This window comes from Bradyrhizobium sp. UBA2491, from assembly GCF_002341725.1.
In the GTDB taxonomy this organism is placed as follows: Bacteria; Pseudomonadota; Alphaproteobacteria; order Rhizobiales; family Xanthobacteraceae; genus Bradyrhizobium.
On record NZ_DDOP01000023.1, the window covers coordinates 56,193 to 169,074 of the forward strand.

General features: G+C 64.5%; 107 protein-coding genes, 1 tRNA gene and 1 pseudogene (2 of these 109 only partly in view). 48 read left to right on the top strand and 61 right to left on the bottom strand.

All coding sequences use genetic code 11. The features are described 5' to 3' along the window. The 4 genes from B2W55_RS07025 to B2W55_RS07040 all read right to left on the bottom strand — a co-directional run. Window positions 1-911: the 5' portion of an ABC transporter ATP-binding protein gene (locus B2W55_RS07025; RefSeq protein ID WP_024584069.1), read on the bottom strand. It extends 190 nt beyond the left edge of the window; only the first 911 of its 1,101 coding nucleotides appear in the window; the start codon lies at window positions 909-911; its stop codon lies off the left edge, out of view. A 4-nt stretch (window positions 912-915) separates the two neighbouring features. After that, window positions 916-1,827, bottom strand: coding sequence for a carbohydrate ABC transporter permease (locus tag B2W55_RS07030; protein WP_024584070.1), 912 nt, complete (start codon window positions 1,825-1,827; stop codon window positions 916-918). After that, complete coding sequence (locus B2W55_RS07035) at window positions 1,827-2,765, bottom strand: carbohydrate ABC transporter permease (RefSeq protein WP_024584071.1); 939 nt, start codon at window positions 2,763-2,765, stop codon at window positions 1,827-1,829. Before B2W55_RS07035 ends, B2W55_RS07030 begins: the two co-directional genes overlap by 1 nt. 115 nt (window positions 2,766-2,880) lie before the next feature. Further along, on the bottom strand, window positions 2,881-4,221 hold the full coding sequence (locus tag B2W55_RS07040) for an ABC transporter substrate-binding protein (protein ID WP_024584072.1): 1,341 nt from the start codon (window positions 4,219-4,221) through the stop codon (window positions 2,881-2,883). 445 nt (window positions 4,222-4,666) lie between these two features. Between B2W55_RS07040 and B2W55_RS07045 the strand changes: the two genes are divergently transcribed. Together B2W55_RS07045 and B2W55_RS07050 are read left to right on the top strand one after the other, a co-directional pair. Beyond that, window positions 4,667-5,419: a Spy/CpxP family protein refolding chaperone gene (locus B2W55_RS07045; RefSeq protein WP_024584073.1), complete on the top strand. Its 753-nt coding sequence runs from the start codon at window positions 4,667-4,669 to the stop codon at window positions 5,417-5,419. Window positions 5,420-5,518: 99 nt separating this feature from the next. Then, entirely contained in the window at window positions 5,519-6,241 is a 723-nt protein-coding gene (locus B2W55_RS07050) for a hypothetical protein (RefSeq protein ID WP_024584074.1), read from the top strand. Window positions 6,242-6,490: 249 nt separating this feature from the next. Here B2W55_RS07050 and B2W55_RS07055 read toward each other — a convergent pair whose 3' ends face one another. From B2W55_RS07055 to B2W55_RS07065, 3 genes and pseudogenes are all read right to left on the bottom strand, one after another. Beyond that, entirely contained in the window at window positions 6,491-6,892 is a 402-nt protein-coding gene (locus B2W55_RS07055) for a VOC family protein (protein WP_024584075.1), read from the bottom strand. A 24-nt stretch (window positions 6,893-6,916) separates the two neighbouring features. Next, on the bottom strand, window positions 6,917-8,104 hold the full coding sequence (locus tag B2W55_RS07060) for an acyl-CoA dehydrogenase family protein (RefSeq protein WP_024584076.1): 1,188 nt from the start codon (window positions 8,102-8,104) through the stop codon (window positions 6,917-6,919). Between the two features lie 11 nt (window positions 8,105-8,115). Next, window positions 8,116-9,537 (bottom strand): annotated as a pseudogene (locus B2W55_RS07065) (MFS transporter). A gap of 254 nt (window positions 9,538-9,791) precedes the next feature. Between B2W55_RS07065 and B2W55_RS07070 the strand changes: the two are divergent. Further along, window positions 9,792-10,043, top strand: coding sequence for a PilZ domain-containing protein (locus B2W55_RS07070; RefSeq protein ID WP_024584077.1), 252 nt, complete (start codon window positions 9,792-9,794; stop codon window positions 10,041-10,043). Window positions 10,044-10,254: 211 nt separating this feature from the next. Here the strand turns inward: B2W55_RS07070 and B2W55_RS07075 are convergent, their stop codons facing one another. Next, window positions 10,255-12,324 (bottom strand): ATP-dependent helicase, encoded by a 2,070-nt coding sequence (locus tag B2W55_RS07075; protein WP_024584078.1) that lies wholly within the window; start codon window positions 12,322-12,324, stop codon window positions 10,255-10,257. Window positions 12,325-12,449: 125 nt separating this feature from the next. On the opposite strand from B2W55_RS07075, the gene B2W55_RS07080 reads away from it, so the two are divergent. After that, the gene (locus B2W55_RS07080; protein ID WP_024584079.1) at window positions 12,450-12,707 is read left to right on the top strand and encodes a hypothetical protein; all 258 of its coding nucleotides are present in this window, start codon (window positions 12,450-12,452) and stop codon (window positions 12,705-12,707) included. 179 nt (window positions 12,708-12,886) lie between these two features. Here the strand turns inward: B2W55_RS07080 and B2W55_RS07085 are convergent, their stop codons facing one another. Then, window positions 12,887-13,141 (bottom strand): hypothetical protein, encoded by a 255-nt coding sequence (locus B2W55_RS07085; RefSeq protein WP_024584080.1) that lies wholly within the window; start codon window positions 13,139-13,141, stop codon window positions 12,887-12,889. Between the two features lie 111 nt (window positions 13,142-13,252). Next, entirely contained in the window at window positions 13,253-13,399 is a 147-nt protein-coding gene (locus B2W55_RS07090) for a DUF3072 domain-containing protein (protein ID WP_074127167.1), read from the bottom strand. A 115-nt stretch (window positions 13,400-13,514) separates the two neighbouring features. Here B2W55_RS07090 and B2W55_RS07095 point away from each other — a divergent pair, with 115 nt between their 5' ends. From B2W55_RS07095 to B2W55_RS07110, 4 genes are all read left to right on the top strand, one after another. Then, window positions 13,515-13,847, top strand: a complete 333-nt coding sequence (locus B2W55_RS07095) for a hypothetical protein (RefSeq protein ID WP_035636842.1) — start codon at window positions 13,515-13,517, stop codon at window positions 13,845-13,847. Window positions 13,848-14,547: 700 nt separating this feature from the next. Then, window positions 14,548-20,838, top strand: a complete 6,291-nt coding sequence (locus tag B2W55_RS07100; RefSeq protein WP_024584083.1) for a HAMP domain-containing protein — start codon at window positions 14,548-14,550, stop codon at window positions 20,836-20,838. Between the two features lie 16 nt (window positions 20,839-20,854). After that, window positions 20,855-22,348: a sensor histidine kinase gene (locus tag B2W55_RS07105; protein WP_024584084.1), complete on the top strand. Its 1,494-nt coding sequence runs from the start codon at window positions 20,855-20,857 to the stop codon at window positions 22,346-22,348. Between the two features lie 146 nt (window positions 22,349-22,494). Further along, window positions 22,495-23,838, top strand: a complete 1,344-nt coding sequence (locus tag B2W55_RS07110) for a PQQ-dependent sugar dehydrogenase (protein WP_024584085.1) — start codon at window positions 22,495-22,497, stop codon at window positions 23,836-23,838. 15 nt (window positions 23,839-23,853) lie between these two features. Here the strand turns inward: B2W55_RS07110 and B2W55_RS07115 are convergent, their stop codons facing one another. Then, a complete protein-coding gene (locus tag B2W55_RS07115) occupies window positions 23,854-24,111 on the bottom strand; it encodes a hypothetical protein (protein ID WP_024584086.1) in 258 nt (85 codons plus the stop codon). A 197-nt stretch (window positions 24,112-24,308) separates the two neighbouring features. Here B2W55_RS07115 and B2W55_RS07120 point away from each other — a divergent pair, with 197 nt between their 5' ends. Beyond that, window positions 24,309-25,127, top strand: a complete 819-nt coding sequence (locus B2W55_RS07120) for an aminoglycoside phosphotransferase family protein (protein WP_024584087.1) — start codon at window positions 24,309-24,311, stop codon at window positions 25,125-25,127. A 12-nt stretch (window positions 25,128-25,139) separates the two neighbouring features. On the opposite strand, the gene B2W55_RS07125 is transcribed toward B2W55_RS07120, so the two are convergent. Together B2W55_RS07125 and B2W55_RS07130 are read right to left on the bottom strand one after the other, a co-directional pair. Next, window positions 25,140-25,307, bottom strand: a complete 168-nt coding sequence (locus B2W55_RS07125; protein WP_168200210.1) for a hypothetical protein — start codon at window positions 25,305-25,307, stop codon at window positions 25,140-25,142. An 85-nt stretch (window positions 25,308-25,392) separates the two neighbouring features. Further along, the gene (locus B2W55_RS07130) at window positions 25,393-25,863 is read right to left on the bottom strand and encodes a winged helix-turn-helix transcriptional regulator (RefSeq protein ID WP_024584088.1); all 471 of its coding nucleotides are present in this window, start codon (window positions 25,861-25,863) and stop codon (window positions 25,393-25,395) included. 149 nt (window positions 25,864-26,012) lie between these two features. Between B2W55_RS07130 and B2W55_RS07135 the strand changes: the two genes are divergently transcribed. After that, the gene (locus tag B2W55_RS07135) at window positions 26,013-26,933 is read left to right on the top strand and encodes an alpha/beta fold hydrolase (protein WP_024584089.1); all 921 of its coding nucleotides are present in this window, start codon (window positions 26,013-26,015) and stop codon (window positions 26,931-26,933) included. A 420-nt stretch (window positions 26,934-27,353) separates the two neighbouring features. Here the strand turns inward: B2W55_RS07135 and B2W55_RS07140 are convergent. Continuing rightward, window positions 27,354-27,443 (bottom strand) — tRNA-Ser (locus B2W55_RS07140). Window positions 27,444-27,610: 167 nt separating this feature from the next. Between B2W55_RS07140 and B2W55_RS07145 the strand changes: the two genes are divergently transcribed. Continuing rightward, on the top strand, window positions 27,611-28,051 hold the full coding sequence (locus tag B2W55_RS07145; RefSeq protein WP_029879921.1) for a low molecular weight phosphatase family protein: 441 nt from the start codon (window positions 27,611-27,613) through the stop codon (window positions 28,049-28,051). Here B2W55_RS07145 and B2W55_RS07150 read toward each other — a convergent pair. Next, window positions 28,044-28,478 carry an NUDIX domain-containing protein gene (locus B2W55_RS07150; RefSeq protein WP_024584091.1) on the bottom strand — a complete coding sequence of 145 codons (435 nt, stop codon included), beginning with the start codon at window positions 28,476-28,478 and terminating at the stop codon, window positions 28,044-28,046. The two genes, B2W55_RS07145 and B2W55_RS07150, sit on opposite strands and share 8 nt — an antisense overlap. A gap of 879 nt (window positions 28,479-29,357) precedes the next feature. Between B2W55_RS07150 and B2W55_RS07155 the strand changes: the two genes are divergently transcribed. Continuing rightward, the gene (locus B2W55_RS07155; RefSeq protein ID WP_080890970.1) at window positions 29,358-30,290 is read left to right on the top strand and encodes a septal ring lytic transglycosylase RlpA family protein; all 933 of its coding nucleotides are present in this window, start codon (window positions 29,358-29,360) and stop codon (window positions 30,288-30,290) included. A gap of 33 nt (window positions 30,291-30,323) precedes the next feature. On the opposite strand, the gene B2W55_RS07160 is transcribed toward B2W55_RS07155, so the two are convergent. Beyond that, on the bottom strand, window positions 30,324-31,259 hold the full coding sequence (locus B2W55_RS07160) for an alpha/beta fold hydrolase (RefSeq protein WP_024584093.1): 936 nt from the start codon (window positions 31,257-31,259) through the stop codon (window positions 30,324-30,326). 160 nt (window positions 31,260-31,419) lie between these two features. Between B2W55_RS07160 and B2W55_RS07165 the strand changes: the two genes are divergently transcribed. From B2W55_RS07165 to B2W55_RS07200, 8 genes are all read left to right on the top strand, one after another. Then, complete coding sequence (locus B2W55_RS07165) at window positions 31,420-32,679, top strand: D-alanyl-D-alanine carboxypeptidase family protein (RefSeq protein ID WP_024584094.1); 1,260 nt, start codon at window positions 31,420-31,422, stop codon at window positions 32,677-32,679. A 1-nt stretch (window position 32,680) separates the two neighbouring features. Continuing rightward, window positions 32,681-33,367 (top strand): dTMP kinase, encoded by a 687-nt coding sequence (gene tmk / locus B2W55_RS07170; RefSeq protein WP_024584095.1) that lies wholly within the window; start codon window positions 32,681-32,683, stop codon window positions 33,365-33,367. Beyond that, window positions 33,364-34,404, top strand: a complete 1,041-nt coding sequence (locus B2W55_RS07175) for a DNA polymerase III subunit delta' (RefSeq protein WP_024584096.1) — start codon at window positions 33,364-33,366, stop codon at window positions 34,402-34,404. Before tmk ends, B2W55_RS07175 begins: the two co-directional genes overlap by 4 nt. A gap of 102 nt (window positions 34,405-34,506) precedes the next feature. Further along, window positions 34,507-36,507 carry a methionine--tRNA ligase gene (metG, locus tag B2W55_RS07180; protein WP_080890973.1) on the top strand — a complete coding sequence of 667 codons (2,001 nt, stop codon included), beginning with the start codon at window positions 34,507-34,509 and terminating at the stop codon, window positions 36,505-36,507. A gap of 14 nt (window positions 36,508-36,521) precedes the next feature. Beyond that, window positions 36,522-37,313 (top strand): TatD family hydrolase, encoded by a 792-nt coding sequence (locus tag B2W55_RS07185; protein WP_024584098.1) that lies wholly within the window; start codon window positions 36,522-36,524, stop codon window positions 37,311-37,313. After that, window positions 37,310-38,116, top strand: a complete 807-nt coding sequence (locus tag B2W55_RS07190; RefSeq protein WP_024584099.1) for an MBL fold metallo-hydrolase — start codon at window positions 37,310-37,312, stop codon at window positions 38,114-38,116. Before B2W55_RS07185 ends, B2W55_RS07190 begins: the two co-directional genes overlap by 4 nt. A 147-nt stretch (window positions 38,117-38,263) precedes the next feature. Next, window positions 38,264-39,022 carry a nitroreductase family protein gene (locus B2W55_RS07195; protein WP_024584100.1) on the top strand — a complete coding sequence of 253 codons (759 nt, stop codon included), beginning with the start codon at window positions 38,264-38,266 and terminating at the stop codon, window positions 39,020-39,022. Next, the gene (locus B2W55_RS07200) at window positions 39,003-39,470 is read left to right on the top strand and encodes a MarR family winged helix-turn-helix transcriptional regulator (protein ID WP_024584101.1); all 468 of its coding nucleotides are present in this window, start codon (window positions 39,003-39,005) and stop codon (window positions 39,468-39,470) included. Before B2W55_RS07195 ends, B2W55_RS07200 begins: the two co-directional genes overlap by 20 nt. 10 nt (window positions 39,471-39,480) lie before the next feature. Here the strand turns inward: B2W55_RS07200 and B2W55_RS07205 are convergent, their stop codons facing one another. From B2W55_RS07205 to B2W55_RS07250, 10 genes are all read right to left on the bottom strand, one after another. Next, a complete protein-coding gene (locus B2W55_RS07205) occupies window positions 39,481-41,130 on the bottom strand; it encodes an acyl-CoA synthetase (protein WP_024584102.1) in 1,650 nt (549 codons plus the stop codon). Between the two features lie 24 nt (window positions 41,131-41,154). Beyond that, window positions 41,155-43,041, bottom strand: a complete 1,887-nt coding sequence (locus tag B2W55_RS07210; RefSeq protein ID WP_024584103.1) for a TRAP transporter large permease subunit — start codon at window positions 43,039-43,041, stop codon at window positions 41,155-41,157. Window positions 43,042-43,078: 37 nt separating this feature from the next. Then, window positions 43,079-44,098, bottom strand: coding sequence for a TRAP transporter substrate-binding protein (locus tag B2W55_RS07215; protein ID WP_024584104.1), 1,020 nt, complete (start codon window positions 44,096-44,098; stop codon window positions 43,079-43,081). A 499-nt stretch (window positions 44,099-44,597) separates the two neighbouring features. Beyond that, complete coding sequence (locus B2W55_RS07220; RefSeq protein WP_024584105.1) at window positions 44,598-45,635, bottom strand: tagatose 1,6-diphosphate aldolase; 1,038 nt, start codon at window positions 45,633-45,635, stop codon at window positions 44,598-44,600. After that, the gene (locus tag B2W55_RS07225; RefSeq protein WP_024584106.1) at window positions 45,632-46,591 is read right to left on the bottom strand and encodes a sugar kinase; all 960 of its coding nucleotides are present in this window, start codon (window positions 46,589-46,591) and stop codon (window positions 45,632-45,634) included. Before B2W55_RS07225 ends, B2W55_RS07220 begins: the two co-directional genes overlap by 4 nt. After that, window positions 46,588-47,661 carry an ABC transporter ATP-binding protein gene (locus B2W55_RS07230; protein WP_024584107.1) on the bottom strand — a complete coding sequence of 358 codons (1,074 nt, stop codon included), beginning with the start codon at window positions 47,659-47,661 and terminating at the stop codon, window positions 46,588-46,590. Before B2W55_RS07230 ends, B2W55_RS07225 begins: the two co-directional genes overlap by 4 nt. Before the next feature lie 6 nt (window positions 47,662-47,667). Then, complete coding sequence (locus tag B2W55_RS07235; protein ID WP_024584108.1) at window positions 47,668-48,672, bottom strand: zinc-dependent alcohol dehydrogenase family protein; 1,005 nt, start codon at window positions 48,670-48,672, stop codon at window positions 47,668-47,670. Between the two features lie 7 nt (window positions 48,673-48,679). Beyond that, window positions 48,680-49,507, bottom strand: a complete 828-nt coding sequence (locus B2W55_RS07240) for a carbohydrate ABC transporter permease (RefSeq protein ID WP_024584109.1) — start codon at window positions 49,505-49,507, stop codon at window positions 48,680-48,682. Between the two features lie 4 nt (window positions 49,508-49,511). After that, on the bottom strand, window positions 49,512-50,399 hold the full coding sequence (locus B2W55_RS07245) for a carbohydrate ABC transporter permease (RefSeq protein WP_024584110.1): 888 nt from the start codon (window positions 50,397-50,399) through the stop codon (window positions 49,512-49,514). Window positions 50,400-50,462: 63 nt separating this feature from the next. Then, a complete protein-coding gene (locus B2W55_RS07250) occupies window positions 50,463-51,764 on the bottom strand; it encodes an ABC transporter substrate-binding protein (RefSeq protein ID WP_024584111.1) in 1,302 nt (433 codons plus the stop codon). 184 nt (window positions 51,765-51,948) lie between these two features. Between B2W55_RS07250 and B2W55_RS07255 the strand changes: the two genes are divergently transcribed. Next, complete coding sequence (locus B2W55_RS07255; RefSeq protein WP_024584112.1) at window positions 51,949-52,983, top strand: LacI family DNA-binding transcriptional regulator; 1,035 nt, start codon at window positions 51,949-51,951, stop codon at window positions 52,981-52,983. 15 nt (window positions 52,984-52,998) lie between these two features. Further along, window positions 52,999-53,733, top strand: coding sequence for an SDR family NAD(P)-dependent oxidoreductase (locus tag B2W55_RS07260; RefSeq protein ID WP_024584113.1), 735 nt, complete (start codon window positions 52,999-53,001; stop codon window positions 53,731-53,733). 83 nt (window positions 53,734-53,816) lie between these two features. On the opposite strand, the gene B2W55_RS07265 is transcribed toward B2W55_RS07260, so the two are convergent. The 7 genes from B2W55_RS07265 to B2W55_RS07295 are packed head-to-tail and all read right to left on the bottom strand — an operon-like array spanning window position 53,817 to window position 61,227. Next, window positions 53,817-54,968 carry a CaiB/BaiF CoA transferase family protein gene (locus tag B2W55_RS07265; protein ID WP_029879931.1) on the bottom strand — a complete coding sequence of 384 codons (1,152 nt, stop codon included), beginning with the start codon at window positions 54,966-54,968 and terminating at the stop codon, window positions 53,817-53,819. Window positions 54,969-55,001: 33 nt separating this feature from the next. Beyond that, window positions 55,002-55,667, bottom strand: coding sequence for a nitroreductase (locus B2W55_RS07270; protein ID WP_035636882.1), 666 nt, complete (start codon window positions 55,665-55,667; stop codon window positions 55,002-55,004). Between the two features lie 17 nt (window positions 55,668-55,684). Then, complete coding sequence (locus B2W55_RS07275) at window positions 55,685-56,725, bottom strand: phosphotransferase family protein (protein ID WP_024584116.1); 1,041 nt, start codon at window positions 56,723-56,725, stop codon at window positions 55,685-55,687. Between the two features lie 5 nt (window positions 56,726-56,730). Next, window positions 56,731-57,975 carry an acyl-CoA dehydrogenase family protein gene (locus tag B2W55_RS07280; protein ID WP_024584117.1) on the bottom strand — a complete coding sequence of 415 codons (1,245 nt, stop codon included), beginning with the start codon at window positions 57,973-57,975 and terminating at the stop codon, window positions 56,731-56,733. A gap of 42 nt (window positions 57,976-58,017) precedes the next feature. Further along, window positions 58,018-58,803: an SDR family NAD(P)-dependent oxidoreductase gene (locus B2W55_RS07285; protein ID WP_024584118.1), complete on the bottom strand. Its 786-nt coding sequence runs from the start codon at window positions 58,801-58,803 to the stop codon at window positions 58,018-58,020. A gap of 10 nt (window positions 58,804-58,813) precedes the next feature. Continuing rightward, window positions 58,814-59,575, bottom strand: coding sequence for an SDR family NAD(P)-dependent oxidoreductase (locus B2W55_RS07290; RefSeq protein WP_024584119.1), 762 nt, complete (start codon window positions 59,573-59,575; stop codon window positions 58,814-58,816). Next, on the bottom strand, window positions 59,572-61,227 hold the full coding sequence (locus B2W55_RS07295; RefSeq protein WP_024584120.1) for an AMP-binding protein: 1,656 nt from the start codon (window positions 61,225-61,227) through the stop codon (window positions 59,572-59,574). Before B2W55_RS07295 ends, B2W55_RS07290 begins: the two co-directional genes overlap by 4 nt. 186 nt (window positions 61,228-61,413) lie before the next feature. Between B2W55_RS07295 and B2W55_RS07300 the strand changes: the two genes are divergently transcribed. Further along, entirely contained in the window at window positions 61,414-62,433 is a 1,020-nt protein-coding gene (locus B2W55_RS07300) for a zinc-binding dehydrogenase (RefSeq protein WP_024584121.1), read from the top strand. A gap of 30 nt (window positions 62,434-62,463) precedes the next feature. Here B2W55_RS07300 and B2W55_RS07305 read toward each other — a convergent pair whose 3' ends face one another. The 5 genes from B2W55_RS07305 to B2W55_RS07325 are packed head-to-tail and all read right to left on the bottom strand — an operon-like array spanning window position 62,464 to window position 66,977. Beyond that, complete coding sequence (locus B2W55_RS07305; protein WP_081725980.1) at window positions 62,464-63,681, bottom strand: ABC transporter substrate-binding protein; 1,218 nt, start codon at window positions 63,679-63,681, stop codon at window positions 62,464-62,466. An 18-nt stretch (window positions 63,682-63,699) separates the two neighbouring features. After that, window positions 63,700-64,395 carry an ABC transporter ATP-binding protein gene (locus tag B2W55_RS07310; RefSeq protein WP_024584123.1) on the bottom strand — a complete coding sequence of 232 codons (696 nt, stop codon included), beginning with the start codon at window positions 64,393-64,395 and terminating at the stop codon, window positions 63,700-63,702. Then, a complete protein-coding gene (locus B2W55_RS07315) occupies window positions 64,392-65,090 on the bottom strand; it encodes an ABC transporter ATP-binding protein (protein ID WP_024584124.1) in 699 nt (232 codons plus the stop codon). The genes B2W55_RS07310 and B2W55_RS07315 overlap by 4 nt, the downstream gene beginning before the upstream one ends. A 1-nt stretch (window position 65,091) precedes the next feature. Then, complete coding sequence (locus tag B2W55_RS07320; RefSeq protein ID WP_024584125.1) at window positions 65,092-66,123, bottom strand: branched-chain amino acid ABC transporter permease; 1,032 nt, start codon at window positions 66,121-66,123, stop codon at window positions 65,092-65,094. Further along, a complete protein-coding gene (locus B2W55_RS07325) occupies window positions 66,120-66,977 on the bottom strand; it encodes a branched-chain amino acid ABC transporter permease (RefSeq protein WP_024584126.1) in 858 nt (285 codons plus the stop codon). Before B2W55_RS07325 ends, B2W55_RS07320 begins: the two co-directional genes overlap by 4 nt. A 282-nt stretch (window positions 66,978-67,259) precedes the next feature. Here B2W55_RS07325 and B2W55_RS07330 point away from each other — a divergent pair, with 282 nt between their 5' ends. Continuing rightward, complete coding sequence (locus B2W55_RS07330; RefSeq protein ID WP_024584127.1) at window positions 67,260-67,853, top strand: histidine phosphatase family protein; 594 nt, start codon at window positions 67,260-67,262, stop codon at window positions 67,851-67,853. A 133-nt stretch (window positions 67,854-67,986) separates the two neighbouring features. Here the strand turns inward: B2W55_RS07330 and B2W55_RS07335 are convergent, their stop codons facing one another. The 3 genes from B2W55_RS07335 to B2W55_RS07345 form a co-directional block, all read right to left on the bottom strand. Beyond that, window positions 67,987-68,991, bottom strand: a complete 1,005-nt coding sequence (locus B2W55_RS07335; protein WP_024584128.1) for a DUF7064 domain-containing protein — start codon at window positions 68,989-68,991, stop codon at window positions 67,987-67,989. A gap of 45 nt (window positions 68,992-69,036) precedes the next feature. Further along, on the bottom strand, window positions 69,037-70,329 hold the full coding sequence (locus B2W55_RS07340; RefSeq protein ID WP_029879939.1) for an MFS transporter: 1,293 nt from the start codon (window positions 70,327-70,329) through the stop codon (window positions 69,037-69,039). A 110-nt stretch (window positions 70,330-70,439) separates the two neighbouring features. Continuing rightward, entirely contained in the window at window positions 70,440-71,678 is a 1,239-nt protein-coding gene (locus B2W55_RS07345; RefSeq protein ID WP_291532202.1) for a phosphotransferase, read from the bottom strand. On the opposite strand from B2W55_RS07345, the gene B2W55_RS07350 reads away from it, so the two are divergent. After that, window positions 71,672-72,604, top strand: a complete 933-nt coding sequence (locus B2W55_RS07350) for a LysR family transcriptional regulator (protein WP_024584131.1) — start codon at window positions 71,672-71,674, stop codon at window positions 72,602-72,604. The genes B2W55_RS07345 and B2W55_RS07350 overlap by 7 nt on opposite strands. Window positions 72,605-72,673: 69 nt before the next feature. Here the strand turns inward: B2W55_RS07350 and B2W55_RS07355 are convergent, their stop codons facing one another. Further along, complete coding sequence (locus B2W55_RS07355; protein WP_291532203.1) at window positions 72,674-73,933, bottom strand: aminoglycoside phosphotransferase family protein; 1,260 nt, start codon at window positions 73,931-73,933, stop codon at window positions 72,674-72,676. A 172-nt stretch (window positions 73,934-74,105) separates the two neighbouring features. Between B2W55_RS07355 and B2W55_RS07360 the strand changes: the two genes are divergently transcribed. Next, window positions 74,106-75,293: an ABC transporter substrate-binding protein gene (locus B2W55_RS07360; protein WP_024584133.1), complete on the top strand. Its 1,188-nt coding sequence runs from the start codon at window positions 74,106-74,108 to the stop codon at window positions 75,291-75,293. A 261-nt stretch (window positions 75,294-75,554) separates the two neighbouring features. Here the strand turns inward: B2W55_RS07360 and B2W55_RS07365 are convergent, their stop codons facing one another. Together B2W55_RS07365 and B2W55_RS07370 are read right to left on the bottom strand one after the other, a co-directional pair. Next, window positions 75,555-76,745 carry a CaiB/BaiF CoA transferase family protein gene (locus tag B2W55_RS07365; RefSeq protein WP_200894390.1) on the bottom strand — a complete coding sequence of 397 codons (1,191 nt, stop codon included), beginning with the start codon at window positions 76,743-76,745 and terminating at the stop codon, window positions 75,555-75,557. Window positions 76,746-76,770: 25 nt separating this feature from the next. Beyond that, on the bottom strand, window positions 76,771-78,069 hold the full coding sequence (locus tag B2W55_RS07370; RefSeq protein WP_051404362.1) for an enoyl-CoA hydratase-related protein: 1,299 nt from the start codon (window positions 78,067-78,069) through the stop codon (window positions 76,771-76,773). A gap of 125 nt (window positions 78,070-78,194) precedes the next feature. On the opposite strand from B2W55_RS07370, the gene B2W55_RS07375 reads away from it, so the two are divergent. From B2W55_RS07375 to B2W55_RS07395, 5 genes are all read left to right on the top strand, one after another. After that, complete coding sequence (locus B2W55_RS07375) at window positions 78,195-79,376, top strand: acyl-CoA dehydrogenase family protein (RefSeq protein ID WP_024584136.1); 1,182 nt, start codon at window positions 78,195-78,197, stop codon at window positions 79,374-79,376. 64 nt (window positions 79,377-79,440) lie between these two features. Beyond that, a complete protein-coding gene (locus B2W55_RS07380) occupies window positions 79,441-80,199 on the top strand; it encodes an SDR family oxidoreductase (RefSeq protein ID WP_024584137.1) in 759 nt (252 codons plus the stop codon). A gap of 18 nt (window positions 80,200-80,217) precedes the next feature. Continuing rightward, window positions 80,218-81,012: an enoyl-CoA hydratase-related protein gene (locus B2W55_RS07385; protein WP_024584138.1), complete on the top strand. Its 795-nt coding sequence runs from the start codon at window positions 80,218-80,220 to the stop codon at window positions 81,010-81,012. Between the two features lie 22 nt (window positions 81,013-81,034). Further along, window positions 81,035-81,964 (top strand): 3-keto-5-aminohexanoate cleavage protein, encoded by a 930-nt coding sequence (locus B2W55_RS07390; RefSeq protein ID WP_024584139.1) that lies wholly within the window; start codon window positions 81,035-81,037, stop codon window positions 81,962-81,964. A gap of 23 nt (window positions 81,965-81,987) precedes the next feature. Beyond that, on the top strand, window positions 81,988-83,133 hold the full coding sequence (locus tag B2W55_RS07395) for an acyl-CoA dehydrogenase family protein (protein ID WP_024584140.1): 1,146 nt from the start codon (window positions 81,988-81,990) through the stop codon (window positions 83,131-83,133). Window positions 83,134-83,166: 33 nt separating this feature from the next. On the opposite strand, the gene B2W55_RS07400 is transcribed toward B2W55_RS07395, so the two are convergent. From B2W55_RS07400 to B2W55_RS07410, 3 genes are read right to left on the bottom strand one after another with little or no spacing between them, the layout of a single operon-like run. After that, on the bottom strand, window positions 83,167-84,351 hold the full coding sequence (locus B2W55_RS07400) for an acyl-CoA dehydrogenase family protein (protein ID WP_024584141.1): 1,185 nt from the start codon (window positions 84,349-84,351) through the stop codon (window positions 83,167-83,169). Beyond that, complete coding sequence (locus B2W55_RS07405; protein WP_024584142.1) at window positions 84,344-85,225, bottom strand: HpcH/HpaI aldolase/citrate lyase family protein; 882 nt, start codon at window positions 85,223-85,225, stop codon at window positions 84,344-84,346. Before B2W55_RS07405 ends, B2W55_RS07400 begins: the two co-directional genes overlap by 8 nt. Continuing rightward, on the bottom strand, window positions 85,222-85,674 hold the full coding sequence (locus tag B2W55_RS07410; protein ID WP_024584143.1) for a MaoC family dehydratase: 453 nt from the start codon (window positions 85,672-85,674) through the stop codon (window positions 85,222-85,224). Before B2W55_RS07410 ends, B2W55_RS07405 begins: the two co-directional genes overlap by 4 nt. Before the next feature lie 127 nt (window positions 85,675-85,801). Between B2W55_RS07410 and B2W55_RS07415 the strand changes: the two genes are divergently transcribed. Continuing rightward, entirely contained in the window at window positions 85,802-86,815 is a 1,014-nt protein-coding gene (locus tag B2W55_RS07415; protein ID WP_024584144.1) for an NADP-dependent oxidoreductase, read from the top strand. Between the two features lie 6 nt (window positions 86,816-86,821). Here B2W55_RS07415 and B2W55_RS07420 read toward each other — a convergent pair whose 3' ends face one another. Next, complete coding sequence (locus tag B2W55_RS07420; RefSeq protein ID WP_024584145.1) at window positions 86,822-87,697, bottom strand: SDR family oxidoreductase; 876 nt, start codon at window positions 87,695-87,697, stop codon at window positions 86,822-86,824. A gap of 55 nt (window positions 87,698-87,752) precedes the next feature. Here B2W55_RS07420 and B2W55_RS07425 point away from each other — a divergent pair, with 55 nt between their 5' ends. After that, window positions 87,753-88,628: an enoyl-CoA hydratase/isomerase family protein gene (locus tag B2W55_RS07425; protein WP_204368041.1), complete on the top strand. Its 876-nt coding sequence runs from the start codon at window positions 87,753-87,755 to the stop codon at window positions 88,626-88,628. Between the two features lie 7 nt (window positions 88,629-88,635). Here the strand turns inward: B2W55_RS07425 and B2W55_RS07430 are convergent, their stop codons facing one another. From B2W55_RS07430 to B2W55_RS07440, 3 genes are all read right to left on the bottom strand, one after another. Then, the gene (locus B2W55_RS07430) at window positions 88,636-90,255 is read right to left on the bottom strand and encodes an AMP-binding protein (RefSeq protein WP_024584147.1); all 1,620 of its coding nucleotides are present in this window, start codon (window positions 90,253-90,255) and stop codon (window positions 88,636-88,638) included. 120 nt (window positions 90,256-90,375) lie between these two features. Further along, window positions 90,376-91,176: an enoyl-CoA hydratase/isomerase family protein gene (locus B2W55_RS07435; RefSeq protein ID WP_024584148.1), complete on the bottom strand. Its 801-nt coding sequence runs from the start codon at window positions 91,174-91,176 to the stop codon at window positions 90,376-90,378. Between the two features lie 34 nt (window positions 91,177-91,210). After that, window positions 91,211-92,092, bottom strand: coding sequence for an SDR family oxidoreductase (locus B2W55_RS07440; protein WP_024584149.1), 882 nt, complete (start codon window positions 92,090-92,092; stop codon window positions 91,211-91,213). Between the two features lie 219 nt (window positions 92,093-92,311). Between B2W55_RS07440 and B2W55_RS07445 the strand changes: the two genes are divergently transcribed. Then, complete coding sequence (locus B2W55_RS07445) at window positions 92,312-92,836, top strand: MarR family winged helix-turn-helix transcriptional regulator (RefSeq protein WP_024584150.1); 525 nt, start codon at window positions 92,312-92,314, stop codon at window positions 92,834-92,836. A gap of 50 nt (window positions 92,837-92,886) precedes the next feature. Here B2W55_RS07445 and B2W55_RS07450 read toward each other — a convergent pair whose 3' ends face one another. The 5 genes from B2W55_RS07450 to B2W55_RS07470 form a co-directional block, all read right to left on the bottom strand. Next, window positions 92,887-93,789: an SDR family oxidoreductase gene (locus B2W55_RS07450; protein ID WP_024584151.1), complete on the bottom strand. Its 903-nt coding sequence runs from the start codon at window positions 93,787-93,789 to the stop codon at window positions 92,887-92,889. Window positions 93,790-93,804: 15 nt separating this feature from the next. Then, window positions 93,805-95,028 (bottom strand): ABC transporter substrate-binding protein, encoded by a 1,224-nt coding sequence (locus tag B2W55_RS07455; RefSeq protein ID WP_024584152.1) that lies wholly within the window; start codon window positions 95,026-95,028, stop codon window positions 93,805-93,807. A gap of 139 nt (window positions 95,029-95,167) precedes the next feature. Further along, a complete protein-coding gene (locus tag B2W55_RS07460) occupies window positions 95,168-96,142 on the bottom strand; it encodes a Bug family tripartite tricarboxylate transporter substrate binding protein (RefSeq protein ID WP_024584153.1) in 975 nt (324 codons plus the stop codon). Between the two features lie 175 nt (window positions 96,143-96,317). Beyond that, the gene (locus B2W55_RS07465) at window positions 96,318-96,797 is read right to left on the bottom strand and encodes a hypothetical protein (protein ID WP_024584154.1); all 480 of its coding nucleotides are present in this window, start codon (window positions 96,795-96,797) and stop codon (window positions 96,318-96,320) included. A 10-nt stretch (window positions 96,798-96,807) separates the two neighbouring features. Further along, window positions 96,808-97,785 (bottom strand): amidohydrolase family protein, encoded by a 978-nt coding sequence (locus B2W55_RS07470; protein ID WP_024584155.1) that lies wholly within the window; start codon window positions 97,783-97,785, stop codon window positions 96,808-96,810. Between the two features lie 175 nt (window positions 97,786-97,960). On the opposite strand from B2W55_RS07470, the gene B2W55_RS07475 reads away from it, so the two are divergent. The 8 genes from B2W55_RS07475 (at window position 97,961) to B2W55_RS07510 (ending at window position 104,503) form a co-directional block, all read left to right on the top strand. Further along, window positions 97,961-99,178 (top strand): NAD(P)/FAD-dependent oxidoreductase, encoded by a 1,218-nt coding sequence (locus B2W55_RS07475; RefSeq protein WP_024584156.1) that lies wholly within the window; start codon window positions 97,961-97,963, stop codon window positions 99,176-99,178. A 19-nt stretch (window positions 99,179-99,197) separates the two neighbouring features. Next, entirely contained in the window at window positions 99,198-100,469 is a 1,272-nt protein-coding gene (locus B2W55_RS07480) for an aromatic ring-hydroxylating oxygenase subunit alpha (protein ID WP_035636850.1), read from the top strand. An 11-nt stretch (window positions 100,470-100,480) separates the two neighbouring features. Then, on the top strand, window positions 100,481-100,966 hold the full coding sequence (locus B2W55_RS07485) for an aromatic-ring-hydroxylating dioxygenase subunit beta (RefSeq protein WP_024584158.1): 486 nt from the start codon (window positions 100,481-100,483) through the stop codon (window positions 100,964-100,966). A gap of 13 nt (window positions 100,967-100,979) precedes the next feature. Then, window positions 100,980-101,741, top strand: a complete 762-nt coding sequence (locus B2W55_RS07490) for an SDR family oxidoreductase (RefSeq protein ID WP_024584159.1) — start codon at window positions 100,980-100,982, stop codon at window positions 101,739-101,741. An 8-nt stretch (window positions 101,742-101,749) separates the two neighbouring features. Beyond that, the gene (locus B2W55_RS07495) at window positions 101,750-102,064 is read left to right on the top strand and encodes a non-heme iron oxygenase ferredoxin subunit (protein ID WP_024584160.1); all 315 of its coding nucleotides are present in this window, start codon (window positions 101,750-101,752) and stop codon (window positions 102,062-102,064) included. 115 nt (window positions 102,065-102,179) lie between these two features. Then, window positions 102,180-102,749, top strand: coding sequence for a TetR/AcrR family transcriptional regulator (locus tag B2W55_RS07500; protein WP_051404364.1), 570 nt, complete (start codon window positions 102,180-102,182; stop codon window positions 102,747-102,749). After that, window positions 102,746-103,639 (top strand): VOC family protein, encoded by an 894-nt coding sequence (locus B2W55_RS07505; RefSeq protein ID WP_024584162.1) that lies wholly within the window; start codon window positions 102,746-102,748, stop codon window positions 103,637-103,639. Before B2W55_RS07500 ends, B2W55_RS07505 begins: the two co-directional genes overlap by 4 nt. Before the next feature lie 3 nt (window positions 103,640-103,642). Next, the gene (locus B2W55_RS07510) at window positions 103,643-104,503 is read left to right on the top strand and encodes a VOC family protein (protein WP_024584163.1); all 861 of its coding nucleotides are present in this window, start codon (window positions 103,643-103,645) and stop codon (window positions 104,501-104,503) included. A gap of 184 nt (window positions 104,504-104,687) precedes the next feature. Here the strand turns inward: B2W55_RS07510 and B2W55_RS07515 are convergent, their stop codons facing one another. Then, entirely contained in the window at window positions 104,688-105,767 is a 1,080-nt protein-coding gene (locus tag B2W55_RS07515; protein WP_024584164.1) for a S1/P1 nuclease, read from the bottom strand. A 165-nt stretch (window positions 105,768-105,932) separates the two neighbouring features. Between B2W55_RS07515 and B2W55_RS07520 the strand changes: the two genes are divergently transcribed. Continuing rightward, window positions 105,933-106,211 carry a hypothetical protein gene (locus B2W55_RS07520; RefSeq protein ID WP_051404365.1) on the top strand — a complete coding sequence of 93 codons (279 nt, stop codon included), beginning with the start codon at window positions 105,933-105,935 and terminating at the stop codon, window positions 106,209-106,211. A gap of 113 nt (window positions 106,212-106,324) precedes the next feature. Here the strand turns inward: B2W55_RS07520 and B2W55_RS07525 are convergent, their stop codons facing one another. Further along, window positions 106,325-107,131 (bottom strand): enoyl-CoA hydratase/isomerase family protein, encoded by an 807-nt coding sequence (locus B2W55_RS07525; protein ID WP_024584166.1) that lies wholly within the window; start codon window positions 107,129-107,131, stop codon window positions 106,325-106,327. A gap of 74 nt (window positions 107,132-107,205) precedes the next feature. On the opposite strand from B2W55_RS07525, the gene nthA reads away from it, so the two are divergent. Genes nthA through B2W55_RS07540 form a run of 3 tightly spaced genes read left to right on the top strand, consistent with a single transcriptional unit; the run spans window position 107,206 to window position 108,868 of the window. Further along, window positions 107,206-107,835, top strand: a complete 630-nt coding sequence (gene nthA / locus B2W55_RS07530; protein WP_024584167.1) for a nitrile hydratase subunit alpha — start codon at window positions 107,206-107,208, stop codon at window positions 107,833-107,835. Further along, window positions 107,832-108,491, top strand: a complete 660-nt coding sequence (nthB, locus tag B2W55_RS07535) for a nitrile hydratase subunit beta (protein WP_024584168.1) — start codon at window positions 107,832-107,834, stop codon at window positions 108,489-108,491. Before nthA ends, nthB begins: the two co-directional genes overlap by 4 nt. Next, the gene (locus tag B2W55_RS07540; RefSeq protein ID WP_024584169.1) at window positions 108,491-108,868 is read left to right on the top strand and encodes a nitrile hydratase accessory protein; all 378 of its coding nucleotides are present in this window, start codon (window positions 108,491-108,493) and stop codon (window positions 108,866-108,868) included. The genes nthB and B2W55_RS07540 overlap by 1 nt, the downstream gene beginning before the upstream one ends. 217 nt (window positions 108,869-109,085) lie before the next feature. On the opposite strand, the gene queC is transcribed toward B2W55_RS07540, so the two are convergent. Continuing rightward, on the bottom strand, window positions 109,086-109,814 hold the full coding sequence (gene queC, locus B2W55_RS07545) for a 7-cyano-7-deazaguanine synthase QueC (RefSeq protein ID WP_024584170.1): 729 nt from the start codon (window positions 109,812-109,814) through the stop codon (window positions 109,086-109,088). 128 nt (window positions 109,815-109,942) lie between these two features. Between queC and mazG the strand changes: the two genes are divergently transcribed. Then, a complete protein-coding gene (mazG, locus tag B2W55_RS07550; RefSeq protein ID WP_024584171.1) occupies window positions 109,943-110,782 on the top strand; it encodes a nucleoside triphosphate pyrophosphohydrolase in 840 nt (279 codons plus the stop codon). Here the strand turns inward: mazG and B2W55_RS07555 are convergent. Beyond that, complete coding sequence (locus B2W55_RS07555; RefSeq protein WP_024584172.1) at window positions 110,774-111,745, bottom strand: hypothetical protein; 972 nt, start codon at window positions 111,743-111,745, stop codon at window positions 110,774-110,776. The genes mazG and B2W55_RS07555 overlap by 9 nt on opposite strands. 127 nt (window positions 111,746-111,872) lie before the next feature. Between B2W55_RS07555 and B2W55_RS07560 the strand changes: the two genes are divergently transcribed. After that, a complete protein-coding gene (locus B2W55_RS07560) occupies window positions 111,873-112,760 on the top strand; it encodes a LysR family transcriptional regulator (RefSeq protein WP_029879962.1) in 888 nt (295 codons plus the stop codon). A 6-nt stretch (window positions 112,761-112,766) separates the two neighbouring features. On the opposite strand, the gene mgtE is transcribed toward B2W55_RS07560, so the two are convergent. Then, window positions 112,767-112,882, bottom strand: partial view of a magnesium transporter gene (gene mgtE / locus B2W55_RS07565; RefSeq protein WP_024584173.1) — the 3' end only. 1,255 nt of this gene lie beyond the right edge of the window; 116 of the gene's 1,371 nt are visible here — the last part of the coding sequence; its start codon lies beyond the right edge, outside the window — the gene reads right to left on this strand; its stop codon occupies window positions 112,767-112,769.

Genomic DNA, 112,882 nt, shown 5'->3' on the forward strand with positions numbered 1-112,882 from the left:
GGCTCGACGCCGGGCTCGGCATGCGGCCGCGCCTCCATGACATGCTCGGGCCGGATGCCGAGCAGCAACTTGTCGGTGCGCGAGAGGCTCTGGTAGCGTGCGGCGCGCGCCGGTGGCAGCGGGAAAGCGAGGCGGTCGGTGAGCCGGACATGGAGCTTGCCGCCGACATCCTCGAGCCGGCACGGCACGAAATTCATCGCGGGCGAGCCGATGAAGCTCGCGACGAACCGGGTCGCCGGCTTGTGATAGAGTTCGTTGGGCGTGCCGATCTGCTCGATCTTGCCGTGGTTCATCACCACCACGCGGTCCGCCAGGGTCATCGCCTCGACCTGGTCGTGGGTGACGTAGACCGTGGTGGTGCGGACCTTCTGATGCACCTTCTTGATCTCGATCCGCATCTGCACGCGCAGCTTGGCGTCGAGGTTCGACAGCGGCTCGTCGAACAGGAACACCTTCGGGTTGCGCACGATGGCACGGCCCATCGCGACGCGCTGGCGCTGGCCGCCGGAGAGCTGCTTCGGCTTGCGGTCGATCAGGTCGGTGATGTCGAGCATCCGGGCGGCCTCGGTAACCCGGCTCTTGATCTCGGCCTTGGGATAGTTCTTCAGCCGCAGCCCGAACGACATGTTCTCGGCCACCGTCATGTGCGGATAGAGCGCGTAGTTCTGGAACACCATCGCGATGTCGCGGTCCTTCGGCGGCACGTCGTTGACGACGTCGCCGCCGATCATGATGTCGCCGTCGGAGATGTCCTCGAGGCCCGCGATCATCCGCAAGGTCGTCGACTTGCCACAGCCGCTCGGTCCGACCAGCACCACGAACTCATGGTCGGCGATGTCGAGATCGATGCCGCGCACCGCCTCGACCTCATCGTAACGCTTCACCACCTTGCGCAAACTGACGTCGGCCATCCGTTCAACCCTTTGTCGCGCCGGCGGTGAGGCCGGCAATGTAGTAATCCATCAGGAACGCGTAGATGATCAGTGGCGGCGCGGCGCCGAGCAGGGCGCCGGTCATGATCTGTCCCCAGTTGAACACGTCACCCTTGATCAGCGTCGTGATGATGCCGACCGGCAGCACGAGCTGGTCGGTCGAGGTGGTGAACACCAGCGGATACAGGAACTGGGCCCAGGACACGGTGAAGGCGAAGATCGTCGCCGCGATCAGGCCGGGCAGCGCGACCGGGATGAAGATCCGGGTCAGCGTCTGGAACCAGCTCGCGCCGTCGATGATCGCGGCCTCGTCGAGCTCCTTCGGGATCGAGGCGAAATAGCCGATCATGATCCAGGTGCAGAACGGCACCGTCAGCGTCGGATAGATGAACACCAGCACATACCACCGATTGATGAGCTGAATACCGGTCCAGTCGCCGAACACGGCGAACATCTTGAACAACGGAATGAACAGCAGGCTGTCCGGAATGAGATAGGTGAGAAAGACGCCGGTCGCGAGTGTCGCCGAGCCCCAGAACTTCATCCGCGCCAAGGCAAAGGCCGCCGGCACGCTGATCAACATCGTGATGGTGACGACGATGATGGAGACCCAGGCCGAATTCCAGAAGAAGCGCAGGAACTGGTTCGACGTCAGGAGCTCGACGTAGTTCTCGAGTGTGGGGTGGTATACCCACCACGGATTGGTCGCCGCGGAAATCTCCGCGCTGCCCTTCAACGACGTGATCAGCATGTAGAGCGGCGGCGTCAGCGAGAAGATCGCGAACAGCACCAGGAAGAAATAGGACCAGCGTAGGGCCCAGGTCCGATCGCGGCTCATGCTGCCGTATTTGACCTTGCGGGTCGGCCCGGACTTGTCGATCGTCATCGTGCTCATCAGGATTCGTTCCCGCGTTTGGTGATGTCGCGCAGGATGAAGATCGCCGCAACCGCGAGGATCGGAACCATGAACAGCGAGACGCTGGCGCCGAGCGGGATGTCGCTGCCCTCGATGCCGACGCGGAACGCCCAGGTCGCGAAGATGTGGGTGTGATCGAGTGGCCCGCCGGCGGTCAGGATGCGCACGATGTCGAAATTGGCAAAGGTGACGATCAGCGAGAACAGCGTGGTAATCGCGATGATGTTGCGCATCATCGGCAGCGTCACGTACCAGATGCGCTGCCACCAATTGGCGCCGTCGATCGCTGCCGCTTCATAGAGCTGCTCGGGCACCGATTTCAACGCCGCCAGATACATGATCATGAAGAACGGCGCGCCGTACCAGACGTTGACCAGGATCACCGAGAAGCGCGCCCACATCGCATCGCCGGTCCACGGGATCGGTCCGATGCCGAAGAATGACAGCGTGTAGTTGAAGGCGCTGTAGGAGGGATCGAACAGCCATAGCCAGGCCAGCGTGCTCATTGCCGGCGGGATCACCCATGGCACCAGCAGCATGCCGCGCCATTTGCGCTGCTTGTTGGCGGGCACGTTGTGCACGAAATGCGCGACGATGAAGCCGATCAGCGCCTTGAAGACCACCGCGGAGATCGCGAAAATGCAGGACTGCTTGACCACCAGCCAGAAGGTGTCGCGCTTGAACAGGAACTCGAAATTGCCGAAGCCGACGAACTTCGTCATCGCCTTGTTCAGCGTCGCCAGATGCAGCGAATACAGCGCCGGGTAGAGCACGAGAACCGCGATCAGGACGATCAGCGGCAACGTCATCAGGAACGCGGCCATCGATTTGCGCCGCAGCGCGTTGCGCAGGCCGCCGCGTCTTCGCCCAGGCTGGGCCACCGCCGCGCGGTTGGATTGGAATGCGACATCAACCATAACGCAGGTCCCTCGCGCGGGTCGGTTGCACAGTTCGCCGGTTCAGCGGCAGGGATGCAAAGACGAGACTGTGCGCGGCCGGCACTATCGGCGGCCGCGCGAAGCTCGCTTGCCGTCAGCTTCGCATGAAGCCTTCGCACTCGCCCTCGGCCCAGGTGAGGGTCTTCTCCATGCTTTCACCCTGGTAGTATCTGAGGCACATCTTGGTCAGAGTGGCCTGGAAATAGATCTGCTGGGCAATCTTCGGCGGCGCAGGTGACGCGGCGATCGACAGGATTTGGTGGTTGTTGGGGTTGGGGTAGTGGTAGAGCGTGCCCTTAGGCGGCGACTGCTCTTGCCATATCTTCAACGTGGTCAAATTGGCGAAGGCGGGAAGATCGTAGCCACCACTGGCGTTGACCAGCCGCTCGATCGATGCCGGCTGCGACAGATGCGTCAGCAGGCTCTTTGCGGCTTCCTTGTTCTTGGAGAAATTCCAGAGCGACAGGAAGTAGGGGAGGAACGGTGCGAAGCGGCCCTTGGGACCGGCCGGGAAGCCGTGGGTCCAGCATTGCTCGGCGATCTGAGGCGCATCGCGCTTGGCGACGGCCCATGCGCTTGGCGGGTTCATGATCATCGCGCCCTTGCCGGCCACCAGCCATTTGTTGTTGGAGGCGTCGTCCCATGCCGCCACGTCGGGCGGCAGGAAGGCGATCAGCTTCTTGTAGAAGTCGACCGCCTGGCGGACCGCGTCGGTCTTGACCGTCAGGTTACCCTTGGCGTCGACCAACTCGGCCCCGAATGACTGGAAGATCGCGCCGGCGGTATCGACACTGTCGCTGGTCTCACCAAGCCCGATCCCGAACGGGAAGCCAGCCTTCTGACAGGCCTCGGCCGCCTTCAGGAAGCTATCCAGCGTCCAACTGTCAGCCTTCGCCGGGCTGCCTGCCGGATACATCTCCTGCACGTCGATGCCGGCGTACTTCTTCATCAGGTCGATACGAGAGCAAGGCCCCTTGATCTGGCTGCCGAGACAAGTGGGAACACCGAGCCATTTGCCGTTCGCCTGGCCGAGATATTTGACCGTGCCGTTGACCTCGCCATTCTGCTTGATGAGCGGCTCCATGACGTCGTTGACCGGCTCGAGCTGCTCGGCATTGGAGTGCACCCACCACGTTGGCATCGCGAAGATGTCGTGGCCTGTCTTCGCCTGCGCTTCGGCCGCGATCGTAACGAGGTTTTTGTTGCCCACGCTGGTGATGTAGTCGATCTGGACCTCGACCTTCTCCTTCTCGGCCCACTCCTTGACCAGCGCGGTCGACTCGTTGTTGGCGCCGGGCACCCAGTGATCCCAGAAGCCGATAGAGAGCTTTCCGGCTGCGTGCGCGCCACGTACGTAAGGAGCTGTGATCAGTGCGGCCGATGACAGCGCTGTCGCTGCAACGAATTGTCGGCGTGAAAGCGTCTTCCGTGACATGGCGTTCCCTCCCTGGCGAGCCACCGGACAAAGACTTTCGGATCCCGTTGTTGTTTGTGCGTCGCGTCGGCGCGATCTCTCGGGATTTCGTTGTGTCCGATCAGAACAGAATTGCCGTCGTCTGTCGAGAAACGAGATGCCCGTGCCACGTAGTACTAACGTTGTGGTCAAATCGCAGGCAGCGTGGTTCGTGGCATTGCGGTTGCAGGTTGTTTGCAACGGTTTTCGCGATCATGCTGCGACGCACGCAGCGCGCGACGCGGACAGGTCCGGCGGGCGCGTGCGCCGTTGAGCCGCAGGTTTCCAGCCGGACCTGCTCGAACCGTCTTCGTCATGTTGATGCCCAGCGCGATCGATAGACTTGCCGAAGCCAGAGAAGATAAAGTCCAGACCAGTCCCACCTGCGTTAACTCCTCAATCCACCATCGATCACGGAGACCCGATCATGCTCATTCCGGTAGCGAAGCTGCGAGCACGGCGGAAATTGTGCGTCGCGGTTGCGGCCGCCATTGTCGCGTTGTTCGCACTGCCTCACATCGTCAATGCGCAGCTCGTGCAGGGCGTCGAGAAGGGCGCGCGTGAGGGCAACAAGGCCGCCGGACCGGTCGGCGGCGTGTTGGGCGGCGCGATCGGCGGCGTGGTTGGCGTGGTGACGGGCGTGACCGGGGTGTTCACCGGCAACAATCCCAACAACACTAATCCCAATCCCGGCAATGGCAAGAACACGCAGGCGCCGGCGTCCGGCGACAAGCAGGGCGGCAAGGGTACAAAATCGGCGAAGGCCGCCGCCAAGAATGCGAAACAGCAGACGGCGGTGCTGACCCAGGATGGGGCGCCGCAACTGACGGCGGAGCAAATGGTCGCCAACAGCGATGCCAACATCGAGCGGATCAAGAAGGAGCTGAACCTCACACCGGAGCAGGAAAAGCACTGGGCTGGCTTCAACAGCGCGATGCATTATCTCGGCCACAATGGCGCCGACCGCCTCAACCTGCGGATCGCCCGGGCGCAGCGCGATCCGCCTGACGACATCATTGAGCAGATGCGCAACGAGGCCCAGTTCCTCAACGACCGCGCGGTCGATCAGCGCGGTGTCGCCGACGCGGCAGAGCCGCTTTATGCGAGCCTCGACGACAAGCAGAAACAAATCTTCATCAACGAGATGGTCCGCCTCAGCCACGAACGCGGGCTCGATTGACGATCGGTTGCCGCTGTTTGGGATGATGGGTTCAAAGCAAGCGCTGGACGGACATGTGTGTGAGGCCTCCATGCCGCTAGTTGAGTGAGGATCGCCGGGATGTTTCGCTGGTTCCGACGTGCTGGCGCAGCGCCGACCGAAGAGCAATTGCTCCTAAGTCAGGCACTGATCGGCTATCCGCAATATGCGCCGCCTGACTGGGATATGGTTCCCTCGGACGATGACGAGGGCAGGAAGAGATGGGCTGAGTCCAGCAAGAAATACGCACAGTTCTTCCACGATAGCAGAGCTGCGCGTCTGGATGCGTTGCGCGGCTTCCTTGCGCGCTTCGAAATCGTAGCCGGTTTGGACGATGCAGGCGTGATGGCCGTGTCCTCTTGGTTGCCACGATATGCGGACCTGCTCGTCGGCGGTTTCGACCAGAATGTCGTAGATGCGTACAAGGGACTCAAGGTGCCTTGGGCTGGGCCTCTGAACGGCCTGAATCCAATCTTCGATCTCGGGGTTTACTATGCGGAATGCCTTTGGTGTCGAAGGACGAAGCTGAAATGGATAGTCCTTCGTGCGCCTGGCTCGGGTGTAGCGTCTCACCTGATTTCCGGCCTTCCGGGCGGAAAACTGTTCGATCCAATTTCGTGGATGCGCGTGCATTGCAGCAACGTCCGCGCTTCAAAGAACTCGGTCAATAAGATGAACTCCATCGAACCGTGGGAACTCAGGGCGGAGAGCTTCTATAGAAAAGTGCTCTCTGATGCTCCCCCGGGCCGCAGGAGTCGAACGGCACACGCCGACCCGCGCCAATTGCGAAGTGGGGACGAATAGCCGGGCCACCATGCCCTGGGGTAGGTTAAAGGCGCAGCACCCGGCTATTCTGCCGCAGCGGCGCGGCTTGGTTAGCTCGTCATTCAATGTTGAAGAAAAACGGACCGGATCACGCCCGACTGATGGCCGAGTCTGGGCCTTGTCGGGAACCGATTGCTCGACGTGAATGCGACATGAAAATGCCCGGCAGGTGCGCCGGCCAATTGTTGATCAGACCGGTTCAGCGCGGGCGGTCCAGCACTCGTCGGCTCAGACCTTCGGGAAGTTCAGCTCCACGCCGACGCCATCGGGATCGTAGAGGAAGATCTGGGTGTCGCCGGTGCGCGGCACGATCTGTTCGCGGAAGCTGACGTTCTTCGCCTGCAAGCGCTTGCGCACACCTTCGACGTCGGTGGCGGCAAAGGCGATATGGTCGAGGCGGCCGGTGTCCTGATATTTCTTCTCGGTGCCTCGCACGACGATGCCGTCGCGCGGCTTGCGGGTGCCCATCAGATGAACGGTGGCCTGACCGCCGGAATACAGCCAGTAGCCGGGGAAATCGAGCGGCGGCCGGTCGCCATTCTCGAGCCCGAGCACGTCGCAATAGAACTCCTTGGTCTTTTCCAGGTCCTGCGGCTCGATGGTGAAATGCTGTAGTCCACCCAATGGCATGGTTCTTCTCCCTGAGAATTTAGATCAAACGAAGCTGAGGTCGGCATCGACGCCCAGCATCCAGGCGCCGACGGTCTCGAAATGGCTGAAGCGGCCCTGCAATTGCTGGGTCACGGTGTGGATGTCGCGGAAGCGCCGCTCCAGCGGATGGCCATCGAAGATCGCGGTGGCGCCCGCGGTGCTGTAGGCGAAGTCGACCGCCTCGCGCGCCTTGTGGATGGCATGGGTTGCCGCCATCCGGATCGTCATGCGTTGCGCGACCGTGATGCTGTGGCCGGCGACCAGATCCTTCCAGATGTCGGCCATCGATTGCAGCAGGAAGGCGCGGGCGGCGCGCAGGTTGACTTCGGCCTGGGCGAGCCCGGACTGCACCACGGCGTTGTCGCGCAGCGTCTTCGTCATGCCGCGCGGCACCTTGTTGCGGGCGACGTCGACGAAATTGTCCAGCGCGCTGCGCGCAATGCCGCAGGCGACGCCGGCAAAGCCGACCTGGTAGCAGGTGTGGTTGCTCATCCGGTACAGCGGGCCGTCTTCGCGGCACTCGCGGTCGAATTCGCGGGTGATCGAATGATCGGCACGAACGAAGAAGTCGTTGAGCGCGAACTGGTCGCTGGCGGTGCCGCGCAGCCCGACCGTATTCCAGATGTCGGTCCATTCGACGTCTTCGGTCCGCACCAGCATGGTGCGCTCGGCCTGCTCGCCATTGGCATCGCGGCGTGGCGAGCCGTCCGCGGCGTAGATCGGGCAGTGGGCGCCGAGCCAGGTGGCGTGCCGTCCGCCTGACGCGAACGACCAGGTCCCGGTGACGCGGTAGCCGCCCTCGCACTCGACCGCCTTGACCTTCGGGCCAGGCCCCCATGCGAGCACGGCGCGCGGGTCGGCGAACACTTCCTGCGCGACCGGCAGGTCGAGATAGGCGGCCGACATCGCGCAGCCGCCGGCCTGGCTCAGGCACCACGCCGTCGAGGCGTCGGCCCTGGCGATGGTCTCGATGGCATGGAAGAAGGTGACGGGATCGGTTTCGATCCCGTCGGTCGAGCGCGGCAGCAGCAGTCGGAACAGCCGGGCCTCATGCAGCCGGTCGAGCAGGTCGCGCGGCAGCCGGCGTGTCGTCTCGATCTCGTCGGACGCCGCGGCGACCGCGTCCCTGATCGCGTCGGCGCGGGCGATCACCTCGCGATCGCCGGCAATGTCAGCTGAAGTCAGATTCATGGTCGCCTCCCTCAGGCGCGCCGGATCGTCGCCGGGGCCTCGACGTCAGCCGCCGCATTGAGCTCCTTGTCGATCTGCTCGATCGACTTGCCGCGGGTCTCGAGCCCGAAGAGCAGATAGACCGCGCCGGCCATCAGGAACCAGCAACCGAGATAGACGAAGGCGGTCGGAATCTGGGTCAGCGGCACGTCCGGCTTGAGATAATTGTTCGAGCCGACGATCAGGGCAAGGCCGACCGGGCCGATGATCTTGCCGATGCCGCCGAAGCCGTAGGCCGACCCCATGCCGGTGGTGCGCAGATGCGAAGGCCAGACCTCCGCCGCATACGGACCGACGATCGCAAAGCCGCCGTCCGCGAAGAAGAAGGCTGCACCGAGCAGCAGCCAGAATGCCGACATCCCGAACAGCGTCGCGTCGTAGTGATAGCCGGCAATGATCGTCAACGCCCCGGCGCCGAGGCCGAGCAGGCCGCCGGCGACGCGCCGCCCCAGCAGCTCGGAGAATCAGGAGAACGAGATGCGGCCGAGGAAGCCGGTGACGCTGAGCAGGATCATCATCTTGGCGGCCTCCTGCGGCGTCACCTTCAGCAACAACACGAACAGCGCGGGCGCCCACAGCGTGATGCCATAGACGCCGGTCTGCGCCCCGGCGTTGCCGAGCCAGGAGACGATCAGGCTGCGCGGATATTTGAACAGGTCGAACCAGCTCGTCTTGACGACCGGACCGGCGTCGGCGGCGCTCGGCAAGGGCAGTTCGGACGGCTCGACCTGCAAGGCCCAGGCGAGCGACCTGCGCGCTTCGTCATAGCGTCCTTGCCGGCACAGCCAGCGCGGCGACTCCGGGACCCAGAGCCTGACCAGCAGCACCAGCACCGCCGGCAGCACGCCGATCGCAAACAGCAGCCGCCACTGGTCGGTACCCATGATCGCTCCCAGCACCGCGCCGAGACCGACACCGAGCGGGATCACGCAGGTGACGAGCCCGCCGACCCAGCCACGCTTGTGCGAGGGCATGAATTCCTGCACCAGCGGCAGGTCGACACAATAAAGGCCGCCAACGCCAGTGCCGACGAAGAAGCGCAGGATCGCCAGATAGACCCAGCCATTGTCGGGGGTGAAGTAGAGCAGGCCGGTCGCGATCGAGAAGTTCAGCACGGTGCCGATGAAGACGACACGGCGTCCGATCCGGTCGGCGAGCCAACCCCAGAGATAGGCGCCGACGATGGCGCCGATGCCGGAACTCATCAGCACGGTGGCCGACTGGCCGAAGGTGAGTTTCCACGGACCGATCAGGAATGCGAGCACGAAGCCGATCAGGAAGTAGTCGAAGAATTCCAGCGCATCGCCGATGATGGCCGCCGCAAGGATCTTGATTTGGTTGCCGGTCAGAGTCGTCCGGCGATCGAGAATCTCGAACATGGCGCGTCTCCCCATGGCGCCAGTTCATTGTTGTTCGGAGCGAGCGTCGCGCCAGCGCATCGCTGATGGAAGGAGGCTATCCTCCCGCGCTTGCGACCGACAAGCCCGGGCCGACGCGGGGCTCGTCTGCACCGACGCGATAAGCAATTCGGCTTACTGCCGCGCACAAATCGCGGTGCGAAAACCCGATGCGAGCCGCCGGAGCCGTTGACTCCCGCGGGGCCGATCCTCAAGGGTTTGCCTCGGGGAAATGCTGAGGGGCATACTGGATGGACGAGAAGCGCAGGCATCCGCGAACCGAGGTCAATGAACCCGGCTATGTCTCGTCGGGCGGTTCGGTCATGCATTGCACGATCGTGAACATTTCGCCGGAAGGAGCGGCCATCGAAGTCGAGAATCCCGCCTTCGTCCCGCATCGCTTCCGCCTGGTGAGGGCCAACGACGCCTCGGTTGTCTACGAATGCCAGGTGATCTGGAGCAAGAAGACGCGGATTGGCCTGAGCTTCGTGCCGACGGCCTGAGCATGCCACACCGGTTCCGACCACGTTCCGAATAGCCTCGACCGGCCTGTCACGCGTCCTTCGCGCGGCCTGACGCGGCGCAAAAAAAAGACGGCTCCGCGCTTGCGCGCCGAAGCCGTCTGGGATGGTCGTTTGCCGATTACGAACACCGCTTCAACGCGAGGCCGACGGCTTCGTTCCGGGTGGCTTGGAAAATCTGTCCGGGCCGGTGTCAGCGCCACATGCCACGCATCCGGGCACCGATGTCGATCGGCGGTGCCCGATTGGCGGATGAAGCCTGTCCGGCGGCGGCGCGCGGCCAGGTGGTCCGCTCGAATATCGGAAGCAGCCGCTCCGGGATAAAGCGGGTGCGCGAGGCGTACATGTGGCGGTCGCCTTTGGCGGCCTGGCCGTGGACGAAAAAGCGCTGCGGCACCATGAGATGCAGATCATCCTTGGCCCGGGTCATTGCGACATAGAGCAGGCGCCGCTCTTCCTCGAGCTCGGCTGATGTGCCGGCACCGAGGTCGGACGGCATGCAGCCGTCGACGACGTTGAGCACATAGACCGATTTCCACTCCTGCCCCTTGGCGGAGTGGATCGTCGACAGGATCAGATAATCTTCGTCGAGCAGCGGCACGCCGGCCTGGTCGCTGGTCGCGTCGGGCGGATCGAGTGTGAGCTCGGTGAGGAAGCGCTCGCGTGACGGATAGCCGGCGGCGATCTGTTCGAGTTGAATGAGGTCGGCGCGGCGAACTTCGCTGTCCTCGTGAATGCGGTCGAGATGCGGCTCGTACCAAAGCCGGGCGCGCTCGATGTCGACAGGCCATTCAGAGTAGCGGAGGTTCTCGATCGCCTCGACGAACAACCGCCAGTCGGCGCCTGCACGGGGCGGCGCGGGCAGCGCCGTGAGCGCGGCGATCGGATCGGCGGCTTCGGCCATGCGGTCGAGCACGCGCTGCGCGGAGGCCGGCCCGACGCCGGGCAGCAGATGCAGGATACGAAAGCCGGCGACCCGGTCGCGCGGATTGGCGGTGAAGCGCAGCAGCGCCAGCATGTCCTTGACGTGCGCGGCATCGAGGAATTTAAGGCCGCCGAATTTCACGAATGGGATGTTGCGGCGGGTCAGCTCGACCTCGAGCGGGCCGCTGTGCGACGAGGTGCGGAACAGCACGGCCTGGTGCTTCAACAGCGCGCCTTCCTCACGGTTCGCCAGCACCTGCTCGACGATGTAGCGGGCCTGATCGGCCTCGTCGCGCACCGTCACGAGCAGCGGCTTGCGGGTCGAGGTGCGGTCGGTCCACAGGTTCTTGGTGAAGCGTTCCTTGGCGAGCGAGATCACGCCATTGGCCGCCGACAGGATCGGCTGCGTCGAGCGATAATTGCGGTCGAGCGTGACGATCTCAGCCGCCGGGCTGAACTGGTTCGGGAAGTCGAGGATATTGCGCACCGTGGCGGCGCGGAATGAATAGATCGACTGCGCGTCGTCGCCGACCACGGTCAGTCCGCGCCCTCCGGGCTTGAGCGCGAGCAGGATCGAGGACTGCAAGCGGTTGGTGTCCTGATATTCGTCGACCATCACATGGTCGAAACGGCCGCCGATCTCTTCGGCCAGCGCCGTGTCCGTCACCATCTGTGCCCAGTAGAGCAGCAGGTCGTCGTAATCGAGCACGCTCTGCCGCTGCTTGGCTTCGACATAGGCCCCGAACAGCTGTTTCAATTGATCAGCCCAGCCGGAGCACCAAGGAAAGAACTGGCCGAGCACGGCCTCGATCAGCATCTCCGCGTTCACGCAGCGCGAATAGATCGCAAGGCAGGTGCCCTTGGTGGGGAACCGGCTTTCGGTGCGTGAGAAACCAAGATCGTGGCGGACCAGATTCATCAGATCGGCGGAGTCCTCGCGATCATGGATCGTGAACGCCGGGTCGAGGGCGATGCGTTCCGCGAATTCGCGCAACAGCCGCGCGCCGATGCCGTGGAACGTGCCGGTCCAGTTCAGCGCGTCGGTCATGACGGAGGCGCGGTCACCGAGCACCCGCCGTGCGATGCGCGCGACGCGGCCAGCCATCTCGGCGGCCGCGCGGCGCGAAAAGGTCATCAACAGGATACGACGCGGATCGGCGCCTGCGACGATCAGATGCGCGACACGGTGGGCGAGCGTATTGGTCTTGCCGGAGCCAGCGCCGGCGATCACCAGCAGCGGGGCGCCGACGGTGCAATCCTTGCCGACCCCGTGCTCAACGGCGCGGCGTTGCTCGGAGTTGAGCGCATCGAGATAGGCTGTGTTGGCTGGATCAGGCACGAATCACCCCCACGAAACGCTAACAGACATTGCGATTCAGAGGGGCGAACACGCCGGGGTGTGGGCCGAGAAATTAGATTGACATTAACGCGGTGCGGAGCACAACCGCGCCATGGGTGATGTTTATGGGTGAAGTATCCAAATCCGACACGCCGCTGAAGGCGACGTTCAAGGTGCGGCTGAACGGCGAGACGGTAACGCTCGCGACCGTCGGCCAGGCCTACCGCTTCATCAGCAATCTCAGTGCTGTCGAATGGATGGAGTTCCGCTCGCTGCATGGCGACGCCGTGGCTGCGTTGGAGAGAGCGGCCGGCAATGCCATGCTGACGGTGCAGGCGACGAATGCGCTGCGGACGCTGTTCGTCCGCGCAAAATTGCTTTGAAAAGACAAGATTGCCTTGAAAAGAAATGGGCCGCCTTGGCCCTCCGAGGCGGCCCGAGAGTGCGGCCAAAGCGTATCAGCGCCCAGCCGTCGCGTGTACCGCCGTTACCTTGTTTGCGGCCATAACGACCAGCGCGTTACGCAACGGCCGTCGATTCGGCTGTAGCTGCCACGCCACAATCACAAGCCAAGGTCGTCGACGAGGCGGTCATACACAAGGGCAGAGCGGAGATTCATGGTCGCGATCTTCAGATAGCTGGGTTCGCGCATGGCGTTGTTGAACATCATGATCGCCGACTTCCAATAACCGCGCTCGCGCTGATCAACATTGAGCTTGGACAGGTAGTCCGCGGCGTCGCCGACGGTCGCGAGCGTTCGTCCATCCTTCAGCGTGATCGTGAACGCAAGCGGCGATCGCTTCTCCAGCTCCAGCACGTGGGCCCCCCAAAGGCAAAGCAGCAACAGCAATAATGAAACAACCAACTGTGCCGCTATATCAAAGCCTAAAGTGGGTGTCCGGACCGAACCGCATGCGCGGCCCGGAATTCAGAATGAGTCCGCAAGCGCGATCTCGGCCCTCAGGGCATCGATGCGTCGTTCCGCTTCCTCTGACGTCAGGTCGCGCGCGTACTGGTTTGGCTGGTAGGCCTCCTCGGCGAGGCTCCTCAACCGCAACGCCTGGGCGCGGCTCATCAGACCGCTCATGCGCTCTGCAACCCCGCCAAATCTCACCGCTGCCATGCTCATCGCTCACCTCGCTTGCCGGATCGTGACTTGACAATATGTTCTATTTTTGTTCTAACAAGCCATGGACAACAAAATCAATGAAATTCGGCGTCGGATCAGCACCTTGCGGGCGGAAATGACCCTGGTCGAGGCAACGATCCGGGATCAGGTCAATCACGATCTTGATTGCACTGAAGCGTCCTATCGACTGCTCGCGATGCGCGCAGAAGTGGCTGAATTGATCGGCCGGTGGAGGGCGGCCGGCGGCGGCGATCGGCTCCCGACGGTCCGGGAGCGGCTGAGCCGAAGCTACGGGGATCGCCCGGTAGCGCCGGCAAAATCAGACAAGGCCAAACCCGTGCCGGGCCAGGAGAGCGCCAAGGTGCGCCCCGAACGGCCGGTCGACAGGGTCTGAGGGAAACGCGGATCGCGCCCAAATGAGGTTTCGGGGCAGGAACCCGATCCGCAGGATCTGCATTTTGTTGTGGTGAGAGCCAACACCACAGCATCGCCCAGCGCCATGATCGCCGACCCGACCGCGCCGCCGCGGGTATCGATGAATGACGATCGCAGTCCGCTGTTGACGCTGATCTCCTGCGTCAGCTGCATCAGGACGATGCGGCTCGAGAGCAGTCATCCGGGCAGCGAGGGCAGGGATATTCTCCAATACCGCTGCGAACAATGCAGCCACATCGAGCGGGTGCAATTGGTGCGGCGAAGCTGGCCAGCGGACCGCTAGTCTTTCGATCGTGAATCAAGATCGTACAATCGGCGCGAGCATGCGGGTGGCGTCGTCAACCAGCTCTTCAGCCCGCAAGAGAGATTTGCATTCGCGGCGAACATGCTTCGTTTTCGTCGCTTCGAATCCTTAACCATCGCCACACACGCAATGTTGCAGGCGAATGACGAGCAACGGGAGCGCTGATCAGGTTCAGCGAAAAAGTTCCACCATTGGTTGGAACTTTTGGTTCCGGTCGCGATTAACGCACTCGGTTTGCGTCACAAATCGCGGTTTTGACGTTTTCCCGCTTGAATACATCTAGGGCAATCATTCTTATGACCACACTGGCTGCTCCGAGTCCCTGGATTCGCGGCCAGCGCGTAGGGGAAATTTCATGACCGATCTCGGTTCGCCGCCTCGTCCCCGTGCTCAGACACGCCGCGGCCAACCATCGAACGAAAGCCTCGATTCCTCGCACGATCTGCTGCAATCCCTGCAGGCGATGCGCGGTGGCGACTTCTCGGTACGGATGCGTGGCGACTATCTCGGCATCGACGGCAAGATCGCGGATGCCTTCAATGAAATCGCTGCGGCGAACGAGCGCATGGCGCAGCAATTGGCGCGCGTCGGCCAAGTCGTCGGCCGCGAGGGGCAAACCCGCCAGCGCGTCAATTTCGGCCTCGCCAGCGGCGCCTGGGCTGACATGGAAAGTTCGGTCAACACCCTGATCGACGATCTGTTGTGGCCGACCCGCGAAGTGACCCGCGCGGTGGCGGCGGTGGCGCAGGGCGACCTGCTGCAAACCGTGCAGCTCGACGTCGAGGGCCGGCCGCTGCGCGGCGAATTCCTGCAATCGGCCAACATCGTCAACACGATGATCAAGCAACTCTCGGTGTTCACCTCGGAGGTCACGCGCGTGGCCCGCGAAGTCGGCACCGAGGGCAAGCTCGGCGGCCAGGCCCAGGTGCCGGAGGTGACCGGCGTCTGGAAGGACCTGACCGAGAGCGTCAACTCGATGGCCAACAATTTGACCGGCCAAGTCCGCAACATCGCCGAGGTGACGATCGCGGTTGCCAACGGCGACCTGTCCAAGAAGATCACGGTCGACGTCCGCGGCGAGATCCTGCAGCTGAAGGAAGCCATCAACACGATGGTCGATCAGCTGCGTTCATTCGCCTCCGAAGTGACGCGCGTGGCGCGCGAGGTCGGCACCGACGGCAAGCTCGGCGGCCAGGCCATCGTGCCCGGCGTCGCCGGCACCTGGAAGGATCTGACCGACTCGGTGAATGCGATGTGCGGCAACCTGACCGCCCAGGTCCGCAACATCGCCAACGTCACCACGGCGGTGGCGCGCGGCGACCTGTCGCGCAAGATCACGGTCGACGTCAGCGGCGAGATCCTCGAGCTGAAGGACACCATCAACACGATGGTCGACCAGCTCAACTCGTTCGCCTCGGAAGTGACCCGCGTGGCGCGCGAAGTCGGCACCGAGGGCAAGCTCGGCGGCCAGGCCCAGGTGCCGGGCGTCGCCGGCACCTGGAAGGACCTGACCGACAACGTCAACTTCATGGCATCGAACCTGACCGCGCAGGTTCGCAACATCGCCGAGGTCGCGAGCGCGATCGCCGGCGGCGACCTGTCGAAGAAGATCACGGTGAACGTGTCGGGCGAAATCCTTCAGCTGAAGGAAACGCTCAACACCATGGTGGACCAGCTCAACGCCTTCGCCTCGGAAGTGACGCGCGTGGCGCGCGAGGTCGGTACCGAGGGCAAGCTCGGCGGCCAGGCCAATGTGCTCGGCGTCGCGGGCACCTGGAAGGACCTGACCGACAACGTCAACTTCATGGCGTCGAACCTGACCGCCCAGGTCCGCAATATCGCGGGCGTCACCACCGCCGTTGCCAATGGCGACCTGTCGAAGAAGATCACGGTCGACGTGCGCGGCGAGATCCTCGAGCTGAAGGACACCATCAACACGATGGTCGACCAGCTCAACGCCTTCGCCGGCGAGGTGACGCGCGTCGCGCGCGAGGTCGGCACCGAAGGCAAGCTCGGCGGCCAGGCCGAAGTGCGCGGCGTCGCCGGCACCTGGAAGGACCTGACCGACAGCGTCAACTCGATGGCGTCGAACCTGACCGCCCAGGTCCGCAACATTGCCGAGGTCGCGACCGCGGTGGCGAAGGGCGACCTGTCGAAGAAGATCACGGTGAACGTGTCGGGCGAAATCCTTCAGCTGAAGGAAACGCTGAACACGATGGTGGACCAGCTCAACGCCTTCGCGGGCGAAGTGACGCGCGTGGCGCGCGAGGTCGGCACCGACGGCAAGCTCGGCGGCCAGGCCGAGGTGCCCGGCGTCGCCGGCACCTGGAAGGATCTGACCGACAGCGTCAATTCGATGGCCGGCAATCTGACCGCGCAGGTCCGCAACATCGCCGAGGTCGCGACCGCGATCGCCGGCGGCGACCTGTCGCGCAAGATCACGGTCGACGTGCGCGGCGAGATCCTTCAGCTGAAGGAAACGCTCAACACGATGGTCGACCAGCTCAACCGCTTCGCGGGCGAGGTGACGCGCGTGGCGCGCGAGGTCGGTACCGACGGCAGCCTCGGCGGCCAGGCCAACGTGCCCGGCGTTGCCGGCACCTGGAAGGACCTCACTGATAACGTCAACTCGATGGCCGGCAACCTCACGGCCCAGGTCCGCAACATCGCCGAGGTGACCACCGCGGTGGCGCGCGGCGACCTGTCGCGCAAGATCACGGTCGACGTGAAGGGCGAGATCCTCGAGCTGAAGAACACCATCAACACGATGGTCGACCAGCTCAACGCCTTCGCCGGCGAGGTGACGCGCGTGGCGCGCGAGGTCGGCACCGAAGGCAAGCTCGGCGGCCAGGCCGAGGTGCCCGGCGTCGCCGGCACCTGGAAGGACCTGACCGACAACGTCAACTTCATGGCGTCGAACCTGACCGCGCAGGTCCGCAACATCGCCGAGGTGGCGAGCGCGATCGCCGGCGGCGACCTCTCGAAGAAGATCACGGTGGACGTCCGCGGTGAGATCCTGCTGCTCAAGGACACCCTGAACACGATGGTCGAGCAGCTGCGCTCGTTCGCCGCCGAAGTGACGCGCGTGGCGCGCGAGGTCGGTACCGAAGGGCGGCTGGGCGGCCAGGCCGTGGTGCCCGGCGTCGGCGGCACCTGGAAGGATCTCACCGACAACGTCAACCTGCTGGCTGCGAACCTGACGACGCAAGTCCGCAACATCGCCGAGGTGACCACGGCGGTGGCGCGCGGCGACTTGTCGCGCAAGATCACGGTCGACGTGAAGGGCGAAATCCTCGAGTTGAAGAACACCATCAACACGATGGTCGATCAGCTCAACGCCTTCGCCGGCGAGGTGACGCGCGTGGCGCGCGAAGTCGGCACCGAGGGCAAGCTCGGCGGTCAGGCCGAGGTGCGCGGCGTCGCCGGCACCTGGAAGGATCTCACCGACACCGTCAACGTGATGGCGGCGAACCTGACCGAGCAGGTGCGTGGCATCGTCAAGGTGGTGACCGCGGTCGCCAACGGCGACCTGAAGCAGAACCTGACCGTGAAGTCGAAAGGCGAGGTGGCCGCGCTCGCCGACACCATCAACAACATGACCGAGACGCTCGCGACCTTCGCCGAACAGGTCACCAGCGTGGCGCGCGAGGTCGGCGTCGAGGGACGGCTCGGCGGTCAGGCCAACGTGCCCGGCACCGCCGGCACCTGGAAGGATCTGACCGGCAACGTCAATCTGCTGGCGGCCAACCTGACCTCACAGGTGCGCGCGATCGCCGAAGTGGCGACCGCCGTGACCAAGGGCGATCTGACGCGTTCGATCCAGGTCGACGTCCGCGGCGAAGTCGCCGAGCTCAAGGACAACATCAACACGATGATCGGCAACCTCCGTCTCACCACGGAGCGCAACACCGAGCAGGACTGGTTGAAGACCAATCTGGCGCGCTTCACCAACATGTTGCAGGGCCAGCGCGATCTTGCGACCGTGGGTCGTCTGCTGCTGACCGAGCTGGCGCCGCTGATCAACGCGCATATGGGCGTGATCTACCAGGTCGACAATCCGGAGAATGCGCAGTTGCGCCTGCTGTCGGCCTACGCCAGCGACAGCAGCAACCCGCATCCGCAGATCGTGCAGTTCGGCGAGGGATTGATCGGCCAGTGCGCGCTCGACAAGCGCCAGCGCCTGGTCGCGGATATCCCCCGCGATGCGGTGCCGATCAATTCGGCGCTGATGCGGATCATGCCGAAGAATCTCGTCGTGCTTCCGGTGCTGTTCGAGAACCAGGTCAAGGCCGTGATCGAGCTGTCCTCGGTCGCGTCGTTCACGACGTCGCAGATCACCTTCCTCGAGCAGCTGACCGACAGCATCGGCATCGTGCTCAACAGCATCGAAGCGACGATGCAGACCGAGGCGCTGCTCAAGCAGTCGCAGCAGCTCGCCGGTGAGTTGCAGACCCAGCAGAAGGAGTTGCAGCAGACCAACGACCAGCTCGAGCAGAAAGCCCAGCAGCTCGCCGAGCGCAATGTCGACGTCGAGCGCAAGAACCAGGAGATCGAGCAGGCGCGGCGCGCGCTGGAAGAGAAGGCGACCGAGCTGTCGTTGACCTCGAAGTACAAGTCCGAGTTCCTCGCCAACATGTCGCACGAATTGCGGACGCCGCTGAACTCGATCCTGATCCTGGGCCAGCAGCTCACGGAAAATCCGGACGGCAATCTGACCGGCAAGCAGGTCGAATTCGCCCGCACCATCCACGGCGCCGGCACCGACCTGCTGAACCTGATCAGCGATATTCTCGATCTGTCCAAGATCGAGTCCGGCACTGTCACGGTCGATGCCGAGGAGATTCTCACCTCGAGCCTGCTCGAGACCGTCGGGCGGCCGTTCCGGCACGAGGCGGAGAACCGGCATCTGTCGTTCAGCATCGACGTCGATGCCAACCTCGCGCGCAGCATGGTCACCGATTCCAAGCGGCTGCAGCAGGTGCTGAAGAACCTGCTGTCGAATGCGTTCAAGTTCACCGCCGATGGCGGCGTCAGCCTGACCGTGTCGGCCGCGCTCGGCGGCTGGAGCGCGGAGCATCCGATCCTCAACGCCGCGCCCGCCGTCGTGGCGTTCGAAGTATCGGACACCGGTATCGGCATTCCCCAGGACAAGCAGAAGCTGATCTTCGAGGCGTTCCAGCAGGCCGATGCCGGCACCAGCCGCAAGTATGGCGGCACCGGTCTCGGGCTTGCCATCAGCCGCGAACTGGCGGGCCTGCTCGGGGGCGAAATCCATCTGCGCAGCGCGCCGGGCAGGGGCTCGACTTTCATACTTTATCTGCCGTTGAAATATGCCGGGCCGTCGGCGGGGCTGCGCCCGCAGCCTCAATCGGCGCCGATGCCGCACAGTCCGGCGCCGTCGCTGCAAGCATCGGGCGTACAGGAGCGCGCGATCGAGCAGCTTCCTGACGACCGGCTCGACCTCGAGCCCGGCGACACCATTCTGCTGATCGTCGAGGACGATCCGCATTACGCGCGGGTCCTGATCGATCTGGCGCGCGACAAGGGCTTCAAGGTGCTGGTCGCCAGCCGCGGCGCCGAGGCGCTCGATCTGGCCAAGCAGTTCCAGCCGAGCGCGGTCTCGCTCGATGTGTTCCTGCCCGACATGCTCGGCTGGAGCGTCCTGAGCCAGCTCAAGCACAATCCGCTGACCCGTCACATTCCGGTCCAGATCATCACGCTGGACGAAGACCGGCAGCATGCGCTGGCGCGCGGCGCCTTCTCGTTCGTCAACAAGCCGACCACGACCGAGGGCGTCAGCGCGGCATTATCGCAGATCAAGGAGTATGCGCGACCGCGCCGCAAGCGTCTGCTGATCGTGGAGGACAACGCCGCGGAGCAGCTCAGCATCACCGAATTGCTTGGCCACGAAGATATCGAGATCGTGACCAGCGGCACCGGGGCAGGGGCCCTGTCGACGCTGCGCGAAAATCCTTGCGATTGCGTCGTGCTCGACCTTCGGCTGCCCGACATGAGCGGTTTCGAGGTGCTGGATCAGATCCGCAAGGATGAGACGCTGTCCAGTGTTCCCGTTGTCGTGTTCACGGGTCGGGAACTTTCAGCCGAAGAGGACGCGGAACTGCATACGATGGCGCGCAGCATCGTCGTCAAGGGTGTGGAGTCGCCGGAACGGCTGCTCGACGAAACGTCACTGTTCCTGCACCGTGTGATCACGGAATTGCCTGCCGAAAAACAAAGGATGCTGGAGAAGCTCAATAGTTCCGACGAAGACCTGATCGGCAAGACAGCACTGCTGGTCGACGACGACGCGCGCAACATCTTCGCGCTATCGAGCGTGCTGGAACGGCGAGGTATGAAGGTGCTGACTGCGACAACCGGTCACGAGGCGATCTCGCTGGTCGAATCCAACCCGAAGATCGCGATCGTGCTGATGGACATCATGATGCCGCAGATGGACGGTTACCAGACCATCGGCGCGATCCGGCAAAACCCCGCCTTTGCGCGGTTGCCGATCATCGCGTTGACCGCGAAGGCGATGAAAGGCGACCGTGAGAAATGCCTGGAGGCAGGCGCATCCGACTATCTGGCGAAACCCGTCAACACCGAGCAACTGCTGCTGGCGATCCGCATGTGGCTGCACCGCTGATCGGCGATCGAACATGATGGACCACGAAAAAGTAAACATCCTTCTGGTCGATGACCAGCCGGCGAAGCTGCTGGCCTACGAGGTCATCCTGAAGGAGCTGGGCGAGACGCTGGTCGCGGCATCGTCGGGCCGCGAGGCGCTCGAGTTCCTGCTCAAGAACGAAGTCGCGGTCATCCTGGTCGATGTCTGCATGCCCGAACTCGACGGCTTCGAGCTTGCGGCGATGATCCGCGAGCACCCGCGTTTTCAGAAGACCGCGATGATCTTCATCTCGGCCATCCAGGTCAGCGACATCGACCGGCTGCGTGGCTACGAGATGGGCGCGGTCGATTACGTGCCCGTGCCGGTCGTGCCCGAGGTGCTGCGGGCAAAGATCCGCGTGTTCGCCGAACTCTACCGCAAGACACGGCAACTCGAACGCCTCAATGCCGAGCTCGAGGACCGGGTACGTGCGCGAACCGCCGAACTCGAGCAGTCGACCACGCGCCTGGTCGAGAGCGAGGCCCGCCGCAGCATGGCGATTGCCGCGGGCAAGATGGGCTCGTGGGACTGGGACTGGGTCAACGGCGACTGGATGTGGGACGAAGGCCAGTACAAGATCTGCGGCGTCGATCCGAAGTCCTTCGCGCTGACCTCGGAGAATATCCAGGGGCTGTTTCACCCCGACGATGTCGAAGAGTTGCGGCAAGCCTGGGCCGGGTTCGGCAAGGGCCAGACATCCTACGAAGCCGAATTCCGCGTGATGCGGCCGGATGGCGAGGTGCGCTGGTGCGTCGGCACGGCGGCGGCCACCAGCGACCGGAGCGGCAAGGTGGTGCGGGTGAGCGGCGTCACCGTCGACATCACCGACCGCAAGAAGGCCGAGGAGCGGCAGAGCCTCTTGACCCGCGAGGTCGATCATCGCGCCAAGAATGCGCTCGCACTCGCGCAATCGATCGTGCGGCTGACACGGGCGCAGAACGTGACCGCCTATGTGCGGGCGGTCGAGGGCCGGATCACGGCGCTGGCGCGCGTCCACACCGTGCTGTCGCTGTCGAGCTGGCAGGGAGCGGAAATCCGGCGGCTGGTGACCGAGGAGATCGCACCCTATTCGGAGGCCGGACAGATCCAGATCGATGGCGGCGAGGTGCAGTTGCAGCCCGCGACCGCGCAGACGCTGGCGCTCGCACTGCATGAACTCGTCACCAACTCCGCCAAATATGGCAGCCTGTCGGTGCTGCCGGGCCGGCTCGCGATCACCTGGGAGGTGCATGACGATACGCTGATCCTGGTGTGGGTGGAATCCGGCGGGCCGCCGGTGACCAAGCCGAAGCAGAAGGGGTTCGGCACCAGGAGCGTGATCGCCAGCATCGAGACCCAGCTCGGCGGACGGGCCGATTTCGATTGGCGCGCCGAGGGCCTGATTTGCCGGCTTACGGTACCTCTCAAGGCGCTCGTCGGAGAGACGACGGCCTACCGCGATCTGTCGGCGGCCGCGCGCAAGCCGATGATCAGTTCCAGGGCTGTGTAGCCGCAGCCAAGTCGACGGGCTGCTCGCGGCATTTCGCGTGGAGCTGATCGAGCCACTCAAGCCCGATTGATGCAGACGACATTGTGAACGCCGCCGGCGGTCGAACCGCGCTATCACCTGCCTGACCGACCCCATAAGAGGCGCATATGCCCAGGACCAATCTTGCCGGCGTGAGCATGTCGGTCGTTATTCTCGTCGCGATCGGCGTCACCCGATCGGGCGCCGAGCCCGTGCTGAAGGGGACGGAAGCCTTCGGCGATTGGCAGCGCGACAAGCCAGGCGTGGTCCGCTTGATCACGCCGCAGGACTTGCCGAAACCCGGGGCGACGGCCTCCAGCAGCAATTCCTCGCGCGTCGTGCCGCGACCTGCCTCGGCGGTGCCGCAGGTGCCGGCCGGTTTCAAGATCGAGCTGTTCGCCAGCGGCCTGAGCGGGCCGCGGATCATCCGTACCGCGCCGAATGGCGATATCTTCGTCGCGGAAACCAGCTCCGGCCGAATCCTCGTCTTGCGCAGCGGCGAGGGGGCCGCGAAGCGTCTGACCAACGAAGTCTACGCATCCGGACTGAACCGGCCGTTCGGCATCGCGTTCTTCCCGAACGGCGACAATCCGCAGTGGCTCTATGTCGCCAACACCGACAGCGTGGTGCGCTTTGCCTACCGCAACGGCGATCTCAAGGCGTCGGCAAAGCCCGAGACGATCGTCGCCCGCCTGCCGCATGGCTACGGCCATTCCACGCGCGACATCGTGTTCACACCGGACGACAAGCGGATGCTGGTGTCGGTGGGCTCCGCCGGCAACGCAGGCGAGGGCCTTGGCCGCCCGCCGGAAGGCATCGAGGCCTGGAGTCGCGATCGCGCGCTCGGTGCGGCCTGGGGAACCGAGACCGACCGCGCCGCGGTGCTCGCGTTCGATCCCGACGGCAAGAACCAGAAGCTGTTTGCCACCGGCATCCGCAATTGCGTCGGCCTTGCGATCCAGCCTGGAAGCGGCACGCCGTGGTGCTCGACCAATGAGCGCGACGGCCGCGGCGACAATCTGGTGCCTGACTATGTGACGCGGATCCGCGAGGGCGCGTTCTACGGCTGGCCCTGGTACTACATCGGCGCCAACGAAGACCCCGCGCATGCCGGAGAGCGGCCGGACCTGAAGGACAAGGTGACCGTTCCCGACGTCCTGTTGCAGGCCCACTCGGCCTCGCTCGGGCTGACTTTCTACACCGGCAGCAGCTTCCCGCCGGACTATCGCGGCGATGCCTTCGCCGCCGAGCACGGCTCGTGGAATCGGTCGAAGCGGACCGGCTACAAGGTCATTCGCATCAGACTGAAGAACGGCGTGCCGACCGGCGAGTACGAGGATTTCGTTACCGGCTTTGTGATCAGCGACAACGAGGTCTGGGGCCGTCCGGTCGGTGTCACCGTGGCGCGCGATGGTGCGTTGCTGGTCTCCGAAGACGGCAATGGCACGATCTGGCGCGTCAGCCGCGAGTAGTCGTGCGAGCCGCCTCTACCCAAGTCCATCCTTGAGGCCGTACTCCTCGTAGATCGTCAGGGGATTGGTATCCGGAAAAAGCCGGCACTTGGCCTGCGCCAGATGCAGCGTGACGGCTCCAGCCTCGCATCTCGCGGTCAGGAGCTTCCGGACATCCTCCATATGCGCACGCGGCTGATGCCTCGCCGGCAATTGTTCGAGGGCGACCAGCGCAGTCGCCAGGGCCTCCGTGACCACCCAATCGTCGTGCCCGGTAATTCCCTTTCGCGGCATCGCCACACCCTCCGTACCACCGGCTGCGGCATTGTAGCGCGAGATGGGTGGGGGCTGTCATCAAGCAACATGGCCAGGGCAGGAGGGAACAAATTCCAGAGATCCCGCCACGATGCGCCGCAGGAACCGCCGTGGCAGTGTGCGCAGCCAATGACTAGAACAACAACCGTCACACTCTATCCGGATCGGCTCGCCCGATGTTCGAACCCTACCTCTCTGCCTGGAGCCTCATCCCTGACGGTGCTCCCGTCGTGACGCGCGCCGCACGGCTGCTGCCGGTGCGACGGCACGGCGAGCCGGCCATGCTGAAGCTCTCCCACGAGCCGGACGAGCGGCTCGGCGCCATCGTCATGGAGTGGTGGGATGGAGACGGCGCGGCGCGGGTTCTCGCCCATGACGGCGACGCGCTGCTGCTTGAAAGGGCGATGGGTGCGGCTTCGCTCAGCGCGATGGCGCACACCGGCCAGGACGATGCGGCCTGCGGAATTCTCTGTGCAACCGCCAATCGGCTTCACGCCCCGCGAGCGAAATCGCCGCCGGATTTGACGCCGCTGACGCACTGGTTTCGCGAGCTGTGGCCCGCCGCGCGGGCGCGCGGCGGCATCCTGATCCGGTCGGCCGAAATCGCCGAGGCACTGCTCGCCGATCAGCGTGAGATCGTGGTGCTGCATGGCGACCTGCACCACGACAACGTGCTCGACTTCGGAGCGCGTGGCTGGCTCGCGATCGATCCCAAGCATCTCATCGGCGAGCGTGGCTTCGACTTCGCCAACATCTTCACCAATCCGGATCTGGCCGATCCGACACGACCGGTCGCGACCGAGCCCGGACGATTTGCGCGGCGTATCGAGATCGTTGTGGAAGCGGCGCGGCTCGATCGCCGGCGCCTGCTGTCATGGATCGTCGCCTGGACCGGCCTGTCGGCTGCATGGTTCCTCGGCGATGAGGATCCGCTTGCCGAAATCGACCTGCAGATTGCAAACCTCGCGGCGGCCGAGCTCGACCGGATGGCGTAGACGGCGCAGCGACTACGCTGCAGCCGCACTGGCGCCGGTCGGCGACACGCTCAGGATCCGCCACTTCGATATGTCGAAGAAGTACGCAGCCTTGATGCGCGCGGACGCTGGATCTGGCGCCTGAATCGCCGTGTGGAATTTTCGCGTACCATCACTCAGCGAAATCCGGAATGTCTGCATTGGTCGAACCTCCACGCGCGGATGCTGCGGCAAGGAGGGTTAATATCCGGTTCCTATCGGCGATCCTCACGCGGCGCGCGTGCCTTCACGCGGTCCCTCGCTCGCGTAAATCCGAGGGCAGTCGGACCGTCGTGTCTTCCGCACCGACGACGCGTCCGTCCTGCGCGCGCAGTTCGAGCCGGCGTACCGGCAGTCCGCTCTTGCGATCGACCAGCAGCACATGCGCCTCGTCGGGCGCGAAGAAGAAATCCTCGCCCCATTGCCGGAGCGCGACGAGGAGCGGGAAGAGACCGCGGCCCTTTTCGGTCAGCACGTATTCCTGATAGGGGCTGCCGTCCGCGGCGGGCACGGTCTCCATGATGCCGTGCGCCAGCAGATTGCGTAGCCGCGCCGAGAGGATGTTCTTGGCGAGCCCGAGGCTCTTCTGAAATTCGCCGAACCGGCGCAACCCGTCGAACGCATCGCGGACGATCAACAGCGACCACCAGTCGCCGATCGCATCCAGCGGCCGGGCCACGCCGCACATCGAGTCCTTGTGGCTCACTCTCTTGGCCATCGCGATCTGCCTGTAGCTCCACGGTCCGTTTGCCGATCCCGGGTGGCGTCCCGACGCACCCGTCCGATCACAAATCTGATATATCGGTTGCAAACTAAAACCTCAAGCGATACACATTGGTTTCAAACTAAAACCATCCAAGGTTCGCCATGATCCAACCCGACGCCACGTTCGACGGCACGTTTCCGTTCACGCCGCATTTCAGCACCGCGCCGGGCTTCAGGATGCACTACGTCGACGAGGGCCCGCGGGACGGCGAGACGGTGCTTTGCCTGCATGGCGAACCGACCTGGGGCTATCTGTTCCGCCACCTGGTGCCGCTCCTGAGCGCGACGCACCGCGTGGTCGTCCCGGATCACATGGGCTTCGGCAAGAGCGCGACGCCGGCGCAGCGCAGCTACTGGCTACAGGACCACGTCGACAATCTCGCAGCTCTGGTCCTCGCACTGGATCTCACCGACATCACCCTCGTGATGCATGATTTTGGCGGCCCGGTCGGCATGGGGTTTGCTGCGCGCCACCCGGATCGCATCCGCCGCATCATCTCGGCCAACGGGCCGACGCCGTTCGGGCAGAGCGATCTGTTCGAACGCCTCACTGCGAATGCACAGGTCTCGCCTTGGTTTCGGTGGATCGCGCAGGCCGAGGCAAACGGCGAGCTTGAGCCGGTGCTCGGCCAACTCGGCTTCAACATCCTGAGCACACTGAAACTCAACGGCTTCGAGAACAATGCCGCGATCACCGACGCCTGGCTCACCGCTTACGGCGCACCGTTCGCGCGACCGTCCGACTGCCTCGGTGCGATCGGATGGGCCAAGGGGTTTGCGACCGGCGCCCACCAATTCGAGACGCCAGATCCGGCGGCCGATCGTGCGATCCGCAGCAAGCCTGCGCTCGCGATCTGGGGCGAGGCGGATCGCACGCTGCGCGCAGAGCACTTCCTGCCGCTGTTTTCGGAGCTATTCCCCGCAGCGCCTATCAAGCGTCTCGCCGGCGTCGGGCATTACTGCTTCGAGGATGCGCCGGAGCAGATCGGCGGCCTGATCGCCGAGTTCATCCGGCACGGCTGACGGCACGCTCGGCAATTGGGCAGCGGGCCTCGCAGCGCGCTCGCCCGTTGGCCTCCGGCGTTAGCCTTGAAACGCCCACGCGACCACGTCCGCCAGCAGCCAGATCCAACCCAGAGCGGCGATGGCGATGGCGGTCAGATAGGTCTTGCGGCGAAGCTGAGGGGTCATGGCGAAACCCATACCCCATCGCCGCGGCGGCGGTGACGACGGCTTGGCTTCACCTTACCGTGCGCGGGCTCGACGGCGGCGGGAAATGGCCGCGCGGACCGCGTAGCCAACAACAAATCCCGCGACGAACATGAAGATCAGCGAGGCGGTGAGAGCAATCGGGTCTGTCATGCGACAAACTATGGCGCGCGGTGCTGACGTCAGCCTTACGGAACCAGGCGCAACGAAGCTGCCAAGCGATCGCTGGTAATCTGGCGGAAGGGGTGGGATTCGAACCCACGGTACCCTTGCGGGCACGCCGGTTTTCAAGACCGGTGCCTTAAACCACTCGGCCACCCTTCCGTCTGTGCAGGATCAGGCCCTTAGCGTAGGGCGGCGCCGAACGCAACGCGAACTTGATGACGGCGCCACGTCCAGCGTCCGTTGATCGGCCCGTCAGCGGCCGGCGTGGACTGAACTTCGACGCATGCGCGCAACGTCGTTGACCGCGACCGCCAACGCCGGCCATCATGACCGGCATGAAGCGTGTCCTCTTTCTCTGCACCGGAAATTACTACCGAAGCCGCTACGCGGAAGAACTGTTCAATCACCTTGCGCACAACGAAGAGCTGCCGTGGCGTGCCTTCTCCAGAGGTGCGGCCGAACGCGGATCGCCGGACAATGTCGGACCGATGTCGCACTTTGCGGCCGATCGGCTCCGCGCAAGCGGCATCGTTCCGGATGGTGCGACGCGCTATCCGCAACCATGCGTATTGGCCGACTTCGACGACGCCGACCTCGTGATCGCGCTCAAGGAGGCCGAGCATCGCCCGCTCATCGAACGCCGGTTCCCCGAGGTCGCCGGCAGGGTGACCTATTGGCACGTGCACGACATCGACGTGGCCGACCCCGCGGTGGCGCTACCGGTGATCGACGGCCTCGTCCGCGAACTGGTTACAGCACTCAGGTAATCCGCTTCCGCTTCAGGAAGATCGCCAGCGCATACTGCGCCGGGCGCGCCAACCGGTCGCCGATAGGCTCGAGTTCGTCGACGGCGACGATCACGAGGCGGCCTTCCGTCACGGTCAACTGGTCGACCGGCACGTCGCGCACGAGGAACACCTCGCCGCGAAGCGTGCGGTTTGGCGTCAGGTGATCCGGTCCCGAATAACTCCCGATCAGCTCAAAGCGTTCGGGCGGCAGATAATGCCCGATCTCCTCATGGACTTCGCGCACCACGCATTCCAGGAAGGTCTCGGTGCCTTCTCGCCGGCCACCGAACAGGCTGATCTTGCCCGCATCGGAGACATGCGGAAGGTCGTCACGCAGCTGCATGAGCAGCCGGCCATCCGAACTGACGAGCAGGGCAGATGCTCCCTCCCTGACACTGCTGGTCATCCGCGAATCCTCCCTTGGACGGGTGAACGTGCATCATGGCTGGCAGCGACGCATGATAGATTTCGGCGTCGAGCAGACCGGAAAGCGGCTGCCAAAGGATTTGTCTGTGTGCGCCTGGGAGGAATTTGATTGCCGGCTTCCCGGAGTGACTATCGAAGCCAATTCGGCCAGCGAGTGGCAAAGGGGGAGATATATCGGCCGGATGGGCGCCCAAACGACGCCCAGGCCATCAAATGCTCAGCCGAAGGCGAACGCCAGCAGGCTGGAACACAGCAGCACGAGGCTCGCTGCAGTCAGGGTCAGAAATCCGTCGGAGACCAAATCGTGATTACGCATGATACACCTGCCTTGACCCGATGCTCATCCGAATTGATTAAAGCTTTCCGAACACTCACTCCTGGAAAGAGGTGACGCGTCTTTCCGCCTTCAGCGGACCGTCAGGCCCGGTACCGATAGCCTTCCACGGCATGCGCCAGGAAGATCGCCGCACTCACCAGGCCCATCACCGCTGTAACCGTCTCGATCATCGCAAACTTCCTTTGCGCCCCACGCGGAAGAGAAAACGATTGCAGCCTTGCACAGTCAAAAAGATTCAATTGTTGGAATCGCAGATGCGCCCGGACTGATGATTTGCTGCAACAGTCTGTCTGATCGCGGGACAGGCGCGGGGATATTGTGCGGTCCGAGCTCCGTAGAACAACGGAGGAGGCGCAACAGCCGGTTTACCAAAGCGCCATAGCCTCAAGGCTCTCCCCATTTCCGCCGTCTTCCGGTTGCGATATCGTCACGCTCTGGTGCGGAAGGTGGGCCGCGCAGTGACGGGAAAGACCCCGACGCCTCGAAGCAGGTGCGGGTCCGACAGAATGGTACTTGGGGCATATGGGGATTAGACGGCCAGATTCGATGATCCGGACGGCGCGCGGCGCCGTTGCGGTGGCGACGTGCCTCGTCCTCGCCAATTGCGCCTCCTCGAACAAGTTCGCCAGCCGCGTCGATCCGAAATACGGCGTATCGTCGAGCCCGCGTGTCGTGGCGCTCGGTGACCCCGTGCCGAAGGGCGGCGGCACCTATCGGATCGGCAAGCCCTATGTCGTTGCCGGCCGGACCTATGTGCCGGAGGAGAACGAGAACTATCGCGCCGAGGGCATGGCATCCTGGTATGGCGACGATTTCCATGGCCGCCTGACCGCCAATGGCGAGGTGTTCGACATGGGATCGCTCACGGCGGCCCATCCGACCCTGCCGATGCCGAGCTACGCGCGCGTTACCAATCTGAGCAATGGCCGCTCGCTGATCGTTCGCGTCAACGATCGTGGCCCGTACCACGGCAATCGCCTCATCGATGTCTCGAACAAAGCTGCCGAACTGCTTGATTTCAAAGGCAATGGTGTCGCTCGCGTCCGCGTCGAATATGTCGGCCGGGCGCCGCTCGAGGGCTCCGACGACCGCCAGCTGATGGCGACCCTGCGCACCGGCACTCCGGCGCCATCGCCGTCGATGGTGCGGGTCGCCTCGGCGCGGCCGTTCGTACCGGAGATGTCGTCGTCATCGGGCCGGGTCCGCGGCGATGTTCCGCTGCCGGAAGGTCGGCCTTACAGCCTCGGCAACACCCAGGCCGACTACGCCTCGGTCAGCGCCACCTCGGAAATGTCGGCCTCGAGCCGGTCGCACCGTCGCGCGCAGAACAATCCGCGCGAGGTGTCCTACGAGAGTGATGCGCGTTACGCAGCAAGCCCGAGCCCGGCAACCGCCTATGTCCCGATCGATGCGCGCGGGCCGGCCGAAGTCCTGAGCGGGCGCGGGCTCTACTAGATCAAACCGTTCCGAATCAGGTCCTTGGCCTGATCATTTCAGAAACGCGATCAGCGCCGCATTGACCTCGTCGGGGTGTTCCTGCTGGATCCAATGGCCGGCGCCCTCGATGATCAGCTTCTGCCGCAGGTTCGGCAGCACGCGGTCCATGTCCGCGACCCGCTTGGCGCCGATCAGCCCGGTGATCACCGAATCGTTCGAGCCGGCGATGAACAGCGAGGGCTGATGGATCCGTGCGTCCTGCCAGGGCGCAGTGAGGTCCCAGTTGCGGTCGAGATTGCGATACCAGTTCAACCCGCCACGGAAACCGGACTGCCGGTAGCCCTCGGCGAATTCGGCGATGTCTGCCTCGGTGATCCAGGCCGGCAGCGGCATCCCACTCGGCAGCTTGCCGAGGAAGCCCTTGGCCTCGTCGACGAACATCGAGCTCGGATCGGAGACGCCGCGCCCGAGCACCAGCCGCATGGTGTGGGCGATGTCGCGCTCGAACTCGGCTTCGGCCACGCCCGGCGGCTGGAAGTATTGCCAGTAGAAATTGGTGATGCCGCTCTCGCGCAGGGTTTCCAGCGGACGCCCACGGCCGCGGAACGGCGGCGGTACGCTGAGGCCTGCGACCTTTGTGAAAATATCCGGGCGAAACAGCGCCGCGTGCCAGGCCACCGGCGCGCCCCAGTCATGGCCGACGATGACAGCCTGCTTCGCGCCGAGCGCAGCCACCAGCGCGACCATGTCGCCGACCGTATCGAAGATCGTGTAGGCACCGACATCGGCCGGCGCGCTGGTCCGGCCGAAGCCGCGCATGTCGGGAGCGGCGACCCGGAAACCGGCCGCGGCGAGGGCTGCGATCTGGTGCCGCCATGAATAGGACAGTTCCGGCCAGCCATGGCAGAGCACGACCAATGGGCCTTGCCCGGCCTCGCGCACGAACATGTCGATGCCGTTGGCGGAGATGGTGCGGGTGGTGGACATCGCGTTTCCGCCTTGTTTGCCGGTACTGCTGTCGTGAGCCGGTTCCAACGATACGGACATTCAATGCGGGCGGCAATCCGGCCAGCCATGTATGACGCAGAAACCTCAGTTGTTTGCGGTACTTCCACCTGTTAGAACGCAGCGTTTCAGGACATCGCCGATGGCAGCCCAGACCGCAGTTCCCAGCACGTTGTCAGCTCGCGCCGGGCGATGCTGGCGCAGCCTGATCGCGGCCGCGATCGCGCTGGGCATCGGCTGCGGCGGGGTGGTCTATGCCGCCAACAACAGCGTGCAGGGCGCCAAGAAGGAAGACGTCGGGTTCGATGGCGACGCGCCGACCGCGATCCTGGTCGAGGCCTCCAGCGGCAGCGTGCTGTTCGAGAAGAACGCCGACGAGCTGCGCGCGCCCTCCAGCATGATGAAGCTGATGACCGCGGAGGTGGTGTTCGACGCCATCAAGAAGGGCGACATCAAGCTCACCGACGAGTACCGGATCAGCGAGAACGCCTGGCGGCGGGGCGGCGCGCCGTCCGGGACCTCGACGATGTTCGCCGCGATCAACAGCAAGGTCTCGGTCGACGACCTCCTGCATGGCGCGATCATCCCGAGCGGCAACGACGCCTGCATCGCGCTCGCCGAGGGGATCGCCGGCAACGAGCATACGTTCGCGACCGATTTCATGACCAAGCGCGCCCGCGAGCTCGGCATGACCAAGTCGACCTTCGGCAATTCCAACGGGCTGCCGGACCCGACCAACAAGATGACGGTGCGGGAACTCGCGATGCTGGCGCGCCACATCATCCAGGCCTATCCCGACCAGTACAAGCTGTTCGGAGAGAAGGAATTCACCTGGAACAAGATCCGCCAGCAGAACCGCAATCCGCTGCTGAACGCTCTGCCCGGTGCCGACGGCCTGAAGACCGGCTACACCAAGGAAGGCGGCTACGGCATGGTCGGCTCGGCCGTGCAGAACGACACGCGGCTGATCGTCGTCGTCAATGGCCTCGAGGACTCCGAAGACCGCGCGACCGAGGCGAAGAAGATGCTGGAATGGGGGTTCCGCAGCTTCGAGACCCGGGTCCTGATCGCGGCCAATCAGCCGGTCGGCTATGCCCGGGTGTTCGGCGGCGAGAGCCGCTCGGTCAAGCTCGTCAGCCCCGATCCGATCAAGGTGATGGTTGCGAAGAACGGCAACGACAAGCTGCTGGCGCGCGTCATCTATAACGGCCCGGTCAAGGCGCCGATCACTGCCGGCCAGCAGATCGGCGTGGTGCGGGTGTGGCGCGGCGCCAATGTCGCGATGGAGACGCCGGTCTATGCGGCCGACGCGGTCGGCACGGGATCGACGGTGCGTCGTGCGCTCGACGGCGCCCAGGAGCTCGTCATCGGCATGTTCCGCGCAGGGGTCGAGAAGCTCTGACATGGCGGAAGCAGCACTCCAACGGCCGAGCTTGCGCGGTCGCTTCATCACCTTTGAAGGCGGCGAGGGCTCGGGAAAATCGACCCAGATCCGCAAGCTCGCCGAACGGCTCGACGTCGCCAAGCTGCGCGCGATCGTGACCCGCGAGCCCGGCGGCTCGCCGGGCGCGGAGATCATCCGCCACCTCGTGCTGTCGGGCATGGGCAAACTGCTCGGGCCGGAGGCCGAGACGCTGTTGTTTGCCGCCGCCCGCGACGACCATGTCCGCACCGTGATCCTGCCGGCACTCAACCAGGGCATCTGGGTGCTGTGCGATCGTTTCTTTGATTCCACGCGCGCCTATCAGGGTCAGCTCGGGCAGGTGTCGGCTGGCCTCGTCAACGCGATGCAGCGCGTCACCATCGGCGATCTCAAGCCCGATTTGACCTTCATTCTCGATGTGCCGGTCGAGGTCGGACTGCAACGCGCGGCGCTGCGCCGCGGCAACGCCACGGCGGATCGCTTCGAGGCGGAGGGCGTCAAGTTTCATCAGGATTTGCGCGATGCCTACCGCCAGATTGCGGCTGAAGACCCGGAGCGCTGCGTGCTGATCGACGCGACGGCCGATCCCGACACGGTGGCCGCCACGATCTGGTCCTCGCTGCGCGAGCACCTCCGGGCCACATTCACGGCGGCCAGTCCCGCATGAGCGCGCGCAAGGTCGAACAGGAGTGCCCGGCGCGCTATCCGCGCGAAACGCCCGATCTGTTCGGGCATCGCGAGGCGGAGAGCGCCTTGCTCGATGCCTATCGCAGCGGCCGGATTCCGCACGCCTGGCTGATCGGCGGCGCGCAGGGCATCGGCAAAGCGACGCTCGCCTATCGGATGGCGCGGTTCGTGCTGGCGTTCCGCAATCCGAAATCGTCCCAGGTCCAGCAGGCGCCGACGTTGCGGGTCGATCCGTCCGACCCGGTGGCACGGCAGGTCGCAGCCGGCGCGCATGGCGGGCTGCTGGTGCTGGAGCGCGGCCTCAACGACCGTGGCGTGACGCGGACCGTGATCACCGTCGACGAGACGCGGGAGACGATCTCGTTTTTCGGCTCCACCGCCGCGGTCGACGGCTGGCGGGTCTGCATCGTCGACACTGTCGACGAACTCAATCCCAACGCCGCGAATGCGCTGCTGAAGATCCTCGAGGAGCCGCCGCAGCAGTCGCTGTTCCTGCTGGTCAGCCACGCGCCGTCGCGGGTGCTGCCGACCATCCTGTCCCGTTGCCGTAAATTGTTGCTGCGGCCGCTGGAAACGGATGATGTCGTGCGTGCGGCCGCAGCCGCAACCGACGTGGCCTCTGACGATCCCGCGCTGGTGGAGGCGGCTACGGCCTCCGAAGGCAGCGTGGGGAGGGCACTGTCGCTGCTCGGCGGCGACGCGCTGAAGCTTCAGCAACGCACGGCCTCGCTGCTCGCGACGCTGCCGAACGTCGATCCGCGCGAGTTGCATGCGCTGGGCGATGCACTCGGCAGCAGCGATCGCGTCGCGCTCGCCGCTTTCATCGACGGCATCGATCGCTGGATGAGCGAGCACATGCGCAGCGGCGACGCCAATGCCAACCTGCCGCGCCTTGCACGGCTGGCGGAGGTATGGGAAAAGATCGTCCGCGCCGCGCGCGACACCGAGGCCTACAATCTGGAGCGCAAGCCGCTGGTTTTCTCGGTGTTTTCGATGCTTGCGGATGCGACCCGATAGACGCCAGATCTGAAAAGACATTCGTCTGAAAGCAAATCTGTCTGAACAACCTGCCTGACCAAACTCCCGACAATCTCGTTTCGATCTGCAAAGGATTCCGTGGTGGCGACCGCTAAGAAGAAATCGTCGAAGAAGGCCAAGAAGACGAAGAAGGCATCGCCCGCTCGCGCGACCAAGAAAGCCACGGCGAAGTCGCGCGCGGCCAAGAAGGCTGGGCGGACCACCAAGAAGGTGAAGAAGGCCGCTAAGACCAAAGCCAAGACCAAGACCGCAACCAAGGGCGCCAAGAAATCGGCAGCCAGCAAGAGCGCCAAGAAAGCCGTCAAGCAGGCTGCGAAGAAGACCGTCAAGAAGGCGGTCGTGACCGCCGCCGAGGCTCCGTCGAAGAAGGCTCCGTCGAAGCAGGCAGCGGCGGCCGTGGCTCCGGCCGCGAAGAAGCCCGCTGCTCCGAAGGCTCCGGCTGTCGAGAAGGCTCCGAAGACGGCGACGATTCGTGCGTCAAAGCAGCCCAAGCCCGCTGCGGCGGCTCCGGTCTCGGCATCCAAGCCGGCACCTGTCGTGGACCGCGGCAACATGTACTACATCACGACCGCGATCGCGTATCCCAACGGCCAGCCGCATATCGGCCACGCCTATGAGGCGATCGCGACCGACGCGCTGGCGCGCTTCCAGCGGCTCGATGGCAAGGATGTGTTCTTCCTGACCGGCACCGACGAGCATGGCCTGAAGATGATCCAGACCGCGCAGAACGAGGGCATGACGCCGTTCGATCTCGCGACCCGCAACGCCGCGCGCTTCAGGGAGATGGACGAGCGTCTCAACGTCTCGTTCGATCGCTTCATCCGCACCTCGGAGCCCGCACACCATGAGTCGGTGCAGGTGATCTGGCGTCGCATGCAGGACAATGGCGACATCTATATCGATGCCTATGCCGGCTGGTATTCGGTGCGCGACGAGGCTTATTACGCCGAGGAAGAAACCGTCGTCGGCGAGGACAATGTCCGCCGCGGCCCGCAGGGCACGCCGGTCGAGTGGGTCGAGGAGAAGAGCTATTTCTTCAAGCTTTCCGCCTACCAGGACAAGCTCCTGCACCTCTATGAGAGCCAGCCCGATTTCATCGGCCCGGATTCGCGCCGCAACGAGGTGATGAGCTTCGTGCGCGGCGGGCTGAAGGACCTCTCGATCTCGCGCACCACCTTCGACTGGGGCGTCAAAGTCCCCAACGATCCCGAGCACGTGATGTATGTCTGGGTCGACGCCCTGACCAACTACATCACCGGTGTCGGCTATCCCGACGAGAGCGACAAGAACTGGCGCTACTGGCCGGCCGACGTCCACGTCATCGGCAAGGATATCATCCGCTTCCACGCGGTGTACTGGCCGGCGTTCCTGATGTCGGCGGGCATTCCGTTGCAGAAGCGCGTCTATGCGCACGGCTTCCTGTTCAACAGGGGCGAGAAGATGTCGAAGTCGGTCGGCAACGTGGTCGATCCCTTCAATCTCGCCAATCAGTACGGCGTCGACCAGGTACGCTACTTCTTCCTGCGCGAAGTGCCGTTCGGGCAGGACGGCAACTACAACCACGAAGCCATCGTCGCGCGCATCAACGCCGACCTCGCCAATGATTTCGGCAATCTGGCGCAGCGTTCGCTGTCGATGATCGCCAAGCAGCTCGGCGGCGTGCTGCCGGAGCCCGGCGAGTTCAGCGACAATGACAAGGCGATCCTGGCGCAGGCCGATGCGATGCTGGAAACCTCGCGCACTGCGATGGCGACGCAACAGATCCATCAATGGCTCAACACGGTCTGGGCCGTGGTCGCCGAGGCCAACCGCTACTTCGCGGGCGAGGCACCATGGGCCCTGGCGAAGACCGATCCGGCGCGACAGAAGACGGTGCTGTATGTCACCGCCGAGGTCGTGCGACAGATCGCCATCATGGCGCAGGCCGTGATGCCTGACGCCTGCGGCAAGATGCTGGATAGCCTTGGCGTCCCGCCGGATGCCCGCAGCTTCGCTGCGATCGCCGAACGCATCAAGCCCGGCACGGTGCTGCCGGCACCTGTCGGCGTGTTCCCGCGCTATGTGGAACCGAAGACCGAGTGAGCGGTTCGAAATTCATGCTGGTCGACAGTCACTGCCATCTGGATTTTCCTGACTTCGCCGACGATCTCGACGGGATCGTCGCCCGCGCCGAGGCGGCCGGCGTCGGCCGCATGGTCACGATCTCGACCCGGGTGAAGCGGCTCGGCGGCCTGCTCGCGATCACGGAGCGCTTTCCCGACGTCTACTGCTCGGTAGGCACCCATCCGCATCATGCCGACGAAGAGGACGGCATCCCGGCCAGCGAGTTGATCGAGCTGACCAAGCATCCGAAGGTCGTGGCGCTCGGCGAGGCGGGGCTCGACTATTTCTACGAGCATGGTTCGCGCGAGGCGCAGGAACGTGGCTTTCGTACGCATATCGCCGCGGCGCGCCAAACCGGCCTGCCGCTGGTCATCCATACCAGGGAGGCCGACGACGATTGCGGCCGCATCCTTGAGGACGAGGTCGCGAAGGGCGCGTTCAAGGCGGTGCTGCATTGCTACACCGGTGGCCGCGAACTCGCGATGAAGGCGATCGCGCTCGGGCTGTCGATCTCGTTCACGGGCATCCTGACCTTCAAAAAGTCTGGCGCGCTGCGCGCATTGGCTGCGGAGTTGCCGACCGACCGCATCATGGTCGAGACTGACGCACCGTATCTCGCGCCCGGCAAGTTCCGCGGCAAGCGCAACGAGCCGTCCTACGTCGTCGAGGTCGCCAAGGTGCTCGCCGAGACCCGCGGCGTCTCCCTGGAGGAGATCTCGCGGCAGACCACCGAAAACTTCTTCCGGCTGTTCTCCAAGGTGCCGGCGCCGAAGGTTGCTGCATGACGCTGACATTGACCATTCTGGGCTGCGGCTCTTCCGCCGGCGTGCCGCGTCCGGCGCTCGGCTGGGGCGCCTGCGATCCCAACAATCCCAGGAATCGTCGCCGCCGCTGCTCGATTATGGCCGAGCGCACCATGGAGCACGGCACCACGCGGGTCGTGATCGATACCTCGCCGGATCTGCGCGAACAGCTGATCGACGGCGATGTCGAACATATCGATGCGGTGTTCCTGACGCATGAGCACGCCGACCAGACCCATGGCATCGACGACCTGCGCTCGGTGGTGCTGCACCAGCGCCGCCGTATCCCGGTCTACTTCAACCAGTCGACCGCCAAGGACATCATGGCGAGGTTCTCCTACTGCTTCATCTCGCCGGAGGGCAGCGACTATCCGCCGATCCTGACGCGGCATTCGATCGAGGCCGGCGAGGTGCGGACGATCGAGGGGAAGGGCGGTCCGCTCGAACTCACGGCGTTCCTGGTCCGGCATGGCAATATCCCAGCGCTCGGCTATCGCATCGGTGATGCCGCCTACACACCCGACCTGCACGACATCCCCGAGGAGAGCTGGCCGGCCCTCGAAGGGCTCGAGCTCTGGATCGTCGACGGCTTGCGCTACGCACCGCATCCCAGCCATTTCAGCGTTGCGGATGCGCTGTCATGGATCGAGCGCTTCAAGCCGAAGCGTGCTGTGATCACCAACATGCATTCCGACCTCGACTACGAGGTGCTGCGGCAGAGCCTGCCGGCGGGCGTGATCCCGGCCTATGACGGCATGCGGCTGACGCTCGAGCGGGCCGGCTAAAGACTTCAACTACCGTGGACGACGGACCTCGCGCGTTCATCGCGCGAGGTTCCGCATGGCAGGCCGGCGGCACCGCTTCGCCGCCGGGCATTGACCTTTCGCGCGCTTCGGACATCGTTATGATCATAACAATATCGGGAGGACCCAATGGCAGAAGCTTTGGCCGCGCGGGACTATACGGACCGCACGCGATATGACGCGCTGATGGACGTCGTGAAGAACCGGCTGACCACACGCGCCTTCGATTCCAGCTACGTGATGCCATCAGAGCATTACGACATGATCCTGGAGGCGGCGCGGCACGCACCGTCAGGGGCCAATGCGCAGCCCTGGCATTTCATTGCGGTCACGGATCAGGAGCTGAAGAACCGGATTACCGAGTATTTCCGCGAGGAGCAGGTCGCCCGCGCCCGGCTCAAGATGAAGTTTCCGACGCCGGACTATCGTGGGCTCGCCTCGGCCCCAGGCTTCATCGTGGTCGCCAGCGACTTCCGCTGGGTCAAGGCGTTTCCGGTGCTCAATGACGGCTCCGAGCTCGACAAGATGTACAAGGAGAATGCCGAGCGCATCCTGTTGCAGAGCGTGGCGGCGGCAACGATGTCGGCGCATCTGGCGGCCGCAGCCCTCGGCTATAATGTCTGGTGGGTGACGGCGATCGGGCAGGAGAAGGCCCAGCAGGCGATGAAGCCGCTGCTCGGAATCCCCGACGAATTGTCCGTGCTCGACATCATGTGCTTCGGTCCGCCGGCGAAGCCGCCGTACAAGCGCTGGAAGAAGAGTCTCGCCGACATCAGCAACTGGAACAGGTTCGATGATCGGCACTTCATGACCGAAGCCGACATCGACGTATGGGTTTCGACCACGCGCCACAAGGTAATGTACCGGGATGCCGAGAACGTCGACTGACACCGCAGCGCCGGTCCGGCGCCAAGCGCCGGATTATCGGCTGGAGGACCAGGTCGGCTTCCTGCTGCGGCGGGCTTATCAGCGCGCTTCGTCCAACCTGGTCGACCGGATCGGGTCCTACGAGCTGACGGCGCCGCAATACGCGACGCTGGCCCGGCTCTACGAGCGCGGGGCGCTGTCGCAGAACCTGCTCGGCCGGCTGGTCGCGATGGAGCCGGCCAACATCCGCGACGTCGTGTTGCGGCTGAAGAAGCGGCGGCTGGTGACGACGCGGCGCGACCCCACCGACAGGCGGCTGATCCTGATCGATCTGACCGCGGCCGGCGTGGCGCTGGTCGAGCAATTGATCCCGATCGAGATCGTGTGCACCGCGACCACGCTGGCGCCGCTCAAGGCCGACGAGCGGCGATTGCTGTACGATCTGCTCGGCCGCCTCGCAGCGGGCTGAGCGCTCTGCGTCAGGCCGAGATCGCCTTGGCCGAGCCAACCTCGTTGCGCAGCAGGAACTTCTGGATCTTGCCGGTCGAGGTCTTCGGGATCACGCCGAACACGACGGACTTCGGCGTCTTGAATCCCGACATGTGCTCACGGCAATAGGCGACGATGTCGGCTTCGGTCGCCTTGGCGCCGTCTTTCAGCTCGATGAAGGCACAGGGCACTTCACCCCATTTCGGATCGGGCTTTGCCACCACCGCCGCGAACAGCACGGCAGGGTGCTTGTAGAGGATGTCCTCGACCTCGACGGAGGAGACGTTCTCGCCGCCGGAGATGATGATGTCCTTGGAGCGGTCCTTGATGATGACGTAGCCGTGGGCATCGAGCACGCCGAGATCGCCGGTGTGAAACCAGCCGCCGGCGAAGGCTTCCTGCGTCGCCTTCTCGTTCTTCAGATAGCCCTTCATCACGATGTTGCCGCGGAACATGACTTCGCCAATGGTCTCGCCATCGCGCGGCACCTCGCGCATGGTCTCGGGATCGAGCACCGTGACGCCTTCCTGCAACGGATAAGAGACGCCCTGACGCCGCTTCAGCTGCGCGCGCTGGTCGGCCGGCAATTCGTCCCAACCGGGTTGCTCGGCGCAGACGGAGGCGGGGCCATAGACCTCGGTCAGCCCGTAGACGTGGGTCAGCTTGATGCCGATGCGCTCGGCACCCTCGAGCACCGCAACCGGCGGCGCCGCGCCCGCGATCAGCCCGACCACGGACTTCGCCTGGCCGCCCTTCGGCGCATCAGGCGCATTGATCAGCGTGTTGTACACGATCGGCGCGCCGCACATGTGGGTGACGCCGTGTTGCGGGATCAGCTCGAAGATTTTCGCCGGATCGACCTTGCGCAGGCAGACATTGACGCCGGCGGTCGCCGCGATCGTCCAGGGGAAGCACCAGCCATTGCAGTGAAACATCGGCAGCGTCCAGAGATAGACCGGATGCTGGCCGAGATTGCCGGCGAGGATGTTGCTGACCGCGTTGAGATAGGCACCGCGATGATGCGTTACCACGCCTTTCGGATTGCCCGTCGTCCCGGATGTATAACTCAGCGCAATCGCATCCCATTCGTCGGCTGGCGGCCGCTCAACGAAATCCGGATCGCCGGCCGCGACTGCTGCCTCGTATTCGATGGCACCGATCCGCTTGCCGCTGCCGAACGCAGCGTCGTCCACGTCGATCACGAACGGCTTTGTGCCCTTCATCAGCGTCAAAGCTTCCGCGATCACGCCGGAGAATTCAGGATCGACCAGGATAATCCTGGCGCCACCGTGATCGAGCTGGAACGCGATCGACGCGGCGTCGAGGCGGATGTTCAGCGCGTTGAGCACCGCGCCGGTCATCGGCACCGCGAAATGCAGTTCGTTCATCGCCGGGATGTTCGGCAGCATCGCCGCGACCGTATCGCCATGGCCGATGCCATGGCCCGCGAGATAGGACGCAAAGCGCTTGCAGCGCTGGTAGGTCTGTTTCCAGGTGAAGCTGCGGCCTTCATAGACCGCGCTGACATGGTCAGGATAGATGGCGGCCGAGCGCGCCAGGAAGCTCAGCGGCGTCAGCGGCACATAGTTGGCGGGCGTCTTGTCGAGCCCCGTCGCGTACTGATTTGGCGCTGCACTCATGGCTCTCACCCATCCGCAAGGTGCTTAGAGGAAACCGATCGATATCCAGGGGAAGACGGCAACGATGATCAGGCCGATCAACAGCGCCAGCATGTAACCCCAGATCGGCCGGATACCCTCGGCCGGATCGACGCGCCCGATGGCGCAGGCGGCATAATAGCCGACGCCGAATGGCGGCGCGAACAATCCGATGCCCATCGCCAGGATGATGATCATGGCGTAGTGCACCTCGTGGACGCCGACCTGGTGTGCGATCGGAAACAGCAGCGGCCCGAACAGCACGATCGCCGGAATGCCCTCGAGCACACTGCCGAGGATCACGAAGGCCAGGATCGAGACCGCGATGAAGGTCGCCGAACCGCCAGGCAGTCCCGCCATCGACGCCGCCAGCGCCCGCGAGAAGCCCGACTGGGTCAGGCCCCAGGCCATGCCGGTGGCTGTCCCGATGATGAACAGGATCGCGCCCGACAGGCATGCCGTGTCGATCAGCATCGGCAACAGCCGCCGCCAGTTGAACTTGCGGTAGATCAGGAGCCCGATGACGAACGCATAGACGATGCCGATGGTCGAGACCTCGGTCGCCGTCGCAATGCCTTCGACCACTGCGTAGCGGATCACGAACGGCAGCGCCAATGCGGGCAGGGCGTAGATGAAGGCCTTGCCGATCTCGCTCCCCGTGGCGCGCTGGACGTGGCTGAGGTTCTCGCCGCGGTAGCGCCACCACACCAGCGCCGACAGCGTGATCGCCAGCACGACGCCCGGCAGCAGGCCGCCGGTGAACAGCGCCGAGATCGAGACGCCGGTAACCGAACCGATCGTGATCAGCACCAGGCTCGGCGGAATGGTTTCGGTCTGCGCGCCGGTCGCAGCGAGCAGGGCGACCAGATCGCCGGGCTTGGCGCCGCGCTCCTTCATCTCGGGAAACAGCACGGGTGCGACGGCGGCCATGTCGGCTGCCTTCGACCCGGAGATACCGGACACCAGGTACATGGCGCCGACCAGCACGTAATGCAGGCCGCCACGAACGTGCCCGAGCAGGCTCGCCAGGAACGCCACCATCGCGCGTGCCATACCGGTCATCTCGATCAACAGGCCGAGGAAAACGAACAGCGGCACCGACAGCAGGATCAGGTGGCTCATGCCCTCGTCCATCCGGCCGACCAGCACCATCAGCGGCGTCCGCGTCGTCAGTGCCAGGTAGCCGAAGATCGCCATGCCAAAGGCAAAGCCGATCGGCACGCCAGCGAACACGCAGAAGCCGACCACGCCGACGAAGAAGATGATCAGGTTGAGGTTGCCGAGAGGCCGCAATAGCGGCTGCGCCAGCCAGAACACGCCGATCAAGGCAACCACCGTCAGCGCAGCCAGCAGGAAGGTCTTGAAATCGCCGACGCGGGCCAGCCGCAGCAGCGCGAACAGCGCCATCAGGCAGATCCCGACCGGCAGCGCCGCGGCGCGCCAGGTATTGGAGATCTGCAACGCCGGCGTCGTGATGAAGCTTTCCTCGTAGGCGTATTCATAGGCCGGGTGCACGATCAGGACCAGGAACGCCAGCGCGGCGCAGGTCGCGACGACGTCGAGATAGGCCCAGAGCCGCGGTCCGGCGCTTGCGACCAGGGCCGTCATCCGCATGTGCTCGCCGCGGCGGAGTGCGACCACCGATCCCAGCATGGCAAGCCACAGGAACAGGATCGACGCCAGTTCGTCGGACCAGATCAGCGGCGTATGGAGCACGTAGCGCGCCACCACGCCCGCGAACAGGATGACGACCTCGGCGACGACGAGGATCGCCGCCGGGATTTCGACCAGCCAGCCGAGCGCGGCGTCGATGGAACCGAGAACGGAGCGGCGGCGAGGGGGCTGTGACGCCGCCTCGCCGGCCACGGCCGGCGTCATCTCGACATGAGCCATAGCAAATCTCCCGCTGGCGAGCCTCCCGCTTGAGCGATCAGGACAGTTTGCCGACGGACTTCTCGAGCAGCTCCCAGGCCTTGTCGCCGTACTTGCCCTTCCATTCGGCGTAGAAACCGGCGGTACGCAGCTTGTCGCGGAACGGCCCGACCTCGGGCTGGTTGAACAGGAGGCCCTTGCCAGTCAGTTCCTGCTTCACGGTCGCGTTCAGCTTCTCGGTGTCTTCGCGTTCCTTCACGGCCGCCGCGTTGACGTGCTTGGCGACGATGGTCTTGATATCGTCGGGCAAGGCAGCCCAGGCACGACGGTTCATCAAGAACCAGAAGCCGTCCCACATGTGGTTGGTCAGCGAGCAATACTTCTGGACCTCATAGAGCTTCGCGGTCGAGATCAAAGCCAGCGGGTTCTCCTGACCCTCGACGATCTTGGTCTGCAGCGCCGAATAGACCTCGCTGAAATTGATCGAGGCGGGCGAGGCGTCGAACGCCTTGAACATCGAGGTCCACAGCGGCGACACCGGCACGCGGATCTTGAAGCCCTTGAAGTCGTCCGGTCCGTTGATCGGCTTGGTCGACGACGTGGTCTGGCGGAAGCCGTTGTCCCAGATCTTGTCCATGACCTCGAGGCCGGCCTTCTTGATCTCGCCGCGGACATAGGCGCCCAGGTCGCCATCCATTGCCTTCCAGACCGTGGGATAGTCCGGGAATGCGAAACCGATACCGTTGATCGAAGCCGCCGGCACCAGGGTCGCCAGGATCAGGCCGGACAGCGTGAAGAACTCGACGCCGCCGGAGCGCACCTGGCTCAGCACGTCGGTATCCGAGCCGAGCTGGTTGTTCGGGAACACCTGAAGGTCGAAACGGCCGTTGGTCTCGGTCTTGATCGCCGCGGACATCTCCCGGGCGCGAGCCACCAGCGGGTGCGATTCCGGCAGATTGTTGGCGAATTTGTAAGAGAACTCGGCCGACTGGGCGCGCGCGACATACGGCGCGCCAATCCCGCCCATGACGGCGGATGCGGCCGAGACCTTCAGTAGCGTGCGTCGTGAAAAGCTCATCGGTTTCTCCCTCGAGAGGCTTGTTGTTGTTCTGAGATGCCAATCCTATACGGACCTGACGCCGCGGGGTCACCAGCGATCTCTACACGGCTTCGGCTTATTGCAGCGTCCGTAGGCCGCGGCAATATCGGCTTTAAGACGAGACGCCGTTGCGCGGCTGGTCCGCGGCATCAGGACTGGTCGCACGACCGCTCGGGTACCTAGACGCAGCCGCAAACCTGCGAACAGATGCGAAGATTTCCCACTAAATTACTGATCCAATTGTAGATATAAATATTCCATAATATACCTTATGCGAATTACGGATATGGGCGCCGGCGCGAACTTCTCACGCCTGTGTGGATCCCCCTAAGCTGCATTTCATTCCTCGTCAGGACCGGCGAAAGCCAGAGACGATCTCAGCAGCTGCGAACACCACCGGTGGCCGCATGTCCTTCAGGCACCAGGCCCGCTCGCCGAATCCCAAGCGCTCCATTGGGCAGCCATTCGGCCGCCGGCGTCAGTAGGCGCGTGCGAAGTCGCCCTCCTGCTTGATCTCGCCGAATGCCGGAAAGCGCGCCTTCCATTGCGTCCCTTTGGCCGTAGTCAGCTCATTCAGCCGTTCCAGTACTCCGAGACCATCCTTGCGTAGGCTCGCCGCAACCGCCGCACGGTCGGGGAAGTTCTTCAGCACCGCATCGAGCCAGATCGTTCGGCCCGCCAGGAACCCGCCGGCACCGGCGGCATAGGCGAACTCCAGTACGCGCTCGAACTTTTCCGGCGCCGCGCCGCCCGATAGCAACACCCAGGGGATGCTGCATGCGCCGCAGATCTCTCCGATCGCATCGAACTCCTTCTGTGCAGCCTGTGCCGCCGCGCTGCCATCCCGGGCCGGTAGGCTATTGGCAGCGAGCGGACTTTCCAGCTTCAAGAGATCGACGCCGTATTCCGGCTTGGCGAACTCGCGTACACTCTCGATCACGAGACCAGGCAGCTTGCCCGGCGACTCCACGTAGTCCGCCGTATGGTCGGCGCTGCCGAGGAACGGATAGACCAGTAGCTCCAGCACATAAGGAATGTCATGGCGCGCGCAGTCCTGCCCGATGTCCCGCACGAAACGCTTCTGATGCGCGATCACGGCCGGATCGGCATCGGGCCGGTACCAGGCCAGCACCTTGACGGCGTCGGCGCCCATGGCGCGGATCTTCTCCACGCTCCAATTGGTGATCGCGCGCGACTTGCGACCGCCCGACGTCTCCTCGACGCGATGTTCCTCCAGCGTCATGATCAGGCCGCAGCGCGGCGGCAGCAGATCGATCGCGGCAGGCACCGCAAAGTTCGGATCGAACAGCATCGAACTGCAATGCGGCGCAAGGTTCTCGACGAGGAGACGCTTGGCCGCGGTCACGTCGCCATAGGCGACCTGATCCCGCGTGATGCCCCTCGCCTTTGCGATGGCATCGAACAGTGGCGGCCGCTGGTCCAGAGCAACCATGCGGAAGTGGCCGTCCGCATCGGCAAGCCGTGCGAGGCCGCGGTTCTTTCCAATCGTTCTCATGGCTTCGTCCTCATGAATGCAAGACACTCGTTGATGGTGGGGATTCCGTTGCGGCCACCGGCGTGGCGGCATTTCATCGCGGCGGTCGCAGCCGAGAACGTCATGGCGTCGCGCACGTCGAGACCGGCGCCGACCGCAAACGTATAGGCGCCGTGGAAGACGTCACCCGCGCCGGTGGTGTCGACGACGTCGACGACATAGGCGGCCTGGCGATGCAGTTGGCCGTTCTCGTACCAGCTCACACCTCCCTCGCCGCGCGTGACGGCAATGACACGGCAGCCGAAGCGCGCAAGCGCTGCGAGCGATTCGTCGTTGGCAGAGCCTGCGAATGCGCTGAGGGCGGGTTCGGAGAAGATCGCGTGATCGGTCAGCGGCAGCAGCCGTTCGAACACCTCGGCGTCGGCCATGTCGCCGTCGAGCACCGTCGGCACGCCGCGCGAACGCGCCTCGTGGAACAGCGTCGCGGCGCCCTCGATCCAGCGCGGGTCGGCCAGCACCGACGATGCGCGGGCCACAGCCTCTAGCGGGAGCCAGTCGGCGGCCTCGGGATAGAGCCCGCGGTAGTTCACGATTTGCCGCTCGCCCGACCTGTCGACGATGATTCCGGAGACCGAGGAACGGCCATCGGGAAACAGCCGGAAATTCTCGACATCGACGCCTTCGGCGGCGAACGCCGACCGCATTTCGTGGCCCGCGGCATCATGGCCTGCCCGCCCCCAGAATGCGGCGGACGCACCAAGGCGTGCCACCGCAACCGCCGCATTGGCGGCCATGCCGCCGCCAATCGTGCCGTATTCGACGGCCTTGATCTTCTCGCTGCCGCCCGCGAACGACCGATCGACCCGCCAGACCTGGTCGAGCGCCGACAGCCCGAGGCAGATCACATGCACGGGCCTGGCTCCGGCGGCGACGTCCGTCAGCGTTGCGATATCCCCGATATCGGACGATGCGCTCACCGCAGGACCTGTCCGTTGGCGGCATCGAACAGATGCGTCTTGCCTTGCTGCGGGCGCAGGCTTAGCCGATCGCCCACCTTCGGCCGCAAGGCCGGATCGACCCGCGCGATGGCGGAGACGCCGGCGAGGTCGAAATGGATCAGCGTGTCCGAGCCGAGCGGCTCGACCAGCTTGACGTTGATGGACATGCCTTCGGCCGCGTCCGTCGCGACTGCAAAATGTTCGGGACGAATGCCGAGCACGGCGTTGCCGGCACGTTGCAGGCCGCCCGCGGCCTCGCCTTCCAGCGGCACCGCAACGCCGCCTTGCGAGAGAACGACGCGTCCGTCGCGCCACTCGACAGGAAAGAAGTTCATCGCGGGCGAACCGATGAAGCCGGCGACGAACTGGTTCGCCGGCCGCTCATAGACCGTCTCCGGCGTATCGTATTGCTGGATCGTGCCGCTTTGGAGCACCACGATCCGGTCGGCCATGGTCATGGCCTCGATCTGGTCGTGGGTCACGAAGACCATCGTGGTCTTCAACTCCTGCGACAGCGCCTTGATCTCGGCGCGCACCTGGCCACGCAGCTTGGCATCGAGGTTGGACAACGGCTCGTCGAACAGGAACGCCTTGGGATTGCGTACGATCGCGCGACCCATCGCGACGCGCTGGCGCTGGCCGCCCGAGAGCTCCTTCGGCTTGCGGTTAAGATAGGGCTCGATATGCAGGAGCGCTGCGGCGCGCTTGACCCGCGCGTCGATCTCCGCTTTCGGCGTGCCGCGCAGTTCGAGTGCAAACGACATGTTGTCGTAGACCCGCATGTGGGGATAGAGCGCGTAGTCCTGGAACACCATCGCGATATCGCGTTGCGCGGCCTGCACGCCGTTGACGCGTTTGTCGCCGATATAGAGCTCGCCGGACGTGATTGGTTCGAGGCCCGCGATGATCCGCAGCAAGGTCGACTTGCCGCAGCCGGACGGGCCGACGAAGACGACGAATTCGTGGTCTGCAATCTCCAGATTGAGGTCGGGGATCACGGTGAAATTGCCGTAGCGCTTGACCAGGTTGCGGATCGAGATCGAGGCCATGATCGCTCAGTCCAGCGCCAGTACCGGCTTGATAAGCTCGCCCCTGGCGAAGCGCGCGAAATTCTCGGGCAGAGCCGACAGGCCGAATTCGCCGTCGACCAGAACGCGATATTCGTTCTTGTACCTGCGCAGCAGCTCGACACTCGGCTCGAAATCCGAGACCGGGAAGTAGAAGGTGCGGATCATGTAGAAATCCTTGCGACGGAACACCTTGCCTTCCTCGATGGTCCAGGGTGCGGCGTTTTCGCCGACGAGCACCAGCGCGCCGCGCGGCAGCACCAGCTCGATGCCGAGGTTGCGCGCCGCATGCGCACCGGAGCATTCCATGATGAGGGCGAAGCGCTTCGACGTATCGCCAACCGGATGCGCCCTGGCGCCGAAGGATTGCGCGATCTGTAACCGCGCCGCGTTGGGATCCGCCACATAGACATCGTCATAGCCGAGCGCGCGGAGCGCCAGCACGACGCCGAGGCCGACCGGCCCCGCACCCATCACGAGAACCGGGCCGGCGTCGCCGGGCGGCACCACGCGACTGACGAAGCGCACCGCGTGACCCGACGTCCCGATGGTGTCGAGCAACAGCGGCGCAAGACTGTCCTCGATATCGTCGGGCACCGGCAGCAGGCAATTTTCCGGCACCGGCACGTATTCGGCATAGCCGCCCGGCCGGTTCCAGCCGATCAGGCTGGACACCTCGAGGCACATCTGGGTGTCGCCGCGCTTGCAGGCGGCGCAATGGCCACAGTGCAACGGTATGTAGACGGCGCAACGCCGGCCATGCAGGCGATGGCCGGGTTGCTCGACGACGCCGAAGATCTCGTGGCCGGCGGTGAACTCGGCGCCCTTGTGCCACAGCTTGAAGTCCGAACCGCACAGCGCGGTGCGCGAGACGCGCACCAGCACTTCGCCCGCCCCGACCTCGGGCATCGCCACGCGCTCGATGGTGATGCGGTCATTGCCGTGGAACACCGCGGCCTGCATGATCGAGTTCGGACGGGATGATGGAGTCATCGGATACCTAGCCTTTCACGGCGCCGAGCGTCAGACCGGACACCAGCCAGCGCTGAACCAGAGCAGCCAGCACCAGCGGCGGCAATGCGATCAGCGTCGCCGCGGCCATCAGGGCGCCCCATTGCGTCGAGCCTTCGCCGATGAAGTTGAAGGCCGCCGCGATCAGCGTTTTGGTGTCGCCATTGGAGAGCACCAGCGCAAACAGGAAGTAATTCCACGAGAAGACGAAGGCGAGGATCGCCGAAACCGCGACGCCCGACGCCACCAGCGGCAGCGCGATGCGCCAGAGGATGCGCGTGACGCTGCATCCATCGACCTGGGCGGCCTCGAACACGCTGCGCGGGATGCCGTCGAACGACGGCAGCAAGACCCAGATCACGATCGGCAGAGTGATCACCGCATGGCTGAGGATCAGCGCGGTGTAGGAGCCGATCATGCCGATCTGCCGGAACATGACGTACCACGGCAGCAGGAACAGCGTGCCAGGCGCCATCCGCGCCGCCAGCGTCAGGATCGCCGGCCAGGAAATCCGGGTCCAGGAGACAGCAAACGCCGCAGGGATTCCAAACAGCAATCCGAGCGCGGTCGAGCCGACCGTGACGATCAGGCTGTTGAGCGCGTAGCTCAGGAAAGGCGTGGTCCTGGTCAGCTCGACATAATTCTCGAGCGTCGGCGCGAAGATCAGCGTCGGCGGATAGGCCGTGACCTCGAAGGACGGCTTGAACGACGACAGCACCATCCAGACCGTCGGCGCCATGATCAGCACGCCGGCGAGCACGAGCTGCACCGTGTTGAGCCAGCGGATCCAGCGATCGGTGTTGGCCGCGTCCGTCATGACATCACCATGCCACTGCGCCGCGCAGGCGGTTGAAGGCGAGCACGGCGCCGAACACGATCGCAGTCAGCGTCAGCATCAGCGCGCTGGCATAGCCGATGTTGAAGAATTCGAAACCGACCCGGAAGCCGTAGATGTTGAGCGTGTTCGAGGCGTTGCCCGGGCCGCCCTGGGTCGTGATGTAGATGATGTCGAAGAAGCGCAGGAGATCGACGCTGCGCAGGATCGCCGCGGTGACGATGGTCGGCAGCAGCAGCGGCAGCGTGATGCGCTGGAAGGTCTTGAACGGAGATGCGCCGTCGATCTGCGCGGCTTCGTAGACGCTCGGCGGCAGCGATTGCAGGCCGCCCAGCACGATCAGGGCGACATAGGGCGTCCACTGCCAGCTGTCGATCAGCGCCACGGTCGGGATCACCCATGTCGGCGAAGCCAGCCAGTCCGACGGCGGCAGGCCGACCGACTGGAGAATGTAGTTGGCCGCGCCCAGCGAGGGATCGAGGATCACGAGCCACATCATGCCTGCCACCACCGGCGGCATCATGAAGGGCGAGATGAACAGCGAGCGCACGATTCCCGGCAATCGCTTGGCATGAAACAGCACGAGCGCGAGCCAGACACCGAAGACGAGCTGCAACAGCAGCGAGAGCACGAAGAGCGCGATCGTGACCCACAGCCCGTGCCAGAACTCCTGGTCGGACACCAGCTTCGCATAGTTCGCCACCCCCGCGAAGGATTGCTTTCCCGTTGAGGAGAACGTCTGGAATCCGAGCCAGAGCGTATAGACGACGGGAAATGCGATCATCGCGACCGTGAAGATCACGGCCGGCGCCGACAGCGCCGCCATCTCCAGTCTCTGCCGGTCCTGCGTGAATGTCGCTGCCGTGTCCGACATGCGTCCGCTTCCTTGGCTCAGGATGAGGTGCCGGCCAGCGCGAAGCCAGGCGGCACCGGGCGATTACTTCTGGGCGATCAGCGCATCGAGCGCCTTGTCCGCGTCCGCACAAGCCTGCTCGACCGGCTTCTGCTTCAGGATCAGGTCCTGCACCGCCTGGCCGATGAACTCGCGCGACTCGGGATTGGCGACGATCGGATAGCCGACCTCGGAGGAGCCCTTGGTGGCCAGCACGTCGAGCGCAGCCTGCCACTCCTTGCGAACCGGCTCTTCGTCGATCCATTTGCGGTATTCAGGATCCTTGGCGACCGACGGGCGCGGCGGGGCAATGCCCTGGAGCGCCATCTTCTTCTGCACTTCGGGGCTGGTCGCCCATTGCACGAAATACCAGGCCGCATCCGGCTGCTTGCTGTGCGAGGACACGGCCATGCCCCAGCCGATCGTCGTCGGCACCTGCCCTGCCTCGCCGGCCGGGAACGGAAGCAGGCCGGTATCCTTGAGGCGCGCGCCGCCGTCCATCACCGTGCGCAGTTCGTTGGAGGATTCGAACGCCATCGCGGCGCGACCGCTGCGATACAGCGCGGAAATCTGCTGGAAGCTGTAGTTGACGACACCGGGCGGGCCGAAGTCGCGCAGCAAGCGGCTGTAGGTGTCGAGTGCCTCCCTGCCCTTGGCGGAGCACAGGTTCGACTTGCCATTGGCGATGTAGCTGCCGCCGACATTGTGCAGCATATTGCTGAACGTATAGGCGACCGCGGGTTTCAGACCGCGCGAGACGAACGGCGTCACCGCGCTGTCGCAGGTCTTGATCTTCGCGGCGGCCGCCTCGACGTCCTTGATGGTGTTCGGCGCCTCGATGCCGCACTTCTTGAAGATGTCGGTGCGGTAATAGAAGATCGGCCCTTCGATGTTCATCGGCATGCTGGTCAGCTTGCCGCCGAAGGTGGCAGCCTTCAGCAGCGCCTGGCTGAGCCCGGCCGGATCGTATTCCTTGGCGACCTCGTTCCTGGCCATTGCGCTGAGATCGGCATACCAGCCTGCGGCAGAGAACTGCTCGCCCTCGCGCGAGGGCAGCGTCATGAACACGTCGACCTCGTCGCTGTTGGCGTTCATGACCGTGACCAGCCGCTGACGCATCTGCTGTTCCTGATAACCATCGACCTTCAGCGTCATGCCGGTCAGCTTCTCGAAATCGGCCTTGTAGGTCAGCAGCGCTTGCGAGACGGGATTGTTATTGGCGAGAAAGGTGACGGTCTTGCCCTTGAACTTCATCCAGTCGAAATCAGCCGCATGCGCCTGCGCACTGACCGAGGCCGCCACAAGAACCGGCAACGCGACGTGCGTCGCGAACATCCTGGCCTTCATCGAACTCTCCTCCCGGCTGGCCGCCTTTGGTTGGCGGGCCCTTTTTTACGCTCATTCTTGAAAACGGTTACATCCTAAGCTTCACGTCGGCCGTGTCAAGCAATGGACAACCGTCGCAATCTGCGGCAGATTTGTACCGCTGCCGCTACCAGTCGGCGACAAAGCAAGATGTAACGTTACATTTATGAGACTGACAAACGCCACATCTGCCAAGCAGGGGATCCGCGCCGTCGCGGCCCGCGCCGGCGTATCGACGGCCTCGGTCTCGCGCGCCCTCAACAATCCCGATGCTGTCAGCCCCTCCCTGCGGGCGCGCATCGAGCAGGCCATCGAGGCGCTGGGCTACATCCCGCATGCGCCGGCGCGCATCCTGTCGTCACGCCGTTCCCGCACCCTCGGCGCGATCGTGCCGACCATCGACAACACGATGTTCGCGCGCGGCATCGCCTCGCTCCAACAATATCTTTCGTCGGTCGGATACATGCTGTTCCTCACCACCAGCGGATACGATCTGGATGTCGAATTGCAGCAGGCGCGCAACCTGATCAGCCGCGGCGTCGACGGCCTCGTGCTGCGCGGCGATTGCCATCACGACGGATTGCGCAAGCTGCTCGCTGACAACGCGGTGCCATTCATCAATGTCGGCATCTACCAGCCGGACCGGCCCTACCCTTGCGTCGGAACCAACAACGAAGCCGCGGCCCACCGTGCGGCCACCCATGTCATCGAGCTCGGCCACCGCCGCATCGGGATCGTCTCGGCGCTTCAGCGCAACAACGACCGCGCCAGCGCGCGCGTCGCCGGCTTCCGACGAGCGCTGGCCGAGAATCATCTCGAATTGCCTGCACGATGGCATGTCGAAGTGCCCTATACGCTGGACGACGCACGCGAAGCGGCGCGCCACCTCCTCAATCTGGAGGACCGCCCGACCGCGGTGGTGTGCGGCAACGACGTCATTGCCTATGGCGTGTTACTCGAGGCGGAGCGCAGCGGATTTTCGGTGCCGCGCGATCTCTCCGTGGTCGGTTTCGACGACCTCGACTGGAGCCGCCATTTGCGGCCGAGCCTGACCACGATCCACGTTCCGACCGGGGAAACCTGGCAGCGCGCCGGTGAATATTTGGTCCGCAGCCTCGCCGGCGAACAGGCGATCATGCATCGCGAAATCGACTTTTCGCTCGTGGTCCGGGAATCGACGGCCGCGCCCTCCAAGCCCTGAAATGAGATCCTGCCGATGAGTTCCAATTTCACTCTCGCCCCCGGCTTCCACGCCGTCGTGATCGGCGGCGCCGGTGACATCGGCGCGGCCATCAGCAACCAGTTCTGCGATCTCGGGGCGACGGTGACCGCAACGGGCGCCAATGAAGCCGACCTCGCTCGTACGCTGCTCGAGCCGCGTGCCGGCCTCGCGCTCGCGACGCTCGACGTGACGAACGACGCCGCCGTCATGTCATTCGCCCGGCAACACCGGCGCGTCGACGCACTGGTCAACTGCGCCGGCATTCTCGTCCGCGACAAGGAGTTCGAGATCGAGACCTTCATCAAGGTGCTCGACGTCAACCTGACCGGTAGCTTCCGGACCTGCATGGCGTTTCGGTCCCTGCTGGCCGAGAGCAAAGGTTCGATCGTCAACATCGCCTCGATGAACGCGACGCTGGCGCTGCCGCGCATTCCCGCCTATTGCGCGAGCAAAGGTGGCGTCGTGATGCTGACCAAGGCGCTGGCGCTCGCCTGGGCCGAGCAAGGCATTCGCGTCAACGCGGTGGCGCCCGGCTACATCGAAACCGCGATCAACGCGGCGGGCCGAACCGACCGCGCGCATTACCTGCGCATCGCCGACCGCACGGCTTTCAAACGATGGGGACAGCCGGAGGACATCGCCGGCGCCGTGGCATTTCTCTGCATGCCGGCATCCCGGTATGCGACCGGAACGGTCGTTGCGGTGGACGGCGGTTTCCTGGCCGGATGAGCGCCGAAGCGCGCTCAGATATTCGCGCCGCTCCAAGAAAAAGCTGGAGAATTTCGCACTTTGCGTCGATCTTATGTGGGGATCTACGCCTCCGCTAACGCTCCGGCTGCCAAAAGCCGATCGATCTCATCTGGCGCAATGCCCCAATCGACAAGCGCTGCTCGGCTGTCGCGCCCCGGCATCGGCGGCGTCCGGCTGAGTTCGGAATGTGTACGCGAGAAGCGTGGAGCCGGCTGTGGGTGCCGTAAGCCGTCAAACACGGCATACGCGCTTCGCGCCGTCATCTGCGGATGGGACGGCGCCTCGTCGATCGACAGCACCGGCGCCAGGCAGGCATCGCAGCCCATCGCGGCGGCCACCCATTCATCGCGCGTTCGTTCAGCAAATATCGCGGCGAACCGTTGCCGCATCTGCGGCCATGCCGAACGATCGTTCTGGGCAGGCAGTCCCTCGATGCCAAGTCCCATGACGGTCAGCAGGTTGGCGTAGAAATGCGGCTCGATCGCCCCGACCGCGACAAACCTCTCGTCCTTGGTCTGATAGGTGCGGTAGAACGGTGCACCGCCATCGACGATGTTATCGGTCCGCCGTCCGGTCCAACTGCCCTGCTGCCGGAAGGCTTGAAATGCCGACATCAGGTGGGTGACGCCGTCGATCATGGCAACGTCGACAGTTTGCCCCCGTCCCGATCGTCGCGCTTCCATGGCCGCCGACAAGACCCCGACCACCAGATAGAGGGCGCCGCCGCCGAGATCGGCCACGAGATTGAGCGGGGGCGGCGGAGGCCGATCGGCATCGCCGAGGCAATGCAGCGCGCCGGTGAGCGCGAGATAGTTGATATCGTGCCCCGCCTCCTGCGCCAGCGGCCCCTCCTGCCCCCACCCCGTCATGCGCGCATAGGTCAACCGCGGGTTCGTGGCATGGCACACGTCGGGCCCGAGCCCGAGCCGCTCCATCACCGTTGGACGAAACCCCTCGATCAAGGCATCCGCCTCGGCGATGAGTCTCAATGCCGTGGCGATTGCTTGCGGCCGCTTCAGATCGAGCGCCACCGAGCGCTTGTTGCGATTATAGAAGTCGAACCGGGCCGGCAGGTCGGGTTCGACGCCCGGTTTCGCTATTCGATCGATCCGCACAACATCGGCGCCGAGGTCGCCGAGCAGCGCGCCGGCGAACGGTGCGGGTCCGATGCCGCCCATCTCCACGACGCGAAAGCCTTGCAAAGGTCCCGTCAAGGCGAACTCCTTTCGTCAAACTCGCCGTCGCTATCAGCGGTGAAAGCGCACGACGTCATCGATCCGGGCTCGCTCGACGCGCGCCGCGTTGGCGCTGACGCCGTCGTCCTCATAGCCGAACGAGATGCCAAACAGCAGTTTGTAGCTGCCGGGAATGTCGAGCTGTTCGCGGACGATATCCGGAAACAGGCCGAGTGCACCCTGCGCGCAGGAGCCGATGCCCCGCGCCGTCAATGCCAGCATCAGGGTCTGCGCATACATGCCGATATCGGTGGCCTCGCGCGTATCGAACGGCTCCGGCATGAAAATGAAGACGGCATGCGGCGCATCGAAGAATGCATGATTGCGAACGTAGGCCAGCTTGCGTCCCGCCTTGTCGCTCCGCGCCACGCCCATCGCACCATACAGCGCCTGCGCCGCGCCGACCTGGCGTTCGCGATAAATGCCGGAATACTTGCCGTCGGCCGGCCAGTCCGGCTTGATCGGCTCGTCGCGCATTCCCGCCGCGACCAGGGCTTCACGAAGGCGCATGAGCTTCGTCCCCGACACCACATGGGGCGTCCAGGGCTGCACGTTGCAGTTGGAGGGTGCGTATTGGGCGATCGCAAAGACCTCCTGCAAATCCGCCTCGGGCACTTCGCGCGCAAGAAAGCCGCGCACCGAGCGCCGACGGCGGATCGCCTCATCGACATTCATCATCGGCTGCTCCGCCATGCTCAGGGATCGTTCGCGATCAGCGCCATGCCGCGCGTCGCATAGGCGTGGGCGAGACGCCGCCCCACATTCGCGGCATCCGGCAGGACGCTGTTGCCGAGATCGCCTCGGGCCGCCACGCCGGCGCTTCCGACCGCCCCGCGAAACATCGCGAAGACCTGGTGAAACGCGGTCAGGCGCTCGCTGGCACAGGTGAGCTCGTAATAGCGATCGAGATATTCCGCTTCAGTGGGAATGCCCATATCCGCAAGCGCGCAGCCAAGCAGGCCTCCGTTCTCGTCCGGTGCCATGCGCCAGGCCTGGCTGTTGAAGGCAAGGTCGACAAGCGGATGCCCGAGCGTCGACAATTCCCAATCGAGCACCCCGATCACGCGCGGTTCGGTTGGATGGAAGATCACATTCGCCATCCGGAAATCGCCATGGCAAAGCGCCAGGGTCTCGCTGGTCGGCACGCGCTCGGCCAGCCAACGCACCATTCGGTCCAGCACCGGGTTGTCGTCATCGCCGCGGCGGTACTCAGCCCAGAGCCTGGACCAGCGATTGAGCTGACGGGCGAAATAGTTTCCCGGCCGGCCGAAGTCGCCGAGCCCCACCGCCTTGTAGTCGAGCCGGTGGATGCCTGCGAGGGTTGCGCACATCGAACGATAGCAGGCGGCACGCTCCTCGCGCGCAAGGCCGGGCAAGCCGTAGTCGTAGACCACCCGCCCCTCCAGCCATTCCATCAGATAGAACGGCGTGCCGAGGATCTCCGGATCCTCGCAATAACGATAAGGTCTCGGCGTGGGAACGACGCTGTCCTGAAGCGCCACCAGCACCCGATATTCGCGGTCGATGGCGTGCGCCGACGGCATCAGGATGTTGTTCGGCTGCTTGCGCAGCACGGCGCGCCAGTCGCCACGCGTCACAAAATAGGTCGGGTTCGACATCCCGCCGCTGGTGCGCGCGACGACCGTCGTGCCGCTTCCGCCGAGCCACTGCCGCAGATAATCATCGAGCCGGTGAAGGTCGAAGTCGGGGCCGCCATCACGCGCCTGCACGCTCATCGCGACTAGCTCGCGCTCTTGCCGCTGAAGCCGAACAGATATTGCGCGACCCGGCGCATCTGCACCTCTTCGGTCCCCTCCGTGATGCGGTAGCGGCGATGATGGCGGTAGATGTGTTCGAACGGCATGGCGCGGCTGTAGCCCATGCCGCCATGCACCTGCATGGCGCGGTCGGCGGCCTCGCAGCACAAGCGGTTGGCGCGGAAATTACAGATCGACACCATGTCGCTGATCGTGAGCGGGTTCTGGCGATCCATCTGCCATGCGGTGCGGAAGATGAAATTGCGGAGCATCTGATACTCGGCCCAGAGCTCGACCAGGGGAAACTGCACCGCCTGCTTCTTGGCCAGCGGTTCGCCGAAGGCGACGCGCGACCTGGCGTAGTTGACGGCCTCCTGGATGCAGTAGCGCGCCGCGCCGGCGCTGGCCGCCGCCTGGCGGATGCGGTTCTCGTGGACAAAGCGTTGCGCGACGACGAGACCCTCGCCTTCCCGGTGCAGGATCGCGCTGTCGGGCACCCGTACATTGACGAGCTCCGTCTCCGCGTGATCGCTCGGCATGTTGAAGGTCCAGTGGTTGTACAGCACGTTGTGGCCGCTGGTATCGGTCGGCACGATGAACGCGGTGATGCCCTTGGCCTCACCCGGCTTGCCCGAGGTGCGCGCGAACACCAGGTTGGCGTGTGCCCGCGCCACCTGGCTGTTCCAGCGCTTGCGGCCGTTGATGACCCAATGATTGCCGTCGCGCACGCCCGTGGTCTCGAGCCAGGTCGCGTCGCTGCCATGTCCCGGCTCGGTCAGGCCGAACGAGAGATGCTTTTTCCCCGTGATGATCCCCTCGATGTAGGTCTTCTGCTCCTCGGTCCCATAATCGGCCAGTGCCGGGATGATCGGGAAATTGCCGACGATGGAGGACTCGTCCTGGAGATCATTGTGCAGGCCGAGCCCCTTGGCCGCGAGATGCTCGCGGATCGCGGCGATCGCGAGGTTCGACGCGCCCTGACCGCCGCACGATTTCGGCAGCCCGTAGCGAAGATGCCCGGCCTTGTCGGCGCGGCGCTCCATTTCGCCGATCAATGCCCGCCAGTCATCGCGGGGGCGGCCGTCATTGTCCCAATCGGTGCGCGCGTTCTCGCGACGGTGGTCGAAGAACCTGATATTGTCGCGTTCGAGCGGCTTGATCTCGGCCTCGATGAAGGCATCGAGCTCGGCGAGCTTGTCGGTGATCTCCTTCGGGAGTTCGAAATCCACGGCGCCTCTCCTGTTTCTGTTCTTGTTGAGCTGCCCGGCCTGCTAGAGCGCGATCCGGCCAAAAGGATGGGTGCTGCTGACGCCACCATCGACCGACAGCAGTTGGCCGTCCACGTAGGACGAATCATCGCTCGCCAGGAAGGCCGCGGCCGCGGCGATTTCCTCGGAACGTCCCGGACGCTTCAGCGGCGTGACATGCCCGAGCTTGGCTTCGATGCCGCGCGCCCGCGCGTCCTCGAACACCTTGCGCGTCAGTTGCGTCTCGACCAATCCGGGCAGCACCGCGTTGACGCGGACGCCGGTACCGGCAAAGGCGTTGGCGGCCGTCTGCGCCAGATTGTTCACGGCGGCCTTGCTCGCGCTGTAGGAGATCGCGCCGGCATTGGCGCGGAGCGAAGCGGCGGATGATGTCAGGATGATCGAGCCACGGCCCTGCGCCGTCATGTGGCGGCCGGCATATTTGATGGCGAGGAAGCAACTGATCGTATTGATGCGATAGACCTCGGACCATTCGTCGACGGTCTGCTCGAGCAGCGGCGTATTGGTCCCGGTGACGCCGATATTGGCGAAGAAGACCTCGAGCCCGCCGAATTCGTCGACGCAACGCGCCACGATCGCGGCCACATTCACCTCGACCGCGGCATCCGTGATCATGGCGGACGCGACCCCGCCCTCGGCCCGGATCGCAGCAGCGACCTCTTCGGCATTGCCGGCGCGACCGACCACCAGGACCGACGCACCTTCGCGCGCGAAGCGGATGGCGCTGGCGCGACCGATTCCACTGCCACCGCCGGTGACCACCGCGCGCCTGCCCTCGAGCCGCTTCATGCGCTTTCTCCTATTTTGCCGGAACGGTCCAACCGCCGTCGGCGGTGATGACCGCGCCCTGGATGTAGCTGGCGTCATCGCTCGCAAGGAACGCCGCAAGCGCCGCGATCTCCTCGGGCGCGCCGAAGCGCCCGGCGGGCATCTCGCCCTGACGGGTTGCGATCGTCGCCTCGTCGAACTGCGCGATCGATGCCGGCGTTCCGATCATGCCAGGCGCAATCACGTTGACGCGGATCTTGCTCGCAGCCAGTTCGGTCGCCGAGGCACGCGAGAGCCCGACCACGCCGGCCTTCAGCGCAGAATAGGCGATGGAATCCTTGGCTGGATGGAACGCCGATACCGAACTCAGATTGACGATCGAGCCGCCGCCACGCCGTACCATCTGCGGCACCACGGCCTGCGTACTCCAGATCAGACCATGCACGCCGACGGCAAACATCCGCTCCAGCGTATCGACCGCGATGTCCGCCAGGGGTTCGAAGCGTGCGAACACCGCATTGTTGACCAGCACGGCGACCGGCGCATTGAACTCGCGCTCGACGCGCGCAAACAGCGTGTGAACGTCCTCGCGCCGCCCGATATCGACCTCGTATCCTCTCGCATCGAAGCCCATGTCATTGAGCCGGCCGACCGCGGGCTCCAGGCGGCGCGCGCTGATATCGACACAGGCAAGTCGCCCGCCCTCCCGGCCGAACCGCTCGGCGATAGCGAAACCGATCCCGCGCGCGGCGCCGGTGACGACGCAAACGCGATCCTTGAGGCGCGCGTTCATGCGCTGGCCTTGGCGGGTTCAGCGAACGCCTTGGCGATTTCGCGGAGCTGATACTTCTGCACCTTGCCAGCCGGCGTCTTCGGCAGGTCGTCGACGATCTCGATGCGTTCCGGCCAATACTGCTTGGCGACCTTGTGCTCGGCCATGTGCGCCTGCACGGTGGCGAGATCGAGCGTCGCGCCCGGCCGCAGCACCACGAATGCGCAAGCGCGCTCCCCCAGCCGCGCGTCCGGATAGCCGACGATGGCGACCGAGAGCACGGCAGGCAGCTTGAACATCAGGTTTTCGATGTCGAAGACCGGGACGTTTTCCCCGCCGCGAATGATGATGTCCTTGATGCGGCCGTCGATCCGGATGTAGCCCTCGTCGTCCATATAGGCCATGTCGCCGGTATCGAACCAACCTTCGGCATCGAATGGCTCCATGTCCTCCCGCTTGTAGTAGCCGAGGAACATCTGCGCGCCGCGGACCTTGAGCAGCCCGCGCTCGCCGACTGCGGCCGGCGAACCGTCCATGCGCAACACCTTGACCGCGACGCCTTCAACCGGACGGCCGTCGGTTTTGGACGATTTTTCCAGCGCGCGCTCCGGTTCAGTCAGCGTGCTGGCGAGCGACTCGGTCATGCCCCAGAGCGAGCAGACCTTGAGGTCGAGCTCGCGATAGGCGCGATCGATCAGCGCCGGCGGAATCGGCGCACCGGCGCAGAGGAATTTGCGCAGTTCGGCCGGCTTCGCCGCGCCCGCCGCCACCGCCTCGCACATATCAGCCAGGAACGTCGCGGCGCCGGCAGAATAGGTCACGCCCTCCTTGGCCATGATCGAGACGCCGCGTTTCGGCTCCCAGATGTCCTGGAAGATCACCGTGGCGCCGATCTTCAGGCCGAGCAGCATGCCGGCGGCAAAGCCGGTCATGTGGCCGAGCGGCGAGCAGACCAGCATGGTATCGGTGGCATTGAGGCCGAACCGTCCGCCGAGCCCGATGCAGCAGCCCATCAGCGTGTTGAGGCAATGCATCACGCCCTTCGGAGAGCCCGTGGTTCCCGACGTGAACATCAGCACCGCCATCCGGTCGGCCGGCATCGCGCCGATCTCGCCCAGCGGTGGCGGGCCGAGGCGTTCGCTGCCGGACAGCAACGCCTGTTCGAAGCTGCCGGGCCCCTCGCCGTCCACCACGATGACCTGCGCGAGCTTCGGCAGGCCCGGTTTCAACGCGCGCGCCATCGCCTCGTGATCGAAGCCACGGAACAGCTTTGGCACGACCAGGAGCTTGGTCTCGGCGAAGCCGAGCATGTAGTTGAGCTCATGCTCGCGGAAGATCGGCATCAAGGGATTGACGACCGCGCCGACCCGGAACGCCGCCAGGGCAATCACCGCGAACTCCCACCAGTTCGGCAGCTGAACCGACACGACATCGCCTGCACCGACACCGAGACGACGGAGTGAGGCGGCCGCGCGCGAAATCAGATCGCCGAGTTCCGCGTAGCTCAACCGCTTGGGCGCGTTGCGATCGGCGCGGTCCGCCATCAGCGCGAGCTTGTCGGGTGCAGCAGCGATCGTCTGCTGCAGGAACTCGTCAAAACTCTTGTCGACCCAGAAACCGCTCGCGCGCATCGCGCGCGCATGCGCCACGGGATCGAAACGACGCTCGCTCATGACGCTGCCTCCATGACGATTGATCGATGCACTTGACGGCATTTTCGTGCGCTAGTGTATTATATTTGAAATGGACTGCAACAGCTATTTGGATGATAGTTCGAGTATCAGTTGGAACACGCCGATTGTTGCTTCGTGAGCTAGTGCATTAGTTTGGCTCACAGCGGAATCACAAGGGAGGCAGGCATGAAGGCGGCAGTCCTGGAACGGCGCGGCGCGGACGGCGTGGTCTGGCGGGATTTCCCCGATCCCGTGCCGGCGACCGGCGAGTCCGTGCTGAAAGTCGCAGCCGCGTCGGTCAATCGTGTCGATCTCTACATGCGCGACAATGGCAGCGGCATCACCCACGTTCTGCCGCAGGTAATGGGGGTCGAGGCCGCCGGCGAGGTCGTCGAGGCGGCTCCGGGCAGCGGCTTGAGGCCGGGCATGAAGGCCGTGCTGTTCTCCGAAGCCTTTTGCGGCAAGTGCCGCTATTGCCTGGCTGGCGACCAGCCGCTCTGCGAGAACGTCAGGATCATGGGTGAGCATCGCCATGGCGGCTTCGCCGACTACATCGCGATGCCCAGCCGTTGCTTCTTTCCCCTCCCCGACGACGCCGATCTCGTGGCCGCGGGTGCACTGATGACCGGCCATCTCACCGCCTGGCGCATGCTGTTCGGCAAACGCGCGCTGCAACCCGGCGAAAGCGTCATGATCGTCGGCATCGGCGGCGGCGTCGCGGTCGCCTGCCTGCAACTTGCCAAGCTGGTCGGCGCCCGCGTCTTCGTCACCTCCTCCAGCGACGAGAAGCTCGCCAGAGCCGCAGCATTGGGAGCGGACGGCGGGGTCAATTATCAGCGCGACGGGGTTTCGGCCGCCATCCAGCAGATGAGCGGCGGCGGGGTCGACATGGTGATCGACAGCGTCGGCGAAGCGAGTTGGGGACAATCGCTGCGTTCCCTGCGACGCGGCGGCCGTCTCGTCACCTGTGGCGCCACCACCGGCTCCAATCCACCGGCCGATCTGCAACGGGTGTTCATCCGCCAGCTTGAAATCTATGGCTCGACCGGCGGCAGCATCGGTGAATTCCGTCAATTGCTCGACGTATTCAATCGCGGCCTGGTCAAGCCGGTGATCGATTGCTCATTCAAGATGTCGGACGCCCCTTCGGCGCTGGCGCGTCTCGCTTCGGGAGCGCAGTTCGGAAAGGTGTCGCTCGTGGCGTAGCGAGGCGCCACGGGCGAAACGAGCCCGACGTCACATCTTGCAGGCTGGATCGACGGGCGCAATGATGTCCGCTCCCGGCTCGATCTTCTTGATCTGATAGGTCGGCTTGCCCTCCGGGCCCATCACGATCTGGCTGATCGCCATCCGCCGCGCCGTCTGATGATCGCCCGCGCGGATCTCGACATCGCCCAGCACCGTTTCGGTCTTGAGGCCGGACAGCGCCGCGCGCACCGTATTGATGTCGGTCGAATTCGCCTTCTGGAGCCCGGCTGCGATCAGCTGGATCGCGGCATACTGGTCCGCACTGGTGTAAGGCGGCAGCTCGCCATTGTATTTCTCTTTGTACGCCTTCACGAAGGCTTCGGCCTGCGCGCCAGGGAAGCCAGCCACGAAGCCGATGTTCTGGTAGACGCCGAGCACCGTCTCGCCTTGCGCCGGCAAGGTTTGCGGGATCACGAAGGAGTTGCCCAGCACCATCTTGTATTTCTTGAACAGGCCGAATTGGTGCTGCTGCTTGGCGAGATTGATGGCGTCGCTGCCAAAGATCGTGACGAACAGGCCCTCGGCGGGATCAGCCCCGAGCTCGGAAATCTTGGCGCCGAAATCCGGTGTGCCATTGGTTGAAAACAGGGTCTTTCCGATCGTTCCGCCCTGCGACGTCACCAGCGCCTTGAACTTGTCGGCGGAATCGCGCCCGGCGGCATAGTCGACCGCGATGATGTCCCATTTCTTGATGCCCTGGTCCTTCAGGAACTCCCTGAACGTGCCCATGATCATGGAGTCGTTGGCATTGACCCGGAAATAGTTCGGCGTGCAGTTCTTGCCGGTCAGTCCGTCGGCATTCGCCATCACTTCCAGCATGATGGCCTTCAACGTCGGAAGCTTGGCCTGGAGGGCCGGCGTCACCGCCGACGTGTCCATGCCGGTGATGAACATCGCGCCATCCTTCTGGACCGCGCGGGTGGCACCGTCCACCGCGGTATCGGGCGTGCCGGGGTAGGAGATGAAGGTCGCTTCGAGCTTCTTGCCGGCCGCGCCGCCGGCGGCGTTGATCTGCTCGATCGCGAGGTTGACCGCCTTGACCTGGGTGTCTTTCAGGCCGGCGAGCGGTCCGCTGTCGATCAGCAGCACGCCGATCTTGACCGTGTCCTCAGCCAGCGCCGCGCTGCCGACGGCCAGCGCGATCGCGGCGCCGATCGTGGCCGCACGCAGGATTCCGAAAACCGACCCCACCGATGATGTCCTCATTGCTCCCCTCCTTCGTTTTTAGAGCGCCATGAGCGCCTGATTTTCCGGTGCGCCGATGGCGGCGATCGCGCCTGTCCCGACGACCTCGCCCTTTGCCAGGATGACGAAGCGATCGGTGGCGCGCTTGACGAGGCTAAGGTGCTGCTCGACCACGAGCACGCCGGTGCCGGCGCCGCGGATGGTGTTGAGGGTGTCGACAAGACCGTCGATCAGAACCGGTGAAAGACCTTCCGAGGGCTCGTCGAGCAGGATGAGGCTCGGGTTGGCCATCAAGGCCCGCCCGATCGCCAACATCTGCTGCTGGCCGCCGCTCAGCATGGTGCCGAGCCGATCGGCCCGCTCCTCGAGCACCGGAAACAGCTGGTAGATGGTCTTCAAGGTCCAGTGCCCGGCCCGACCGGTCGACCGGCCCAGCAGCAAGTTCTCCTTGACGGTGAGGTTCGGCAGGATGCGTCGTCCCTGCGGCGCGATCGAGACGCCGAGCTTCGCGGCGGTGTAACCCGGCAGGCCGTCGATCCGACGATCACGAACCCAGATCTCGCCGGACCGGATATTGGTCTCGCGAAACACGGAGAGCAGTAGCGTCGACTTGCCGGCCCCGTTGCGGCCGACCAGGGCCACCGACTCGCCCTCCTCGACCGTCAAGTCGATGCCGCGCAGCACGGTCGACGCGCCATAGCCGGCAAACAGCGCCTGGATCCGCAGCGCGCTCATGCCGCAGTTCCCAGATACGCGGCGATGACGCGATGGTCGGCGCGGATCGACTCCGGCGTCCCCGTCGCGAGGTGCCGTCCGAGATCGAGCACGGTGACCGTGCCGCAGCAGGCGAACACCGCATCGACATCGTGCTCGACCACCACGGCCGCAATCCTGCGTTCGCGAACGAGGTCGCGCACATGCTCGAACAGGCGTAGCGTTTCCACGGCGGAGAGACCGGCGCCCGGCTCATCCATCAACAGAAGCCGCGGACGGCCAATCAGGGCCAAGGCGACATCGACCCGGCGCTGCACGCCGTAGGCGATGCGTCCGGCCTTCTGATCGAGAAAGCCGCCGAGATCCATGACCTCGATGACGTCATCGAGCTGGTCGTCGCCGAGATGCTGCGCGACGAGTTCGAGCTGGTCACGCACGGTCAGGTCCTGGAAGATGCTGGTGCGCTGGAACGACCGTGCCATGCCCTGCCGGCGGCGCCAGCTGATCGACCGATGCGTGATATCCTCGCCACGATACCGAACGCGGCCCGATGTCGGTCGCCGCCGGCCGCAGATCGCGTCGAGCAGCGTGGACTTGCCGGCGCCGTTCGGGCCGATGATCCCGTGCAGCACACCATCGCCGCGCACCGCGAGATCGACGTCGGTCAAGGCCCGCACCGAACCATAGCTCACCGACAGTTTCTCGATCGCGAGCATGTCAGGACGCCTCCCGCCGCCGGCCGAGCCGTTTCGACAGGCCGGACAATCCGCCGACGACGCCGCGCGGGAACACGACGATGAAGAGCACGATCGCAATCCCGGTCAGCAGTTGCGTGAGCCCGCGCGCCCCGAACTCGTCCTGCGCAAAGGAGAAGATCAATCCGCCGAGGATTGGCCCGAGCGAACTGGCGATGCCGCCGATCAGCGCGGCTACCAGCGTGTTCGTGCTCACCGACAGGCCAAGACTCTCGGGCGAGACGAAACCGGCATTGAGCACGTGGAGGAAACCCGCAATGGCGGCCACGACGTTGACCAGCACATATCCGGTCAGCCGTGGGAGGAATGTGTTGAAGCCCGAGAACCGCATGCGCTCGTCGTTCTCCCGAATGGCACGCAGCACGGACCCGAGACGGGACCGTGCGATCCCCCAGAACGCCAGTCCGATCAGCACGGTCACGATCCAGGCGAGTGACCAGAATTGAGCGGGATCGGCAAAACGCGCAGCCTCAATGCCGAGCACGGATCCGTTAATCCGTACGACCAGCCCGTCCGCTCCGCCGGTGTAGTCGCGCAATCCCTCGAGCAACACGGCGTGGCTGATCATCTCGCCGGCGGCGAGCGTCAGCATCATGAAGGCAAGAGGCTTGGTCCGCACGATCAGTGCCCCGAGCATGGTGGCGTAGACGACCAGGATCAGGAATGCGATGCACAACGCGATGGTCGGTGTTAGCCCCCCGTCGCTCATGCCGATCGCGAACAGATATCCGGCGCCGCCATAGACGCTGGCCGCGCCGAGCGCCACCAGCCCGGCCTGGTTCATCAGGAAAGCGACGCTGAGCGCGAGTAACCCCAGCAGCAGACCCTCGCCGCCCAAACGCAGAACGAAATCGCTGGCGAGATAGGTCGGCACGACGGCGCCCACGCCGAGCCCGATCAGGCCGCCAAGGATGGCGAGCGATCGTCGCGGCAGCGGGCCGCCAAGCGTGGTCGCAGCTTCGTGCAGGTCGTCGGTCATCGTGCCGTTGCTCAACCCAGCACCCTCCCGCGCCCGATCCCGCCGGGCGCGATCAACAACACCGCCATGAGCAGGATGTAAGGCACGAGCGATGCAAGGTTGGGCAGGAATACCGATCCCGCCACCTGGACGAATCCGAACAGCAAGGCCGCAACGATAGCGCCGCCGATGCTGCCGGTGCCGCCGATCACCACGATGATCAGGCAGTTCACGATCATGACGACGTCCATGCCGGGATCGACCGACAGATACGGCCCGGCCAGCACGCCGGCGATACCGGCAAACGCGGTGTTGAGGCTGGTCACCAGCAGGCTCAGGCGATCGGCATTGATCCCCATCATGCGCGCGACTGATGGATCCTGGCTGACCGCACGCACGTACAGTCCTGACGGCGTAAACCGTAGCCACAGTGCAAGCAGCGCACAGGAGCCGAGCCCCATCACGATCAGGAAGAGCCGATAGACCGGGTAGGATAAGTTCAGGACCGTGACCGAGCCGGACAGGATGTTCGGCGCTTCGACGCTGCGCGCCTCCCCGCCATAGACGTAGATGATGATCTGGCCAACGATGATGCCGAGGCCGAGCGTGACCAGCGCCACCTCGATGTGCGAGCGGCGCTGCAGCGGCCGCAACGCCAGATACTCGAATGCGATCCCGAGCAGCGCCAGCAGGATCGGAACGAGCAGCAGCGCCAGCCAGAACCCGCCAACGAGGGCGATCGTGTAGCCGAGATAGGCGCCGAGCATGTAGATCGCGCCATGGCCGAAATTGATCACGTCGCGCAGGCCGTAGATCAGGGCAAGTCCGCTCGACAGCATGATCAGCAGCGAGGCCAGCGCCAGCGAATTCGCGATCAACAGCGCGATCACGACCGCGCTTCCTTGTCACGAAGCATCGCCGGACGGCACATGCCTGTCCGATGCGCCGCCAGCCTGCGCGCTTGACCTCGCAAAGGGCCCTCCTGCCATTGCTCGGCGCCGCGCGGCGGATACTCGATCGCGCCCGGCACCGGCCTTCAGCATTTCCCCGTCCTGGTGGACGTACTCGAGTTTGACACTCGATTAGTACACTAGCTTATCATATGCTGATATTCGCCGCAAATCCTAATCCGGGCCGTGCGCTGCGGCATCTCGCGCAGCCGCGGAGCAATCATGACAAAGCTGATCCTGATCCGACATGGAATGCCCGACGAAGGCCATCCGCTACGACCACACGATCCGCCGCTGAACGGAGTGGGCTACGACCAGGCGGCGCAGCTCGCGGACCGGCTGGCGAACGAAGGCGTCGGCCGCATCGTCAGCAGTCCTCAGACGCGCGCGCAGAACACCGCAGCGCCGCTGGCGCAACGGCTCGACCTCGCAATCGAGACGATGGATGGCCTCGCTGAAGTCGACCTCTACACGGACCGCTACCGCTCGCCGGAGACGATCAGGAAAGAGAATCCCGGACGCTGGGAAGAATTTCAGATCTCGCCGGCACGTTTCTTTGGACGAGACGACGATGAATTCCGCGACGGAGTGTTGCGGGGATTCGCGGCGATCCTGGCCGAACCGAAACAGTCGACGATCGCGGTCTTCAGCCACGGAATGCCGATCAAGACCGTGCTGCTCCACATTCTCGGCCTCACCACGGCCGTGAAATTCACGATCGGGCATTGCTCCGTGACGAGGGTGACCGGTGAATCGATCGACGCGCTGCGGATCGAAAGCATCAACGAGACACTGATCTCCCCTCGCGCATGCTAGAGCCGTTCCCGTTCCGATAGAACCGGAACGGGGCTCTAGGTTCTTGTCTTGACGCGTTTTCTTCACCCGAACCGGTACCCACTTCGCTCGAAAACGCTCTAGCGATCGGCGAGACCGGATCGACCGCCTTCCGTCAGCTCGTGATCGCGGGGATGCGGTCAGTCCAGCGGCGGCCGCGCAAGCGGGCATCGACGGCAAGCGAATGGTTTTCCTGGGCGGAGCCATGACCGATTCGTCCGTCGAGCTCCCATCTGATCAAGCCGATCCAGCAGATCGCATTTCCATAAGCGCGCCAGGGTGCGCCGGCGAGCGGGACGCCGCGCAGTTGATGCTTGCGGCCACGCTGGTCCGTCACCAGGGCATCGATCACGATCGGCGTGATGCCGAGCCGCGTCATCGTCATCTCGACATTCATGATCGCCATTACCTCGCCGTTGTCGAGCAGATAGCCATGGGCAAAGCGCTGGTCCTCGCCGGCCGGCTTCTCGGGATCCAGATGCATGTGGAAACGAAACCCGAGGGATTCGCCAAACTGGGCCCAAAGCGAGTTCATCGGCGGGATCTCCAGTTCCGGCCGCGGACCCCAGCTATGGTTCATCCTGTCGACGATATCGATCGGGTATTCCCTGCCGCGCAGCTTCAGCGTGCCTTTGAAGCGGCCGTGCATGTCGTAATGGCCCTTGTAGCCGCTCCCCATCGACGTCCGCGCCAGCCGCTCCTGCTCGGTCTTGCCGGCGAGCGGGTTCTGGTCGGGATCGTGGATATCGAACGGATCCATGATCCCGACGATATCCATGTGCAACTCGGTGCCCTCGCGGCCGACATAGTCGATGCGATAATCGCGGGGCGGCTTGACGGCCTTCACGCTCAGCCCGTTTGGACCGTGAATGTGCGAGAATCGTTCCGGCGCCGGAAGGTGGAAGCGGGTGTCGACATACAACGCCTCGAACTCGGTCTCGCTGACGGCGCCGATGAAGCGCACGTCGTTCTGCATGCAGCCAAGAACGGGACGCACGCAGACATAGATGTGACCAAAGATGCGTTCTTCGGGAATTGACACCGGCAGGTAGTACGTCTCTCCCCAGGTGTAATCATCCTTGTCGGTGAAGTGATATTCGAGATCCTGCGCAGTGATCATTGGATTTTCCCTTCGCTTCGGCCGGCTCCGTCGCCCGGCACGGTTTCATGCATCGGATTTCTTGAAGCAGACCGACATGAGGACGCCCGAGATCGCGACGCTGGCAGCGATGACGTACATGCCAAGGACGGTCGAACCGGTCGCGTCGGTGATCAGGCCCAGCATGTAGGGGCTGACAAAGCCGCCGAGATTCCCGATCGAATTGATGGTTGCGAAGCCGACCGCCGCGGCGCCCCCGATGTAGATGCGGGCAAGGTTGGCCCAGAACACGGTCGATGCAGCCAGGATACCGACCGCCGCCATTGTCAGGCCGAACAGCGACAGCGGAACGCTCGCGCTGAAATATGCACTCATCGCGAACCCGATCGCGGTCATCAGGATGGCGATCGTCCGCACCGCGCCCCTGCGCCCGGGGGCATCGGAAAACGGTCCGACGAAGACGACTGCGAGACCGGCGGCGAGCCAGGGCAAAGCCGACAGCCAGCCGATCGTCATGGTGTCGGAGATCCCCGCCTGCTTGATCAATTGCGGCAGCCAGAACGCGATGCCGTAATAGCCGATCAGCAGGCAGAAATAGGCCAGGCACGCCAGCAGCGTTTCCGGCTTGCGCAGCGCATCCTTGTAAGTGTGCGCACCCGCCGTCTTCGCGAGCGCGGCGACCGCATCCTGCGCGACCCGCTTCTCATCGTCGGTCAACCACTTGGCATCCCCGATATCGTTCGCCAGGCCGAACACGATCAACGGCGCGACAAGGACGGTCAGCGCACCTTCGATCGCGAACAACCATTGCCAGCCGGAGCATCCGGCCACGCCGTGGAACAGCGTCATGATCAGGCCGGAGAGCGGCCCCGCCGCGACAAAGGCGATCGGCACCGAGACCCAGTAGAGCGAGTTGAAGCGGCCGCGCTGGCTATCCGGAACCCATTGCGACAGATACAGCATGACACCCGGCGCAGTCCCCGCCTCGGCCGCGCCGATCACGAAGCGCAGGACATAGAACCAGGTCGTGTCCGTCACGAAAGCCAACGCGATCGTGGCCATGCCCCAGGTCAGGACGATGCGGGCAAACCAGATCTTGGCGCCCACCTTCTGCAAGGCAATATTGCTTGGAATCTCGAACAGGAAATAGCCGATGAAGAAGATGCCGGCGCCAAGGCCATAGGCGGCATTGCTGAAACCCAACTCCTGCCGCATCTGCAAGGCGGCAAATCCGACATTGGCCCGGTCGAGATTGGCAAAGAAGAAGATCAGGATGAGGATCGGAACGATCCGCCACGCGATCTTGGTGTAGAGCCGGTCCACGGTTACGACTGGACCTACGGCAGTTACTGTCGTCATTGATATTCCCCCACGCGGCCCTCTCGCCTGGCAATGCGCCACGCTGGTTGGCTCGCTCCCCTGTGAAAGCCGGCATGCGGACGTGTCAGACCGGCGTCTGCGGCTCGCATTCAGCGGAATGCCGGAAGCAGATCGAGCACATTCCAGTCGAGCATCGCGGTGACGGCACGGGTCATCAAGGCGTGCTTGCGCCGAAGCGCCCGCTCGTGGGTGTTGATGTTGATGCCGACGATGTAGAGCACCGTGCAGAAATCGAACAACATCGCCTTGCGATAGTCTTCGCGTGCGTCCTCGAACGAGTAGCGGATGCCGAACGATCCGATCCGCTCGACGTAGCGCCGCAGCAACTCGAGCTCATTGGCGCGACGGTCGTCGACGTTCATGCTGTGGCTGACCAGATACGCAAAATCCCTCATCCCCTTGGACGGGCGCACGGCCTGCCAATCGACCGCGACGATCGGGTCGTTGCCGTCCCGCCCGAACAACAGATTGTCGAGGCGAAGATCACCGTGCCCCAGCGTCGACGGCTGGGAAGTGAGCCATTGCTGAAGCGGCACGATCGCGTCGAGATAGGCTTCGCGTGCCTCGCGGAAGCGATCCGGAACGTGCTCCCCGAACCGCGCCTCCATCTCGTTCCAGGCGACGACATACCTGTCGCGCGCCGGCATCACCAGCGGCGCGAGATCCACCTTCGCCATCTTGCCCCAGTACGGGCCATGCAACTGAGCCATCAGGTCGATCGCAAGGCGGGCTTCCTCGACCTTGAGGCCGACCGTCTCGTCACCCGGGCGGTGGTTTGGAAAATCCTCGAGCAGCAGCGCGAAGAACTCGCCCTCGCCGGTCGTTTCGGCGAAGTAACAGGCCGGCGCCCGGACGCTCGCGGCCTTCACCAGGACGTTGTAGAAGTTGACCTCTCTCTGGTAGAGGCCGATCGCCTTGGACGCTTTCCGCCTCACCGGATCGGTGGTGGCAAATTTCGCGAACAGGCTGGCCGGCGCTTTTGTCGACGTTTCCGATCGTGCGTAACGCAAGGTCAGGCGCGCGGACTCGCCGGTTTGCCCAAAACCTAATCCGATCGGGGAGGCCTCGAAACCATCGACCTTTTCGCCTTGCGCGATCAGCCGGTTCGCTCGCAGCACGTCGGTCAACCACGCTGGATCGACTTCCCCCAGCGAGACAGGAAAGGCAGCCTTCATCGTTCCTCCCGCAGGCGACGATGCAATTCGTCCTCCTGCAAATAGCTTTCTTGTCGTCACGCCTAGCATGCCGCTCAACGTTGACGCTTTCGAATCTGCGGTGATAGACTTATCGGTCAATCCGATAAGACGTTTGCAAGGTGAGGATGCCACCCATCGAGTTGCGTCAACTTCGCTATTTCCTGCATCTGGCGGACGAGCTGAGCTTCAGTCGAGCAGCGCGGAAGGCGAATATTTCCCAATCGTCGATGACGGATCAGTTGCAGCGGCTCGAGGATGTCCTGGGCGTGCGCCTTGTCGATCGGAACCGGCGCAACGTTCGGCTGACGCCTGCCGGAAGCGTGTTGCGGCAGGAAGGCCAGGGCCTGCTCGAGCAGATCGAAGCCCTCACCGAGAAGACCCGGGCAGCCGGTGGCATTTCAAGGGAACGATTGCGGATCGGCTACTCCGAGATGGCACTCAGTTCGCCGATGCCGCGGATCATCCAGAATTTTCGGCATCGCTATCCGGATGCCGACACCATTCTGCTCGAACAATCGTCCAATGGTTCCGAGCGGGCCTTGCTGCACGGCACCTTCGATTGCCTGTTCGTGCCGGACCTGCAAGCCCACCCGAAGATCTCGAGCCTCGGCATCGGCGATGACGCCGTGCTTGCATGCATGCCCGAGTCCTCCCCGCTGCTCGACAGCCCTTCCGTCTGCCCCGAACAGTTCCGGGAGCAGCCCATCATCCTGCCCGAGGACGGGAGCCGCTTCGGTGACCGGATCCTGTCCGCTTTCGCACGTGCAGACATCAAGCCGAGGATCGCTGCCCGCATGTCCCGTGCGTCAGCGATCCTGACGCTTGTCGCGGCTGAAGCAGGAATTGGCTTCATCCCGCTGTCCCTGGTCGGTCTGGTGCCAAAGGGCGTGAGCGTCCGACCGTTTGCCAGTCCGCCTCTGACCATCCCGTTCTCGTTGGTCTGGCGGAACGATCCGATCAACTGCGTTGTCGAGCGCTTCGTCGCGGTTGCGCGCGAAACGATCGGGCAAATTGACGAGCCAACGCTCAAGACGACGATGGCGGTCTCGTCGGCCTGAGCCGGCACCCGGTGCCCGTTCAGCGCCTTGGGAGCGGCTGATCCCTTGATTTTCGGTCAGCGCGACCGATCAGCTGCGCAGTGAGTCCAGATCGGCCATCGCCGTCGAAATTCGTCCGATCATCGCCAATGTCGTCTGCTCCGACTGCATCGCCGGCAACAGGGGCGAATGGCACAGGGTGATCGTCCACATCAGGAGCGCATGCACCATCTGCTGCCGGTAGTGCAGGAAACTCTGGTCGAAATCCGGCCTGGTCCCCGTCAATCCGGCGAACCGGTCGAGATAGCGGCGGAGCAGATCCGTCTCCCAGTTGCGGCGGTCGTCCGGCGTCAGCGCCGCCGTCACCGCATAGGAAAAATCCCGCGTCCAGTGACCACGGGCGAGGCATTGCCAATCGCACAGCCCCATCTTGCCTGCCCCGGTGCGATACCAGTTACCGATATGCACATCTGAGTGGATCAGCCCCTGCGGCTCGCTGTCATGAACTGCAAGCGCCCGGATCGCCGCAGGCCAAACCGCATCGCGCTGCGCCAGCACGCTTGCGGGAATCACATGCGCGGCGGCATCGAAGGCCTTCCGCGTATAATGTTCCAGGCTCATCTTCTCCGCGCCGATGGTGAACCAACGCGGATAGCCGGCCACCCATCGATAGCGCGCCGCGAGTTCGTCATTGCCGTAGAAGCGGGCGTGCAGCGCAGCGAGAACGTCGACCATGTCCTCCGCCATCTCGCGATCGACGTAGGTCTTGTAGTTGCAGAAGGTCGCTGATTTGGTCGCCACCATGTCTTCGAGCAGGAGCATCGAGGCATAGGTCTGGCGATCGAAAGCAGCGTGATAGCCGATCGGCGCCTCGATCTCGAGCTGCGGCCGCAGTTGCGTGTAGAAGCGGCCTTCGACGCGCGCGGTGCCGTTGAAGCCGCCAATCATCCGGGTCACGATGCTGGGCAGCGACTTGGTGAACATCGACCTTGGCAGGCCCGCACGCTGGCCGGCGTCATTGTAGCTCACGATCAACTGATGACGCTCGTGCGTCCCCGCACTCGATGCCTTCACCACGACGTCGGTGACAACGGCTCCCGGAGTCTGCTGGCAAAGGACCGCAGTCAGCCATTCCGGCGTAATGGCCTCGGGCGAGCACGGGACATCCTCCGCCCGACGGGCCTTCGGCCGGACCAGACGCTCGAAGGCGACCCGTCCACCGATCCTGAGCGCAGCCAGCGCCGTTGCACCCGAGGCAGCCATGATCCCTCCCTGCGCCGCTGTCGACCGCGGCATTCCATAATTCGTACACTTACGTACCATCTCTAGCACAATCGCGACCGCATTCAAGGCATGGCTGTGCCGCATCGCGCGACGATAGTGACCATATCGCTCGGCGACGTCGGCTTCCGGGACAAAGTCGGACGCGACGCGCCGTCGCATATTTTAGTTTTCTACCATATGGTATATGTGCGTACATATTGAAGCCGGAAAACACGGCTCGAATGGCAGGGAAGAAACCATGAGAATTGCGATTCTGCTCGGGGTGTCCGCGCTCGTTTTCGCCAGCGCGGCCGGCGCTGCCGACAAACAGTATGGCCCGGGCGTCTCCGATACCGAAATCAAGATCGGCCAGACCGTGCCCTATAGCGGGCCCGCATCGGCCTTCTCGAGCTATGGCCGCGTCATGACCGGCTACTTCCAGATGTTGAACGAGCGCGGCGGCATCAACGGCAGGAAGGTGAACCTGATCTCGCTGGACAACGCATTCAGTCCGCCGAAGGCCATCGAGCAAACCCGCAAGCTGGTCGATGATGACGGCGTGCTTGCCGAAGTCGGCACGGTTGGCACCGTCCCCAACGTTGCGGTTCAGAAGTACCTGAACCAGAACAAGGTCCCGCAAGTCTTCATCTCCGCCGGTGGCCGCCGTTTCAACGATCCGCAGAATTTCCCCTGGACTGTACCGTTCTATCCGCCATTCGAGATGGAAGGCGCGACCTTCGGCAAGTTCATCGCCAGGAAGATGCCGAACGCGAAGGTCGCGGTGCTCTATCAGAACGACGACTACGGCAAGGATTACCTCACCGGCTTCAAGGCGGGTCTGGGCGCCGATGGCACGGCGAAGATCGTGGCGGAAGCGCCTTACGAACTGAGCTATCCGACCGTCGATTCCGAGATCCTCAAGCTCAAGGCATCGGGCGCCGACACGATCATTTACTTTGCGACTCCGAAGTTTGCCGCGCAGGCGATCAAGAAATTGAACGAGTTGAACTGGAAGCCGGCGCAATTCCTGGCCAGCCCCGTCAACTCGATCCAGGGCGTGTTGATGCCGGCCGGGCTCGACAACGTTCAGGGCGCCTACACGACCCAGTTCACCAAGCAGGCCGGCGATCCGGCCTGGGCAGACGACCAGGAGGTGAAGGACTATGTCGCCTTCATGAAGAAATGGGCGCCGAATGACAGTCCGAACGATTTCATCGCGCTGTCCGGCTACATCAACGCGCAGGCGATCGCGAAGGGCCTGCAACGATGCGGCGACAATCTGACACGCGAAAGCCTGCTGGCCCAGGCGACGAGCTTCAACAAGGAGCGGGTCGGCATGCTGCTGCCGGGCATCGAGCTCTCCAATTCGAAGGAGAACTATGCCCCCTATCGCAGCTTGCGGATGGCCATCTTCGAGAAAACGTCATGGAAGCTTCTCGAAGAGTAGCCCTGAGCCCAGTGTCTGCCGGGGCTTCCCGGCAGACCTCAGGGCAATCGCATATGTGCTCGATCTCGCCATAAATTTCGTCATGCCCGGCCTTGCGCCGGGCATCCACGTCTTGGCTTCCGCGTGACAAAGACGTGGATGGCCGGGACAAGCCCGGCCATGACGAATGTGGTAACAACTGCGCAAAGCCGTTCACTGTCATATGCGATTGCCCTACGGCAGACACCACCCGCCCGACAGGGCCGGCAAGGGTCGCGTTGGTCAACTGACGACTTCGTCGCGGCGTAGTTCTGCGATGCTCGCGTCCGAAAGGCCCATCTCCTTCAAGACATCGTCGGTATGTTGTCCGAGCATCGGCGGCGGCAGGCCCGGCGCACGCGCTTCGCCGACGAATGTGACGGGATGGCCGACGCAGTTCAGGCGACCCGCGGCCGGATGATCATATTGCATGATCAACTCGTCTGCCTTGGTATGCGGATGGTCCAGCAACTGGGCGAGCGTGTTGATCGGCGAGCAGGGAATGCCGACCTCGTTCAACGCATCGTTCCAATCCGCAACCGTTCGCGTCCCGATGATGGCCTGCACATGATGCAGCGTTTCGGCGCGGTGCTTGACCCGCTCCGCATTGGTCCGGAACTTCGGATCGTCCACGATCGCGCCGAGGCTCGCGATCGCGCAGAACTTGCGCCAGAGATTGTCGTTGGCCACGCCGATCATGATCGGCCCGTCCGCGGCCTCGAACGCCTGGTAGGGACACAACGACTCGTGGCTCGAACCGCATTTGGCCGGCTGCGTGCCGCGCTGCCAATATGTCTGCAAATTGTAGCCGAGCAGTCCGAGCGCGGTATCGAACAGGGAGACCTGGATCGCCCCGCCCTTGCCCGATTTCTGCCGCGCAAGCAGGCTGGCCAGGATGCCGCTGAAGGCATGCACGCCAGTCATCTGGTCGATCGGCGAGATCGGGCTGCGGATATAGCCGCCGCCCTCATCGCCGGTCATCGACATGATGCCTCCGAAGGCTTGCAGGATCACATCGTAGCCAGGCGAATTCCTGAGCGGACCGGTCCGACCGAAGCCGGAGATGCTGCAATGGACCAGCCGGTCGTTGAGCGCGCAAAGCGTCGCCGCGTCGATGCCGAGCCGCTCGGCCACACCGGTGCCAAAGCTCTCGATGGCGACATCGGCGGACTTCGCCAGCGTATGCACCAGCTTGCGTCCCTTGTCCGACTTCATGTTGATCGCAATGCTGCGCTTGTTGCGGTTGGCGCTCAGGAACACGGTGCCTAGCCCGGGCGCCGGAAACGGCGGCCATCCTCGCGTCTCATCACCCTGCCCCACCGCCTCGACCTTGATGACCTCGGCGCCGAGGTCGCCGAGATATTGCGCGCAGAGCGGCCCGGCCAGCACCTTCGAGAGATCCAGCACCTTGATGCCATCGAGCGGTCTTGACACGATCATCTCTCCTTCTGAATCCGGTTCAGTGCAGCCCGACGGCAAACAAGCCGCCGAGATAGGCCGGAAAACCTTGCTGCGTGACCAGGACGTAGTCGGCGGCGCGACGTTCCGGTTCATCGAGTTCAGAGCGCCAGCGCGCGGCAGCGGAGTCGGCGGCCACGAGGCGTGCGCGCAGCAGCTCCTTGCCCCAGCTCTTCGGCTCATCGTCGTGCCAATAGGCGCCGCCCGCGATCCGGCCGTCGAAGCTGGCTTTGCGCTGCCCGTCGGCACGGAAGCCGGCCCGGGCGAACGCCTCCGCAAGCTCTTGTCCAGGCTCCGACTGCGCCGCCAGCGCGTCGGAGACCGCCGTTACGGCTTGCGTGAGTTTTGGATCGAGCCCCTTCTTCTTCAGCCGCTCATAGTCGAGCCTGCCGAGAAACAACGTCCTGATCATGTTGCGCGGCTCGCGGCGCTGGATCAGTCTCGCGAAGATCTGCATCTCGGTCCTGATCGCCGTGTCGAAGTCCTGCGGCAATCCCTGCGCGACGCAATCGAGGATCGCGACCGGGGCCGGATAGTGCCCGAGGGTGTCGGCCAGCATTTTGGTCCGCGACCCGTCGATCTCGCCTGCGACGCGCTGCGCGGTGGCCGATCGCCAATCGGGACGATCCCAGGGCTGCGTGGCAGCCGGACGCGACAGGACCCATCGTTCTGCGGCCGCGATTTCCTCGCCCGGTGCCGCCAACTCATGCGCAAGGCCCGCGGCAATCGCCGCCTGCCCGTTGATCCTGGCGCCATCGAGCAGCACCGGAAGCGCGGCCGCTATTCCGATCAGGCGCGGCAGCCGCTGGGTTCCGCCGCCGCCCGGCAGCAATCCGACCAGCGATTCCGGCAGGCCGAAGGTCGCCTGCGGGTGGTCGGCGAGCACCCGGTGATGGGCCGCGAGCGCGAATTCACAGCCGCCGCCCAACGCGAGGCCAGCGACCGCCACCGCAATCGGCTTGCCGGCGGTCTCCAGCCGGCGCAAACCGTGGCTCAACCGGAAGAAATGGTCGAAGGCCAGGCGATCGCGTTCGCCCAGCGGTGCGGCCATGATCATGTCGTAGGCGGTCTCGAGCTCGGCCAGATCGGCGCCGGCGCAGAACGCGGAAGACTTGCCGGAGCTGATCACGACGCCCGCGACGTCGCTCTGCCTGAGCCAGTCCGCAAACACGCCGAGTTCTTCGATCGCCGCGTTCGAGAACACGTTCATCGAGCGGCCGGGCATGTCGAAGATCAGGTGCAGGACGCCGTTTCCTGCCAGCTCCATGCGAAACTGCTTCAGCTCCGGTCCGATCGGCATCCCTGGCCTCCCCGATTAAAGTTCATTGGTGTACGATCAGGCTTGCGCTGATCCCGCCTTCGGTTGTATACCCAAACCGAATACTGTACACTAGCAAACTAAATCAGACGGGACGCAGTTTGACAATGATCGAGCGGACGATCTTTCGCGAAGAGCACGAAATATTCCGGCAAACGGTCCGTCGCTTCGTCGACCGCGAGATCGTGCCGTTCCACGCCCAATGGGAAGAGGACGGTATCGTGCCGCGGGAGCTGTGGCTGAAGGCGGGCGCTGCCGGCCTGCTCTGCTGCACGGTCCCCGAAGAATACGGCGGCATGGGCCTCGACTACCTCTTCGACGTCGTCGTGTTCGAGGAACTCTGGCGCGCCGGCGCGAGCGGCCCAGGCTTTCTGATCCACACCGATCTCGTCGCCACGTATCTGCTGTCGTTCGGCAGCGAGGCGCAGAAGCGCAAATGGCTGCCGAAGATGGTGTCGGGTGAAGCCATCGGCTCGCTCGGCATGACGGAACCGCATGCCGGCAGCGATCTCAAGGCGATCCGGACCCGCGCAACGCGCGACGGCGACGATTTCGTCATCAACGGCCAGAAGGTCTTCATCTCCAACGGCCAGCTCTGCGACTTCGTCGTGCTGGCGACCAAGACCGACAGCCAGGCCGGCGCCAAGGGCGTCACGCTGTTCATCGTCGAGAGCAACCGCGAGGGCTTCAAGCGCGGCCGCAATCTCGAAAAGCTCGGCATGCGGGCGCAGGACACCTCCGAGCTGTTCTTCGACCATGTCCGCATTCCAGCCAGCAACATGCTCGGCGCGGAAGGCCGCGGCTTTGCCCAGATGATGACCAAGCTGGCCCAGGAGCGACTGGCGCAGGCGATCCGCTCGGCGACGGTGACCGAAACCGTGATCGAGTGGACCCTGCAATACACCGCCGAGCGCAGCGCTTTCGGCCAGAAGCTCGCCGACTTCCAGAACACCCAGTTCAAACTTGCCGAACTGAAGACCAAGGCGGCCGTGGCGCGGGTCTTCACCGACAAGTGCATCGCGCTGTTCATGGAGGGCAAGCTCGATCCGGTGGACGCCGCGATGGCGAAAATGTTCACCTCGGAGCTGCACTGCGAAACCGTCGACGAGTGCCTGCAACTGTTCGGCGGTTGGGGTTATATGTGGGAGTATCCGATCGCCCGCGCCTATGCCGACGCGCGGGTGGTGAAGATCGCCGGCGGCTCGATCGAGATCATGAAGACGATCATCGCCCGGCAGATGTATTCACAGCGCGGCTTCGACATTCAGAAGAACGGGTCGGCCTCATAGCGGCCTCCTGAACCACCGAAATCGCACGAAGCGACAGAACGACAAACGACAAGGGAGATCAGCGTTGAAGGGCCTATCGGGAAAGGTTGCCGTCGTGACTGGCGGCGGACAGGGCATCGGACGGGGATTGACGCTGCGGCTGGCGGAAGAAGGCTGCAAGGTCGCGATCTTCGACATCAACCCGCAGGGTGGTGAAGAGACCGCGAAGCTCGCGCCGCAGGCCGTCATCAAGACCTATGCGGTCGATGTCGGCGATGCTGGATCGGTCGAGGCGGCCGTCGCCAAGGTCGAAGCCGAGCTTGGCCCGATCTGGCTGCTGGTCAACAACGCCGGCTGGGACCGTCCGATGCCGTTCCTGAAGACCGACCGGGAGCTCTGGGACAAGATCATCCGGATCAATCTCTACGGGCCGCTCAACACCCACAAGGTGATCGCGCCCCTGATGGCCGAACGCGGCGGCGGACGGATCGTCAACATCGCCTCCGATGCCGCGCGGGTCGGCACCAGCGACGAGGCCGTCTACTCCGCCTGCAAGGGCGGCCTGATCTCCTTCACCAAGTCGCTGGCGCGGGAGCTGGCGCGCAAGAACGTCCTTTGCAACGCCGTTTGTCCGGGCCCGACCAACACGCCAATGATGGCGGCGGTGCTCGGCGAAGGCGAGCATGCCGTGAAGTGGAAGGACGCGATGGTGCGGGGCATTCCGCTCAAGCGGATGGGCGAGCCGGACGATTACGGCGGGATCGTCGCCATGCTGGCATCCGACGACGGCAAATTCATCACCGGGCAAACCATTTCCGTCTCCGGCGGAATGAACATGATCTAATCAGCGGAAGGAAACGCCATGACCGATCCGAAACAATTCACCGACGTCGTCTATGACGTGCGCGATCGCGCCGCCTGGATCATCATCAACCGGCCGAAGGTCTACAACGCATTCCGCGCGCGCACGCTGGATGAGCTCATTCATGCGTTCCAGATCGCCGGCAATGATCGCAACGTCGCAAGCATCGTGCTGACCGGCGCCGGCGAGAAGGCGTTCTGCACCGGCGGCGACCAATCCGCGCATGAGGGCCAGTATGACGGCCGCGGCGTGGTTGGATTGCCGATCGATGAGATCCAGGGCCTGATCCGCGATGTGCCGAAACCGGTGATCGCCCGGGTCAACGGCTTTGCGATCGGCGGCGGCAACGTGCTCGCTACGCTGTGCGACCTGACCATCGCGGCCGAGCACGCCCAGTTCGGGCAGGTCGGCCCCAAGGTCGGCTCGGTTGACGCCGGCTGGGGCACGGCGTTCCTGGCGCGTCACGTCGGCGACAAGAAGGCGCGCGAGATCTGGTTCCTCAACGAACGCTACAGCGCCAAGCAGGCCTGCGAGATGGGCCTCGTCAACAAGGTCGTTCCGATGGCGGAGCTGGATGCTGCCGTGAAGGACTGGACCGACAAGCTCGCACAGCGCTCGCCCACCGCGATCGCGCTGGCCAAGCGCTCCTTCAACGCCGATTCCGACAACATCCGCGGCATCAGCAACTTCGCGCTCCATGCCGTGAAGCTGTTCTACGACACGGCGGAATCGAAGGAAGGCGTCAATGCCTTCAACGAGAAGCGCGACCCGGACTTCCACAAATTCGCGCGTTGACGGCAAGCCAAGAAATAGAGCAATGGCGTCACCCAAGGTCATCATCTCCTGCGCGGTCACCGGATCGATCCACACGCCCTCGATGTCGCCGCATCTGCCGGTGACGGCGGCTGAGATCGCCGCGGCCGCGCTCGGCGCCGCCGAGGCCGGGGCTGCGATCGTGCATCTGCACGCACGCAACCCGGTCGATGGACGTCCCGATCAATCGCCCGAAGCCTTCGAGCCCTTCCTGCGCGTGATCAAGCAGAGCTCCAACGTCGTCGTCAATCTCACGACCGGCGGCTCGCCTTACATGACGGTCGAGGAACGGGTTCGTCCGGCGGCGACATGGAGGCCGGAGGTCGCGAGCCTCAATATGGGCTCGATGAACTTCGGCTTGTTTCCGATGCTGAAGCGCTACAAGGAGTTCAAGCATGACTGGGAGCCGCAGATGCTGGAGGGCTCCCACGACCTCGTGTTCCGCAATTCCTTCAAGGATATCCGCTACGCGCTGGAGACGCTCAACAGCTCCGGCGCGCGCTACGAATTCGAGTGCTACGACACCAGCCATCTCTACAATCTGCACTACTTCTGGACCGAAGGCCTGGTGAAGGCGCCGCTGTTCATCCAGACCTGTTTCGGCCTGCTCGGCGGCATCGGTTCGCATCCGGACGATGTCATGCACATGAAGCGGACCGCCGATCGCCTGTTCGGCAATAATTATCGCTGGTCCGTGCTCGGCGCCGGCCGCGCCCAGATGCAGGTCGCGGCGATGGCGGCGGCGATGGGCGGTCATGTCCGGGTCGGCCTTGAAGACAGCCTGTGGCTCGGCGCCGGCCGGCTCGCCGAAACCAACGCCGCCCAGGTGACCCAGGTGCGCAAGATCATCGAGGGCCTCGGCCTCGAGATCGCGAGCCCCGACGAGGCGCGCGACATTCTCCAACTCAAGGGCGGCGACCAGGTCGCCTTCTAGTTCCAACAGACGGTTCGACGGACATGCTGCCAAATCGCCCAGTCTATGACGAAGAGCACGCGCTGCTGCGCGACAGTGTCCGCCGTTTTGCTGCGGCCAGGATCGAACCGCGATTCCAGGAATGGGAGAAGGCCGGCATCATCGACCGCGCGCTGTGGCCGGCGGCCGGCGAAGCCGGCCTGCTCTGCCCCCAGGTTCCCGAGCAGTATGGCGGCATCGGCGGCGACTTTCGCCACAACGCCGTCGTCATCGAGGAGCTCGCCTATTCCGGCTTCGCCGGTCCCGCGACCGACTTCTCGGTTCATAACGACGTCTGCTGCGGTTACCTGCTGAGCTACGGCACCGAGGAGCAGAAGGCGAAATGGCTGCCGCGCATGATCGCCGGCGAGACCGTCTGCGCCATCGCCATGACCGAGCCCGGCACCGGCAGCGATCTGCAAGGCGTTCGAACCCGTGCGGTCCGCGAGGGCGACGAGTACGTCATCTCAGGCCAGAAGACCTTCATCTCCAACGGCCAGATGTGCGACCTCGTGATCGTCGTGACCCGCACCAATCCGGATGGCGGCTCGCGCGGCATGAGCCTGATCCTGGTCGAGACTGATCGTCCGGGTTTCCGGCACGGCCGCAATCTCGACAAGCTCGGCCATCTCTCCTCCGACACATCGGAGCTGTTCTTCGACCAGGTGCGCGTTCCCGTCGGCAACCTGCTCGGGTCCGAAGGCGGCGCGATGGCGGCCTTGATGAGCGAGCTGCCGCAGGAACGCCTGACAATCGCGCTCCACTCGATCGCGTCGGCGCAGAAGGCGTTCGACATCACCAAGGCCTACGTCCTGGAACGAAAGGCGTTCGGTCAGGCGGTCGGAACCTTCCAGAACACCCGCTTCAAGCTGGCCGACCTGAAATCGGACCTCCAGGTCGGCTGGGCCTATGTCGACCAATGCCTGAGCCAGCATGTCCGCGGCGAGCTCACCACCTACGCGGCTTCGACCGCGAAGCTCTGGACCACCGAGATGCACGGCCGCCTCGTCGACCAGTGCCTGCAATTCTTCGGCGGCTACGGCTTCATGCGCGAATACGAGATCTGCCGCCTGTTTGCCGATGCGCGCGTGCTGCGTATCTACGGCGGCACCTCGGAGATCATGCGCGAGCTGATCTCGCGCAACCTCTGACGCGGGCGGCTTCTGCGTCCGCGTCCCGGCACGTCAATAGCTCTTCGGCAGGTCGAGCACCTTCTCGGCAATGAAGCTCAGGATCAACTGCTCGGTGATCGGCGCCAGGCGGGTGATCGAGACTTCCCGGAACAGCCGCTCGACGTGATACTCCTTGGCATAGCCAAAGCCGCCATGGGTCATGATCGCCTGCCAAGCGGCGTCGTGGCCGGCACGCGCGCCGAGCAGTTTCGCGCTGTTGGCCTCGGCACCGCAGGCCTTGCCCGAATCGTAGAGCCAGGCCGCGCGCATCGCCATCAGCCAGGCTGACTCCAGATACATCCACTTTTCGGCGAGCGGATGCTGGATCGCCTGGTTCTGCCCGATCGGACGATCGAACACCACGCGCTCCCTGGCATAGCGAGTGGCGCGGCGCAGCGCATCCTGTCCGATCCCGATGGCCTCGACCGCGATCAGGATGCGCTCGGGATTGAGGCTGTGCAGGATGTAGGAGAAGCCCTTGCCCTCCTCGCCGATCCGGTCGGCTTCCGGAATGAACAGGCCGTCGATGAAGATGGCGTTGGAATCGACCGCCTTGCGCCCCATCTTCGGAATCCGGCGTACCTCGATCTTCGAACGGTCGAGATCGGTGTAGAAAATGGTGATGCCGTCGGTCGGCCGCTTGCAGTCCTCGAACTTCGTGGTCCGCGTCAGCAGCATGATCTTGTTGGCGACCTGCGCCGTTGAGGTCCAGACCTTCTGGCCGTGGACGACATAGCCGCCCGGCACCTTCTCCGCAAAGGTCTTGATGCGTGTGGTGTTGAGTCCGGCGTCCGGCTCAGTGAAGCCGAAGCAGCACTGGTCCTCGCCGGACACCAGCCGTGGCACCCAGCGCCGCTTCTGGTCGTCGGTGCCCTTCACCACGATCGGGTGCGGACCGAAAAGATTGATATGCACGGCCGAAGCCGACGTCATGCCGCCGCCATGGCTCGCCACCTCATGCATCATGATCGCGGCTTCGGTGACGCCAAGGCCCGCGCCGCCGTACTCTTCCGGCATCGTGATGCCGAGCCAGCCGGCATCCGCCATCGCACGATGGAATTCGCGGGGAAACTCGCCGTCGTCATCGCGGGCCAGCCAATACTCGTCGTCGAAGCGCGACACGACCCCTCGAACACCTTCGCGAATTGCGGCGTGGTCCTCCGGTACATCAAGCTGATTGGCAAACGATCTATCCATTCGAATTGCCCTCCCCGACCGACGCCAAGGTGCGTTTCGCGGCAACCAGATGCGGAATGTCGTACATCTTGCCGTCGATCCCGACGGTGCCGACATCGGGCGCAGCCGCAAACGCCGCAACGACGCGTCGCGCATGCGCCAGGTCTTCATCAGACGGCGTGAAGCAGGTGTTGATGGTCGCGACCTGATCCGGATGGATCGCGATGCGGCCGACGAAGCCGTCGCGCCGGGCGATCTTGCAGCTCTCGGCGAGTCCCCGCTGATCCCTGAAATCGACATAGAGGGTTTCGAGCGCGGCCGCGCCGGCGGCGCCGGCGGCAAACAGGCATTGCGCGCGCGCCACCTGATACGGGAAGGTCCAGCTTCCATCGGCTTCCCGCGGCGTCAGCGCACCGAGCGCCGCGCTCAGATCCTCGCCGCCCCAGGTCACGCCGACCAGCCGCTTGTTCTTGCGCGCATAGCCGCTGAAGCCGATCATCGCAGCCGGGGTTTCGGTCGCGACCGTGAGCAGCTTGACGTGACCAGCCGGAACGCCGGCCGCAACTTCGAGCACGTCGACATAGTGCGAGATCAGATCGACGTCCTCGATGCCGTTGACCTTGGGCAGCAGCAGGCCGTCAAGCCCGGGGCGGACGACGGCCGCCAGATCCTCGAGCGTCAGCCCGGTGCCGAACGGATTGATCCGCACCAGAAAGGACCAGTTTCTCGGGCCGCCGCCGAGCAAGGTCTTGACGGCGTCACGCGCAAGCGCCTTGCGGCCGGGCGCGACGGAATCCTCGAGATCCAGGATCAGGGCATCGGCGCCGATCCCGTCAGCCTTGGCGAATTTGCGTTCGCTGTCGGCCGGCACGAACAGAAGCGAGCGCAGCTTCATGCCGGCCTCCGCATCATCAACCCGTTGCGGCGGCAATACATCACCTCCTCGTCGCGCTGGTTGAAGCCGCGATGCTCGAAGGTCACGATGCCCTGGGTCGGCCGCGACTTGCTCTCGCGCACCGCGACGACCTTGGTCTCGGCACGCAGCGTGTCGCCGGCAAACACCGGCTTCGGAAACCTGGTATCCTCCATGCCGAGATTGCCAACCGTGGTTCCAAGCGTCGTATCCTGCACCGACAGTCCGATGATGAGGCCGAGGGTGAAGATCGAATTCATCAGCGGTTTGCCGAACTCGGTGCCCTTCGCATACTCATGGTCGATGTGCACTGCCGCGGGGTTGTAGGTCAGCGACGAGAACAGGATGTTGTCCATGTCGGTCACCGTGCGCCGGATTTCATGGACGAAGGTTTGCCCGACCGAAAACTGCTCGAAATAGAGCCCTGCCATGTCTTTTCCTCTTGCGCTTTGTTGCAGGCGTCGCGGACGGCGCTGCCGTCCGGATTTCCTTGTCTCCCGCCGGTTTTCTACCGTATAGTCATATCGTACACAAGCGTACTAATTGTGAGGGCCACGCATGTCCGTTCGCGAAAATCGACAGGTCCGCCTGACGGCGCGGCCGCGCGGCATCCCGCAGCCGGAGCATTTCTCGATCGTGACGGCGCCCGCGGCCGCGCCCGGCCAGGGCGAAATGCTGATCCGCAATCGCTACCTCTCGGTCGATCCGGCGCAGCGCGGGTGGGCCAATGACGAAGGGAACTACAGCGCGCCGGTGCCGCTCGACGCGCCGATGCGCGCGCTCGCGGTCGGTGAAATCCTCGAGAGCAACGTTCCCGATTATCGCGCCGGCGAGCACGTCTATGGATGGTTCGGCTGGCAGCGCTATTGCGTCACGGCGCCGGACGCCGTGCTGCGCCGCGTCATGCCGTCGCGCCTTCCGCTCGCCGCCAATCTCAGCGTGCTCGGCATGAATGGCATCACCGCCTATCTCGCCTTTCATGGCCTCGGCAATCCCAAGCCCGGCGAGCATGTGTTGGTGTCAACCGCGGCAGGCAGTGTTGGCAGCTTTGTCGGTCAGCTCGCGACGATCGCCGGCTGCCGTGCGGTCGGCCTCACCAGTTCCGCCGACAAGGCGGCGCACGCAAAGGCACGCTACGGCTATCAGGACATGATCAACTATCGCGAGGCGGCCGACCTCGCCGCGGCGATCCGCGCCGCCTGCCCCGATGGCAACGACATCTTCTTCGACAACACCGGTGGCGCGATCGCTGATGCGGCAATCCGCACCATGCGCCTGCGCGGACGCGTGATCCAATGCGGCACGGCGGCGAACGCATCCTGGACCCCCACTCCTGCGGGGCCTCGACCCGAACGCGAAATTCTCACCCGCCGTCTGCGTTGGTCGGGCTTCATCATCTTCGATCACCTCGCCGAGTTCGCCGACGCGGCGGCGCAGCTGGCCGAACTGGCGCTTGCCGGCAAGATCGTTCACGACGAGGAGATATTGCCCGGCCTCGACCATGCGCCGGGCGCCATTGCCCAGCTCTACCGCGGCGAGAACCACGGCAAGCTGATCATCGCGGTCGACTGAGGCCGGCTACGCGCTGGCCTTGCGTTTCATCACCTCCGGCAACTTCACGCGATGAAAGCCTTCGAAGGGAACGCTGCGGCTGTGCGGCTCCAACTTCCAGGTGGTCCGCGCGTTCGGCGTTCCGCCATCGACCCGAAGGCAGGAGCCGGTGATGTAGGCGGCCGCCGGCGACAGCAGATAGGCGATCGCGGCGGAAACCTCGGCTTCCGTGCCGAACCGCTGTAGCGGCACCCGCTCGGTGAAGTCGTGCAGTTTTTTCTGCATCTCCGGCGTATAGGTATCGAAGCCGCTCGAGACGATGCCGCCGGGCGCCACCGCATTCACCCGCACGCCGGAACCGGACCATTCGCACGCCGCCGTCTCGGTCAGCGTCAGCATGCCGCCACGGGCCGCGGCCGAATGGCCGAATTCGGGCCAGCCGTGCCAGATGTCGGCGATGATGTTCACGATGGCGCCGCCATTGGCCTCCATCCAGCGGTTATAGACCTCGCGCATGAAGATGAATCCGCCGGTCAGATTGTTGCGCACCACGGCCTCGAACCCCTTGGTCGAAATCGTCTTCAACGGTGCGCGAAACTGTCCGCCGGCATTGTTGACCAGCCCGTCGATCCGGCCGTAGCGCGCGAGCACCGCGTCGACGGCGCCGACCACCATGGTCTCATCGCGGATGTCGCAAGCATGGCTCATCGCCTGCCCGCCATCCTCCTCGATCTCGTGTTGCACCTCGACGAGCTTCTCGATCGTCCGCCCGAGGATCGCGACATTGGCGCCGAGCGCCGCGAGTTCGTGCGCGGTGCAACGACCAATCCCGCTGCCGCCGCCGGTCACGATGATGGTCTGGCCCTGGAACAGGTCCGGCCTGAACACGGACTGGTATGGCATTTCGAGGCTCCCTCAAGTCTTGTCGTCGCCTGGCCCGCTAGGGCGCCGGTGCGGATTGCATCTGATTATCGTACACTATATTACTATTAGCGATCAACTGGCGATCAACGACAATGGGAGCGCACCCGTGACAGAGCCGACCACCATCACCGTCGAGACCAGGGGTCCGATCGACATCCTGACCCTGAACCGCCCTGCCGAGCTCAACGCCGTTTCGCCCGGCATGATCGCGGAGCTCACCGGCTACTTCTCCGCATTGCACGACCGTCCGGCAACGCGCGTCGTGATCCTGCGCGGCAACGGGCCGCATTTTTCCGCAGGCGCCGACCTCGGGACGGATGCATTCGCCGCGCCTGGCAACGGTCGGCCACAGCGCCAGCTCAAGATGCAGCAGAACTACTCCGGCGTGATCCGCCTGATGCGGTCCTGTCCGCAACCGATCGTCGGCCTGGCCCACGGCGCGGCCTGCGGCGCCGGCTTTTCCTTCCTGCTCGCCTGCGACGTCCGCTTCGCCGCACCCGATGCGCGGATGAATGCCGCCTATATCAAGATCGGTGTCGGCGGTTGCGATATGGGATCGGGCTATCTGCTGCCGCGCCTCGTCGGCCTGTCCGTCGCCTCCGAATTCCTGCTGACGGGGCGGTTCATCAAGGCCGAGCGCGCCCAGGCGATCGGCCTGGTGAGCGACATCGTTGCGCCGGATGCGCTGCTCGCGCGCGGGCTTGCCTTCGCCGAGGAGATGCTGCGGGTGTCACCGATGGGACTGCGGATGACCAAGCAGGCGCTCAACACGCTGATCGACGCGCCAAGCCTGGACGCGGCGCTGATGATCGAGGACAGGCAGCAGGTCATCCTGCTGGAGACGGCCGATCACGCCGAGGCCGTCGCCGCGTTTCGCGAACGACGGGAGCCGACCTACTCCGATCAGTGAACCAGCTTCAGCCTGCAAACGCAGCGGCGATCTCGCGCAGTTTGAATTTCTGGATCTTGCCGCTCGCCGTGCGCGGCAAGTCCGCGACCAGCTCGATGCGTTCGGGCCAGAACTGCTTCGCCATCCTCGCCTCGCCCAGATAGGCCTGCACGGCGGTCAGGTCGATCGTGCTCCCGCTGCGTGGAACGATGAAGGCGCAGCCCCGCTCGCCCAACCGCGCATCGGGAATTCCGACCACCGCCACTGCGGACACGGCCGGATGTTTGTAGAGCAGGTTCTCGATTTCGACGACCGGCACGTTCTCTCCGCCGCGGATCAGGATATCCTTGACCCGGCCGGAGATGCGGATATAGCCGTCCTCGTCCATATAGGCGAGATCGCCGGAATCGAACCAGCCGTCGCCGTCGAAGGTGGGCAGCTCCGGCCGCTTGTAGTAGCCCTTGAACATCTGGGCGCCGCGAACCAGCAACCGCCCGGACTCGCCGGCAGCCACCGGCGCGCCATCAGCATCTGCAATCCTGACGTCCATGCCCTCCAGCGGCCGTCCGTCCGTGCTCGCCGATTTGTCCGCCGCGCGCGCCGGCTCGGTGAGCGTGCCCGACAGGACCTCGGTCATGCCCCAGAGCGAGCAGACCTTCAGGTCGAGCTCATCGGCTGCGCGCTCGATCAACACCGACGGGATCGGCGCGCCGCCACAGAGGAACGAGCGCAGACTACTCGGCTCGGGCGCGCCCGCCTTCACGGCTTCGCAGATATCGCCGAGGAACGGCGTCGAGGCCGCGGTATAGGTGACGCCCTCGCGTGCCATCAGACCGACGCCGCGCCTGGCTTCCCAGACATCCTGAAGGATCATCGTGCCGCCGAGATAGACCGACAGCAGGACGATCGCGGCATAGCCCGTCATGTGCCCGACCGGGGATGCCACCAGCAGCACGTCGCTGCCATCCAGCCCAAAGCGCCCGGACAGCGCCTTGCAGCAGGCGATCAGCGAGTTCGAGGTGTGCATGACGCCCTTGGGCTCACCGGTCGTGCCCGAGGTGAACATCAACACCGCCATGTCGTCCGGATCCGAGCCCTGCGCATGCGCCAACGGTTCCGACGACAACAACATCCGTTCGAAGCCGTTTTCGCCCCCACCATCTGCGACGACGACGTGCTTGAGATGCGGCAGCTCGGCACGCATGCCCTGTGCCATCGCAGCATAGTCGAACCCGCGATAGGTCTGCGGCACGATGAAGACCTTCGCCTCGCAGAAATTCAGAATGTAGAGCAGCTCGCGCTCGCGCAGGATCGGCATCACCGGGTTCATCACCGCGCCGATCTTGCTGCAAGCGAAGGCCGTGACGACGAACTCCCACCAGTTCGGCAATTGCACCGTGACGACGTCGCCGCGCCCGACGCCGAGCCGCAGCAGCGAGTTCGCCGCCCGATCGGCGAGGTCGTTCAACTGCCGATAGGTGAAGCGCGGCGCCTGGTCGCGATCCGCGCGGTCGGCAACGATCGCGATCTTGTCCGGCGTTCTGGCGACGGCTTCGGTCAGAAGCTGATCGACGGTCTTGTCGAGCCAATAGCCGGCTTGGCGAAAGTTCGCGAGAGACGTATCCCGCATCGCGGCGGCCACGGTCATGTTCCTCTCCTGATGTGTCCGTATTCCGGCTCTGGCGTCCGGATTATTTTGTTTATGTGTGTACGTTATTGCAGAGTACGATTGCCTGCCAATGGTCCGGATTGTCGCGTCCGATGCGGCTCATTTCCCTGAGAACACCGGTTTGCGCTTTTCGACGAAGGCCCTGACGCCCTCCTGCGCATCGGCGGTTCGCGAGATCGCAGCGAGCGTCACTGCCTCCTCTTCGAGCTGGCTCTCGAATGATCGATCGCTGGTCTGGGAGAACAGCCGCTTGATGGCGCCGAATGCCTCAGTCGGGCCGGCGGCAAGCTCCCTTGCAATCCGCGCGGCCTCGGCCTGCACGGCGTCATCCGCGACCACGATGTCGACCAGCCCGAGCGACAATGCGGTTGCGGCATCGAGCGTCTCGCCGAGCAGGAAGAACCGTCTTGCGCGCGCCACTCCGATCCGGCGGGTCACCGTGGTCGTCGATCCGCTGTCCGGACTGAAACCGATCTTGGAGAATGCCGCCGAGATCCGCGCCGATTCCGCCATCACGATGAGATCGGCCGCGGCCATCAGCGATACGCTGCCGCCCGCGACATTGCCATGCACCGCCGCGACGACGGGGGCACGCATGCGGACCATCCTGGCGATCGCGACATGAAGATCGGCGGTCCAGGCCCTGATCGTGCCCGGCAACGCGTCGCCCTGCTTGACCAGCGACATCAGGTCGCCGCCGACGCTGAACAGCCGTCCGCGCGCGGAGAGCAGCACCGCACGGGCGTCGGCGCGCTCGCTCAACTCGGCGATCGCCTGGCCGAACTCGCGACAGAAATCGCCGTCGATCGGATTGCCCCGGTCAGGCTGATTCAGGATGATATAAACCAGCCCGTCATCGACGCTGCATTCGAAGCTCTTGGTTGCTATCGCCAGTCCCATTGGCTGTCTCCTTCGAACGTCCGGCCGCCGATACTCAGATCGAGCGCGCCTGCTTTTCTTTCTGCACAGATGCCTGGATCGCCTCGCGGGCCCGCTGCCAGTCAGCCGTCGACAATTTCGAGAGTCCGGCGAACGTGCTCGGCGCTGCCAGATGGTGTCCGCCATCGATGCTGATGGTGTCGCCGGTGATGTAGCCGCAGCCATCCGACATCAGGAAGATCAGCAGATTGCGCAGCTCGTCCATCTTGCCGAACCGCCGCAGCGGCACCTCGTCGGCCTGGGTGGCGCCGACGCCGGTTTCCGCCAATGGATTGAGCTTGTCCCAGGCGCCCTCCGTCGGGAATGGTCCTGGCGCGATGGCATTGACGCGGATGTTCTTCGGCCCCCACTCGACGGCAAGCGACATGGTCATGGCGTGCACCGCCGCCTTTGCCATGGCTGCCGGCACCACATAGGCCGAGCCGGTCCACACCCAGGTCACGAGATTGCTGATGATGACGCCCGGCAGACCCGCGGCGATCCACCGCTTGCCACAGGCCAGCGAAGCGTAGAACGAGCCATCCATCACCGTGGAGCGGACAGCCTCATAGCCACGCGGCGACAGCGTTTCGGTCGGTGCCAGAAAATTCGCGCCGGCATTGTTGACGAGGCCGGTCAGCGGTCCCTCCGCCCAGATGCTGTCCATCATCGCTTCGATGCTGTCGGGGTCCCGCACATTGGCGAGCAATGCCGACGCCTGCCCGCCCGATCGCGTGCGGATGTCTTGCGCCGCCTGGTCGAGGACCTCCTTGCGTCGCCCGCAGACGTAGACGTGAGCGCCATGTGCGGCGAAGCCGACCGCCATCTCCTTGCCGAGCCCGGTCCCTCCGCCGGTGATCAGGATGCGCTTTCCCTTCAGTACGGCAGCATCGAACATGGATGGCTTCCTTCCCTGGACGTATGGTTGCTGCCGGCTCGGCCAATGGGCCAGGCCCGCGACATCGGCATATTAATACACTAGCGTACTTGTTCTGTAAATCGCTTGACGCCGCCGTTGATGTGCCAGTCGTCCATTCGGCGGTCTTCCATTTAAAATACGCTGGTGTATGGTATTGGCGAACCGCCAGGCCGACTCGGGCCGCAAAGGGAAACATCGATGGTTGATCAGCCCGATTGGGATCTTCGGCTTGGATATCTGATCCATGACGTCTCGCGACTCAGGAGGATGATGTTCGACCGTGCGCTGGCGCCGCTCGGCATCACCCGTTCGCAATGGTGGGTGCTGGCGTTCATCTCGCGCAAGGACGGCCTGCCCCAGACCCAGCTCGCCAACGAGCTCGATGTCGGCAAGGTCGCCGTCGGCGCCTTGATCGACCGCCTGGAAGCGTCCGGCTTCGTGCTCCGCCAGGCCGATCCGGTCGATCGGCGCGTCAAGCGCGTCTATGTCACCAAGCAGGCGCGCGGCTTTCTCGAGAAACTGCGCAAGGAGACCGACAAGTTCAACGCCCAGATCGTCCATGGCATCGACCGCAAGCAGCTCGAAGCCGCGTCCGAGGCGCTGCTTGCGATGAAGCACAATCTGCTCGCAATGTCGGACGGTACGGTGCCCAACAAGGCCGATGACGACGAGGACGAGGTTCAACCCGCCAAGACCCGGAAAAAGCGACGGGCGGCGGCCTGAGGCCGAACCGCCCGTCTCAGTCCTACTCCGGGAGGGAGTATGGCGAGAGCTCATGAGACGATGTCGCGTCCCCAGATGTCGGCGTTGGGGCGCGCCTTCCGCACCATCTCCAGCACCTGAGGGCCGAGTTCGGCCGGATCCTCGACCGGATCGATCCCCGGACCGGCATGCCAGCCCTCGGCGACCTTCAGTATCCCGTCGCCGGCCTCGAATACCCGCCCAGTCACCTCCGCGGACTGCTCGCTGGCGAGCCAGACCGCGATCGGCGCCACCCAGCGCGGATCCCGCCGCCTGATCTCTTCCTCGGTGCGCTCGCGCAAGCCCTCGGTCATGCGGGTCTGCGCGCGCGGCGCGATCGCGTTCACCGTGATGCCGTACTGGCGAAGCTCCATGGCGCTGATGACGGTGAAGGCGGCGATGCCCGCCTTGGCCGCACCGTAATTGCTTTGGCCGACATTGCCGAACAATCCCGAGGCCGACGACGTGTTGATCAGGCGCGCGCTGACCGGCGCGCCCCGCGCCTTGGTCTGCTGCCGCCAATATTGCGCGGCATGGTGCGACGGCGCGAACGTGCCCTTCAGATGCACCTTGATCACGGCGTCCCATTCCGCCTCGCTCATGTTGACCATCATGCGGTCTCGCAGGATGCCGGCGTTGTTGATGAGGACGTCGAGCCGGCCGAACGTATTGACGGCGTCGTCGATCATGGCTTTGGCGGCAGCCCAATCGCTGACATCGTTGCCGTTCACGATGGCCTCGCCGCCGGCACGCCTGATCTCGTTGACGACCTCCTGGGCGGGCGAGATGTCGGCGCCCTCGCCGGCCGCCGTGCTGCCGAGATCGTTGACGACGACCTTGGCGCCCTGCTCCGCCAGCATCAGCGCGTATTCGCGTCCGAGCCCGCGACCGGCTCCGGTCACGATCGCGACCCGGCCTGCACATAGTCCTCCCATTCGTGGTCTCCTTCCCTAGTTCTGTTCGCTCATGACGTCGCCAAACAGGTGCCACGTCGTTCCCTCGAAGCGCATCAATCGCCACTGCTTGACCGGCGCGAAATCACTCGGCGACGTGTTCAGGCGGATGCCTGGAAGCAGCATGCCGAGTTCGACGTCCTTCAGATTGGCCGCCTGGCGCATCACGTTCTCGCGCGTGAGATCGTCGCCGCACTGCTTCAGCAGATAGACGAGCGCCTGTGCCGTGTTGTAGCCATTGACGATCAACGTATCGCTGCGGTCGGAACCGGGGAAATAACCGTCGAGGAATCCGTTGAGCTGCCTGAGACCGGCATCGTCCTGCCAGGCTGGATCGTTCGGGTCCTTGAAATAGGCTGCCGAGATCAGGCCCTGCGCATTCTCGAACCCCGCCGGCTTGATGACACTGCCGATCGATGCCGACGTGTAGCTGAGGACGTGGAGCGGCTTCCAGCCGAGTTCTGCCACCTTCCTGATCGCCTGCGCGGCAAATTTCGGGGTCGCAATGTCGAACAGCACGTCAGCGCCGGTCGCCTTCAGCTTCACCAGATGGGAGTCGATCGTTGGCTCGGAGACATCGAAGGCCTCTTCGGCGACGATCATCGAGGCACTGTTTTCGCCGAGGCCCCGCTTGATTCCCTTGAGGTAGTCCTTTCCAAAATCGTCGTTCTGGAACAGGATCGCGATCTTCGCCGCGGGCCGCTCGCGAAGCACATGTCTGGCGTAGATATAGCCCTCGGTCTCGTAGCTCGGGGTGAATCCCATCGTCCATGGATAGTTCTTCGGGTCGTTCCACTTGGCCGCGCCGCTCGAGACGAACAGTTGCGGCACCTTCCTGCCGTTCAGATATTTCTGGACCGCCGAGTTGGCCGCGGTGCCGAGTGCATTGAAGACCAGAAGGACCTCGTCGCTCTCGACCAGCCGCCGGGTCTGCTCGACCGTCTTCGCTGGCGAGTAGCCGTCGTCATAGGACACGAAGACGATGCGCCGCCCGTTGATGCCGCCCTCCGCATTGATCATGCGGAAATACGCTTCCTCGGTCTTGGCGACCATGCTGAAGGCCGATGCCGGGCCGCTATAGGGAGAGGTGTTGCCGATCCTGATCTCGGTGTCGCTGACGCCGGGACCATATTTCTTCTCAGCGGCGAGCGCCGGAGCTGCGAGCAGCGCGGCAAGCAGCAGCGCGGCGACCCGGCCGCTTCCCTGTCTGCCAAAGACCATCCGTCGCAACCTCCAATTTGTTGCTCGCCAGAGCACGCAACGTCCCTCCGCGCGGCCGCTCTATCCCGGCCGGATCACCCAATTAGTACACTACTATACTATTTGGCAACTGCGATCGCGGGCCGTAGCGCGGTGCGCACTACTTCTTCTCGATCCTGGCGATCGCGACGATCTCCGCCCAACGCCGCGTGTCGGCCTCCTCGAAGGCCTTCAGCGCCTCAGGCCCGGCAGGAAACGGTTTCGCGCCGACGGATTGCAGATAGCCGGCCGTATCCTTGTCGTTGACGAAGGCCAGCACGAGTTGGCTGAGCCTTGCGACGACGTCGGCAGCCGTGCCCGCCCGGACAAACACGCCGACCCAGGCGGTCATCTCCGCACCGGGCAGTCCGGCTTGCGCGAGCGTCGGGACATCGGGCGCGCCGGCCAGCCGGTCGCTGCTCGTCACCGCGAGAACCCGCAACTTGCCGTCCTCGATCAGGCCCTGCGCGCTGGCGGGATCGGTGAAGACGCAATCGATCTCACCGGCCAGCACATCGGTCAGCGCCTGCGGCATGCCGCGATACGGCACATGCTGCATCTCGATCCCGGCCCTGGCGCGGAACAGTTCGGCAGCGCCCCGGCTCGACGTATTGCCACTGCCGAACGCCAACGGCTTCTGCCGTGACTTCGCCAGAGCGATGAACTCCGCGACCGTCCTTGCCGGAAACTCGGGCTTCACCGCGAGCATCATCGGGATGGTCATGACGCCCGCGACCGGCGCAAAGTCCGCCGCGGGATCGTAGGGCATCGTGTTGAACAGGCTGGCATTCGCCGCCTGCGTCGAGTTCGTGGTGACGAACACGGTATAGCCGTCAGCCTCCGCCTTCAAAACTGCCAGCGCCGCCAGATTACCGTCAGCGCCCGGCTTGTTCTCGACCAGCACGGTCGTGCCGGTCGCGACACGAATGCTTTCGGCCAGCCGCCGCGTCACTGCGTCGGTCGCGCTCCCTGCCGGGAACGGCACGATGAGGTTGACGCGCCGCAACGGGTAGAGCTCCGCGGAAGCGGGCTGCCAGCCGGCAACGCAGGCCGACATCGCAATCAGCCACACGACGATCGCTGCTCGAAGCCGCATCAAGTCTCCCTGAGATCAAAGGCGTCTGACGTTCCCACACCGCGGCTCGCGCGGCCCGCAATCCCGATTTGTTCTAATCGTACTCTACCTTGCGATATATGAGAACATCCGTTCGCAGGTCGCGGTTCGCTTGCTTCGGGACTTTGCGTCGCAGGTGGCTGGACCGGCACGCCAATCAGCCGCATGGTAGGGACTCGCCGCTCGTCCGGCTGAGCTCGACACGATCGATCTTTGCGAACAGCGCATCATCGAGCCGAATATCGACCGCGAAATGCATGGGATCGGCGTGGCCGCAAATCACGTCGGGAAAATGCCAGCTCGCCTCGCCCAACACGGTCTCGCCGGCAAGCATCGCGATCCTCAGCGGATGTCTTGCGCCGACGCCACGCGCGCTCTGATAGCCGTCGGCCACGCAATAGAGTTCGAGCCGCGTCGTGCCCTCGGCCACGCGTTGGACGGAGAGCTCGATCTCGCAGAAGCCGAACGCGGGATCGTCGCTGGAGCCTTCAGCATAGAAATAGAACGCGCCGATCTTGCCGTGCGCGCATGGGCCGAGCTTGGCATCCTTCGGCACCTGCGGATCCGGGCGGGCCGGCGTCCGCGGCGGCAGCGGGCCGAGCGAGCAGAACTGGCGATAGGAATAACAGCGTCCCAATGTCCCCTCCCTAGCCGATCCCGAGCAATCGCCTGGTATTGGCGGACAGTGTCGCACGCGCAATCGACAAGGCCTGCTCGGCGAATTGCGCCGGCTTGTCCTGCTTGATCGTGAACGGGTAGTCCGATCCGGCCACCAGCCGTTCCGTCCCGACCTTGTCCGCCAGGTAGCGCAGCGCCGCGCCGTCATAGACGATGGTGTCGTAGTAGAAGGATCGCACGATCTCGGCAGGCTCCCGCGCAAACAGGCCATGCAGCGGAGGCCCTAGTCCGTGCGCGTGGGACAGCCTCGGCAGCAACCAGGACAGCGCGCCGCCGCCATGGCTGAGCAGGATCCGCAGCCTGGGAAATCGCTCGAGCACGCCGTGGGTCATCAGCGACACGGCGGCAAACGCCGTCTCCAGCGGAAATGCCGCCACGGCCGCAAGCTCGGGACGGCCGCCCATCCGGTCGAGCCCGAGCGGATGCAGTGGGTGAACCATGACCATCAGTCCGGCCTGCTCCGCCGCGGCATAGACGTCGTCCAGTCGCGCATCGCCCAATGGCACACCGTTGATGTGCGTGCCGATCTCGATTCCGCGCAGGCCCAGCGACTTGACGTCCTCGATGCGGCGCGCGGCCCGCGCGACATCCTGCATCGGGATCATGCCGACGCCGATGAAGCGCCGGGGATCGCCTGCGCAGAGCGCAGCAATGCCCTCGTTGACGTGACCACAGAGCACATCGGCGTCGTCGGCCGGAAACCAATGCGACAGCAGTTCCGGCATCGGCGAGACCACCTGCACGTCGACGTCATCCTGCGACATATCGTCAAGCCGGCGGCGCGGGTCCCAGCTCCGGGAGTCGATCACCCGGAACACCTTGCCGCCGACCATGACGGCCGCGGATTGGTCGCGCAGCTCCACCGACGGCCACAGCGGATTACGACCCGGTTCGGCCGGAATGTGCTGTGGAACGAAATGGGTATGGATGTCGATCGCTTCGACCACGACGTTTCCTCGACGGATTTTTGCGCTGCACCCTCGACCGCACTGGCATGAATGCAACTTTCCAACTTACAAGCAGGTTGGACTGTTTTTATTTTCTATGCAATCCCGTATTCGTATGCTAGTGCACGATCCAATCGATGCGGCGATCAGCATCGCACCAGGGAGCGGAAGACGCGTGGCGGAAACGATCAATGACATCGTGATCGCGGGAGCCGGACAAGCCGGCGCACGGGCCGCGGAAGCGATGCGGGCGCGCGGCTTCAAGGGCTCGATCACGATGATCGGCGAGGAACCTCACCTCCCCTACGAACGCCCGCAACTGTCCAAGGCCCTGCTGCAATCGTCCGACACGCCCGTCGCCTACATCAAGCCGTCCCGCGACTGGACCCAGACGCTGGATGTCAGGATCGAGACCGGTGCCGCGGTGATCGATTGCGATGCCGATCGCCGGACGGTGTCGACCGCGGACGGGCGGAGCTTTGCGTTCGACCGCCTCCTGCTCGCGACCGGCACTCGGCCGCGGCGTCTTTCCGTGCTGGAGGACGCCGAGATCGACGTCCAGTATCTCCGCAACGTTGACGATGCGCTCGGCTTCCGCCGTCACATCCAGGCACGCTCGCGCATCGCGATCGTCGGCGGCGGGGTCATCGGCCTGGAAGCCGCTTGCGCCGCGGCCAAGGGCGGCTGCCGTGTCACGGTGATCGAAAGCGACGAGCGGCTGCTGTCGCGCGCCTTCCCTGCCCTGGTCAGCGATCTCGTCGCCACGAGGCACCGCAATCACGGCGTGACGTTCGTGTTCGGCGCGACGGTCGCCGGCAGCGCTCCCGGCTCCGTCCGGCTGAGCAATGGCGCGACGATCGCCGCCGATCTGGTGCTGGTCGGCATCGGCGTTGCCCCGTCGGGCGATCTCGCCGCGCGGCTTGGCTTGCCGTGCGCGGAGGGCGTCGCCGTGGATGCAAGCGGTCGCACCGCGGTCCCCGATGTCTTCTGCGCGGGCGATGCCGCCCTGCAATGGAGCCGCTGTCACGGCCGCGCCATTCGCGTCGAGACCTGGGCGAATGCCCAGAATCAGGCGATCGCGGTCGCCGCCAACATGATCGGCGAGACCAGGGAATACAGCGACCCGCCGTGGTTCTGGACCGACCAGTACGACCTCAACATCCAGGTGACCGGCGATATGCGCGACGCCGACCACATCGCACGCGGCGATCCGACTGGCGGACGGTTCTCTATCATCGCCTTGCGCGGCAATGAGCTGGTCGGCGCCTTATCGGTGAACGCGGCCAAGGACATGGCCATGCTGCGCCGGATCATTGCGGCGGGCGCAACACCGCTGCGCGCCGATCTGGAGTCACCGCGCTACGACCTGCGCGCCGCGTTGAAGCCACAATGAATTCGAGGGAGGGACTGCAATGAACGCGTTCCAGCGAATGAACACCGCGCTGATGGTCGACGAATCCAGGCAGATCTTCAAGGTCTCGCGCCAGGCCTTCGTCGATCCGGACATTCTCGAAGCCGAGCGGTCGCGCATCTTCGACAAATGCTGGCTCTATCTCGGCCATGCCTCGGAGTTGCAGAAGCCCGGCGACTTCGTCACCCGCCAGGTCGGCGGTCGCAACATCCTGTTCGCGCGCGACGCCAAGGGGACCCTGCGCGCGATGTTCAACACCTGCCCGCACCGCGGCGCCCAGGTGTGCCGCGAAAAACACGGCAACGCCAAATCCTTCCAGTGCTTCTATCACGGCTGGGTGTTCGGGCTCGACGGCGCGCTGCGCAGCCAGCCGGGCGAAGCCTCGTACGCGCCCGATTTCAAGGAGCGCAGCACCTCCAACATGCAGCTTGTGCCGCGGTTCGAGACGTTTCGCGATTTCTGCTTCGTCTGTTTCGATCGGAATGCCGAGCCGCTCGACAGCTATCTCGGCGCGGTCAAGGAATATCTCGACGTGATCGCCGACCAGGCCGAGATGGGCATGACCATCGTCGGCGGCACGCAGGAATATTCGATGCGCGCCAACTGGAAGCTGCTCACCGAGAACTCGATCGACGGCTATCACGCGCTCACCACCCATGCGACCTACTTCGACTATCTGAAGGCCACCAATGGCGGCCTTGCGCCGGTGCCGCTCGAGGGGGCCGCGCGCGATCTCGGCAACGGACATGCGGTGCTGGAGTACAAGGCGCCGTGGGGACGCCCGGTCGCCCAGTGGGTCCCGATGTGGGGCGAAGACGGCAAGCGCGAGATCGCCCGGCTCTATCAGGGCCTGGTCGCGCGCTACGGCGAGGAGCGCGCCAAGCGCATCGCGCTCTACAACCGCAATTTGTTCGTATTCCCCAACCTCGTCGTCAACGACATCATGGCGGTGACGATCCGCACCTATTATCCGCAGGCGCCAGACTTCATGACCGTCAGCGCCTGGGCACTGGCGCCGAAGGAGGAGACCGACTGGGCGCGCAAGTATCGCCTGTTCAACTTCCTCGAATTCCTCGGCCCCGGCGGCTTCGCTACTCCTGATGATGTCGAGGCCCTCGAGCAGTGCCAGCGCGGCTTCCGCAACGCCACCGAAGCGCAGTGGAACGACATCTCCAAGGGCATGGGCAAGGAAACGCCGGCCTATGACGACGAGCTGCAAATGCGGGCGTTCTGGTCGAACTGGAACAGGCACGTGTTCGCGGCGTCGGCGTAAGGGAGACGACAATGGAAAATATCGTGCGCGCCGATGTCGAGGATTTCCTGTTCGCCGAGGCCGAGTTACTCGACGAGTGGCGCCTGCCCGAATGGCTCGAGCTGTTCACGGAAGACGCGATCTACTACGTACCATCCACCGACGTCCCCGCGGACTCCTCGCCCGACAAGAACCTGTTCTATGTCGCAGACGACCGCTTCCGCCTCAGCGAGCGCGTCAAGCGCTTGATGAAGCGCACGGCGCATGCCGAGTTCCCGCATTCGCGGACCCGCCATCTCGTCAGCAATGTCCGGATCCGCGGCCGCAGCGACGACGAGATCGAGGTCGCCGCCGCCTTCATCACCTACCGCACCAAGGACGGCGTCACGGACACCTATTTCGGCAGCAACCGCTACCGGCTGGTGGTCGAGGGTGGCCGGCTGCGGATCAAGGAGAAGCGCTGCCTGCTCGACAGCGAAGGCCTGCGCACGCAGGGCCGCGTCAGTATCATCCTCTAGGAAACATCCGGTCGTGGACAACAAGCTGAAGAACAACGTCGCTGTGGTGACGGGCGCCGCGAAGGGCATCGGCCTTGCGATCGCCGAGCGGCTGGCAAGCGACGGCGCCAGGCTGGTGCTGGCCGATCTCGATCAGGCCGGGCTGGATCAGGCGGCGGCCGACCTCGCCAGTCGTTTCGACACCGAAGTCGCAACCCAGTCTGGCGACCTCGCCGATCAGGAGATCGCCGGCAAGACCATCAAGCTCGCCAGTGACCGGTTTGGCCGTCTCGACATCCTCGTCAACAATGCCGGCGGCGGCATCATCAAGCCGTTTGCGGAGCACACCCCGCAGACGCTGAAGACCACGATCGACCGCAATCTGTGGACCGTGCTGTGGTGCTCCTGGTATGCGGTGCCGCAGATGCGACAGCAGGCCTACGGGCGCATCATCAATCTCGGCGCAGATTCCGTGCGCAACGGATTGTGGGACCACGCCGCCTACAATGCGGCCAAGGGCGGCGTGCATGGCCTCACCACCGGAATGGCGCGCGAGTTCGCCAAGGACGGCATCACCGTGAATACGGTGGCGCCTTGCGCGGTGAACACGCCGCAGATGGTCGCCATCAGCAAGAGCGACCCGGCCCTTGCCGCCAAATTCGTCAGCGTCATCCCGATGGGCCGGCCGGCCGAAATGGAGGAAGTCGCCTCGATGGTCTCCTATCTCGCGTCAGCCGAAGCGTCGTTCGTGACCGGACAGGTCATCAGCGTCAACGGCGGCAGCACCATGCTGTGAGGTTTGCCATGGCTGAAACAGTCGTCCTCTGTGCCGCCGATCAGGTTGTCGAAGGCGAGATCAAGCAGGCGCCGCTGCCCGACGGCACCAACGTCGCCCTGTATCGCATCGCCGGCATGATCTACGCCACGGCGGACATGTGCACCCATGGCGAAGCCTCGCTGGCGGAGGAAGGCATCATCAGCGGCAAGATCGTCGAATGCACCTTCCACTTCGGAACCTTCGACGTCACCACCGGCGAGCCGACCGGCATGCCCTGCGAGATTCCCTTGAAGACCTATCCCATCACGGTCGTGGATGGGCAGGTCCAGATCGAGGTGTGACATGGCTCCCCGTCCCGGTCGCGCTCCCGCGCCTCTCAAATTTGCCCGCCGAGCGCTGGCGCCGCCGCGCCGGCGCACGCAGGCCGAACGGACAGCGGAAACCCGGCTCCGCATCTTGAAGGCTGCGGCCAACCTGATCCGGCGCCGCGGCTACGCACGGTTCCGGACCGCCGAAGTCGCCGCCGAGGCCGGCGTCTCGCGCGGCGCACAGCTCCATCACTTTCCGACCAAGGATTCCCTGGTGGTCGCCACGCTCGAACATGTGTTCGAGCAAGCCCAGGTCGTCAGCCGGCGCCGCGCCGCGGCAATCAATCGACCGCGCGACCTTGTCGAGGCAGTCATCGAGGACGCCAAGGAGTTCTTCTTCAGCCAGCACTTCATGGTGGCGATCGACATCGTCCTTTCGACCTCCACGGACCAGGCCGTCCGCAAGCGGATCCTCGACATTTCCCGCAAGGCACGCCGTCCGGTCGAGGGCGCCTGGACCGAGGCACTGGTCGCGGGCGGCGTACCGGCGGCGGTCGCCGGTGACATCGTGGCGCTCACGCTCGGCGTCGTGCGCGGCATGGCGCTGCGCACGCTCTGGGACAACGATCCGAACTGGTTCGATCAGTTGTTCGGGCTCTGGCGGCAGATGATCAGGATCTTCCTAGAAGCGGAACAGAAGCGTGGACGGTTGCGATGAGGACCACTGCGAGGGAGGCAACGACGCCGATCACGTCGGTGTGCTACGTCCGGGCCGCGGTTGGCGAGCCGCAGGCCGGCGCCCGTTTCGCCTCCGAGATCTTCGGCTTGCAGCCGGTTCCGACCCACGACGGTGAATTTGCCTTTCGCTCCGACGATCGCTATCGCACCGTGAGCCTCGGCCGCGATGAAGATGGCGGCAGCATCGGCGTCGAGGTCTGGGACGATGCCGCATTGCTGGAGATCGGCGAACGGCTGCGCGCGCAAGGCTTCGCCGCAATAGCCGCAAGCCCCGAGCAATGCCGCCGAAGGTACGTCCAATCGGCGCTCCTCGCCACCGACGCATCCGGCAATCGCATTGATCTCGTGACCCGCCCGACCCGCAGCGGCAGGCGATATTTCCCGACCCGCGACGCCGGCATCGTGCAATTCCACGGCATCGGCCTGTGCAGCACGGAGCCCGTCCGCGATCTCGCCTTTTGGCGCCTGCTCGGCGCCGACGTCTCGGACTGGGTCGGCGACATCGCCTATTTGCGGATCGACGACATGCATCACCGCGTTGCGCTTCACCCGTCCAAGCGCAACGGGCTTCTCTACGTGGCATTCGAGGTCGAGGGCCTCGATCAGATCATGCAGAACAACTACTTCATGCAGGACCACCAGATCAGGATATTGCAGGGCCCTGGTCGGCAGGCGGCCTCCCGCCAGACATTCCTGCACGTCGAAGGACCAGGCGGCCTGGTCTTTTCCTATGTCAACGGCATGGCGAGATACGGCGACAGGCCGCGGCCGGCGCGGCAATTCCCGCTGACGGCGACGTCCCTCTGCGATTGGGGCAGCGAGTGCAAGGACGTACCGGAGTTGACTCCACCAACCGACCAGGAGGGCTAAGACATGATTCAGCTCAAGGACGTGAGTTACGTCCGTCTCGGCTCACCGGACCTCGAATCCGCCGAGCGCTTCGCCACGACCTGCCTCGGGCTGCAAGTCGGCGAACGCGGCAGGAAAGACCTCTACCTTCGGTCGGACGATCGCGCCCACACGCTGTGCTATTCGGAAGGGGACCCAGGCAGCCAGACTGTCGGCTTCGAGGTGGAGGATGAGGCAAGTCTACAGGACGCTGCGTCAACCCTGGAGTCGCTCGGACATGCCGTTCATACCGGCACCGCCCACGAGGTCGAACAGCGCAGGGTCAAGGCATTCATCGGGTTCCGTGATCCGACGGGAAACCACATCGAACTCGTCGTCCGCCCCGAGCGCAGCGGACGGCGGTATTTTGCAAGCCGCGATGCCGGGATCACCGGGTTCAGCCATATCGGGCTCAATTCGACCGATCCGGTGCGCGACGAGCAATTCTGGACGCAGGTTTGCAACGCCCGCGTCAGCGACCGGATCGGCGACATCCCCCTCATGCGCGTCAACGCCATCCACCACACCATCGCGCTGGTGCGGGCTCCGAACGCCGGCATCCAGCACATCAATCACCAGGTCGGAAGTAGCGACGATGTGCTTCGGTCATACTACTTCCTCAATGAGAAGTGCGTGCCGATCGTGTTCGGCCCGGGGAGACATCCGACATCGGGTGCGAGGTTCCTCTACTTCAAGGGACCTGACGGGATGATCTTCGAGTATTCCGTTGGTGTAGACGAGATCGAGGACGAGGCGACGCACCGGCCGCGGCAGTTCGGCTTCGAGCCCACCAGCTTCTGCATGTGGGGCGCGAAGCCAGCCGGCATGGTACTTCCGAGCAAATAGCATTCGGCTCGTGTCAGGCGCGCGATTCCTGTAGTGGGCGCAAAGTCCGGGCGGCCGCGTTAGAGCCTTTCCCGTTCCGACGGAATCGGAACGGGGCTCCAGGTTCTTGTCTGTGACGCGTTTTCTTCACGCGAACCGGTCTCCACTTCGCTCGACAACGCTCTCCCCATCAACCGACAATCGGTCACGGCCAGATCGCGTTCAGCAGTTCGGCCAGCCTTGCGCCACCCTTGGCGAGTTGCCTGCGCTTGATGGCGTCGACGGCGTGCAGATAGTCCATGTGATTGTCGAACGCGACGACCCATTTGGACCGCGCCGGCGGCACTGTCGGCCCGAAGCTGAGCCCCTTGAAGGCGTCATGCGCGACCAGCAGCGTGTCGGTCGCCCAGGCCACCGGCCAGCCATCCGGGGCGCCCGGGCTTGGCGGGACCAGTCTCGCAGCATCCATCAGTTCACCGGTGGCGGCATCGCCGAGGTCGGTCGGGATGTCATCCCATTCGCGGTGCAGATTGATGGTCTGGAATGGCACCGCGACGCCGTCCTGGATCGCGTTCCCGCCGATCGTATCGGTGAGCGGATCGACCTGATGGGTGGCGTCAGGATCGACCGGCTGACCGCCGGGATCGAGATAGACCGCGCCGACATGCAGCGGCTGGTGCAGATCGCCGATCAGGTGCGCGAGCAGCAAGAGGGCTTCCTTCTTGTCCCGGATCGAGAACGGGAACGGCGGCGGGATCGGCCGGTCCTGGAGCACCGCGATGGCAGCGCTGATCGCCGCGACCAGATCGTGCGGATTGGTGCCCTGGAGGGCGCGGTCGAAGCTGTTGCGCTGGATCGCGACGTCGACGAAATGGAAGGTGTTGTGGCAACCGCGCTCGAAGCCGTCGGGCTTGTAGGAGCAGGTCGACCAGTTGCGCGCGACATAGTCCACCATGCGCGCCCTCTCCCGCGCCGAATTGAACGGCGTGCAGGGCACCTCATATTCCAGATGTTCGGGGTCCACCTCGTAGTGAAACCGGCCGTCATCGTGCCGGGCGACGCTTTTGACGCAGTCGAGCCATGGGGCGGCCTTGCGCAGGTCGATGCCATGCGCGTCGCCCTCATTGAGGAGCCTCTCGACCTGAGCCTTGGCGGCGGGCTTCAGCAGGTGGTCGGCGATCGCGCCGACGACGCGATGGCCCTCATAACCCCAAGCCGAGGCACCGGTCGGCCATAGCGCGACCGGGACCAGCGAGCCGAGCAGCCACCCCAAGGCAACGACCATTCTCAACATCGCGCGACCTCGCAACTTCTGGAGCGTCCTGTGGTTGTCCGATACTGGCGCAACAATCATACGACAGTGTGGGTCCGGGGTCGTTCATGCAGTCGTGCGTGGCCATGATCCGGCATCTGCGCTAGCTTTGAGTCGGTCTCACAGACGGAGGATGTCATGATCCGACTGATCTCCATTGTTTGCGTCGCCGTCGGCATCACCGTCACCATGCCCGCGAGCTTCGGCCGCGGCGGAGGTGGCGGAATGCACCACGCGGCCATGACTGCCGCCCTTCACGTCGATACGCCGGGAACCAACTCGTCGGGCACCGCCTTGTCCGCCTCGGGCATCGGCAGTTCTACCCGGGGCGTATCGCTTGGCACCAACCCCGCGATCGCCCGTGAGGACGCCGCGGTCGCAAAACTGGTGAAGGGATCGATCTGCCGGGGCTGCTGAGCGCGGCATCGGCTAAAGCGAGATGCGATGAGGTCGAATCGTCATCTCGCTTTAGCTTCTTGTTTGCGCATGATCTTTTCGGAAAACCGCTTCGCACTTTCCCGGATCATGCTCTAGCGCCCCCTGAAATGCGGCGGCCGCCGTCCAAGGAAGGCCGCGACGCCCTCCTTGTGGTCTTCGGTCAGGCTCGCCAGCGCAAACTGGTCGAGGTCCATGTGGCTGGCGAGATCGTCCAGCGCATGCGCCAGCCGGTTGACGGTCAGCTTGGTCATCGCGACCGAGATCGGCGGCTGCGCGGCGACCTTGGCCGCCAGCGCCATCGCGGCCTCGAAGGACTTGCCGGGATCGGCCAGCTGCTCCACCAGGCCCCATTGACAGGCCTCGTCGGCGGAGATCCGGTCGTCGGCCAGGATCACCGCCTGTTTGGTGCGGGCCGGTCCCATCAGGTGCAGCATGCGCGGTACGCTTTGCCAGCTCATGTTCATGCCGAGCGCGATCTCCGGCACCCGCATATGCGCGTCGCGCGCCATCACCCGGAAATCCAGCGCCACCGCCAGCGCCACGCCGCCGCCGACGCAGAAGCCTTCGATGGCACCGATCGTGACCTGCTCCATGTCCTGCCAGGCCCGCGTCAGCCGCGGCCCGAGCTTCAGGTGCCGGCGCAGCGCGCCGATATCCATGGTCTGGCGCGAACGTCCCTCGGCATCCTTGAGGTCGAAGCCGGCGCTGAACGATTTGCTGCCGCCGGTCAGCACCACCACCGAGGTCCCGCCGTCATCCTCGAAGCTGCGCGCCGCATCGGTCAATTGCCGCAGCGCGTCGGGCGAAAGCGCGTTGATGCCGTCGCCGCGGTCAAACCGCACCACTGCGATTCGCCCTTCCGGTCCGAGGCCCTTCTCAATCGTCACATAGTCAGCCATGCATACCTCCCTGCTCGCATTGTTGTGTACTGCTTGCCTCGACATAACACGGCCGTTTCGCCTATTCTCTGGGCATGAGCGAACATGATCACCACCACCACGATCACGACCATTCCGAGTTGTCGGAGACCGAACTGCGCGTCCGCGCGCTGGAATCGATCCTGACCGAAAAGGGCTATATCGAGCCCGCGGCGCTCGATGCCATCGTGCAGGCCTATGAGACCAAGATCGGCCCGCATAACGGCGCCCGCGTCGTCGCCAAGGCCTGGAGCGATCCTGGGTTCAAACAGGCCCTGCTCGAGGACGCCACCAAGGCGGTCGGCACCCTCGGCCATGTCAGCCGGGTCGGCGACCATCTGGTCGCGATCGAGAACACACCTGGCCGTCACAACATGGTCGTTTGCACACTTTGCTCCTGCTACCCCTGGGAAATGCTCGGGCTGCCGCCGGTCTGGTACAAGGCCTCGCCGTATCGCTCACGCGCGGTCAAGGATCCGCGCGGCGTGCTCGCCGATTTCGGCGTCAGCCTGCCAAAGGACACGGAAATCCGGGTCTGGGACTCGACCGCCGAGACGCGCTTCCTGGTGCTGCCGATGCGGCCCGCAGGCACCGAGGGCTGGAGTGAGGAGCAACTCGCCGAGCTCGTGACGCGTGATTCCATGATCGGCACTGGATTTCCGAAGACGCCGGGAGCGCCATCGTGAACGGCGTCCACGACATGGGCGGCATGGACGGGTTCGGCAAGGTCGAGCCCGAGCCGAACGAGCCGATGTTCCATGAGGAATGGGAATCGCGGGTGCTGGCCATGGTCCGCGCCATGGGCGCGGCCGGCGCCTTCAACATCGACGCCTCGCGGTTCTATCGTGAAACCCTGCCCCCGCAGGTCTATCTGTCGAGCTCCTATTACAAGAAGTGGCTGCTCGGGCTCGAAGCCCTGCTGCTCGACAAGGGCTATATCTCCAAGGACGATGTCGACGCCGGGCATGCCGTTGCGCCGGCGAAGTCGCTCAAGCACGGCAAGTTCTCGACTGCCGATATCGAGCGCATCATGGTGCGCGGCAAGTTCGGCCGCACCGCACCGGCGGCCGCGAAGTTCAAGGCCGGCGACCGCGTACGGGCCAAGAACATTCATCCTGCGACCCACACACGGCTGCCGCGCTATGTGCGAGGTCATGTCGGGATTGTCGAGCGTGATCACGGCTGTCACGTGTTCCCCGACACGGTGGCCAACGACGCCGGCGAGCATCCGCAATGGCTGTACACCGTCGTGTTCGACGGACGCGAGCTGTGGGGACCGGATTCCGATCCGACCATCAAGGTCTCGATCGACGCCTTCGAACCGTATCTGGAGGCGGTCTGATGGAGGCCGGTGCCGCCGCACGCGCGACCAGCGCCGTCTCCAGCATTCCCCGCGACCAGGACGGCCCGGTGTTTCGTGCGCCCTGGGAAGCGCAGGCGTTCGCGATGGCATTGACGCTGCATGACCGCGGCGTGTTCACCTGGACCGAGTGGGCCGCTGCGCTTGCCGACCAGATCAAGCGCGCGCAGGCGGCCGGCGATCCCGACACCGGCGAGACCTATTACCAGCATTGGCTGGCGACACTCGAACACCTCGTCGCCGCCAAGGGCGTCACGACGCAGGACATGCTGCATCGCTACCGCGACGCCTGGGACCGCGCCGCCGACCGCACCCCGCACGGCAAGCCGATCGAGCTGACGGCCGGGGATTTCGCTTAGCATTCACAGCTGTCGGCGCGGCGAAAGCATATGGCTATCAACTGCGCGACTTCTGAATAATCGAAAAATACGGCTGATTTGCCCGACGTGTCAAGCGATCCCTGTCGAGCGCCGACAGCGGACGGCTGCTTTGCATGGGGTTGTTTTCAATATATTGGCGGCGTGCCCCTGCGACGCGGCGCTGTAGGCAGTGCTGGGACCGGTAGCGTCGAGCAAATCAGCGATCGGCGCCGCCGCCCTGGGCGACATATTCGCGCCAGCCCTTGGCGCGTAGGCTACAGGCCGGGCATTCGCCGCAGCCATAGCCCCAGTCGTGCTGCGCGCCGCGTTCGCCAAGATAGCAGGTGTGGGAGTGTTCGCGGATCAGATCGACCAGCCCTGCCCCGCCGAGCTCGTGCGCCAGCCGCCAGGTCGCGGCCTTGTCGAGCCACATCAGCGGCGTGTGCAGCTCGAAATCCCGGGCCATGCCGAGGTTGAGCGCCGATCGCAGCGCCTTGATGGTCTCGTCGCGGCAGTCCGGATAGCCGGAATAGTCGGTCTCGCACATGCCGCCGATGATGTGGCGGATGCCGCGCCGGTAGGCCAGCGCCGCGGCGAAGGTGAGGAACACGAGGTTGCGGCCGGGCACGAAGGTGTTGGGCAGACCGTCAGCGCCCATTTCGATGGCGACGTCGCGGGTCAGCGCGGTATCGGATATCTCCGAGAGCGTCGGGATCGCGAGCGTGTGGTTGTCGCCGAGTTTTGCCGCCCAATCCGGCCGCACAGACCTGATGCCGTCCAGCAGGCGGTCGCGGCAGTCGAGCTCGATCGCGTGGCGCTGGCCATAGGTGAAGCCGAGCATTTCGACGCGCGCAAAGCGGTCCAACGCCCAGGCAAGGCAGGTGGTGGAATCCTGGCCGCCGGAAAACAGCACCAGCGCCGTCTCGGAATTGTTCTGATGGGTCATGGAACGGGCTTTACCACTCCTGGAAGCCACGGCCAATCGGTGGACAGCGCCGTGATTCCGGCGCGTTTTTCTGGGATCGGCGGGGCCGATTTGGCATAACGCTTCTACCCTTCACAGTCCGGTGTCCCATGACCCCTTCCCGCGACATTTCCCGCCTGATCGAGATCATGGCCGCGCTGCGGACGCCGGTGACCGGCTGCCCCTGGGATCTCATCCAGAACTTCGAGACTATTGCGCCTTACACGATCGAGGAAGCCTACGAGGTCGCGGACGCCATCACGCGCGGCGATTTCGAGGACCTGCGCGACGAGCTCGGCGACCTCCTGCTCCAGGTGGTCTACCACGCGCAGATGGCCGAGGAGCGGAACGCGTTCGCGTTCGGCGACGTGGTCGAGGCGATCACGACGAAGATGATCCGCCGCCATCCGCATGTGTTCGCCGACAAGGACGGCAACATCCAGCCGGCTGGCGTCAAGAGCGCCTGGGAGCGTATCAAGGCCGAGGAGAAGGCCGAACGCGCCGCGCGGCGGCCGCCGGAGGAGACCGCCCACAAATCGCTGCTGGCCAGCGTGAAGGCGGGCCTTCCTCCGCTCGCCCGCGCGATCGAGTTGCAGCGCAAGGCGTCCACCGTCGGCTTCGACTGGAACGACCCGCGCGCCGTGCTCGCCAAGATTCGCGAGGAAGCCGACGAGATCGAAGCCGCGCTCGACCGCAACGACAGGCAGGAGATCGCCGAGGAGACCGGCGACCTGATGTTCGCGCTGGTCAACCTCGCCCGCCACGTCGACGCCGACCCGGAGACGGCGTTGCGCGCGACCAACGCCAAATTCGAGCGTCGGTTTGCCTATATCGAGAAGGCGCTGGCGGCGAAGGGCCGTTCGCTCGACGACGCAACGCTGGAGGAGATGGATGCGTTGTGGAACGAGGCGAAGTCCGCGACAAGGCCGGCCGATGACGCCTCACGATGATCGTGGGCTGAACACGCCGATCCGCTGACCGGTGAAGCTTCCGACCCAGATTTGCTCGCCAACCAGTATGGCTCCGGTCGCGCCGCCAAAGCCCTCGGCTGCCGCGCCTGCCTCGTCCATCGTGATCAGGGACTCGAACGCGAGGCTGACCGGATCGAGCCGACCGACCCTGAATGCCAGCGGGCAGCGATCGCCGCGCGCTTCGCAGCCGAACAGGACCTCCGGCCGCGTGGATTGCCCCGCGAGCAGAAGACGCCGATCGGCCGTCCAGCGCAAATTGTCCGGCAGGAAATCCATCGCGGCGCTCGTGACCGCCCGACCGTCGTGGTCGAGCCGCCAGATCCGACGCGCGGCCCATTCGCAGACGATGACGAAACCATCGTGCGACACGGCAATGCCGTTGGCGCCGGACATCGGCTGATCGCCGAAGCGGCTCCAGCCATTGGCCTGCGACCAGCGCCATACCTGCCCGGTCGGCTCGGCGCGGGCAAACCGCGACAACAACTCGCGGTCGGTCGGATCGAACATGCTGGTCATGACGAAGCCGCCATCCGGCAGATGCGCCACTGCGTTCGCCGACGTCCGCGGCGGCTGCACCAGCCGCTCCCCCGCTGCAACGAAAGGCCCCTCCTCGTCGAGCTCGAGCACCAGCCGGTCGATTGCTTCGCCGCCACCGTGATCGACCACCAACAGCTCGAACGCATCATCGGCCAGGCGCCGCACCGCGATTCCGTGCGGATCGAAGACGTCAGGTCCGAGCCGCGCCTGCTGTGCGGCAGGCGCCCAACGCAGCTCCGTGGCGTGTGATGGCCGCACGGTATCGACCTTGAAGAGGCCGCCGGCATGGACCGCAGATCGCATGCAGCTGACGATGATCCAAGACGTTCCCGGCAGCTCGACCAGGTCCTCTGGATGCCATACGCCGTCGACAAATCCGCTCAGTTGGTAGCTTGCATGATCCATGTAGGACTCTCGTGCCATCGTTCGCGCCTCGGTGAATTCAATGGAAACGAGCATAGAAAACCGGTGGCCGCCGATCATCGGGCAGAAACTCGCGACATCAGCGACCGGAATTCGCTAATCTGCCGCCATGGAAGATCCTCCATCACTCGCTACCTTCGTCACCGTCGCCGAGACGCTGAGCTTCGCGGCCGCCGCGCGAAAGCTCGGGCTATCGCCATCCGCAACCGGAAAAGCCATCGCCGCGCTCGAGGCGCAGCTCGGCGTGCGCCTGTTCACGCGCACGACGCGGCGGGTCAGCCTGACGCCCGAGGGCGAGTTGCTGCTCGCCCGCGCCCGGCGGCTGCAAGACGACTGGCGCGAGACCACCGAATTGCTGTCCGCATCGGCCGGCGAGCCGCAGGGCCTGCTGCGCATCAGCCTTCCGGCCGTCGGCTATCGTTTCCTGTCGCCGCATCTCGAGGATTTCACACGGGCGCATCCGAAAATCCGGCTCGATCTGGATTTCGATGACCGGATCAGGGACCTGGTGTCGGAGGGCTTTGACCTCGCGATCCGCAGCGGCGCCCAGCCTGATTCCGGCATGATGTCGCGCAAGCTGCCGCCGTTCCTGCTGTCGGTTTATGCCGCGCCGTCATACCTCGCCGCATACGGAGAACCTCGCGATCGCGCCGCGCTGTCGGCGCATCGCCTGATCCGCTTTCGCCATCCCGATACGGACGTGCTGCAACCATGGCATTTCGCCAGCGGCATGCATGCTGCGGTCGAAGACACGCCACCGCATGTCATCTGCTCGAATATCGAAGCGGTGCGCGCGGCGACGATCGCGGGCCTCGGCCTCGCCTGGGCTCCCGATTTCCTGATGCGCGATGCGATGGACGCCGGGCGGCTGCGCAGCGTGTTGCCGGCCGAGGCGATCCAAGCCGCATTCTGGCTGCTTTGGCCGGCCGGCCGCTACGGTTCGGCGCGGCTGCGCGCCTTCATCGATTTTGCGGCCAGCAGGCTGTTCGCGGCGTGAGGGCGCCTACAACAGCGTCCCACGCAGGATCACAGCGGCAACGCCGAAATAGATCACGAGCCCCGTCACGTCGACCAGCGTCGCGACGAACGGCGCGGATGCGCTCGCCGGATCGAAGCCGA

Excerpts from the sequence above, each read along its gene's own strand:
- B2W55_RS07035 (WP_024584071.1), bottom strand. The coding sequence starts at position 2,765 with ATGGTTGATGTCGCATTCCAATCCAACCGCGCGGCGGTGGCCCAGCCT.
- B2W55_RS07175 (WP_024584096.1), top strand. The coding sequence starts at position 33,364 with ATGAGCGCGCGCAAGGTCGAACAGGAGTGCCCGGCGCGCTATCCGCGC.
- B2W55_RS07295 (WP_024584120.1), bottom strand. The coding sequence starts at position 61,227 with ATGAGCGAGCGTCGTTTCGATCCCGTGGCGCATGCGCGCGCGATGCGC.
- B2W55_RS07060 (WP_024584076.1), bottom strand. The coding sequence starts at position 8,104 with ATGAATCTGACTTCAGCTGACATTGCCGGCGATCGCGAGGTGATCGCC.
- B2W55_RS07195 (WP_024584100.1), top strand. The coding sequence starts at position 38,264 with ATGGCAGAAGCTTTGGCCGCGCGGGACTATACGGACCGCACGCGATAT.
- B2W55_RS07185 (WP_024584098.1), top strand. The coding sequence starts at position 36,522 with ATGCTGGTCGACAGTCACTGCCATCTGGATTTTCCTGACTTCGCCGAC.
- B2W55_RS07560 (WP_029879962.1), top strand. The coding sequence starts at position 111,873 with ATGGAAGATCCTCCATCACTCGCTACCTTCGTCACCGTCGCCGAGACG.
- B2W55_RS07350 (WP_024584131.1), top strand. The coding sequence starts at position 71,672 with ATGCCACCCATCGAGTTGCGTCAACTTCGCTATTTCCTGCATCTGGCG.
- B2W55_RS07030 (WP_024584070.1), bottom strand. The coding sequence starts at position 1,827 with ATGAGCACGATGACGATCGACAAGTCCGGGCCGACCCGCAAGGTCAAA.
- B2W55_RS07405 (WP_024584142.1), bottom strand. The coding sequence starts at position 85,225 with ATGAAGCTGCGCTCGCTTCTGTTCGTGCCGGCCGACAGCGAACGCAAA.
- B2W55_RS07235 (WP_024584108.1), bottom strand. The coding sequence starts at position 48,672 with ATGACTCCATCATCCCGTCCGAACTCGATCATGCAGGCCGCGGTGTTC.
- B2W55_RS07125 (WP_168200210.1), bottom strand. The coding sequence starts at position 25,307 with ATGCAGACATTCCGGATTTCGCTGAGTGATGGTACGCGAAAATTCCAC.
- B2W55_RS07050 (WP_024584074.1), top strand. The coding sequence starts at position 5,519 with ATGTTTCGCTGGTTCCGACGTGCTGGCGCAGCGCCGACCGAAGAGCAA.
- B2W55_RS07520 (WP_051404365.1), top strand. The coding sequence starts at position 105,933 with ATGATCCGACTGATCTCCATTGTTTGCGTCGCCGTCGGCATCACCGTC.
- B2W55_RS07340 (WP_029879939.1), bottom strand. The coding sequence starts at position 70,329 with ATGACGACAGTAACTGCCGTAGGTCCAGTCGTAACCGTGGACCGGCTC.
- B2W55_RS07435 (WP_024584148.1), bottom strand. The coding sequence starts at position 91,176 with ATGGGACTGGCGATAGCAACCAAGAGCTTCGAATGCAGCGTCGATGAC.
- B2W55_RS07505 (WP_024584162.1), top strand. The coding sequence starts at position 102,746 with ATGAGGACCACTGCGAGGGAGGCAACGACGCCGATCACGTCGGTGTGC.
- B2W55_RS07250 (WP_024584111.1), bottom strand. The coding sequence starts at position 51,764 with ATGAAGGCCAGGATGTTCGCGACGCACGTCGCGTTGCCGGTTCTTGTG.
- B2W55_RS07230 (WP_024584107.1), bottom strand. The coding sequence starts at position 47,661 with ATGGCCTCGATCTCGATCCGCAACCTGGTCAAGCGCTACGGCAATTTC.
- B2W55_RS07100 (WP_024584083.1), top strand. The coding sequence starts at position 14,548 with ATGACCGATCTCGGTTCGCCGCCTCGTCCCCGTGCTCAGACACGCCGC.
- B2W55_RS07155 (WP_080890970.1), top strand. The coding sequence starts at position 29,358 with ATGGGGATTAGACGGCCAGATTCGATGATCCGGACGGCGCGCGGCGCC.
- B2W55_RS07145 (WP_029879921.1), top strand. The coding sequence starts at position 27,611 with ATGACCGGCATGAAGCGTGTCCTCTTTCTCTGCACCGGAAATTACTAC.
- B2W55_RS07445 (WP_024584150.1), top strand. The coding sequence starts at position 92,312 with ATGGTTGATCAGCCCGATTGGGATCTTCGGCTTGGATATCTGATCCAT.
- B2W55_RS07525 (WP_024584166.1), bottom strand. The coding sequence starts at position 107,131 with ATGGCTGACTATGTGACGATTGAGAAGGGCCTCGGACCGGAAGGGCGA.
- B2W55_RS07285 (WP_024584118.1), bottom strand. The coding sequence starts at position 58,803 with ATGAAGCGGCTCGAGGGCAGGCGCGCGGTGGTCACCGGCGGTGGCAGT.
- B2W55_RS07260 (WP_024584113.1), top strand. The coding sequence starts at position 52,999 with ATGAGTTCCAATTTCACTCTCGCCCCCGGCTTCCACGCCGTCGTGATC.
- B2W55_RS07220 (WP_024584105.1), bottom strand. The coding sequence starts at position 45,635 with ATGAGAACGATTGGAAAGAACCGCGGCCTCGCACGGCTTGCCGATGCG.
- nthA (WP_024584167.1), top strand. The coding sequence starts at position 107,206 with ATGAGCGAACATGATCACCACCACCACGATCACGACCATTCCGAGTTG.
- B2W55_RS07255 (WP_024584112.1), top strand. The coding sequence starts at position 51,949 with ATGAGACTGACAAACGCCACATCTGCCAAGCAGGGGATCCGCGCCGTC.
- queC (WP_024584170.1), bottom strand. The coding sequence starts at position 109,814 with ATGACCCATCAGAACAATTCCGAGACGGCGCTGGTGCTGTTTTCCGGC.
- B2W55_RS07080 (WP_024584079.1), top strand. The coding sequence starts at position 12,450 with ATGGGTGAAGTATCCAAATCCGACACGCCGCTGAAGGCGACGTTCAAG.
- B2W55_RS07420 (WP_024584145.1), bottom strand. The coding sequence starts at position 87,697 with ATGCCATACCAGTCCGTGTTCAGGCCGGACCTGTTCCAGGGCCAGACC.
- B2W55_RS07395 (WP_024584140.1), top strand. The coding sequence starts at position 81,988 with ATGCTGCCAAATCGCCCAGTCTATGACGAAGAGCACGCGCTGCTGCGC.
- B2W55_RS07510 (WP_024584163.1), top strand. The coding sequence starts at position 103,643 with ATGATTCAGCTCAAGGACGTGAGTTACGTCCGTCTCGGCTCACCGGAC.
- B2W55_RS07290 (WP_024584119.1), bottom strand. The coding sequence starts at position 59,575 with ATGAACGCGCGCCTCAAGGATCGCGTTTGCGTCGTCACCGGCGCCGCG.
- B2W55_RS07120 (WP_024584087.1), top strand. The coding sequence starts at position 24,309 with ATGTTCGAACCCTACCTCTCTGCCTGGAGCCTCATCCCTGACGGTGCT.
- B2W55_RS07335 (WP_024584128.1), bottom strand. The coding sequence starts at position 68,991 with ATGATCACTGCGCAGGATCTCGAATATCACTTCACCGACAAGGATGAT.
- tmk (WP_024584095.1), top strand. The coding sequence starts at position 32,681 with ATGGCGGAAGCAGCACTCCAACGGCCGAGCTTGCGCGGTCGCTTCATC.
- B2W55_RS07390 (WP_024584139.1), top strand. The coding sequence starts at position 81,035 with ATGGCGTCACCCAAGGTCATCATCTCCTGCGCGGTCACCGGATCGATC.
- B2W55_RS07130 (WP_024584088.1), bottom strand. The coding sequence starts at position 25,863 with ATGGCCAAGAGAGTGAGCCACAAGGACTCGATGTGCGGCGTGGCCCGG.
- B2W55_RS07300 (WP_024584121.1), top strand. The coding sequence starts at position 61,414 with ATGAAGGCGGCAGTCCTGGAACGGCGCGGCGCGGACGGCGTGGTCTGG.
- B2W55_RS07165 (WP_024584094.1), top strand. The coding sequence starts at position 31,420 with ATGGCAGCCCAGACCGCAGTTCCCAGCACGTTGTCAGCTCGCGCCGGG.
- B2W55_RS07105 (WP_024584084.1), top strand. The coding sequence starts at position 20,855 with ATGGACCACGAAAAAGTAAACATCCTTCTGGTCGATGACCAGCCGGCG.
- B2W55_RS07460 (WP_024584153.1), bottom strand. The coding sequence starts at position 96,142 with ATGCGGCTTCGAGCAGCGATCGTCGTGTGGCTGATTGCGATGTCGGCC.
- B2W55_RS07310 (WP_024584123.1), bottom strand. The coding sequence starts at position 64,395 with ATGAGCGCGCTGCGGATCCAGGCGCTGTTTGCCGGCTATGGCGCGTCG.
- B2W55_RS07190 (WP_024584099.1), top strand. The coding sequence starts at position 37,310 with ATGACGCTGACATTGACCATTCTGGGCTGCGGCTCTTCCGCCGGCGTG.
- B2W55_RS07415 (WP_024584144.1), top strand. The coding sequence starts at position 85,802 with ATGTCCGTTCGCGAAAATCGACAGGTCCGCCTGACGGCGCGGCCGCGC.
- B2W55_RS07330 (WP_024584127.1), top strand. The coding sequence starts at position 67,260 with ATGACAAAGCTGATCCTGATCCGACATGGAATGCCCGACGAAGGCCAT.
- B2W55_RS07360 (WP_024584133.1), top strand. The coding sequence starts at position 74,106 with ATGAGAATTGCGATTCTGCTCGGGGTGTCCGCGCTCGTTTTCGCCAGC.
- B2W55_RS07385 (WP_024584138.1), top strand. The coding sequence starts at position 80,218 with ATGACCGATCCGAAACAATTCACCGACGTCGTCTATGACGTGCGCGAT.
- B2W55_RS07315 (WP_024584124.1), bottom strand. The coding sequence starts at position 65,090 with ATGCTCGCGATCGAGAAACTGTCGGTGAGCTATGGTTCGGTGCGGGCC.
- B2W55_RS07135 (WP_024584089.1), top strand. The coding sequence starts at position 26,013 with ATGATCCAACCCGACGCCACGTTCGACGGCACGTTTCCGTTCACGCCG.
- B2W55_RS07110 (WP_024584085.1), top strand. The coding sequence starts at position 22,495 with ATGCCCAGGACCAATCTTGCCGGCGTGAGCATGTCGGTCGTTATTCTC.
- B2W55_RS07055 (WP_024584075.1), bottom strand. The coding sequence starts at position 6,892 with ATGCCATTGGGTGGACTACAGCATTTCACCATCGAGCCGCAGGACCTG.
- B2W55_RS07275 (WP_024584116.1), bottom strand. The coding sequence starts at position 56,725 with ATGAGCGTGCAGGCGCGTGATGGCGGCCCCGACTTCGACCTTCACCGG.
- B2W55_RS07430 (WP_024584147.1), bottom strand. The coding sequence starts at position 90,255 with ATGACCGTGGCCGCCGCGATGCGGGATACGTCTCTCGCGAACTTTCGC.
- B2W55_RS07095 (WP_035636842.1), top strand. The coding sequence starts at position 13,515 with ATGGACAACAAAATCAATGAAATTCGGCGTCGGATCAGCACCTTGCGG.
- B2W55_RS07555 (WP_024584172.1), bottom strand. The coding sequence starts at position 111,745 with ATGGATCATGCAAGCTACCAACTGAGCGGATTTGTCGACGGCGTATGG.
- B2W55_RS07245 (WP_024584110.1), bottom strand. The coding sequence starts at position 50,399 with ATGTCGGACACGGCAGCGACATTCACGCAGGACCGGCAGAGACTGGAG.
- B2W55_RS07160 (WP_024584093.1), bottom strand. The coding sequence starts at position 31,259 with ATGTCCACCACCCGCACCATCTCCGCCAACGGCATCGACATGTTCGTG.
- B2W55_RS07210 (WP_024584103.1), bottom strand. The coding sequence starts at position 43,041 with ATGGCTCATGTCGAGATGACGCCGGCCGTGGCCGGCGAGGCGGCGTCA.
- B2W55_RS07150 (WP_024584091.1), bottom strand. The coding sequence starts at position 28,478 with ATGACCAGCAGTGTCAGGGAGGGAGCATCTGCCCTGCTCGTCAGTTCG.
- B2W55_RS07480 (WP_035636850.1), top strand. The coding sequence starts at position 99,198 with ATGAACGCGTTCCAGCGAATGAACACCGCGCTGATGGTCGACGAATCC.
- B2W55_RS07115 (WP_024584086.1), bottom strand. The coding sequence starts at position 24,111 with ATGCCGCGAAAGGGAATTACCGGGCACGACGATTGGGTGGTCACGGAG.
- B2W55_RS07410 (WP_024584143.1), bottom strand. The coding sequence starts at position 85,674 with ATGGCAGGGCTCTATTTCGAGCAGTTTTCGGTCGGGCAAACCTTCGTC.
- B2W55_RS07305 (WP_081725980.1), bottom strand. The coding sequence starts at position 63,681 with ATGAGGACATCATCGGTGGGGTCGGTTTTCGGAATCCTGCGTGCGGCC.
- B2W55_RS07515 (WP_024584164.1), bottom strand. The coding sequence starts at position 105,767 with ATGGTCGTTGCCTTGGGGTGGCTGCTCGGCTCGCTGGTCCCGGTCGCG.
- B2W55_RS07455 (WP_024584152.1), bottom strand. The coding sequence starts at position 95,028 with ATGGTCTTTGGCAGACAGGGAAGCGGCCGGGTCGCCGCGCTGCTGCTT.
- B2W55_RS07090 (WP_074127167.1), bottom strand. The coding sequence starts at position 13,399 with ATGAGCCGCGCCCAGGCGTTGCGGTTGAGGAGCCTCGCCGAGGAGGCC.
- B2W55_RS07375 (WP_024584136.1), top strand. The coding sequence starts at position 78,195 with ATGATCGAGCGGACGATCTTTCGCGAAGAGCACGAAATATTCCGGCAA.
- B2W55_RS07070 (WP_024584077.1), top strand. The coding sequence starts at position 9,792 with ATGGACGAGAAGCGCAGGCATCCGCGAACCGAGGTCAATGAACCCGGC.
- B2W55_RS07370 (WP_051404362.1), bottom strand. The coding sequence starts at position 78,069 with ATGCCGATCGGACCGGAGCTGAAGCAGTTTCGCATGGAGCTGGCAGGA.
- B2W55_RS07270 (WP_035636882.1), bottom strand. The coding sequence starts at position 55,667 with ATGATGAATGTCGATGAGGCGATCCGCCGTCGGCGCTCGGTGCGCGGC.
- B2W55_RS07045 (WP_024584073.1), top strand. The coding sequence starts at position 4,667 with ATGCTCATTCCGGTAGCGAAGCTGCGAGCACGGCGGAAATTGTGCGTC.
- B2W55_RS07495 (WP_024584160.1), top strand. The coding sequence starts at position 101,750 with ATGGCTGAAACAGTCGTCCTCTGTGCCGCCGATCAGGTTGTCGAAGGC.
- B2W55_RS07450 (WP_024584151.1), bottom strand. The coding sequence starts at position 93,789 with ATGGGAGGACTATGTGCAGGCCGGGTCGCGATCGTGACCGGAGCCGGT.
- B2W55_RS07485 (WP_024584158.1), top strand. The coding sequence starts at position 100,481 with ATGGAAAATATCGTGCGCGCCGATGTCGAGGATTTCCTGTTCGCCGAG.
- B2W55_RS07200 (WP_024584101.1), top strand. The coding sequence starts at position 39,003 with ATGCCGAGAACGTCGACTGACACCGCAGCGCCGGTCCGGCGCCAAGCG.
- B2W55_RS07400 (WP_024584141.1), bottom strand. The coding sequence starts at position 84,351 with ATGGATAGATCGTTTGCCAATCAGCTTGATGTACCGGAGGACCACGCC.
- mazG (WP_024584171.1), top strand. The coding sequence starts at position 109,943 with ATGACCCCTTCCCGCGACATTTCCCGCCTGATCGAGATCATGGCCGCG.
- B2W55_RS07215 (WP_024584104.1), bottom strand. The coding sequence starts at position 44,098 with ATGAGCTTTTCACGACGCACGCTACTGAAGGTCTCGGCCGCATCCGCC.
- B2W55_RS07540 (WP_024584169.1), top strand. The coding sequence starts at position 108,491 with ATGGAGGCCGGTGCCGCCGCACGCGCGACCAGCGCCGTCTCCAGCATT.
- B2W55_RS07240 (WP_024584109.1), bottom strand. The coding sequence starts at position 49,507 with ATGACGGACGCGGCCAACACCGATCGCTGGATCCGCTGGCTCAACACG.
- B2W55_RS07440 (WP_024584149.1), bottom strand. The coding sequence starts at position 92,092 with ATGTTCGATGCTGCCGTACTGAAGGGAAAGCGCATCCTGATCACCGGC.
- B2W55_RS07040 (WP_024584072.1), bottom strand. The coding sequence starts at position 4,221 with ATGTCACGGAAGACGCTTTCACGCCGACAATTCGTTGCAGCGACAGCG.
- B2W55_RS07205 (WP_024584102.1), bottom strand. The coding sequence starts at position 41,130 with ATGAGTGCAGCGCCAAATCAGTACGCGACGGGGCTCGACAAGACGCCC.